Source organism: Saccharomonospora sp. NB11 (genome assembly GCF_015910535.1).
Taxonomy (GTDB): Bacteria; Actinomycetota; Actinomycetes; order Mycobacteriales; family Pseudonocardiaceae; genus Saccharomonospora.
Window position 1 is genome coordinate 57,672 of the sequence record NZ_JACBJG010000009.1, and the last position, 112,216, is coordinate 169,887.

General features: G+C 70.5%; 107 protein-coding genes, 1 other RNA gene and 2 pseudogenes (1 of these 110 running past the window's edge). 68 read left to right on the forward strand and 42 right to left on the reverse strand.

What is annotated here, in order from left to right; genetic code table 11:
* Nucleotides 1–472 carry the end of a glycosyltransferase family 1 protein gene (locus JAV51_RS14955; RefSeq protein WP_197321340.1) on the forward strand. It extends 623 nt beyond the left edge of the window, so the window shows 472 of its 1,095 coding nt (coding positions 624–1,095); its start codon lies beyond the left edge, outside the window; its stop codon occupies nt 470–472.
* 61 nt (nt 473–533) lie between these two features.
* Nucleotides 534–1,682 carry a glycosyltransferase family 1 protein gene (locus tag JAV51_RS14960; RefSeq protein ID WP_197321341.1) on the forward strand — a complete coding sequence of 383 codons (1,149 nt, stop codon included), beginning with the start codon at nt 534–536 and terminating at the stop codon, nt 1,680–1,682.
* Between the two features lie 18 nt (nt 1,683–1,700).
* Here JAV51_RS14960 and JAV51_RS14965 read toward each other — a convergent pair whose 3' ends face one another.
* On the reverse strand, nt 1,701–3,077 hold the full coding sequence (locus JAV51_RS14965; RefSeq protein ID WP_374059051.1) for an MFS transporter: 1,377 nt from the start codon (nt 3,075–3,077) through the stop codon (nt 1,701–1,703).
* A gap of 62 nt (nt 3,078–3,139) precedes the next feature.
* On the opposite strand from JAV51_RS14965, the gene JAV51_RS14970 reads away from it, so the two are divergent.
* Both JAV51_RS14970 and JAV51_RS14975 read left to right on the forward strand, forming a co-directional pair.
* Nucleotides 3,140–3,520 carry a metalloregulator ArsR/SmtB family transcription factor gene (locus tag JAV51_RS14970; RefSeq protein ID WP_197321342.1) on the forward strand — a complete coding sequence of 127 codons (381 nt, stop codon included), beginning with the start codon at nt 3,140–3,142 and terminating at the stop codon, nt 3,518–3,520.
* A 66-nt stretch (nt 3,521–3,586) separates the two neighbouring features.
* On the forward strand, nt 3,587–4,453 hold the full coding sequence (locus tag JAV51_RS14975) for a glycosyltransferase family 2 protein (protein ID WP_197321343.1): 867 nt from the start codon (nt 3,587–3,589) through the stop codon (nt 4,451–4,453).
* A gap of 21 nt (nt 4,454–4,474) precedes the next feature.
* On the opposite strand, the gene JAV51_RS14980 is transcribed toward JAV51_RS14975, so the two are convergent.
* Nucleotides 4,475–4,897 (reverse strand): hypothetical protein, encoded by a 423-nt coding sequence (locus JAV51_RS14980; RefSeq protein ID WP_197321344.1) that lies wholly within the window; start codon nt 4,895–4,897, stop codon nt 4,475–4,477.
* A 155-nt stretch (nt 4,898–5,052) separates the two neighbouring features.
* On the opposite strand from JAV51_RS14980, the gene JAV51_RS14985 reads away from it, so the two are divergent.
* Nucleotides 5,053–6,132 carry a sugar phosphate nucleotidyltransferase gene (locus JAV51_RS14985; RefSeq protein ID WP_197321345.1) on the forward strand — a complete coding sequence of 360 codons (1,080 nt, stop codon included), beginning with the start codon at nt 5,053–5,055 and terminating at the stop codon, nt 6,130–6,132.
* Nucleotides 6,125–7,036, forward strand: coding sequence for a DNA-3-methyladenine glycosylase (locus JAV51_RS14990; RefSeq protein WP_197321346.1), 912 nt, complete (start codon nt 6,125–6,127; stop codon nt 7,034–7,036). The genes JAV51_RS14985 and JAV51_RS14990 overlap by 8 nt, the downstream gene beginning before the upstream one ends.
* On the opposite strand, the gene JAV51_RS14995 is transcribed toward JAV51_RS14990, so the two are convergent.
* The gene (locus JAV51_RS14995; protein ID WP_197321347.1) at nt 7,021–7,719 is read right to left on the reverse strand and encodes a GntR family transcriptional regulator; all 699 of its coding nucleotides are present in this window, start codon (nt 7,717–7,719) and stop codon (nt 7,021–7,023) included. The genes JAV51_RS14990 and JAV51_RS14995 overlap by 16 nt on opposite strands.
* A 110-nt stretch (nt 7,720–7,829) precedes the next feature.
* On the opposite strand from JAV51_RS14995, the gene JAV51_RS15000 reads away from it, so the two are divergent.
* Together JAV51_RS15000 and JAV51_RS15005 are read left to right on the forward strand one after the other, a co-directional pair.
* On the forward strand, nt 7,830–8,441 hold the full coding sequence (locus JAV51_RS15000) for an allophanate hydrolase subunit 1 (protein WP_197321348.1): 612 nt from the start codon (nt 7,830–7,832) through the stop codon (nt 8,439–8,441).
* Nucleotides 8,438–9,310: a biotin-dependent carboxyltransferase family protein gene (locus JAV51_RS15005; RefSeq protein WP_197321349.1), complete on the forward strand. Its 873-nt coding sequence runs from the start codon at nt 8,438–8,440 to the stop codon at nt 9,308–9,310. Before JAV51_RS15000 ends, JAV51_RS15005 begins: the two co-directional genes overlap by 4 nt.
* Before the next feature lie 325 nt (nt 9,311–9,635).
* Here the strand turns inward: JAV51_RS15005 and JAV51_RS15010 are convergent, their stop codons facing one another.
* Genes JAV51_RS15010 through cofD form a run of 4 tightly spaced genes read right to left on the reverse strand, consistent with a single transcriptional unit; the run spans nt 9,636 to nt 12,867 of the window.
* The gene (locus JAV51_RS15010) at nt 9,636–9,992 is read right to left on the reverse strand and encodes a GntR family transcriptional regulator (RefSeq protein ID WP_197321350.1); all 357 of its coding nucleotides are present in this window, start codon (nt 9,990–9,992) and stop codon (nt 9,636–9,638) included.
* 7 nt (nt 9,993–9,999) lie between these two features.
* Nucleotides 10,000–10,539 carry an NUDIX hydrolase gene (locus tag JAV51_RS15015; RefSeq protein WP_197321351.1) on the reverse strand — a complete coding sequence of 180 codons (540 nt, stop codon included), beginning with the start codon at nt 10,537–10,539 and terminating at the stop codon, nt 10,000–10,002.
* Nucleotides 10,533–11,879: a coenzyme F420-0:L-glutamate ligase gene (locus JAV51_RS15020; protein WP_197321352.1), complete on the reverse strand. Its 1,347-nt coding sequence runs from the start codon at nt 11,877–11,879 to the stop codon at nt 10,533–10,535. Before JAV51_RS15020 ends, JAV51_RS15015 begins: the two co-directional genes overlap by 7 nt.
* Nucleotides 11,872–12,867 (reverse strand): 2-phospho-L-lactate transferase, encoded by a 996-nt coding sequence (gene cofD, locus JAV51_RS15025; protein WP_197321353.1) that lies wholly within the window; start codon nt 12,865–12,867, stop codon nt 11,872–11,874. Before cofD ends, JAV51_RS15020 begins: the two co-directional genes overlap by 8 nt.
* 368 nt (nt 12,868–13,235) lie before the next feature.
* On the opposite strand from cofD, the gene fdxA reads away from it, so the two are divergent.
* The 3 genes from fdxA (at nt 13,236) to JAV51_RS15040 (ending at nt 16,898) form a co-directional block, all read left to right on the forward strand.
* The gene (gene fdxA / locus JAV51_RS15030) at nt 13,236–13,556 is read left to right on the forward strand and encodes a ferredoxin (RefSeq protein WP_197321354.1); all 321 of its coding nucleotides are present in this window, start codon (nt 13,236–13,238) and stop codon (nt 13,554–13,556) included.
* Nucleotides 13,553–14,644, forward strand: a complete 1,092-nt coding sequence (gene dapC / locus JAV51_RS15035; RefSeq protein WP_197321355.1) for a succinyldiaminopimelate transaminase — start codon at nt 13,553–13,555, stop codon at nt 14,642–14,644. Before fdxA ends, dapC begins: the two co-directional genes overlap by 4 nt.
* Nucleotides 14,645–15,539: 895 nt before the next feature.
* Entirely contained in the window at nt 15,540–16,898 is a 1,359-nt protein-coding gene (locus JAV51_RS15040; protein WP_255534958.1) for a condensation domain-containing protein, read from the forward strand.
* On the opposite strand, the gene JAV51_RS15045 is transcribed toward JAV51_RS15040, so the two are convergent.
* The 10 genes from JAV51_RS15045 to JAV51_RS15090 all read right to left on the reverse strand — a co-directional run bounded on the left by JAV51_RS15045 (nt 16,871) and on the right by JAV51_RS15090 (nt 36,271).
* Nucleotides 16,871–18,622 carry an ABC transporter ATP-binding protein gene (locus tag JAV51_RS15045; RefSeq protein ID WP_197321357.1) on the reverse strand — a complete coding sequence of 584 codons (1,752 nt, stop codon included), beginning with the start codon at nt 18,620–18,622 and terminating at the stop codon, nt 16,871–16,873. The two genes, JAV51_RS15040 and JAV51_RS15045, sit on opposite strands and share 28 nt — an antisense overlap.
* The gene (locus JAV51_RS15050; protein WP_197321358.1) at nt 18,619–20,385 is read right to left on the reverse strand and encodes an ABC transporter ATP-binding protein; all 1,767 of its coding nucleotides are present in this window, start codon (nt 20,383–20,385) and stop codon (nt 18,619–18,621) included. Before JAV51_RS15050 ends, JAV51_RS15045 begins: the two co-directional genes overlap by 4 nt.
* A gap of 26 nt (nt 20,386–20,411) precedes the next feature.
* Nucleotides 20,412–22,097 (reverse strand): beta-ketoacyl synthase N-terminal-like domain-containing protein, encoded by a 1,686-nt coding sequence (locus tag JAV51_RS15055; RefSeq protein WP_197321359.1) that lies wholly within the window; start codon nt 22,095–22,097, stop codon nt 20,412–20,414.
* Nucleotides 22,094–25,126 (reverse strand): AMP-binding protein, encoded by a 3,033-nt coding sequence (locus JAV51_RS15060; protein WP_197321360.1) that lies wholly within the window; start codon nt 25,124–25,126, stop codon nt 22,094–22,096. Before JAV51_RS15060 ends, JAV51_RS15055 begins: the two co-directional genes overlap by 4 nt.
* 1 nt (nt 25,127) lies before the next feature.
* On the reverse strand, nt 25,128–26,204 hold the full coding sequence (locus tag JAV51_RS15065) for a phytanoyl-CoA dioxygenase family protein (RefSeq protein ID WP_197321361.1): 1,077 nt from the start codon (nt 26,202–26,204) through the stop codon (nt 25,128–25,130).
* Nucleotides 26,205–26,216: 12 nt separating this feature from the next.
* Nucleotides 26,217–31,394, reverse strand: a complete 5,178-nt coding sequence (locus tag JAV51_RS15070; RefSeq protein WP_197321362.1) for a MupA/Atu3671 family FMN-dependent luciferase-like monooxygenase — start codon at nt 31,392–31,394, stop codon at nt 26,217–26,219.
* Nucleotides 31,395–31,794: 400 nt separating this feature from the next.
* Nucleotides 31,795–33,033, reverse strand: a complete 1,239-nt coding sequence (locus JAV51_RS15075) for a polyketide synthase (RefSeq protein WP_197321363.1) — start codon at nt 33,031–33,033, stop codon at nt 31,795–31,797.
* On the reverse strand, nt 33,030–34,595 hold the full coding sequence (locus JAV51_RS15080; protein ID WP_197321364.1) for an amino acid adenylation domain-containing protein: 1,566 nt from the start codon (nt 34,593–34,595) through the stop codon (nt 33,030–33,032). The genes JAV51_RS15075 and JAV51_RS15080 overlap by 4 nt, the downstream gene beginning before the upstream one ends.
* Before the next feature lie 227 nt (nt 34,596–34,822).
* A complete protein-coding gene (dapD, locus tag JAV51_RS15085; protein WP_197321365.1) occupies nt 34,823–35,815 on the reverse strand; it encodes a 2,3,4,5-tetrahydropyridine-2,6-dicarboxylate N-succinyltransferase in 993 nt (330 codons plus the stop codon).
* A 30-nt stretch (nt 35,816–35,845) separates the two neighbouring features.
* Entirely contained in the window at nt 35,846–36,271 is a 426-nt protein-coding gene (locus JAV51_RS15090) for a hypothetical protein (RefSeq protein ID WP_197321366.1), read from the reverse strand.
* A gap of 36 nt (nt 36,272–36,307) precedes the next feature.
* Between JAV51_RS15090 and dapE the strand changes: the two genes are divergently transcribed.
* From dapE to JAV51_RS15105, 3 genes are read left to right on the forward strand one after another with little or no spacing between them, the layout of a single operon-like run.
* Complete coding sequence (dapE, locus tag JAV51_RS15095; RefSeq protein WP_197321367.1) at nt 36,308–37,384, forward strand: succinyl-diaminopimelate desuccinylase; 1,077 nt, start codon at nt 36,308–36,310, stop codon at nt 37,382–37,384.
* A gap of 16 nt (nt 37,385–37,400) precedes the next feature.
* Nucleotides 37,401–38,183, forward strand: coding sequence for a TIGR00730 family Rossman fold protein (locus tag JAV51_RS15100; RefSeq protein WP_197321368.1), 783 nt, complete (start codon nt 37,401–37,403; stop codon nt 38,181–38,183).
* Nucleotides 38,165–38,752: a TIGR00730 family Rossman fold protein gene (locus JAV51_RS15105; RefSeq protein ID WP_197321369.1), complete on the forward strand. Its 588-nt coding sequence runs from the start codon at nt 38,165–38,167 to the stop codon at nt 38,750–38,752. Before JAV51_RS15100 ends, JAV51_RS15105 begins: the two co-directional genes overlap by 19 nt.
* An 11-nt stretch (nt 38,753–38,763) precedes the next feature.
* On the opposite strand, the gene JAV51_RS15110 is transcribed toward JAV51_RS15105, so the two are convergent.
* Nucleotides 38,764–39,447 (reverse strand): 1-acyl-sn-glycerol-3-phosphate acyltransferase, encoded by a 684-nt coding sequence (locus JAV51_RS15110; RefSeq protein ID WP_197321370.1) that lies wholly within the window; start codon nt 39,445–39,447, stop codon nt 38,764–38,766.
* A 108-nt stretch (nt 39,448–39,555) separates the two neighbouring features.
* Here JAV51_RS15110 and JAV51_RS15115 point away from each other — a divergent pair, with 108 nt between their 5' ends.
* From JAV51_RS15115 to JAV51_RS15125, 3 genes are read left to right on the forward strand one after another with little or no spacing between them, the layout of a single operon-like run.
* A complete protein-coding gene (locus JAV51_RS15115; RefSeq protein ID WP_197321371.1) occupies nt 39,556–39,870 on the forward strand; it encodes a DivIVA domain-containing protein in 315 nt (104 codons plus the stop codon).
* Nucleotides 39,863–40,315: an SRPBCC family protein gene (locus tag JAV51_RS15120; RefSeq protein WP_197321372.1), complete on the forward strand. Its 453-nt coding sequence runs from the start codon at nt 39,863–39,865 to the stop codon at nt 40,313–40,315. The genes JAV51_RS15115 and JAV51_RS15120 overlap by 8 nt, the downstream gene beginning before the upstream one ends.
* Nucleotides 40,312–40,881: a DNA-3-methyladenine glycosylase I gene (locus JAV51_RS15125; RefSeq protein WP_197321373.1), complete on the forward strand. Its 570-nt coding sequence runs from the start codon at nt 40,312–40,314 to the stop codon at nt 40,879–40,881. The genes JAV51_RS15120 and JAV51_RS15125 overlap by 4 nt, the downstream gene beginning before the upstream one ends.
* A gap of 32 nt (nt 40,882–40,913) precedes the next feature.
* On the opposite strand, the gene JAV51_RS15130 is transcribed toward JAV51_RS15125, so the two are convergent.
* The gene (locus JAV51_RS15130; RefSeq protein ID WP_307845894.1) at nt 40,914–41,741 is read right to left on the reverse strand and encodes an enoyl-CoA hydratase-related protein; all 828 of its coding nucleotides are present in this window, start codon (nt 41,739–41,741) and stop codon (nt 40,914–40,916) included.
* Nucleotides 41,742–41,928: 187 nt separating this feature from the next.
* Between JAV51_RS15130 and JAV51_RS15135 the strand changes: the two genes are divergently transcribed.
* The gene (locus tag JAV51_RS15135) at nt 41,929–42,096 is read left to right on the forward strand and encodes a DUF3117 domain-containing protein (RefSeq protein WP_197321374.1); all 168 of its coding nucleotides are present in this window, start codon (nt 41,929–41,931) and stop codon (nt 42,094–42,096) included.
* An 84-nt stretch (nt 42,097–42,180) separates the two neighbouring features.
* Nucleotides 42,181–43,650 (forward strand): M17 family metallopeptidase, encoded by a 1,470-nt coding sequence (locus JAV51_RS15140; RefSeq protein WP_197321375.1) that lies wholly within the window; start codon nt 42,181–42,183, stop codon nt 43,648–43,650.
* A 14-nt stretch (nt 43,651–43,664) separates the two neighbouring features.
* On the opposite strand, the gene JAV51_RS15145 is transcribed toward JAV51_RS15140, so the two are convergent.
* Nucleotides 43,665–44,546: a LysR family transcriptional regulator gene (locus JAV51_RS15145; RefSeq protein ID WP_197321456.1), complete on the reverse strand. Its 882-nt coding sequence runs from the start codon at nt 44,544–44,546 to the stop codon at nt 43,665–43,667.
* A 94-nt stretch (nt 44,547–44,640) separates the two neighbouring features.
* Here JAV51_RS15145 and JAV51_RS15150 point away from each other — a divergent pair, with 94 nt between their 5' ends.
* Entirely contained in the window at nt 44,641–45,855 is a 1,215-nt protein-coding gene (locus tag JAV51_RS15150; RefSeq protein WP_307845895.1) for an MFS transporter, read from the forward strand.
* Nucleotides 45,856–45,980: 125 nt separating this feature from the next.
* On the opposite strand, the gene JAV51_RS15155 is transcribed toward JAV51_RS15150, so the two are convergent.
* Nucleotides 45,981–46,637 (reverse strand): O-methyltransferase, encoded by a 657-nt coding sequence (locus tag JAV51_RS15155; RefSeq protein WP_197321376.1) that lies wholly within the window; start codon nt 46,635–46,637, stop codon nt 45,981–45,983.
* A gap of 338 nt (nt 46,638–46,975) precedes the next feature.
* Here JAV51_RS15155 and sigE point away from each other — a divergent pair, with 338 nt between their 5' ends.
* The 4 genes from sigE (at nt 46,976) to tatB (ending at nt 50,432) form a co-directional block, all read left to right on the forward strand.
* Nucleotides 46,976–47,569: an RNA polymerase sigma factor SigE gene (sigE, locus tag JAV51_RS15160; RefSeq protein ID WP_197321377.1), complete on the forward strand. Its 594-nt coding sequence runs from the start codon at nt 46,976–46,978 to the stop codon at nt 47,567–47,569.
* Nucleotides 47,566–48,354 carry an anti-sigma factor gene (locus JAV51_RS15165; protein ID WP_197321378.1) on the forward strand — a complete coding sequence of 263 codons (789 nt, stop codon included), beginning with the start codon at nt 47,566–47,568 and terminating at the stop codon, nt 48,352–48,354. Before sigE ends, JAV51_RS15165 begins: the two co-directional genes overlap by 4 nt.
* A gap of 95 nt (nt 48,355–48,449) precedes the next feature.
* Nucleotides 48,450–49,967, forward strand: coding sequence for a S1C family serine protease (locus JAV51_RS15170; protein ID WP_197321379.1), 1,518 nt, complete (start codon nt 48,450–48,452; stop codon nt 49,965–49,967).
* Nucleotides 49,968–50,015: 48 nt separating this feature from the next.
* The gene (gene tatB / locus JAV51_RS15175) at nt 50,016–50,432 is read left to right on the forward strand and encodes a Sec-independent protein translocase protein TatB (protein ID WP_197321380.1); all 417 of its coding nucleotides are present in this window, start codon (nt 50,016–50,018) and stop codon (nt 50,430–50,432) included.
* Between the two features lie 32 nt (nt 50,433–50,464).
* Here the strand turns inward: tatB and JAV51_RS15180 are convergent, their stop codons facing one another.
* A complete protein-coding gene (locus JAV51_RS15180; protein ID WP_197321458.1) occupies nt 50,465–51,610 on the reverse strand; it encodes an Mrp/NBP35 family ATP-binding protein in 1,146 nt (381 codons plus the stop codon).
* 216 nt (nt 51,611–51,826) lie between these two features.
* Here JAV51_RS15180 and JAV51_RS15185 point away from each other — a divergent pair, with 216 nt between their 5' ends.
* The 6 genes from JAV51_RS15185 (at nt 51,827) to JAV51_RS15210 (ending at nt 57,785) form a co-directional block, all read left to right on the forward strand.
* On the forward strand, nt 51,827–52,654 hold the full coding sequence (locus tag JAV51_RS15185; RefSeq protein ID WP_197321381.1) for a slipin family protein: 828 nt from the start codon (nt 51,827–51,829) through the stop codon (nt 52,652–52,654).
* A gap of 111 nt (nt 52,655–52,765) precedes the next feature.
* Nucleotides 52,766–53,287 carry a general stress protein gene (locus JAV51_RS15190; protein WP_197321459.1) on the forward strand — a complete coding sequence of 174 codons (522 nt, stop codon included), beginning with the start codon at nt 52,766–52,768 and terminating at the stop codon, nt 53,285–53,287.
* A gap of 183 nt (nt 53,288–53,470) precedes the next feature.
* Nucleotides 53,471–54,796 carry an ABC transporter substrate-binding protein gene (locus tag JAV51_RS15195; RefSeq protein WP_197321382.1) on the forward strand — a complete coding sequence of 442 codons (1,326 nt, stop codon included), beginning with the start codon at nt 53,471–53,473 and terminating at the stop codon, nt 54,794–54,796.
* Entirely contained in the window at nt 54,793–55,761 is a 969-nt protein-coding gene (locus JAV51_RS15200; RefSeq protein ID WP_304611090.1) for a carbohydrate ABC transporter permease, read from the forward strand. Before JAV51_RS15195 ends, JAV51_RS15200 begins: the two co-directional genes overlap by 4 nt.
* On the forward strand, nt 55,761–56,600 hold the full coding sequence (locus JAV51_RS15205; RefSeq protein WP_197321384.1) for a carbohydrate ABC transporter permease: 840 nt from the start codon (nt 55,761–55,763) through the stop codon (nt 56,598–56,600). Before JAV51_RS15200 ends, JAV51_RS15205 begins: the two co-directional genes overlap by 1 nt.
* Before the next feature lie 3 nt (nt 56,601–56,603).
* Nucleotides 56,604–57,785 (forward strand): ABC transporter ATP-binding protein, encoded by a 1,182-nt coding sequence (locus JAV51_RS15210; RefSeq protein WP_197321385.1) that lies wholly within the window; start codon nt 56,604–56,606, stop codon nt 57,783–57,785.
* A 79-nt stretch (nt 57,786–57,864) separates the two neighbouring features.
* On the opposite strand, the gene JAV51_RS15215 is transcribed toward JAV51_RS15210, so the two are convergent.
* From JAV51_RS15215 to corA, 3 genes are all read right to left on the reverse strand, one after another.
* Nucleotides 57,865–58,707, reverse strand: a complete 843-nt coding sequence (locus tag JAV51_RS15215; RefSeq protein ID WP_197321386.1) for a ParB N-terminal domain-containing protein — start codon at nt 58,705–58,707, stop codon at nt 57,865–57,867.
* On the reverse strand, nt 58,704–59,408 hold the full coding sequence (locus JAV51_RS15220) for a metallophosphoesterase (RefSeq protein WP_197321387.1): 705 nt from the start codon (nt 59,406–59,408) through the stop codon (nt 58,704–58,706). Before JAV51_RS15220 ends, JAV51_RS15215 begins: the two co-directional genes overlap by 4 nt.
* Nucleotides 59,409–59,595: 187 nt before the next feature.
* A complete protein-coding gene (gene corA, locus JAV51_RS15225) occupies nt 59,596–60,702 on the reverse strand; it encodes a magnesium/cobalt transporter CorA (protein WP_197321388.1) in 1,107 nt (368 codons plus the stop codon).
* A gap of 458 nt (nt 60,703–61,160) precedes the next feature.
* Here corA and JAV51_RS15230 point away from each other — a divergent pair, with 458 nt between their 5' ends.
* On the forward strand, nt 61,161–62,270 hold the full coding sequence (locus JAV51_RS15230) for a DUF2332 domain-containing protein (RefSeq protein WP_197321389.1): 1,110 nt from the start codon (nt 61,161–61,163) through the stop codon (nt 62,268–62,270).
* Between the two features lie 10 nt (nt 62,271–62,280).
* On the opposite strand, the gene JAV51_RS15235 is transcribed toward JAV51_RS15230, so the two are convergent.
* Nucleotides 62,281–62,679 (reverse strand): NUDIX hydrolase, encoded by a 399-nt coding sequence (locus JAV51_RS15235; protein WP_197321390.1) that lies wholly within the window; start codon nt 62,677–62,679, stop codon nt 62,281–62,283.
* A 192-nt stretch (nt 62,680–62,871) separates the two neighbouring features.
* Here JAV51_RS15235 and JAV51_RS15240 point away from each other — a divergent pair, with 192 nt between their 5' ends.
* The 6 genes from JAV51_RS15240 (at nt 62,872) to JAV51_RS15265 (ending at nt 66,384) form a co-directional block, all read left to right on the forward strand.
* On the forward strand, nt 62,872–63,033 hold the full coding sequence (locus tag JAV51_RS15240) for a hypothetical protein (RefSeq protein ID WP_005453762.1): 162 nt from the start codon (nt 62,872–62,874) through the stop codon (nt 63,031–63,033).
* Between the two features lie 19 nt (nt 63,034–63,052).
* On the forward strand, nt 63,053–63,616 hold the full coding sequence (locus JAV51_RS15245) for a PH domain-containing protein (protein WP_197321391.1): 564 nt from the start codon (nt 63,053–63,055) through the stop codon (nt 63,614–63,616).
* 76 nt (nt 63,617–63,692) lie between these two features.
* Nucleotides 63,693–64,562 (forward strand): PHP domain-containing protein, encoded by an 870-nt coding sequence (locus JAV51_RS15250; RefSeq protein ID WP_197321392.1) that lies wholly within the window; start codon nt 63,693–63,695, stop codon nt 64,560–64,562.
* Nucleotides 64,559–65,179 carry a MarC family protein gene (locus JAV51_RS15255; RefSeq protein WP_197321393.1) on the forward strand — a complete coding sequence of 207 codons (621 nt, stop codon included), beginning with the start codon at nt 64,559–64,561 and terminating at the stop codon, nt 65,177–65,179. The genes JAV51_RS15250 and JAV51_RS15255 overlap by 4 nt, the downstream gene beginning before the upstream one ends.
* 1 nt (nt 65,180) lies before the next feature.
* On the forward strand, nt 65,181–66,041 hold the full coding sequence (locus tag JAV51_RS15260; protein ID WP_197321394.1) for a PD-(D/E)XK nuclease family protein: 861 nt from the start codon (nt 65,181–65,183) through the stop codon (nt 66,039–66,041).
* Nucleotides 66,042–66,060: 19 nt separating this feature from the next.
* The gene (locus JAV51_RS15265; protein WP_197321395.1) at nt 66,061–66,384 is read left to right on the forward strand and encodes a hypothetical protein; all 324 of its coding nucleotides are present in this window, start codon (nt 66,061–66,063) and stop codon (nt 66,382–66,384) included.
* 9 nt (nt 66,385–66,393) lie between these two features.
* Here JAV51_RS15265 and JAV51_RS15270 read toward each other — a convergent pair whose 3' ends face one another.
* Genes JAV51_RS15270 through JAV51_RS15280 form a run of 3 tightly spaced genes read right to left on the reverse strand, consistent with a single transcriptional unit; the run spans nt 66,394 to nt 70,224 of the window.
* On the reverse strand, nt 66,394–67,257 hold the full coding sequence (locus JAV51_RS15270; RefSeq protein ID WP_197321396.1) for an alpha/beta fold hydrolase: 864 nt from the start codon (nt 67,255–67,257) through the stop codon (nt 66,394–66,396).
* Nucleotides 67,258–67,261: 4 nt separating this feature from the next.
* A complete protein-coding gene (locus JAV51_RS15275; RefSeq protein WP_197321397.1) occupies nt 67,262–68,668 on the reverse strand; it encodes a hypothetical protein in 1,407 nt (468 codons plus the stop codon).
* A gap of 5 nt (nt 68,669–68,673) precedes the next feature.
* Nucleotides 68,674–70,224, reverse strand: coding sequence for a DEAD/DEAH box helicase (locus JAV51_RS15280; protein WP_197321460.1), 1,551 nt, complete (start codon nt 70,222–70,224; stop codon nt 68,674–68,676).
* Here JAV51_RS15280 and JAV51_RS20485 point away from each other — a divergent pair.
* The 3 genes from JAV51_RS20485 to JAV51_RS15295 all read left to right on the forward strand — a co-directional run bounded on the left by JAV51_RS20485 (nt 70,133) and on the right by JAV51_RS15295 (nt 71,675).
* Nucleotides 70,133–70,387, forward strand: coding sequence for a hypothetical protein (locus JAV51_RS20485; RefSeq protein WP_197321398.1), 255 nt, complete (start codon nt 70,133–70,135; stop codon nt 70,385–70,387). The two genes, JAV51_RS15280 and JAV51_RS20485, sit on opposite strands and share 92 nt — an antisense overlap.
* Nucleotides 70,388–70,726: 339 nt before the next feature.
* Complete coding sequence (locus JAV51_RS15290) at nt 70,727–71,404, forward strand: ferritin-like fold-containing protein (RefSeq protein ID WP_197321399.1); 678 nt, start codon at nt 70,727–70,729, stop codon at nt 71,402–71,404.
* Between the two features lie 40 nt (nt 71,405–71,444).
* On the forward strand, nt 71,445–71,675 hold the full coding sequence (locus JAV51_RS15295; protein ID WP_197321400.1) for a DUF3107 domain-containing protein: 231 nt from the start codon (nt 71,445–71,447) through the stop codon (nt 71,673–71,675).
* Between the two features lie 76 nt (nt 71,676–71,751).
* Here the strand turns inward: JAV51_RS15295 and JAV51_RS15300 are convergent, their stop codons facing one another.
* Together JAV51_RS15300 and JAV51_RS15305 are read right to left on the reverse strand one after the other, a co-directional pair.
* On the reverse strand, nt 71,752–72,084 hold the full coding sequence (locus JAV51_RS15300; protein ID WP_197321401.1) for a DUF4873 domain-containing protein: 333 nt from the start codon (nt 72,082–72,084) through the stop codon (nt 71,752–71,754).
* Nucleotides 72,081–72,857, reverse strand: a complete 777-nt coding sequence (locus JAV51_RS15305) for a TetR/AcrR family transcriptional regulator (protein ID WP_197321402.1) — start codon at nt 72,855–72,857, stop codon at nt 72,081–72,083. Before JAV51_RS15305 ends, JAV51_RS15300 begins: the two co-directional genes overlap by 4 nt.
* A gap of 56 nt (nt 72,858–72,913) precedes the next feature.
* On the opposite strand from JAV51_RS15305, the gene JAV51_RS15310 reads away from it, so the two are divergent.
* Together JAV51_RS15310 and JAV51_RS15315 are read left to right on the forward strand one after the other, a co-directional pair.
* Nucleotides 72,914–73,816 (forward strand): diiron oxygenase, encoded by a 903-nt coding sequence (locus JAV51_RS15310; protein ID WP_197321403.1) that lies wholly within the window; start codon nt 72,914–72,916, stop codon nt 73,814–73,816.
* Between the two features lie 7 nt (nt 73,817–73,823).
* Nucleotides 73,824–74,714, forward strand: coding sequence for an alpha/beta fold hydrolase (locus JAV51_RS15315; RefSeq protein WP_197321404.1), 891 nt, complete (start codon nt 73,824–73,826; stop codon nt 74,712–74,714).
* A gap of 63 nt (nt 74,715–74,777) precedes the next feature.
* Here the strand turns inward: JAV51_RS15315 and JAV51_RS15320 are convergent, their stop codons facing one another.
* Nucleotides 74,778–75,437 (reverse strand): TetR/AcrR family transcriptional regulator, encoded by a 660-nt coding sequence (locus JAV51_RS15320; RefSeq protein ID WP_197321405.1) that lies wholly within the window; start codon nt 75,435–75,437, stop codon nt 74,778–74,780.
* 157 nt (nt 75,438–75,594) lie between these two features.
* Here JAV51_RS15320 and JAV51_RS15325 point away from each other — a divergent pair, with 157 nt between their 5' ends.
* The 4 genes from JAV51_RS15325 to JAV51_RS15340 all read left to right on the forward strand — a co-directional run bounded on the left by JAV51_RS15325 (nt 75,595) and on the right by JAV51_RS15340 (nt 80,013).
* Nucleotides 75,595–76,548, forward strand: a complete 954-nt coding sequence (locus JAV51_RS15325; RefSeq protein ID WP_197321406.1) for an alpha/beta fold hydrolase — start codon at nt 75,595–75,597, stop codon at nt 76,546–76,548.
* 92 nt (nt 76,549–76,640) lie between these two features.
* Nucleotides 76,641–77,753 carry a DUF3152 domain-containing protein gene (locus JAV51_RS20490; RefSeq protein WP_307845896.1) on the forward strand — a complete coding sequence of 371 codons (1,113 nt, stop codon included), beginning with the start codon at nt 76,641–76,643 and terminating at the stop codon, nt 77,751–77,753.
* A 98-nt stretch (nt 77,754–77,851) separates the two neighbouring features.
* Nucleotides 77,852–79,054, forward strand: coding sequence for an adenylyltransferase/sulfurtransferase MoeZ (moeZ, locus tag JAV51_RS15335; RefSeq protein WP_197321408.1), 1,203 nt, complete (start codon nt 77,852–77,854; stop codon nt 79,052–79,054).
* 164 nt (nt 79,055–79,218) lie between these two features.
* The gene (locus JAV51_RS15340) at nt 79,219–80,013 is read left to right on the forward strand and encodes a TIGR02569 family protein (RefSeq protein WP_197321409.1); all 795 of its coding nucleotides are present in this window, start codon (nt 79,219–79,221) and stop codon (nt 80,011–80,013) included.
* A 1-nt stretch (nt 80,014) separates the two neighbouring features.
* Here the strand turns inward: JAV51_RS15340 and JAV51_RS15345 are convergent, their stop codons facing one another.
* Both JAV51_RS15345 and JAV51_RS15350 read right to left on the reverse strand, forming a co-directional pair.
* A complete protein-coding gene (locus tag JAV51_RS15345) occupies nt 80,015–81,136 on the reverse strand; it encodes a winged helix DNA-binding domain-containing protein (RefSeq protein ID WP_197321461.1) in 1,122 nt (373 codons plus the stop codon).
* A 30-nt stretch (nt 81,137–81,166) separates the two neighbouring features.
* Nucleotides 81,167–81,559, reverse strand: a pseudogene (locus JAV51_RS15350) (DUF3224 domain-containing protein); the annotation flags it as partial.
* Nucleotides 81,560–81,622: 63 nt separating this feature from the next.
* On the opposite strand from JAV51_RS15350, the pseudogene JAV51_RS20555 reads away from it, so the two are divergent.
* Both JAV51_RS20555 and JAV51_RS15360 read left to right on the forward strand, forming a co-directional pair.
* Nucleotides 81,623–81,769: pseudogene (locus JAV51_RS20555) on the forward strand (HTH domain-containing protein); the annotation flags it as partial.
* A 102-nt stretch (nt 81,770–81,871) separates the two neighbouring features.
* Nucleotides 81,872–82,684, forward strand: a complete 813-nt coding sequence (locus JAV51_RS15360; protein WP_197321462.1) for a uroporphyrinogen-III synthase — start codon at nt 81,872–81,874, stop codon at nt 82,682–82,684.
* A 3-nt stretch (nt 82,685–82,687) separates the two neighbouring features.
* Here the strand turns inward: JAV51_RS15360 and JAV51_RS15365 are convergent, their stop codons facing one another.
* On the reverse strand, nt 82,688–83,545 hold the full coding sequence (locus JAV51_RS15365) for a siderophore-interacting protein (RefSeq protein ID WP_197321410.1): 858 nt from the start codon (nt 83,543–83,545) through the stop codon (nt 82,688–82,690).
* 14 nt (nt 83,546–83,559) lie between these two features.
* On the reverse strand, nt 83,560–83,850 hold the full coding sequence (locus tag JAV51_RS15370; RefSeq protein ID WP_197321411.1) for an MGMT family protein: 291 nt from the start codon (nt 83,848–83,850) through the stop codon (nt 83,560–83,562).
* A gap of 167 nt (nt 83,851–84,017) precedes the next feature.
* Here JAV51_RS15370 and JAV51_RS15375 point away from each other — a divergent pair, with 167 nt between their 5' ends.
* From JAV51_RS15375 to JAV51_RS15390, 4 genes are all read left to right on the forward strand, one after another.
* Nucleotides 84,018–87,233, forward strand: coding sequence for an ATP-dependent DNA helicase (locus tag JAV51_RS15375; protein ID WP_307845898.1), 3,216 nt, complete (start codon nt 84,018–84,020; stop codon nt 87,231–87,233).
* A gap of 50 nt (nt 87,234–87,283) precedes the next feature.
* The gene (locus JAV51_RS15380; protein ID WP_307845900.1) at nt 87,284–90,553 is read left to right on the forward strand and encodes an ATP-dependent DNA helicase; all 3,270 of its coding nucleotides are present in this window, start codon (nt 87,284–87,286) and stop codon (nt 90,551–90,553) included.
* Between the two features lie 19 nt (nt 90,554–90,572).
* A complete protein-coding gene (locus JAV51_RS15385) occupies nt 90,573–91,658 on the forward strand; it encodes a TrkA family potassium uptake protein (RefSeq protein WP_197321413.1) in 1,086 nt (361 codons plus the stop codon).
* Between the two features lie 156 nt (nt 91,659–91,814).
* On the forward strand, nt 91,815–92,183 hold the full coding sequence (locus tag JAV51_RS15390; protein WP_197321464.1) for a hypothetical protein: 369 nt from the start codon (nt 91,815–91,817) through the stop codon (nt 92,181–92,183).
* A gap of 19 nt (nt 92,184–92,202) precedes the next feature.
* Here JAV51_RS15390 and JAV51_RS15395 read toward each other — a convergent pair whose 3' ends face one another.
* Nucleotides 92,203–93,273, reverse strand: a complete 1,071-nt coding sequence (locus JAV51_RS15395) for a neutral zinc metallopeptidase (RefSeq protein WP_197321414.1) — start codon at nt 93,271–93,273, stop codon at nt 92,203–92,205.
* Between the two features lie 132 nt (nt 93,274–93,405).
* Here JAV51_RS15395 and JAV51_RS15400 point away from each other — a divergent pair, with 132 nt between their 5' ends.
* The 6 genes from JAV51_RS15400 to JAV51_RS15425 all read left to right on the forward strand — a co-directional run bounded on the left by JAV51_RS15400 (nt 93,406) and on the right by JAV51_RS15425 (nt 100,033).
* Nucleotides 93,406–94,290: a hypothetical protein gene (locus tag JAV51_RS15400; protein WP_197321415.1), complete on the forward strand. Its 885-nt coding sequence runs from the start codon at nt 93,406–93,408 to the stop codon at nt 94,288–94,290.
* A gap of 134 nt (nt 94,291–94,424) precedes the next feature.
* Entirely contained in the window at nt 94,425–95,210 is a 786-nt protein-coding gene (locus JAV51_RS15405) for an SGNH/GDSL hydrolase family protein (protein WP_197321416.1), read from the forward strand.
* A 109-nt stretch (nt 95,211–95,319) separates the two neighbouring features.
* Entirely contained in the window at nt 95,320–96,606 is a 1,287-nt protein-coding gene (locus JAV51_RS15410; protein ID WP_197321417.1) for a pitrilysin family protein, read from the forward strand.
* On the forward strand, nt 96,603–98,003 hold the full coding sequence (locus JAV51_RS15415) for a pitrilysin family protein (protein ID WP_197321418.1): 1,401 nt from the start codon (nt 96,603–96,605) through the stop codon (nt 98,001–98,003). The genes JAV51_RS15410 and JAV51_RS15415 overlap by 4 nt, the downstream gene beginning before the upstream one ends.
* Nucleotides 98,000–99,016 (forward strand): NAD(+) diphosphatase, encoded by a 1,017-nt coding sequence (gene nudC, locus JAV51_RS15420; protein WP_197321419.1) that lies wholly within the window; start codon nt 98,000–98,002, stop codon nt 99,014–99,016. The genes JAV51_RS15415 and nudC overlap by 4 nt, the downstream gene beginning before the upstream one ends.
* A gap of 54 nt (nt 99,017–99,070) precedes the next feature.
* Complete coding sequence (locus JAV51_RS15425; protein ID WP_197321420.1) at nt 99,071–100,033, forward strand: cobalamin biosynthesis protein; 963 nt, start codon at nt 99,071–99,073, stop codon at nt 100,031–100,033.
* Here JAV51_RS15425 and JAV51_RS15430 read toward each other — a convergent pair.
* Genes JAV51_RS15430 through JAV51_RS15440 form a run of 3 tightly spaced genes read right to left on the reverse strand, consistent with a single transcriptional unit; the run spans nt 100,030 to nt 102,340 of the window.
* Nucleotides 100,030–100,929 (reverse strand): SURF1 family protein, encoded by a 900-nt coding sequence (locus JAV51_RS15430; RefSeq protein ID WP_197321465.1) that lies wholly within the window; start codon nt 100,927–100,929, stop codon nt 100,030–100,032. The two genes, JAV51_RS15425 and JAV51_RS15430, sit on opposite strands and share 4 nt — an antisense overlap.
* Nucleotides 100,930–100,976: 47 nt before the next feature.
* A complete protein-coding gene (locus tag JAV51_RS15435) occupies nt 100,977–101,852 on the reverse strand; it encodes a fructosamine kinase family protein (protein WP_197321421.1) in 876 nt (291 codons plus the stop codon).
* On the reverse strand, nt 101,849–102,340 hold the full coding sequence (locus JAV51_RS15440; protein WP_197321422.1) for a low molecular weight protein-tyrosine-phosphatase: 492 nt from the start codon (nt 102,338–102,340) through the stop codon (nt 101,849–101,851). Before JAV51_RS15440 ends, JAV51_RS15435 begins: the two co-directional genes overlap by 4 nt.
* Nucleotides 102,341–102,553: 213 nt before the next feature.
* On the opposite strand from JAV51_RS15440, the gene JAV51_RS15445 reads away from it, so the two are divergent.
* From JAV51_RS15445 to JAV51_RS15470, 6 genes are read left to right on the forward strand one after another with little or no spacing between them, the layout of a single operon-like run.
* Nucleotides 102,554–103,900 carry a sensor histidine kinase KdpD gene (locus tag JAV51_RS15445; RefSeq protein ID WP_197321423.1) on the forward strand — a complete coding sequence of 449 codons (1,347 nt, stop codon included), beginning with the start codon at nt 102,554–102,556 and terminating at the stop codon, nt 103,898–103,900.
* Nucleotides 103,901–103,910: 10 nt separating this feature from the next.
* The gene (locus JAV51_RS15450) at nt 103,911–104,330 is read left to right on the forward strand and encodes a roadblock/LC7 domain-containing protein (protein ID WP_197321424.1); all 420 of its coding nucleotides are present in this window, start codon (nt 103,911–103,913) and stop codon (nt 104,328–104,330) included.
* On the forward strand, nt 104,327–104,683 hold the full coding sequence (locus tag JAV51_RS15455) for a DUF742 domain-containing protein (protein ID WP_197321425.1): 357 nt from the start codon (nt 104,327–104,329) through the stop codon (nt 104,681–104,683). Before JAV51_RS15450 ends, JAV51_RS15455 begins: the two co-directional genes overlap by 4 nt.
* A gap of 4 nt (nt 104,684–104,687) precedes the next feature.
* Complete coding sequence (locus JAV51_RS15460; protein ID WP_197321426.1) at nt 104,688–105,290, forward strand: ATP/GTP-binding protein; 603 nt, start codon at nt 104,688–104,690, stop codon at nt 105,288–105,290.
* A gap of 44 nt (nt 105,291–105,334) precedes the next feature.
* On the forward strand, nt 105,335–106,141 hold the full coding sequence (locus JAV51_RS15465; RefSeq protein ID WP_197321427.1) for a Nif3-like dinuclear metal center hexameric protein: 807 nt from the start codon (nt 105,335–105,337) through the stop codon (nt 106,139–106,141).
* Nucleotides 106,142–106,195: 54 nt separating this feature from the next.
* Entirely contained in the window at nt 106,196–106,759 is a 564-nt protein-coding gene (locus tag JAV51_RS15470) for a MarR family winged helix-turn-helix transcriptional regulator (RefSeq protein WP_197321428.1), read from the forward strand.
* A 15-nt stretch (nt 106,760–106,774) separates the two neighbouring features.
* On the opposite strand, the gene JAV51_RS15475 is transcribed toward JAV51_RS15470, so the two are convergent.
* On the reverse strand, nt 106,775–107,443 hold the full coding sequence (locus JAV51_RS15475) for an IclR family transcriptional regulator (protein WP_197321429.1): 669 nt from the start codon (nt 107,441–107,443) through the stop codon (nt 106,775–106,777).
* Nucleotides 107,444–107,699: 256 nt separating this feature from the next.
* Here JAV51_RS15475 and JAV51_RS15480 point away from each other — a divergent pair, with 256 nt between their 5' ends.
* The 3 genes from JAV51_RS15480 to rnpB all read left to right on the forward strand — a co-directional run bounded on the left by JAV51_RS15480 (nt 107,700) and on the right by rnpB (nt 110,049).
* On the forward strand, nt 107,700–108,437 hold the full coding sequence (locus JAV51_RS15480; protein WP_197321430.1) for a zinc ribbon domain-containing protein: 738 nt from the start codon (nt 107,700–107,702) through the stop codon (nt 108,435–108,437).
* Nucleotides 108,434–109,624, forward strand: coding sequence for a bifunctional RNase H/acid phosphatase (locus tag JAV51_RS15485; RefSeq protein WP_197321431.1), 1,191 nt, complete (start codon nt 108,434–108,436; stop codon nt 109,622–109,624). The genes JAV51_RS15480 and JAV51_RS15485 overlap by 4 nt, the downstream gene beginning before the upstream one ends.
* Before the next feature lie 28 nt (nt 109,625–109,652).
* An RNA gene (rnpB, locus tag JAV51_RS15490) (RNase P RNA component class A) lies at nt 109,653–110,049 on the forward strand.
* A gap of 505 nt (nt 110,050–110,554) precedes the next feature.
* On the opposite strand, the gene JAV51_RS15495 is transcribed toward rnpB, so the two are convergent.
* The gene (locus JAV51_RS15495; RefSeq protein ID WP_231642322.1) at nt 110,555–110,752 is read right to left on the reverse strand and encodes a methylase; all 198 of its coding nucleotides are present in this window, start codon (nt 110,750–110,752) and stop codon (nt 110,555–110,557) included.
* A gap of 129 nt (nt 110,753–110,881) precedes the next feature.
* On the opposite strand from JAV51_RS15495, the gene JAV51_RS15500 reads away from it, so the two are divergent.
* Nucleotides 110,882–111,745 (forward strand): hypothetical protein, encoded by an 864-nt coding sequence (locus JAV51_RS15500; protein WP_197321432.1) that lies wholly within the window; start codon nt 110,882–110,884, stop codon nt 111,743–111,745.
* Nucleotides 111,746–112,216 lie beyond the last annotated feature (471 nt).

Genomic DNA, 112,216 nt, shown 5'->3' on the forward strand with positions numbered 1-112,216 from the left:
ACTGCTGGCGCGGAGCGCGCCCGCCGAGGTCGCCGACGTGCCGTTGCTGCTCGTCGGACAGCCGGGTTGGGGCGGGATCGACCCGCTGCGGCTCGCCGCCGATCACGGGCTGCCGGAGGGGCGGGTGCGGGTGCTCGGGCGCCTGAGCGACGCCGAACTGGCGACCGTGCTGGGGCGGGCGAGCGTCGTCGCCGTCCCGAGCCGGGCCGAGGGCTTCGGGTTGCCGGTGCTGGAGGCGATGGCCGCCGGTGCCCCCGTGGTCCACACCGACGACCCCGCGCTCGTGGAGGTCTCGGCGGGGGCCGCCCTCGTCGTGCCCCGGGGCGACGCGCGATCCCTGGCGGGGGAGCTGCGCCGGGTGCTGACCGATGCGGCTCTGGCCGAGCGGTTGGCGTCGGAGGGACACCGTCGAGCCGACGAATTCACCTGGAACGGGGCTGCGCGCGCGGTCTGGACCAGTCACGTCACGTAACGTCCACAACGCTTTGCCGGATCCGGTCCACCGTCACACCGTCGGGTCGTAGGCTGCACGGGTGCCCGAACCGCGTGTGTTGATCGACGCCACGGCCGTGCCGGCCGACCGCGGAGGAGTGGGACGGTACGTCGACTCGCTCGTCGCGGCGCTCGACGACAGCGGCGCCCGCCTCACCGTGGTCTGTCAGGCGCGGGACGCGCAGCTCTATTCCAGTCTCGCGCCGACGGCGCGCATCGTGCACACCGCCCAGTCCGCGGCCACCCGCACCGCGCGCCTCACGTGGGAACAGACCACTCTGCCCGGCCTGGCACGTCGGCTCGCGGTCGACGTCGTCCACTCGCCGCACTACACGATGCCGCTGGCCAGCCGCGCCGCATCGGTGGTGACGCTGCACGACGCCACGTTCTTCACCGACGCCGTCCTGCACTCCTCGGTGAAGGCACGGTTCTTCCGCGCGTGGACGGTGACCGCGTTGCGCCGGGCGTCGTTGTGCGTGGTGCCCAGTGTCGCCACCGCCGACGAGTTGCGGCGCGTGACGCGCGTGCGGGGAACCGAGCTGCACGTGATCCGCCACGGCGTTGACTTCGAGCGGTTCCACCCGCCGACGCCGGAGGAGGTTCGGGCGGCGCGGGACGCGGCGGGGGTCGGCAGCACGCCCTACGTCGCGTTCCTCGGCGCACTCGAACCGCGGAAGAACGTGCCGAACCTGATCCGGGGCTTCGTCAGGGCGGTCGCCGATCGCCCCGATCCACCCGCGCTGGTTCTCGCCGGGCAGCCTGGATGGGACCACCAGGTCGAGGCCGCGTTGGCTGACGCGCCGCTGCGGCTGCGGGTGATCCGTGCGGGTTACCTGCCGTTCGACACGCTCGCGGGCTTCCTCGGCGGGGCGGAACTCGTGGCCTACCCCAGTCTCGGTGAGGGTTTCGGACTGCCGGTGCTGGAGGCCATGGCGTCGGGCGCGTGCGTGCTGACGACCCGACGGCTCGCGTTGCCCGAGGTCGGAGGCGACGCCGTCGCCTATTGCGGGGTGGGCGCGGGGGACGTCGCTGCCGCACTGCGGGAGTTGCTCGACGACCCGACACGGCGGGCCGAACTCGCGCAGGCCGCCTTGCGGCGGGCGAAGGAGTTCTCCTGGTCCGCCAGCGCGGACGGACATCGCGAGGCGTACGCGCTGGCGTGGTACCGCCATCGGCGCAAGCGGGTGTGAGCCGCGCGCCTCGCCGGCTCAGCGCGAGCTGTCCTGCAACCGAGGCCAGCGACGATGCCGCTGGTCGATGGTGAAGGCGTGGGTGTGCCGCCAACCGCCGTCGGCGGTCGGCTCGGCGTCGGCGAGGTGTTCGTGGTCGCTCGGCAGGTCGTGGTGGACGTGCGGGACGAGGTGCGGATCGTGGCGCGGCCACAGGCGTAGCGCGGCCACGGTGCCGAGCACGGTGAGCGCGGTGCAGACCAGCCAGCCCGACGAGAAGCCGTCGGCGGTGACCACCCAGCCCGCCACCGGGTAGCTCACCAGCCAGCAGGCGTGCGACAGCGAGAACTGGGCGGCGAAGACGGCGGGCCGGTCGGCGTCGTGGGCGGAGCGGCGCAGCACCCGGCCGACGGGCGTGAGCACGAGTCCCGAGCCCGCGCCGAGCACGGCCCAGACCGCCAGCGCGATCGGCCAGCTCGCGGCGCCCGCCTCGGCTCGCGCCAGGGCGACGGCGGTGAGTCCTCCCGTGCAGAGCGTTCCGGCGCCGAGCAGCATGACCGGGCGCTCGGTGACGCGTCGCAACACGGACGGCAGCACGAGCGCCACCACGAGCGCGCCCGCGCCGTGCGCGCCCGTGAGGAGTGCGACGTCGGCGTCGCCCCGGCCGAGGACGTCGCGCACGTAGTTCACGGTGGTGACCATGACCAGTGCGCCGACACCGGCCACCGCCAGGTCGAGGGCGAGAACCCCGCGCAGGCGGGGTGTGATGAGGAAGATCCGCGTCCCCGCCGCGACCCGGTCCCACAGCCCGCTCCGCTCACTCGGGCGAGCGCGGGGGACGGTGGCGCGCAGCACGAGCGCCGCCGAGGCGAGGAAACCCACCGTCGTCCCGGTGAACAGCCAGTGGAAGCTGAGCACGCTCAGCAGTGCGGCGGCCAGGGCCGGGCTGAGCAGCGTCTCCAGGCTCGACGCGAGCTGCGACAACGACAGCGCCCGGGTGTAGTCGCGCTCGTCGGGCAGCACGTCCGGCAGCACGGCCTGGAACGTCGGGGTGAAGGCGGCCGACGCCGACTGCAACACGGCGATCAGCACGTACACCTGCCAGACCTCGGTGACGAACGGCAACGCGACCACCACGGTCGCGCGCACCAGGTCCAACGTCACGAGCAGGCGGCGGCGCGGCACCCGGTCGGCGAGTGCTCCCGCGAGCGGCGCGATCGTCACGTACGTGACCATCTTGATCGCCAGTGCGGTGCCGAGGACGGCTCCCGCGCGGGGGCCCGCGAGGTCGTAGGCGAGCAACCCGAGCGCCACGGTGGTCAGTCCCGTGCCGAAGAGGGCCACCACCTGTGCGGCGTAGAGCCGTCGGTAGTCGGCGTTGGTCCACAACGACCGCGGGGACCGGCGGAAGATCACGATCCGTACGGTATCGAACGATTGAAGAACTGTTCAACTGTCGTGGCGGCTACCATCTCGTCATGGGCCACCAGCCACCGGGACACGCCCCTCCTGCGCACCTGAACGCGCAGGACGCTCAGGTGGTGGCCGCCACGTTGCAGGCACTGGCCACACCGAGTCGTCTGCTCATCCTCACCCGGCTGCGTGAAGGCCCCCGCGCGGTGACCGACCTCGCCGACGACATCGGCATGGAGACCTCCGCCGTGTCCCACCAGCTCCGACTTCTGCGCAACCTCGGCCTGGTGACCGGCACGCGGCAGGGCCGCAGGATCGTCTACAGCCTCTACGACAGCCACGTCGCGATGCTGCTCGACGAGGCCGTCTACCACATCGAGCACCTCCGGCTCGGGCTGCGCGAGAACGCGCCCGCTCCCTATCCGGCTCGCGACGAGAGCGCCTGACACACCCGCCCGCGCCCGGGTCGACCGGCGACGTTCGCCCGGCCACGGGCGGTGCACAATGGCGGCGTGACGGAGCCGAAGACGTACGGCGACGCGGTCGCCGTGGTGACAGTGACCTACTCGCCGGGCAAGACCCTCGACCGCTTCCTCGACACGCTGGAGAAGGCCACCGAGCGTGAGGTCACGGTGGTGCTCGCCGACAACGGGTCGGTCGACGGGGCTCCCGAGCGGGCCGCCGCGGAGCGGGACAACGTCCACTTCGTCCCCACCGGCGGCAACCTCGGCTACGGCGGTGGCGCGAACGCCGGTGTCGCCACCCTCGGCAACGAGGTCGGCTGGGTCGTCGTCGCCAACCCGGACCTGGAGTGGGACCCCGGCTCGCTGGACGAGCTGCTGACGGTCGCGACGCGCTGGCCGCGTGGCGGCGCGTTCGGGCCGCTGATCCGCGAGCCCGACGGCTCGGTGTACCCGTCGGCGCGGTTGCTGCCGTCGCTGGGCAGGGGAATCGGGCACGCGGTGTTCGGCAAGGTCTGGCCCGGCAACCCGTGGACCCGCGCGTACCGGCAGGAGAAGGAGGCCCCCACTGAGCGCACCGCCGGGTGGCTGTCGGGGTCGTGTCTGCTGCTGCGCCGGGAGGCGTTCGACTCCGTCGCGGGGTTCGACACGCGCTACTTCATGTACTTCGAGGACGTCGACCTCGGTGATCGACTCGGGCGGGCCGGGTGGCTCAACGTCTACGCGCCGTCGGCGAGCGTCATGCACATCGGGGGCGTCTCCACCGCGAAGGCGTCGGAGCGGATGCTCACGGCGCACCACGAGAGCGCCTACCGCTACCTCGCCGATCGGCACCGCGGACTGCTGTGGAAGCCCGTGCTCGCGGCCGTGAAACTCGGGCTGACGCTCCGGCTCAGGATCGAGACCCGGCGCGGCTGACCGGCCCACCGGGTCGGCGCGTCACAGCCCTTCCAGACGGCGGGAGAGCAACGACGTCTGTTCCTGCGTCGTCGTGGTGGTCGGCACCAGCCCGCTGTCGGAGTCGGCGGGCTGCTCCTCCGCCTCCTTCTCGGCGTTCCCCGACGACGGCAGGGACACGGGCTGGGTGACGTCCGGGTTGGCCGAGCCCGGCTGCGGCATCGGCGTGGTGGGCGACGACTCGGACAGGTGCGAGCGTCGCACGTCGTTGGCCTCGATCATCGAGGACGGCAGCTTCGTCGTGGTGTCCGGGTCGGGCTCCGAGTCGATGCGCCGCACCACGGACCGTGGGATCTTCTGCGTGTTCGCGGAGTCCATCGGTGACGTCATGTTGTCGGGCGTCACCACGCCCTCGCGCTGCTGTGCGCGGGCGAGCACGGCGTCCGCGCGGTCGCGGGGATCCATGTCCTCGCACCCCCATACCTTCACCGATGGCCCTCTCTGCACGGGGCCGCCGCCTTCGGCCTCTAGGGTAGGCCCTCGGATGCCCGGCCGTCGAAGGGTTGGGCGTGCTTCGTCATCCGAGTCGATGATGTAGGTATGGGAGGGGTCTGCTCGTCATGACGTCCGTGTCGGGTGCCGATGCCGTGATCCTCGTCGGGGGAAAGGGAACACGGTTACGGCCACTCACGCTGTCGGCGCCCAAGCCGATGCTGCCCACGGCGGGGGTCCCCTTCCTGTCACACGTGTTGTCGCGGGTGCGCGCGGCGGGGATCACGCACGTGGTGCTCGGCACGTCGTATCGTGCGGAGGTGTTCGAGCGGCACTTCGGTGACGGCTCCGCCTTCGGTCTCGACATCGAGTACGTGGTGGAGACCGAGCCGCTCGACACGGGCGGCGCGATCCGCAACGTCGCCGACCGGCTGCGAGGGGACGACGCGGTGGTGTTCAACGGCGACATCCTCTCCGGTGCCGACCTCGGTGCGCTGGTCGCCACCCACCGGGAGGTGGGCGCCGACGTCACGCTGCACCTGCAGCGGGTCGACGATCCGTCGCGCTTCGGGTCCGTGCCCACCGACGCCGACGGCAGGGTGACCGCGTTCCTGGAGAAGACGCCGAATCCACCCACCGACCAGATCAACGCGGGCTGCTACGTGTTCCGCCGCTCGGTGATCGAGGACATCCCCGCGGGCCGCCCCGTGTCGGTGGAGCGCGAGACGTTCCCCGGCCTGCTCGAACGGGGCAGACACGTCCACGGCTTCGTGGACGACTCGTACTGGCTCGACGTCGGCACGCCGGAGGCGTTCGTGCGCGGGTCGGCCGATCTCGTGACCGGGCGTGCGCCGTCCGAGGCCCTGCCCGGACCGGTGGGGGAGCGGCTCGTGCTCGCGGGCGCGGAGATCGCGGCCGACGCCGAGGTGACGGGCGGCTCCACCGTGGGCAGGGGTGCGACGGTGGCTGCGGGAGCGCGCGTGCACGCATCGGTGCTTTTCGACGGCGCCGAGGTCGCCGAGGGTGCTGTCGTGGAGCGTTCGGTGCTCGGTGTCGGTGCTCGCGTGGGCAAGGGCGCGGTGCTGCGCGGCGTCGTGGTCGGCGACCACGCGTCCGTGGGCGCCGAGTGCGAGCTGGTGGACGGTGCCCGGGTGTGGCCCGAGGCCGAACTCGCCGACTCCGCGATCAGATTCTCGACCGATGCCTGAGCTGTCCCGTCAGTGGCGGCCGTCGTTCCCGCTCGACGTCCGGGGTGTGCTCGCGCCCCTGCGTCGCGGCCGCGGTGATCCGTGTCTGCGTCACGACGACGTCGGGCGCACCTGGCTCACCGCCACCACGCCCGACGGCCCGGCGACGCTCGTCTTCCGCGTGTGCGGCGACGGCACCGTCGAGGCGCGGGCCTGGGGCGACGGCGCGGCCGTGCTGCTGGACGGGCTGCCCGACCTGCTCGGGGCCGCCGACGACGACACCGGGTTCGTCGCCCATCACGACGCTGTCGCGGCGGCCCGCCGCAGGCTGCCGGGGCTGAGACTGACCTCGACGGGGCGGGTGTGGGACGCGTTGGTGCCCGCCGTGCTGGAGCAGAAGGTCACGAGCGTCGAGGCCCGCCGGTCGTGGCGGGAGTTGTGTCGGTGGTTCGGACGGCCTGCACCCGGTCCCGCGCCGGACGGGCTGAGGGTGCCCCCGACCCCGGAGGCGATCCGCTCGATCACCGAGTGGCAGTGGCACCGGGCGGGCGTCGACCTGCGCCGGCGATCCACGCTGGTCGCGGCGGCCCGCGTCGCCTCACGGCTGGAGCAGGCGGCGACACTGCGCGGCGCGCGCGGGCGGGCGTTGCTGCGCACCGTCCCGGGAATCGGGGTGTGGACGGCGGCGGAGATCGCGCAGCGCGCGTGGGGCGACCCCGACGCGGTCAGCTTCGGCGACTTCCACGTGCCCGCCGTCGTCGGATACGCGCTGCTCGGCCGCCCGGTGGACGACGAGGGCATGGCGGAGGTGCTCGCCCCGTACGCGCCGCACCGGCAGCGTGCCGTGCGTTACCTGGAGGCGGCCGGACACACCCGGCCTCGGTTCGGCCCGCGCTACCCGGTGCGCGACTACCGCGCCATCTGAGCGAACGCGTCGGTGAGCTGGGCCTCGGCCTTGTCGAAGTAGTCCTGCAACGCCCGCTCCGCCTCGGCGAGCGCGCCGTCGACCACGAGCGTCGTGATCTGTCGGTTGAACTCCAGGTACGGCTCGTGGAACTCCCGGGGCCGCGCCATCACGTGGAAGGCCAGCCGCAGCTCGGCGAGCAACTGCCGCATCAGCTCGTCCACGCGAGGGCTGTCCGCGAGACCGCCGATCGCCTGGTGGAAGTGGATGTTGGCGGTGCCGACGTCGACCCACCGTTGTTCGGCGTGTGCGCGTTCCCCCGCGGAGACGGCGGCGTCGAGCGCGGCGAGCCGGTCACGAGGTGCGGAGCCCGCGAGCCGGACGGCGCTGGTCTCCAACATCCGTCGCACGCGGTACAGATCGGCGACGTCGTGGGCGTCGAGGACCCGGACGAAGACGCCACGGTGGAACTCGTGCACCAGCAGGCGTTCGTGGACCAGGAGCCGGAAGGCCTCCCGGAGGGTGTTGCGCGACACCGACAGGGCCCGGCCCGCGTTCTCCTCCGACAGGCGCGTCCCGGGCGGCAGTGCGCCCTCGATGATCCGCTGCCGGAGGACGTCGGCGACGCGTTCGGCCGTGCTCGTCCGGTCGAGCAGTGCGCGATCGCCCGCGAGCAGGTCCACCCACGGGTCCGTGGCAGTCATGCGACCTCCGTTCGACGCTTACGGAGCGTACCAGCGGAGAGGGCACAAGCCCCTTGCAGAATTGTTCAACAATTCTGTACGGTCGGCCGAACCGACCGGAAGGTGGTGACATGCGCCTGCTGCCCTGCGGCGACACGGGACTGCTCGTGGAACTCGACGACCTCGACCAGGTCACCGGCCTGCACGCGGCCCTGCGCGCCACCGCGCCCGCCGGGGTGGTGGACCTCGTGCCCGCCGCGCGCACCCTGCTCGTGCGGTTCGACCCGGCCCGTGTCGACCGCGCGACCGTCGAGCACGCCGTGTCCACCGCGCGGCCCGTCGAGTCCACCCGCACGGACAGTGACGTCGTGGAGATCCCGGTGCGGTACGACGGCGACGACCTGGCCGACGTCGCCGCCCTGCTCGGCCTGACCCCGCGCGAGGTGATCGCCGCCCACGTGAACGCGTCGTGGTCGGTGGCGTTCGGCGGGTTCGCGCCCGGCTTCGGATACCTGACCGCCCCGACCTGGCCTCACGACGTCCCGAGGCGCAGTGAGTCCCGCACGGCGGTGCCCGAGGGGTCGGTGGCGCTCGCCGGGGGGTTCAGCGGCGTGTACCCGCGCTCCTCGCCCGGCGGCTGGCAACTCGTCGGCCGCACCGACGTGACGCTCTGGGACACCACCCGGGAGCCGCCCGCGCTCCTGCGCCCGGGCGTGCGCGTGCGATTCGTGGAGGTCTCGTGACCGCGGACGTCGGGCTGGAAGTGGTCGAGACCGGACCGCTCGCCACCGTCCAGGACCTCGGGCGACCCGGCCTCGCGGGCATCGGCGTCGGCACCTCCGGAGCGGCCGACCGTGCCTCGTTCCGGCTGGCCAACCGCCTCGTCGGCAACCCCGAGGGCGCGGCGGGCGTCGAGGTCACCCTCGGTGGGTTCGCCGCCGTCGCCCGACGGGACCTCACCGTCGCCGTGACCGGAGCACCGTGCCCGGTCACCGTCGGACGCCGAGGCGGTGCGGTCAACACGGTGCTGCGGGTACGGGCGGGCGAGCTGCTGCGGCTGGGGCCCGCCGCGCGAGGGCTGCGCAGCTACGTCGCGGTGCGCGGCGGTCTCGCCGTCGATCCCGTGCTCGGCTCCGCCGCCACCGACGTGCTGTCGGGGGTGGGACCGGCGCCGCTGGAACCCGGACGAGTGCTGGCCGTCGGCGTCCCGACGTTGCCGATGCCGGGCGTGGACCTCGCTCCGGTGGCGCCGTTGCCCGCCGACGAGGTGACGCTCCGCGTCGTGCCCGGTCCCCGGGCCGACTGGTTCATCGAGCCGGCGTTGCCGACGCTGTTGGCCGCGCCCTACGAGGTCACCTCGCGCAGCAACCGCATCGGGCTGCGGCTCGACGGGCCGGAACTGCCGCGCGCGCGGGAGTCGGAGCTGCCGAGCGAGGGCGTGGTCCCCGGCGCGCTGCAGGTGCCGCCGACGGGACGGCCGACTCTGTTCCTCGCCGACCACCCCGTGACGGGCGGGTACCCGGTGATCGCGGTGGTGGTCTCGACCGACGTCGACAAGGCCGCCCAAGCCCGCCCAGGCATGCGCCTGCGCTTCGAGACCGCCCGACCCTAAAGGGCCCCGAAGCCCGAAGCCCGGGCGTGTCCGCCGACTGCGCACGCGTGTCCGCAGCTCTCGCACGCGTGTCCGCGCCTGGTGCACGTATGTCCGTCAGCTGCGCACGTGTGTCCCCAGTCGGTGAGCAGGTTCCTGCACTTGCCGTACGGGTCTCCGACTTCTGAGCACGGTTACCGATACGTTCGGCCCGGCTGAGGGACGAGCGCACGCCGATGGCGCACGGTCACCCCATGTGCGTTCAGGGAGTGCGGACACGGGTGCACAGACCGAGGACACGAGTGCACAGCTGGCGGACACGCGTGCACAGACCGAGGACACGGCGTCAGGCTTCCAGTGCGGCTCTCACCACGGCAAGGGCTTCGTCGGGGGTGAGGCCCAGGGCGCGGACGCGCGCGGCGTACTCGGCCGCCGCGTCCCTGGCCTGTCGGAGCGTGTCGTCACCCGACGCGCTGACGAACGTGCCCGCCCGACCGCGCGTCTCCAGCACACCCGCCGCCTCCAGCTCGCGGTACGCGCGCGCGATCGTGTTCGGCGCGATGCCGAGCTCGGCCGCGAGCGCCCGCACGGTGGGCAGCTTCGCGCCCACTGCGAGGTCACCGTCGGAGATCCCGCGCGTGATCTCGCGCTTCACCTGCTCGTACGGCGGAGTCTTCGACGTGGGGTCGACGTGGAAGCGCATACCGGCCTCACCGGTCCAACGCGGCGGCGATCAGCTCGGTGAGGTCCTCCGTGCCCGGCGGGAGCTGATGCACGGGCCACCACCGCAGGTCGTCGGACTCGTCGCTCGCCACCGGTTGCGCCCCCTCGGGGGCCCGCGCCACGAACCGCACGTCGAAGTGCCGGGTGGGCACGCCGAGCGAGCACGTCACGGGGTGCACGTCGAGGTGCACGGGCTCGGGGTCGAGGGCGAGCCCGGTGATGCCGGACTCCTCGGTCGCCTCCCGCAACGCCGCCTCCGCGAGCGAGGTGTCGGCTGGTTCGCAGTGCCCGCCGAGCTGCAACCACCGGCCGACGCGCGGGTGCAGGGTCAGCAGGACGTGCCGGCCGGAGGCGTCGAGCAGCACGGTGGACGCGGTGAGGTGGCCCGCCGCGCACGACCGTTCACACGCGTCCTCTCGTGCGGCGAGGAACCCGAGGTAGCCGTGCCGCAGCGAGTTCTGCGCGGCGTCGGCGGGCTTCCAGGTTTCCAGCGTCGTCGTCGCGTCGGCGTGCAGCGCGCTCACCATTCGATCAGTCCTTCGTCGAGGTCGCGGGGCGGTCGGGGAGCCAGCGGGGTCGCCGGGTGGCCGACGGCCACCGCGCCGAGCGGGTACCAGTTCTCGCCGAGGTCGAGGGTGCGGCGGACGACGTCGGCGGCGAAGATCGTCGAGCCGATCCAGCAGGAGCCGAGCCCTTCGGCGGCGAGCGCCACCAGCAGCGCCTGCACGGCCGCGCCGCCGGCGACGGTGAACATCGTGTGCTCGCACGCGTTGCGGCGGTCGTCGGGGTAGGTGTGCGCGCCGTCGGGCACCAGGAACGGCACCACGACCTCGGGGGCCGTGTAGAGGATGTCGCCGCGGCGCACACGGCGGTCGATCTGTTCCGGGGTGAACCCGTCGCGTTCGAGGTCCGCGCGCCACGCCTCACGCATGGCGTCGAGCAGCGCGTCGCGCCGCGCGCGGGTGCGCAACCAGGTGAACCGCACCGGGCGCGTGTGGTGCGGGGCGGGTGCGGTGAGCGCGGCGCCCACGGCCCGCCGCAGCACCTCGGGGTCGACCGGGTCGGTGGTGAACTCCCGCACCGACCGTCGGGTGAGGACGGCCTCCCGACGTCCCTGGGCGATCGCCTCGCGAGTGCCGAGGCGGAAGAGGTCCTCGTCGGCGGGACGCACGAGGTCGCGTGCGGTGGCCGCGCCCGGTCGGTCGTCGCCGATCGTCAGCCCGCGCACGACGGCCACGGGGACGGCGGTGAGCTTGCCCTTCACCAGGTCGGCCGCGGCGGCCACCTCGTCGGCCACGGCGATCTCGGTGACGGCGAGTTCGTTGCCCTGCCGGTCCTTCTCACCCGCGTACGACCGCAGCACGCGCAGGCCGGACGAGCCGATGGCCGCGTCGGTCTGACCCACCCGCCAGGCCCGGCCCATGGTGTCGGTGACGACGACGGCGACCTCCACGCCCAGCCGTTCCCGCAGCCCGTTGCGCAGGGCGAGGGCGGACGCGTCGGGGTCGTGGGGCAGCAGGGCGACCTCGCCGGAGTCGACATTGGAGGCGTCCACACCGGAGGCCGCCTGCACGATGCCGAGGTGGTTCTCCGTGATGGCGGTGCGACCGATGCGGGCGAGCACGCGCACGGCCTCCTGCTCCACGAGGTCGCGACGCGCGGCGTCCCGCTGCTCCGGATCGTCGGGCACGCGGATCAGCCTGCCCTCGACCTTCGACACCACCTTGCTGGTGACCACCACGACGTCGCCGGAGCGCAGCCACGGCGCCTGGCGGGCGATGGCGCCGGTCAGGTCGTCGCCGGGGCGGAACTCGGGAAGCCCGTCGACCGGCAGGATCTCGATGCGCCGTGCGGCGTGCTCACTCACTGTCCACTCCGGCCAGGTCGAGAGCGGCCCGCACCATGGCGGCCGTCGCGTCCACGTCCGTCATCAACAGTGGCACCGCGCGCACGGCCACGCCCGGGACGTCCGCCGACTCGCCCTGGTGAACGAGCCAGCCGTCGAGCAACCCGTCCTCCGACGTCTGTCGCGACCCGTAGTGGACCCCGACGGCCTCGGCCGACGTCTCGACGCCGATGGCCGACAGGCACGCGTCCGCCATGCCCCGCACCGGCTTGCCACCGATGATGGGGGACACCCCGACGACGCTCGCCTGGGTGCGGCGCAGCGCCTCGCGCACGCCCGGGACCGACAGCACCGTGCCGATCGACACCACCGGGTTCGACGGGGCGAGCAGGACGACGTCCGCCTCCTCGATCGCCTTCACGACACCGGGCGCCGGGGTGGCCTCCTCCGCGCCCACGGGCACGATGGTGTGGGCGGGCAGTTTCGCCCGGTACCGCACCCACCACTCCTGGAAGTGCAGTGCCTTCTGCTGCCCCGCCTCGTCGGGGTCGTCCACCACGACGTGGGTCTCCACCCGGTCGTCCGTCATCGGCAGCAGTTCCACCCCGGGCCGCCAGCGGTCGCACAGCGCCTCGGTCACGGCCGACAGCGGGTATCCCGCGCGCAGCATGCGGGTGCGGATCAGGTGGGTGGCGATGTCCTTGTCGCCCAGCGAGAACCACGTCGGTTCGGCGCCGTAGGCCTCCAGCTCGGACTTCACGGTCCACGTCTCCTCGGCGTGGCCCCAGCCTCGCTTCGGGTCGACGCCACCGCCGAGCGTGTACATGCAGGTGTCGAGGTCGGGGCAGATGCGCAGCCCGTGCATCCACACGTCGTCGCCGGTGTTCACGAGCGCGGTGACGCGGTGGGGCGAATCCCCCTCGCCCACCGGGGGCAGACCGAGAGCGGCCTTGACGCCGAGCAGGAACCGAGCACCGCCCACTCCGCCGACGACGACGACAACCTTCACTGTGCTGGCCTTCTTCCAGGATCGCGACGTTTTCTGTTCCTCGGTGCCCGATCCTCGCACGGCGGGGCACGGCGGCGACGGTGGTGTGCCCCGCGCCCGACTCGCCGGGACCGCGCTCCCACGGGCGTGTCCGGGGGCCGTCCTCCCACGTCGCGCGCCTGCTCACGGGCGGCGATCTCGGTCACAATGGAGTCGGCGGGAGGACGAAGCGGTGTCGGACACGACGATCTCCCGACCGCAGCCGACGGTGTGCGGGTGTTCAGTCCGTAACAGGGCGACGTCGCCACAGCGGTGTCGGCATAGGATGCGCAAGCGGAACAGCGGATGTCCGGCGAGAAGGCCAGACCGAAAACAAGCAGGAGAACGCAGTGACCTACGTGATCGCCGAGCCCTGCGTCGACGTGCTCGACAAGGCATGCATCGACGAGTGCCCCGTCGACTGCATCTACGAAGGCGACCGGATGCTCTACATCCACCCCGACGAGTGCGTCGACTGCGGGGCTTGCGAGCCGGTCTGCCCGGTGGAGGCCATCTACTACGAGGACGACGTCCCGGACGAGTGGGCCGCCTACACCAAGGCGAACGTCGACTTCTTCGACGAGCTCGGCTCCCCGGGTGGTGCGGCGAAGGTCGGCAAGACCTCCCACGACCCGCAGTGGATCAAGGACCTGCCCCCGCAGGGCGAATGAAGTCCCCCGCGCTACCCGACTTCCCCTGGGACTCGCTGACCGAGCAGGCCGCGCTCGCGCGGTCGCACGCCGACGGCATCGTCGACCTGTCGGTGGGCACGCCGGTGGACGCGGTTCCGGAGAGCATCCGGGCCGCGTTGGCGTCCGTCTCCGACGTCCCGGGCTACCCGGCCACCCACGGCACCCCCGCGTTGCGGGAGGCCGCCGTGGCGGCGTTGCGGCGCAGGCACGGCGTGACGGGTGTCGAGCCGGACGCCGTGCTGCCGACGATCGGGTCCAAGGAGCTGGTCGCGTGGCTGCCCACGCTGCTGGGCGTGGGCGCGGGCGACACCGTGGTGATTCCCGAGCTGGCCTACCCGACGTACGAGGTGGGTGCCCTCCTCGCCGGAGCCACGGTGGTGCGTGCCGACGGGTTGACGGCACTCGGCCCCGCGCGGCCGAAGCTGCTGTGGCTGAACTCGCCGTCGAACCCCACGGGCAAGGTCCTCGGCCTGCCTCATCTGCGCAAGGTCGTGGAGTGGGCGCGGGAACGCGGCACCGTGGTGGTCTCCGACGAGTGCTACCTCGCGCTCGGGTGGGACGAGGAACCGGTCTCGATCCTGCACCCCGACGTGCACGGCGGCAGTCTCGACGGTCTGCTGGCGGTGCACTCGCTGTCGAAGTCGGCGAACCTCGCCGGTTATCGCGCCGGGTTCGTCACGGGCGACCCGACGCTGGTGCGGGAGCTGCTGGCCGTGCGCAAGCACGCCGGGATGATCGTGCCCAGGCCCGTGCAGGAGGCCATGACGGCAGCGCTGTCCGACGACGACGCGCTGGCCGAGCAGCGGGCCCGCTACGCCGCGCGCCGTGACGTGCTGCGGCCCGCGTTGGAACGCGCCGGCTTCCGCGTCGACCACTCCGAGGCGGGGCTGTACCTGTGGGCGACCAGGGGTGAGCCGGCTTCGGACACGGTGGCGTGGCTCGCGCAGCGCGGCATCCTCGTCGCACCGGGCACGTTCTACGGGCCGAGGGGCGGCGAGCACGTCCGGGTGGCACTCACGGCGACGGACGAGCGCGTGCGTGCCGCGGCCGAACGGCTGGCGGAGTAGCGAGCCCCGCTGTCGGCGTGTCCGCGGGTCTCGCGCGCGTGTTCGCGCGTCGCGTACGCGTGGGGCTCATCGTCGGGTGAGCTCAGCCGGGCTGGATCGGTGCCCGTGGATCTCTGGACAGGTCCACGGGCACCGGGGCTGCTGCCAGGTACAGCAGGCAAGCACGTGCGGCCGGTGCGGAGTCGGTGTACGACGAAGCGTGTCACCCTGCTTCGAGCGCTATTCTCTGTTTCCAAGCTGGTTCGCGAAAACCCTACGCCGTGATTGAACGCCGTTGATCGATCGATATTCGGGTGATCCCGTCGTCAGTGCCAGGTTTGGTTGCGGCTGCGGACCAGGAATTGTCGGCGGATAGCGACATCCCGGTGAATGTAGGTCGTTGCCTGCTGTCTCGCGTCGGTGCGGATCCGCTCCGCTCGATAGTGAGGGCGATCAAAGAATTGTTTCCATCTGATTCCGAGTGATCGGTCGCTGTCGTGAATGGATGGAGTCGACGTGCTTTCCCGGGGCGCCTCGGCTGTAGGGGCGGGTATCTGCACGTGGAACAAGGAGCTCAGCAGGTGATCGGTGCCAGATCGGTCCTCCGGTGTCGTCACGGCGGCAGGCGGGGGCGCGATCGTCGATTCTGGTTGGTTGTAGATCTTGCTCGAAACGTGCGCCGTCCGATATTTTGGGAGTTCTGGAGGGAAGGAGGCGGTGTGGTGGGCGTCGCCTTTTCGGTCTTCCATTCCGAAGTCGAATTCGGTATTGCGTCGGAGCGCGCGAACGGGTGGCGGGGAACGCGTCGGTCTGTTCGTCCCGTACGAACCGGCACCGAAGTCGGCAAGGTGTCGGCAGGTTCGAGCGTCACATCGGCACGTCGATCACAGATCGCAGAGCGGACCGGGGGTACGGAATGACGGACGATCTCGCTCCACGCGTACCGTCGCGCGCGCATGTGTATCCGGCGTCGGTGACCCAGAGCCGTCTGATCATGATGCGTTACGCGCAAGGCGGGGTGCCCGCGCAGGTCGTCGGCGCGCATCTACTGCTCCGTGGACCCTTGGACGTCCGTCGGCTGCGGAATGCCTTCGTGGAGCTCGTCCGCAGACATACCATTCTGCGCACCAACTACGCGCTCTCAGAGTCCGGCGAGGTACTCGCGATCGTCCACCAGGACGAGGGGCCGAATGTCTTCGAGGTCACGCCCGGGACCGACTTGTCCGACCACGGCGACATCGTCGAGCACGGGAACACTCTGCTCCAGAACATCGTCCACAGGTTCACGTCCCCGGATCGTCACTCGATGCTCCAGGCGGTGCTGGTGCCGCATACATCGGGCCTGCACAGCCTCGTTCTGGCAATCGATCACATCACGGTCGACGAGCGTTCCAAGGCCCTTCTGCAGACCGAGTTGGCCGCACTGTATGCGGGTCGGGGCGACACACTTCCCGAACCGTCTCCCTACGACGCGGCCGGTGTCCGGAACACGTTCCCGGACCTCGACGACGTTCCAGGCCTGCGAGAGCTGCTTACTCCGTTGCCACCGCGTTTCCTCTCCAGCCCGGACCCGTGCAGTGATCCGGAGGCGTTTCGGCCGGTGGTGGCGGCTCGCGCACTCGGCACGGTGATCTGGGAGCAGGTGGGGGCGTCCGCGCGTCGCCATCGCTGCACGCGCTTCATCGTGCACGTCACCGCGGTCATGTGGGCACTCAAACACTTCTCCCGGTCGGACGACATCAGCATCGTCATCCCGATGGACACACGGCGGCGGCCGCAGGACTTCGACACGGTCGGCTTCTTCCAGAATCTCGTCCTCGTGCGCTCCCGTGCACCGCGTGCCGCGGGCATCGGTGCGACCTTGGAGGAGTGCCGATCGATCATCCGTGAGGCTTTCCAGCGGCGTGACTACCCGATCGCGACGCTCGTCTCCGCTGCGAGGTCCGAGCGGTCGGAGCCGTGCCGGAACCCGCTCTACCAGGTCGCATTGGCCTATGCGACGGAGAACGTCGATCTCGGCTGGAGGCTCGACGGTGTCGACGTCACTCCAGTGGAGATTGAGTTCCCCGAGGCGGCAGTGGAGCTATTCGTCTATCTCACCGAGTCCTCGGCTGACACGGAAGCGATGCTGGTCGGAGCGGAGGGGGCGTTGGGTTCGGCCGACCTCGACAGACTGCTCGCCCTGTGGCGGGAGGCGTTGTGCGAGCTCACCGACCAACGGGGCGCCGAAGCCTCGGAGCTCGGCGATCAGTTGTTCGAGCCGTCGGCGAGGTAGCCGGCACGCTGCGCGTTGTACAACTGCGCATACAGCGGCACGTCGAGTAGTTCGTCGTGGTGGCCGACCGCTACGACGCGACCGTCGTGCATGAGGATCACCGCGTCGGCCTCCGGCGTCAATGACATCCGATGGGTCACGATCACTGTGATACCGGTCCCGTTCCGGGTGACCGTGCGCGCTTGGTCCATCAGCCGATCGAGCAGCGTCTCCTCGGCGATCGGATCGATGGCCGAGGTGGGTTCGTCGAAGATCACGACCGAGGTGTCCTCGCGCAGGAAGCCGCGGGCCAGCGCCACGCGCTGCCATTGTCCGTGGGAAGGCCGCAGCCCGTCGGGCATCGTGGCGCCCAGGGGAAGGGCAAGCCCTGCGTCGTCGTTCGCGATCCACTGCCCGAGCCCGGCACTGTCGACTGCGCGTGTGACGTCGGAGTCGGTGAACCGTTCGTCGCCGAGCCGTACCGCGTCGCGCAGTTCGAACTCCAGCTCGGCGAAGTCCTGTGCGAGGTAGGTGATGTCTGGCGGGTGGCCGTTCGCCGTCCGTATCTCGCCGGAGGTGGGCCGAATCAATCCGCTCAGCAGAGTGACCAGGGTGGTTTTCCCGCTCCCGTTCGCGCCAACGAGCGCGTAGATTCGACCCCCGGAAAGCCGCAGGCAGACGTCGCGGACGGCAGGGGTTTGCGCACCGGGATATCGGTAGGACACGTTGCGCAGTTCGAGTCCGGTGGTGTCGGAAACCGTGTGAGACGTCCTCGGTTCGACGCGCAGTCGGGTGAGCACGCGGTCGAGCGCGCGCACGACGCGGAGTGAGTCGGCGCAGGACGTCAAATACCGCGCCAGGGCGCCGACCAGTGACGTCGTCGTCGACAGCAGCAGCAACGAGGCCAAGGTCGTCGCCACGTCGGTGGTGCCCGCTTCGAGCGCGTGGATCAGCCCGGCGATTCCCGCGGTGAGTGCCGCACTCGTCAGGAGCGCGCCGAGTGCTGTCCATCGCGCACCACGCCACAAGCCCGCGCTTCTGGTCGTTTCCGCTACCTCGGCCGAATGACGGTGGCTGTCCAGAAGGAACCGGCTGCCTCGCGACAGGAGCAGCTCACCCGTGTGTTTCTCGTCGGTTCCGATATCAGCGAGTTCGTCACACACCCGGGCATGCTCCGCGGCGGCGCGCTGAGCCTCACCGACCGCCCGGTCGCGTCGCCGGACACACAGGTAGGCACCGGTGGCCGCCACAGGAAGCAGGAGAAGCCAGGGGGTGGCCAGCACCGTGATGAGTACCGTCATGCCCAGGCGGACGCTCGTGCCGAGAATGAGGCCGACCACGTCGGCGCCTTCGGTGAGCCGTGCCTGCTCGGAACGCACGATCTGCAGGTCGTCGAGAAATCGACGTTCGTTGAAGTGCTCGATCGACCGGCCGCTGTACAGGGCGCGCTGCAGGTCTTCGTCGACGAGCCGGTTCGTCGCATCCACCAGCAGTGCCGAGACGGTGAGCGAGTAGCGCCCGAGCAGCACCTGTGCCACCAGCGCCGCACAGGCGATGCCGAGGAACACGACCCCGGACGAGAACTCGTTTGCCGCCCACCTGGCCACCATTACCGCGATCGCCACAGAGGCGGCGACTGTGGCGATGGGGCGCACTGTGAACGCGATGATGGTGATCCACGCGGCCTTCGAGTCCGCCCGGAACGACAAGCGCAGAAGTTCGCGAAGCGCGCTCCGGAACGTCATCCGATCACGACCTCACCGTCTCGCGGTCGGTAGCGATCGGCCTGCGACCGGAACATTCGCGCATAGTTGCCACCCTCGGCCATGAGTGTCGCGTGGGTACCTCGCTCCTTGATGTCGCCCTGGTGGAGCACGAGGATCTCGTCTGCCCGGCGGACACCCGCGAAGCGGTGAGACACCATCACCGTCGTCCGGTCCTGCCCGGCCAGCTCGCCGAGTTCGGCGAAGAAGTGCGCCTCCGCTTGAGCATCGAGGGCGGCTGTCGGCTCGTCCAACACGAGCACGCGCCGGTCGTCGTCCACCATGCCCGCGAGCGCCCGTGCGGTCGCGACACGTTGCCACTGCCCACCGGACAGCCCGCTCCGAGGCACGGTTGGGGAACGCGGAGCGTCGACGACCTCCGGGGAATCCGCGTCGAGCCGACTGAGGAGCGCCAGGACCCGCGGATCGCGTACGCCGACGCTGTGGCCGCGCCCCAGCGCGACGTTGTCGTGCACCGAAGTCGGATAGCGAACGTACTGCTGGCCGAGGAAGGCGAACGAGTCACGCCAGCTGCTCCGCAACCCCTCGGCGGACACGTCGACACCGTCGCACAGGATTCGTCCCGAGTCGGGGGCGAGGAGGCCGACGAGCAACTTCAGCAGGGTGGATTTCCCGGCTCCGTTGACGCCGACGATGGCCAGACTTCTTCCGAGTTCCACTTCGAAGCTCAGGTCGGTGAAGACCGGCGTCGTGGCGTTGGCATAGCGAAACGTCACTCGGTCGAAGCGGATCGTGCTACCCGGACGGGCACGCGGGACTGCGGTGGACGGCACCGACACCGGCGGCTGCGGTGCCGTCGCGGATCGGACGCGGTCGAACACCTCGACGCCTGTCGCCGAATAGACCACATCCATGGTGACGCCGAAGATCAGCATCAGTGCCACGAGCGAGGACACCCCCATCACCAGCTGAGCGGGCCCCGGATCGGCATGGAACAGAACGATCAACCCGAAGGCCATGGCACTCACCGCGAGGACCAGCGCGCCCAACAGCGGCAGGGTGATGCGGGTGGCCGGACGGGCGCCGTGCGCTGCCTCTCGGAACCGACTGATCACCCAGCCGGCCGCACGGAAGACGATCACCTCACGGGCCGTGCGGCGGTCGAAGGCCAGACCGCCGAGGTACGACGCGCGCGCACTCCGGGCGTCGGTCGAATACGCCGCCGACTGTTCGGCGGTGTAGTCCCTCTCCAACAGCACCGAGAGCACGACGAAACTGACGAGCACGGGTAGACCGGCGACCGGCTCGACGAACACGAGCACGAGCCCAGGTATCAGCGCTTGCGCGCGTAACAGCAGGTACCGCACCGTCGACACCGCGAGTCGCCGGATCGGGGGTGAGGCGCTCACCGTGTCGAGCGTGTCCTGCAGGGCCTGCGGTGTCACGCCGGGTGAGCGGAGCCTGGCTCGGATCAGAGCCTGTTCCGATTCCCTCTGCAGCCGCCCCCCGTACCGGTCGGCGACAACGTCGATCACCACGTTGGTGAGTTGGTCGACGAGGAAGAGCGCCACGAACAGCGCGCCCGCCTGGGCGATACCCGACGCTCCACTGGCGGCGCTGCCCAGGACATGTCCGATCACGACGATCGAGGCGGCGGGAATCGAACCCCCCATCAGGATGAGGAGAATGATCCCGAGGGTGAACCCGGGGATCACGCGCCAGCCCAAGCCGAACATGCTCAGCCGCAGTCGCCGACCGAGCCTGGTGCGTACCCGCTGCATCATGCGTGGTTCAAGTGGTCCCTCGCGGGTCACTCCGCCAAATCCTGTTCGATGAGCTCGATGATCTCAGCCACGGTGTCGGCTGTGAACAGATCCAGCACCTCGAGGCGGACACCCCAGCGAGCCTCGAGAACGTTCGTGACGGCCATCATGTCCATGGAGTCGATGCCGAAGTCGAGTACTCCGACCTCCAACAACTGCTGGTCGCTGAGGTGGGCGAAGTCCCCGCGCTCCCGCAGCAACCCGATCAGTACACCGGTGATCTCCTCGCGGGTAGGCCGTCTCTCCGGGCCGTCTCCGTCGTGGGCGGTGCTCTCGTCCTCATACGCGGCGCGGTTGGGACTCGTCGCGGGGGTGACGTCTCCCGCGACGACCGACCCACGCTCCGGGGGCGCCGTCGCCCAGAGCTCGGGATCGCGTTCGCCCGATACCACCAGGTGCACGCTGGTGCCGCTCGCGCCGAAGCCGCTGATGCCGATCATGGAGGTGCCCTGAGGCAGTGGGGTGGGAGTGGCGGAAGGCTGAGCGATCCAGTCGCGTGCATCGGTGCTCAGCTCGGAGAAGTTCGCTGTGGGCGGGAGCCAGCCCCTTTTCAACCCGAGGAGGACGTTGACCAGCGAAGCGACTCCCGCGGCGGTGTCGAGGTGTCCCAACGTGGGTTTCACCGAGCCGACCGGCAGGTGCGTGTCGCGTTCGCCGAACACCTCGTGGAGCGCGGCCAGTTCGACGAGGTCTCCGACCGTCGTGCCGGTGCCGTGTCCTTCGACGTACGCGATGTCCTCCGGTCCGACACCCGCATCCGCCATCGCGCGCCGGATGACCCGGACCTGGCCGTCGAACGCCGGCGCGGCGTAGCTCGCTCGCTGTCCGCCGTCGCTCGCGGAGTGGATTCCCTCGATGACACCGTGGATCACGTTGCCGTCGGCGACCGCGTCGGTGTAGCGGCGGAGCACAAACACCCCACCTCCACTACCACCGACGGTGCCGTCGGCTTGCGCGTCGAACGCCCTGCACACCCCGGTGGGGGAAAGGATTCCTCCGCGCTCCCATTGGTATCCCCGACGGTCGGGGAAGTACAGGGCCGCAGCGCCGGCCAGGACGGTGTCGGCCCGGCCACTGCGCAACAGGAGAACCGCGACGTCCACCGCGGCGAGGGCCGTCGAGCAGGCAGTCTGCACGTTCACGCTCGGCCCCGTCAGTCCCAGCCGGTACGACACCCGCCCGATGCAATGGTCACTGCTGTTGCCGATGAGGGTTTCGGGAAACACGAGTTGCCGCTGCAGCGTGATGTTCCGTTGGATTCGCGTCGTGAAGTGCGAGTCGAGCGAGTGACCGGCGTACAGGCCCATGCCGATGCCGCCGACCACGCCGATTTCCTGGCCGCGAACGCGCTCCGGGCTCATCCCGGCGTCGTGGAGCGCCCCGATACAGCAGTCGAGGAACAGCAAGTGCTGCGGGTCCGTGACGGTCAGCTCGTGCGCGGTGACGCCTTGCAGGTGACGCGCTGTTTGCGGAGTCCACTCCGCACGAGCCGACCGAGCGACGTAGCCATCACGGGTGAAGACCGGTTCGGGCACGCCCGCGGCGAGCATCTCGCTGCGGGACACGTCCACGACAGCACTTTTCTGGGACTCGAGGAACGAGTCGATCTCCGCACGGTCCCGCCCGGCGGGCAGACAGACGTCGTAGCCGACGATCGCGATTCGGTCGCTCACCCGCGGCTCCTGTCCTGGTCGACTTCGAGGTGTTCTGCAAGTTGGGCGAGAGTCGGATACCGCATCAGGTCCACCACGCCGATCTTGCGGCCCGTGTGCTCGGTGCAGACGCGGGCGAGATTCGGCAGGTCCACCGAGCTCAGCCCCATGTCGAACCAGGTCCGGTCCAGCCCCAGGACACCGGGGCTCACCAACGGGCGCACTGCGTGGGCCAGCTCCACGGCGGTGCGTGGCCACTCGGCCTCGTCCGGGGCCACGGTGTCCGCACTCGCTGTGGGGGGCGATGACGTAACCGGTGCACTCTCGTGCCGTGGTACGAACGGCATGTGCTCGCCGACGCCGAGGAGGACGGCGCAGGTGGGCTCGGCCAACAGACACGTCGCGAGGTCCACGACACTGACTTCGTCGAGGCCGAGTGCCTTCGCGACCGCCACGTTGTCTTCCCCGATCTGTCGCGCTTCGCGCACGGAGGTGACTGACACGGTCGTGATCGGCACCGAAGCGACCCGCTCCGCGATCAACTCGGCCGCGGCACAAGCCGCTGCGTAGGTCTCGACACCGGTGCCCCCGACATGGGCGTTGATCGACGAGACGATCGTCAGGTGGGCATCCACGGTGTGAGCCAACTCCACGGCGGTGCGAACCCCCTCGGTCTTCGGGCCGATGAGTCGTTCGACCACGTCCTCGGGCGCGGGCATCGGTTCCCCGGCCAGGTGGACGACCTGCGTCTGTTCCGCGTTGTTCCACTCGACCTGCTCGACCAGGTCGCGCGCTGCCGTCGGCGAGTTGAGGTCGACACCGACTCGGTCGATCCCGTCCGCTGCGCTGTCCGTCGCCCGGGCACCGCGTCCGACAAGCGTGACTCGTGCGCCACGCAGCGACAGTTCGGCGCCGAGCGCTTCACCGAGCCGACCAGTGCCGCCGAGGAGTACGACGTGGGCTGCCGGTGGGGAGGTTCGCTCGATGGAGACGACGGTGCGGACCCGACGCCAGAGGTCACCGCGCGGCCCGATGAAGAGGTCCGCGGTCGTGTCCGGGGCCGAAGCGGAGTCGAGGATGTCCGCAAGCTCCTGTTGGTCCACGAGTGGGTGAACCCAGATCGTGCGGACGGACCGGGCTCCCGCGCTGTGCGCGTGGGCGCGGAGGAAGGCTGCGACGGGGTGTGACCAGGGTAGGCGCGCGGCCTGGCTTTCGAATGTCTCGACGACGACACAGACGTCGTGACCGCGCCACTGCGCGGGATCGATCACCTGGCGCCAATGCTCAAGCAGGTCGTGCAGCTGCTGGGGACGGTAGTCGGAGGCAGCCGAGTGTTTCAGCCCCGGCCCGCGCAGGATGACAGGCCGGGTGTGGTGCTGCCGTTCGCTCGCCGCTGTCGGCGTGGGAGTCCAGGACAACTCCCAGAGCAGCGGCGGGTCGGGGTCGAGGAACCTCTTCACCAGCGTCGCTTTGCGAACCTTGCCGATGCTGGTCCGCTCGATCGCGGTGGCGGGAATGTCGACCACGTGTGCGACCGGCATCCCGAGGATCTTCTCGACACGCCGCCGTACGTCGGCGCACACTTCAGCCGGGTCTTTGTCGACAGTGCAGAACACGGCGATCTCGTCGCGTTCTCCGCCGCGGGGTCGGTAGGACGCGACCACGGCCGTACCCGGTACGACGCCGCCGACCTGATCGACTTCGCTCTCCAGGTCGGCGGAGTTCCAGGTGACGCCGTTGGCGACGATTCTGGTGCCGTCCCGACCGACGATGTGCACGCCGTCGGCATCGATCCGGGCGAGGTCACCGGTTCGGAACCAGCCGTCGGCACTCTTGGTGAGGTCCCCGCCGACCAAGTAGTTCTCCAGGACCATCGGCCCGCGGACCTCCAGGTGGCCCACACCGTCCTCCTCGACGTCACCCGCGGCCACGATCCGGACTTCCGCCCCGGGGAGCGGGAAACCCACGGAGACCGTGGGGGCCGTGTCGGCGGTCGGGTCGTAGTGCGGGGAGTACAGGACCCCGGAGCAGGTCTCCGCCATTCCCCAGGCAGGCGCCAGCGTGCGAGCGGGCATGCCCAGCCTGCCGAGAGACTGTTCGAACCAGGCGCAGTCCTTGGCCGACACGGCCTCGCCCCCGTTCAAGCAGAACCGGATGCTGGTGAGGTCGATCCGACCGTCGAGTGGTATCTCCTCCGCGACGCCCGCCAACAATCGGTACGCGAAGTTGGGCGACCACAACGCACTCACACGATGTCGGGTCACGATCCGGAACCACTCGTGCGGGTCGGTGAGGATGCGTTCCGGCGAGGCCGAGATGTGCTCCGCTGCGATGACGGCGTCGCGCACGTGGGTCATCAGCATGCCACCGACGTGGGAGAGCGGTAGCCAGTTGAAGCCGACCGTAGTGGAGTCGAGTTCGTTCACGGTCACCGCGCCCAGTGCCATGTCGATGATGCCTCGGTGACGCTGGGGCACCACCTTCGGCGTGCCCGTGCTGCCCGAGGTCATGAAGTGGACCCGTGAGTCCGAACTGTCATCGGCTCGGTCAGGTCCGGCCTCGCCCGGGTCCAGAGCGAGCGGGACGCAACGAACCTCCCCCGGTGCTTCGGACATGATCGGGAATCGTGCTTCGTCGGCATGGACGAGCGCGCGAACCGGTGCGTGCCGGACCAGCGTGGCCAGCCATTCGCGGTCGCTCCCGCGGTCGTCGAGAAGTTCAGCCGGAACCAGCAGTGGTTCGATCCCCGCCACGATGCTGCTCCAGAAGAGGGCGAGAATCTGTGACGGCTCTGTCGCGGCAACGATCGCGATGGCGCCGCGGTCGATGCCGCTCTCACGGATGACCTGGGCGATGCGCCGTACGCGGTCGCGGAACGCTTTCCAGGTTTCCCGCCGTTCCGATCCGTCGGAGTCGATGGTGATGACGTCGGCCGTGCCTGCTGCTGCCCGGTCGAGCACACCGGACAGGCTCGTCGGGGTCGTGGGGGTGCGAAGTTCGGAGATCGGCCGGCCCGAGAGACTGGAGAGGACGCGGTCTTCTGCCTGCATGTTATCGGCTCACCACCGGCCGACCGTCACGCAGAATCTCGAACTGTGTGCGCGGGTTGTTCGCAGGGCTGACGACTTGTTCGCCCCAGGGGTCGATCGCGATTCGGTTCATCCCGTCCGGCGCGTACTCGACGACGAGAGCCTTGCGTGTCCAACTCTTGCTGTTGCCGCCGGTCATGTGGGGGAGCAGACCGGCGAACACCACGATGGACCCGGCCTTGACCGGAAGCGGGATCATGCCGCTCGGATCGGACTCGAAGACCCAGTTGCCGGACTCACCCTTCTCGTGCACCAGCGGACCCACCCGGTGCGCGCCGGGCAAAACCCACATGCACCCGGAATCCTCGGCTGCGTCGGTGAGTGCGATCCAGGCGGTCACGATCTGGCCGGGCTGGTCGACGAAGGTGTAACCGGTGTCCTGGTGCCAGGGGAAGACCAGCTCGGAATGGGGGCTCTTGTAGACCGACTGATCCCAGTAGAGGCGCACGTTCGGTCCGATGAGGTCGTACATCATGTGTTGCAGGAGCGGCAACGAGATGAGTTCACGCAGCCGGGCCGAGTGGCGGGCGAGCTGGACGTTGAACGTCACTTTGCCTGCCTGGGTGATGGTGTTCTTGCCGCTCGCGAGCTTCGCGGACTCCACACGCGCCTCTTCGAAGTGATCGAGGTCGGCCACGACCTCTCGGAGAAAGGCTTGGCTGAGCACGTCCTCCACGACCACGTAGCCGTCTCGGTCATAGGCTTCCGCCTCCGCGTCGCTCAGGACGCGCTTGCCCTTGCCGACCGGGCGCCACACGAAGTTCTCGTTGAGCGGGTGCCGGCGAAACGACGGCCAGAGCGCGGACCCGATTCCGAACCGTTCCTGACAGAACAGGGCCCAGTCAGCGCGGGAGTCTTCGACGATCGCACCCCGGCCGGTGGGGGTGAACACAGCGAGGTTCGAATCCACCGTCGCCTGTGCGTTGTCGGGAATGATCCCGTTCTCGAACCCGAATCCGGCCGCTACTCGCGGCTCCGGCTCCACCCACGAGGCGAACTGGCGGAGCTCGCCGAACGTCGTCCTGATTTCCCGAGCCATCTTGTTGCCTCCTCAAATCAGCGAACGCACGGCGTCGCTCAGTTGACTGACCGTCGGGTTGTCGAAAATCAGCGCCACTTCGAGGTCGGTCTGCAGTTCGTGGTTCAAGATCGCGATCATGCGAATCGCGTCGATCGAGTCTCCACCCAGATCGAAGAAGTCGTCCTCGTCCCGATAGTGCGCGGACCCGTCGAGTACCTGCTGCCAGATGCCTCGCACAAGTTCCGGAAGGTGGTCCTTAACGCTCACGGCGGTGGTGCCATCGCCGTCGGGAATCGCATACTCGTCGACCAGCGCGTGGAGCGCGGCGACGATCTCGGCACGTTGCTCGGCTCGCATCGCGCCGAGCACGTGTGTCAGGGCACCCTTGAGTGCCGTGGTCGACGAGGCATCGAGCGCGAGCGTCTCGGTCGGACTGACGACCGCCCAGCGGTTCAAGGCGAAGGCGGTTCCGCCATCAGCGAGTGAGCGACCCGTACGGCTGATGACCAGTCGGTTCGGCCCTCCCGCCTCCCCGACTCGGTCGGCGAGACCGACCATACCGGTCGCCAGCAGCGCGACGGTCGCATCGAATGCGGTATCGACGTCGATCACCACGGCCGAGGAGTCGAGCGTCTTCGGCTCTTCCTCCGCGAGAATCCGTGCCGACGCCCGAGCCTTCGACGCGATCAGGTCGAGCGGGCAGGAACGCCCGTCGAGCGACACCTGTGGGGCGCCGCGGTCGTCGACCGGCAGTGCGAGACCGCGGACGAGCCGAGCGAGCATGTCGGGCGCGACCCGGTTCCTGCTTTCGTCGCCGCCAGGTGCGGTGTCGGCGTCCGACGGTGCGAACCGCCTCGCGAGCTCACCGGTCAGTCGAGCAAAAAGCCGTTCGCCCTCGTCGCGGGCGAGGAATCCGTGTGCGGCGTCGAGGGACAACTCCACGGCACCGCCTGAGCGTTGTGTGAAGGTCACGGTGAGGGGGAAGCGCACCACATCGGTGGGCATGGACACTTCCTCGACCCGATGTCCGCTCAGCTCGAACGATTCGAGGTTGTCCCACGAGACCGTTACCGTCGGGGTCTGCACTCGCCGGGTGACGTTGTTGAACACCTGCCGGAACGTGAGCGAGCTGTGCTCGACTCCCGCCATGATCGAGCCCTTGACCGAGGTGTGGGAGGCACCGTCGGTCGTCGAGCCTCTCCAGAAAGGCACCAGGACGGCGCAGCTGCCGTACTCCGCCAACGAGGGCTGGACGGGGAACGCGTACAGGTGGTGACGTCCGAGCGTGTCGTCGACGATTTCGGCTGTCGCGCGGAGTGCTTCGACGAAGGACGTCGACCGCTCGGCCCGTGCATAGTTGGCGAGGTTCTCCCGCAGACCGGCGGGGAGCGGAGCCGACAGACGGTATCCGCGCCGGTCCAGAGTGCGTACGTCGAACCCGGTGTCGAAGACCTCGTCCGGCAGGGAGGCGACCCAGCTGTCCCAGTACGCGCGGTCCCGGTCCCTGGTTTTCCGGTCCAGCTGGGCCGACGCCGGGATCTGCTGCACGTCGACGGGCTTTCCCTCGTAGCGCCGCGCGACGGACTCCAGCAGCTCGGAGAACCGCATGCCGTCCAGGACGATGTGCGAGGCACGAAGGTTGACGAGAAGTCCGTCGGCGGTGCGCTGGCACGTCATCCGGACGCCGCAGCGGTGCGCGGGGTCGAGTGGGAGATCGAGGGACCCCTTCTTGACCTCGGACTCGAACGCCACCGCCGACTCGGCGATGCCGTCGAGCAGGTGCCAACTGCTTCGGTGTTCCTCTCCGAAGGGTTCCGCCCACCCCTTGGAGCCATCAGGAGTGACGCGGAGGCGATAGGCGGGTTGAGCCTCAAGGGTGTCCAAGTAGGCCTGCCGCAATCGATCGAGATCGACCTCGGGGGACAGGGAGAACGTGCGCGCGATGACGTACGCCTCGCGTGTCTCCGCACTGATCTGGCACGCGGCCCAGATTTCGCGGGCGGCTCGGCTGAGCGTGACAGGCGACGACAGTTCCCGCCTCGCGGACTCATCCGCGCGGACGGGCGCGACGTTGTTGCCGTGTTCGGCACCGGGCTTCGTCGCGGTGGGATCGGTGTCCGGCGCGGTGATCGGTGAAGGGGATGAGATACCGGCCTGCTCCACCGAGGACGGGCTCGGGGAATCGGCCAGCCGGGTGTGGAGCCTCCCGAGTGCCCGGACCGTCTCGCTCCAGGCCTGATCGTGAGGCAGGAAATCGACGAGGCAGGCGATCTCCGTCACGCCGAGCCGGGCGAGTGTGGTTGCCAGGGTCGGCCACTCCGTTTCGGGGCCGACAAGCGAGAGTCCGTTCCGCAGGCGTTCCGCGGCCGCCCTCATCCTCGGCTTCCAAGAGTCCGCGGAGACCGTCTCGGGGTTGTCGTGGGTAGCTCGGAATGTGGCGAACATGTAGCGCTCGAGCGCGTCCATGTTCCGTTCCTCCGAGGCACTGTCGGTGGACACAGCGGCGTGGAGCAGCACCGTGACATCTCCGCCGTCCTGCGGGAACCCGCCGTCGCGGCGCCCCTCCCGGTATCGCTGGAGATTGGCGCTGAGCTGCTCGATGTCCTGCTGGATCAGGTTGGTGAGCACTCCGCGGCCGTCCCGGCCCGCCTCGTAGAACGAGTTCGGCGAACCGACACACGCCTGCCAAAGGCGGAGATCGCTCAGCGGGCGGGGATGCAGTCGTACTTCCGCGCGTTCACCGGAATGCCCCTCGACCTCCAGGGCTTCGCCACGCCAGAGGCGTTCCAACTCCGCCACTCGTTTCCGGAAGAGTGCCCTCCGTTCGGAATGCGGTGCGTCGGAGAGCACGAAGTCACGTCTCATCCAGCCCGACGCCACACCGAGTCCGACTCGGCCGCCGGAGGCGACGTCGACCATGGCCCAGTCCTCCGCCACGGAGATCGCGGAGTGCAACGGCAGCACGCTGCTGCCTGCCCTGATGCCGAGGCGTGAGGTGCGTGCCGCGACCATCGCACCGAGGACGGCCGGGTTCGGCGAGAACCCGGCGAAGTCGTCGAAGTGCCGCTCCGGGAGCCACACGTTCGCCAGCCCCTCGGCCTCGGCGTGTTCAACCAGGTCGAGAAGCCGCGAGTAGATGTCGTTCTCGCCGTTCGCGGCGAAACCGAACAGTGCCAAGCTGACGGTCGGAGATCGGTGGTCGACGGGTTGGTCCGTCGTCTTGTCCTCGTCGGAGAGCCGCTTCGTCGCGTTGGTCACCGCGTCGAGCACGGCACGGCGGACGTCCGGCGTGTGGGCGGGGGAGAGGAAGCAGTTCCCGGTCTCCGGAACGAGCACGCCTTCGGCGATCATCGCGCGGCGGAACTCGTGGAACGCTTTCCCGCCATAGGCGAAACTGGTAGAGCCTGCGGGGACGAACCGGAAGAACGACCCGACCCCGATCACCCGTACGTCGACGCCGGAGTCTGTCAGGATCCGCGCGATCGCGGCACGGAGGTCGTCACCTGTGGTGTTGAGCTCGGTGAGCACGGTGTCTCCGTCCCGGGCCAACCGGCCGAGAACAGCGCGTGCCGCAGCGATCGAGAGCGGATGCTTGGCGTAGGTCCCGCCTGTGAACGAGACGCGGTCGGGGTCCGCACGTAGTTCCTCGGTCCACGGGCCTCCGTCGATCAGGTCCATGATCTCGGCGCGCCCGGCCACTGCGGCGAGAGGCAGGCCGGCTGCGAGTGTCTTGCCGTAGGTGGCGAGGTCTGCACGGACGCCGTAGATCTGCTGGAAACCGCCGGTGTGGAAGCGGAACCCGGTCAGGACCTCGTCGAACACGAGCAGGGCACCCGCCTGCTCGGTCAGGTCACGGGCCAGTCGCACCAGCGAGCCGAGGTCGAGGTCGGGAGACTGGTTCAACCTGGGTTCCATCACCACGGCGGCGACTTCCTCGCCCCGTGCGGCCATGAAGTCGCTGAGGTGCTGTTCGCTGACCGGCAGGATGCGCACGTCGTCCGCCGCGGCTGTGGAGACACCGGGGAAGGAGGGAGCCGCCAGGTGCTCACGTCGTTTGCCCGGCCGCGGGTTGAAGAGCGTGGAGTCAGAGTGGCCGTGGTAGGCGGTCTGTAACAGGACGACGAGTGAACGCCCGGTGTAGGCGCGAGCGAGACGCATGGCGGTGAACACCGCCTCGGTTCCGGTGACGCAGAAGTTCACCCGGTCCATGCCCGTGAGCTCACACAGCAGGCGTGCCACGTCCGCCGTCTGCTCGATCTCCGCGCCGATGTGGAGGCCACGGTCGAGCTGCTCCTGGACGGCCTCGCAGACGAAGTCGGGGTTGTGGCCGAAGAGATGAGCTCCGTAGCCCATCGTGAGGTCGATGAGCTTGCGGTCGTCGACGTCCCAGACATGAGCCCCGCTCGAACGGGTCACCCAGATCGGATAGGACGCCGCTCGTTCGTCGTGCTCGCGTTGCGCGATCTTCCGGTTGTTGCACAGCCTGGCCTGACTCCGTTCGCTGAGGGTTCGGGAGCCGGAGGTGGCGGCGGCATAGGTCGTGGTCCGGGTTCGCCGAGGCGCGGGCCGAGCTGGCGGTGGCGTCGCCGAAGCGGTCGTCTCATCCAGTGCCGGCGCGTGCGCCGTCCGCACCTTCGTGCTCGGCGGTGTGCTGTTCGTTTCGGGTGGGGCTGGTGGGGTGGTGTGGTGTTGTTGGTTTTCGGTGGTCCAGCGTGCGATGGCTCGGACTGTGACGATGTCTTCGAGTAGTTGTTGGACGGAGATGTCGACGTTGAATTGTTGTTGTATTTCTCGTGAGAGTTCGACGAGGACGAGTGAGTCGGCGCCGAGGTCGAGTAGGGGAACTGAGCGGTTTATTGTTCCCGGGTCCAGTTCCAGTAGCTGCTCCGCGATGTCGGCGACGGTGTCCTCGACGGTGGGGTTGTGCGTCGGCGGTGTGCTGTTGGTTTCGGGTGGGGCTGGTGGGGTGGTGTGGTGTTGTTGGTTTTCGGTGGTCCAGCGTGCGATGGCTCGGACTGTGACGATGTCTTCGAGTAGTTGTTGGACGGAGATGTCGACGTTGAATTGTTGTTGTATTTCTCGTGAGAGTTCGACGAGGACGAGTGAGTCGGCGCCGAGGTCGAGTAGGGGAACTGAGCGGTTTATTGTTCCCGGGTCCAGTTCCAGTAGCTGCTCCGCGATGCCAGCCACCACATCCTCGACCTGCAAGACAAACCCCTCCAGTCGCCAACGCTCACTGCGTGCACTGCCGAGGCCGTGGTATACGGCAGGCGACGCTCCGCTGCTTCGATGTGCTCGATTCGTCGATCACGGTGAATCGGATTCATCGTAGCAGTGAGATCGACTTGAGGGAATGGACTGAAGGTGTTGTTCGGAAAGGTTGATAGGTGGTATTCGAGAACCCGCTTGGGGGCCAGGTTGGGTCGATCTATCCGTATATCAAAGATTCTTTCTTCGAGAAGGGTAAGATTAACTCGTTCGGGCCTAGACGACACCTCTGTCGAGGTGGCATACCACCTTTTCTTCGGTGTTGCTCCCGTGTCGGATTGGATGGGTCTCTCGGGTTTTCCGGGGTGTAATCGACATGTTGGCGATGCTGTGCCGTGCATCACGTCGAGGGTTGGGAAACAATGGCGTGGGCGTTGGTCCCCGAGAGTCCGAAGGCACTGACTCCCACTCTGGAGAGCGAGTCGGGAGAGGTGAAGTCCCCGATCGTCGGTCGGATGTTGTGCTCAGACCACGGGATCGTCTCGCTGGGCTGTCCCGATCCTTTGGTGCCAGGAGGCTGTCGGCGTTGTAGAGTCTCGGTGGCGATGACCAGCGAGAGCAGACCGGAGGCTGCCTCGAGGTGGCCGAAACGAGGCTTGTTCGACCCGACGAGGAGAGGGGCTGGGCGCTCGGCCGTCCGGTAGGCCGCCGCCAACGCGGTGATCTCGATGGGGTCTCCGAGTGCCGTGCCCGTTCCGTGCGCTTCGACGTAGTCGATGTCGGCACCGGTCAGTCCGCTCATGCGTAACGCGCGTTCGATGACAGCGCGCTGTGCGTCGACGTTGGGGACGGTCAGCCCGGCAGTGCGGCCGTCGTGGTTGACGGCGCAGTGCACCTGCCCGAGCGAACGTAGTCCGAAACTGTCGGGCGCAAGAACCACAGCCACGATGCCTTCGCCGATGGTGAAGCCGTCGGCCCGTGCGTCGAACGCACGGCAATGACCGGTAGGGGACAGTGCGCCGGTGGCCTTCCGGGCCATCATGCCGTAGTCACTGCGGACGAGGTGGCTCCCGACGACGATCGAGAGATCGGCTTCGCCGGTTCTGAGCGCGGTGATCCCGTGCTGGAGGGCGACCAACCCGGAGGAGCAGGTCGTGTCGACCTGCCAACTGGGGCCACGCAGGTCGAAGGTGTAAGAGACCCGCCCGGCAGCCGCCCCCCGACTGTTGCCGATGCCGAGGTAGGACCGGTTGCTGTCGGCGATCTGATCGGGGTCGATGGTGTGCACGAAGTCGGATTCGCCCATCCCGACGAAAACTCCGGTCGCGCTGCCTGCGAGTCTCTTCGGGTCGATCCCGGCGTCCTGTAGTGCGCGCTCGACGCAGTCGAGGATCAGCAGATGCTGTGGGTCCATGACCCTGGCCTGGCGTGGGGAGACACGGAACCGGATGAAGCCGACCTCGAGCTCGGCGTCATCGAACACCGTGGCTCGCTCGTCGGGGAACGGGGTGTCGAAGTGAACCGCACCGAGGTCCTTGCGGCTTCGCACATTCCCGGGCAGGAACAGCGATGCTCCGACGACGTGCACGTTCATGCTCTCCCTCTCCGGATCGAGTGCTGCCACGTCGGCTGCGCTCACCGTTGCTCGTGGGCCGTGTCCTGTCCGCAATGACGGCCCGTGGATGTCGTCGGGCCCGACCTGTTCGAGTGCGCGAGCTTGTTCCTGTCGAGCTTGCCGCTGATCGTCAGTGGGACGTCGTCGAGCACGGTGAAACCGCGCGGGATCGCGGCGAGTGGCAGCGTCTCCCTGAGGAAGGCACGCAAGGACTTCGCAGTCGGTGGTTCGCCGGCGTCCGCGGGAACGAGGTATGCGCGGAGCCCGGTGTCGGTGTCGAAACTCACGACCGCGTCGCGCACCCCCGGTGATCGCCGCAACGCGGCTTCCACCTCACCGAGTTCGATCCGCTGTCCGTGGATCTTGACCTGGCGGTCGGCGCGTCCGAGAAACTCGATGTCGCCGCTGGGGAGTTTTCTGACCGTGTCACCGGTCCGGAAGGCGAGTGGTGAGGTGCTGCGGTCCGGCGACCGGTGCCAGACGGGTACCGGTACGAATCGCATTCGGGTCGCATCGTGAGCGCCGATGTAGCCGAGCGCCACGCACTCGCCCCACACGAGCAGCTCGCCGGGCTCTCCCGGCGGCACGGAGCGAAGATCCTCGTCGACGACCTCGACCGACACTCCGGCCAGCGGTTGCCCGAGTGGCACGGAGTTCGTCGAGCGGTGTTCCTTTCGACGTGGGTCGACGGAATAGGTCAGGACCCCGATTGTGGTTTCGCTCGGGCCGTAGTGGTTCAAAACCTTGCAGGTGCCTATGGCCGTCACCTGGTCCACGAGCTCCCAGCTCAAGGGTTCGCCACCGAAGATCATGAGCTTGCGGGGAAGGACGTCGCGGGCGCCGAGGCCTAGATGCACCGAGATGTGGGACGGCGTGGACTTGAGCACGTCGATCGAGTGCGTGGCCATGTAGCGCCCGAACGTGACCGGGTCTCTCATGGTGGCCTTGTCCACGAGGTGGACGGTGTCCCCGGACACGAGTGCGGGGAACAGTGCGGTATGCCCGAGATCGGTGGCGAAGCTGGTCACGCTGGCGCATTCCAGCGGAGTGTTCGTGGGCCTGAGCTGCTCCAGCAGCAGTGCGATCTGCTTCGTGTAGTTGTCAAGCGCTCGATGGGGCACCGCCACAGGCTTGGGTGAGCCCGTGGTGCCCGAGGTGAACACGATGTACGCGGCGTCGTTCGGGCCTGGCGTGGCCATCGCAGGCTCAGACCCGTCGACGTCACCAGGCGACATCGTCGGCACGCCCTCGATCTCCTCCGCCTCCGACTCGGTCACGAGCCGGGCGGCGAGGGACGCGCGAATCTGTGCCCGCTGCCGTGCAGGCGGCTCGTCGAGGTCCACGACCGCGAACGGCGAGCCCAACCACAGGGAGGCAAGCGCGGTCACGATCTGGCGGGTCCCCCGAGGGAGTGCGATCGCCGTCACGTCGCCTTCGAGAATTCCGTGGCGCTGCATCTCGCACGCGACAGCCGAGACCTGCCGGATCAGTGCGGCGTAGGTCAGCGTTTCCTCACCGGTGATCAACGCGGGGCGCTCGGGACACCGCCTCGCGTTCTCCACCAGTTTCCGCATGATCCAGGCCATCGCGTCGAACTTACCGTGTGGTAGCACGCCATGAAGGGGGCCAGATTTCCGCTCGTGTACCGGTGAGAAGGCGGGCGGACGACGTCGGAACCGGCGTCGACGGAGTGCATCTTCCGCCCCGAAGCAGCGCGGTCACCCCGGACCGCACCGCGGTCTCCGACACCACGAAACGACGCGAGACCGGACCGAAGTCCCCGGCCCGGTCTCGGTCGTTGCTCGCCTGGCCGTCAGTCGTTGGCGTGCAGGGCGGCGTTGAGTTCCACGCCCGCCCCGGTGCGTTCCACAGCCTCCACCTGACCGGTGGCGGAGTTGCGGCGGAACAGGGCGCCGGAGATGCCCGACAGCTCGCGGGCCTTCACCGTGCGGCCCTGGAACGTCACCTTCGTGCCCGCGGTGACGTAGAGACCGGCCTCGACCACGGAGTCGTCGCCGAGCGAGATGCCCACGCCGCCGTTGGCACCGATGAGGCAGCGCTCACCCAGCGAGATGACCTCCTTGCCGCCGCCCGACAGCGTTCCCATGATGGACGCGCCGCCGCCGACGTCGGTGCCGTCGCCGACCACGACACCGGCCGAGATGCGGCCCTCCACCATGGACGCTCCGAGCGTGCCCGCGTTGAAGTTCACGAAGCCCTCGTGCATCACGGTGGTGCCGCTGGCCAGGTGAGCGCCGAGCCGGACGCGGTCGGCGTCACCGATCCGCACACCGCTGGGGGTCACGTAGTCGACCATGCGGGGGAACTTGTCGATGCTGTACACGGTGACGGGACCGCGGGCGCGCAGGCGCAGGCGCGTGGCCTCGAAGCCTTCCACCGGGCACGGGCCGTGGTTGGTCCACACCACGTTGGCCAGGTGACCGAAGACGCCGTCGAGGTTCTGTCCGTGCGGGCGCACCAGCCGGTGGGACAGCAGGTGCAGGCGCAGGTACACGTCGTGCGCGTCGGCGGGAGCCTCCGCCAGCGAGGCGATGGTGGTTCGCACCGCCACGACCTCCACCCCGCGCGCGTCGTCGGTGCCGAGAAGTTCGGTGGCCTCGGTGCCGAGGAGTTCGGTGGCCTGCTCCGGCGAGAGTCGCTCGGTGCCGCCGGTCGTGGACGCGCTCGCGTCGATGAGCTTCGGCTGCGGGAACCAGGTGTCGAGCACCGTGCCGTCGGTCGTGACGGTCGCCAGGCCGACACCGGTCGCGCCGGTCGTTTCGGGATTCGGGGTAGGTGTGCTCACGCTGGTTACGGTAACCCGCGGCGCCCTCGATCAGCCGGTGACGTCGGGCAGGGTGGAGAGTTCGGTGTGGACGTCCGAGAGCGCCGAGGCCATGTCGGTGAGCGTCGCGGCGCAGACGTCGGCGTCGCCGCCACCAGCGCAGTCGTTGTTGCGGTAGGCGCGCACGGTGGAGTCGAGACGTTCGGCCGCCTCCGCCAGCCTCGGGTGGTCGGCCGCGTACTTGCGGGCGGTGCCCGGCACGTTCGACAACTGGGTGACGAACTTCTCGCACGAGGGCGCGCGCACCTCGGTGGGCGCGCGGTGGCAGTCGTCGGCCTGCAACGCGCGGATCTTCGTCGCGAGTGCGCCGGGACCCGGGTCCGGTGAGCCCTTGGGAGACGGTCCGGCTTCGCGGGAGCAGCCCGTCAGTGCGAGCACTGCGGTGGTGAGGAGAACGACACAGGCACGGGTACGCACGGCCTTACGGTACGCAGGTGGGGTTACGGTGCGGGCATGCCCTCGCTCGATCTGCGTTCCGACCCCGTCGACCTGACCGCCGCTCTCGTCGACATCCCCAGCGTCTCCGGTGACGAGGCGACCATCGCCGACGCGGTGGAGACCGCCCTGCGCGAGCAGGCGCCGCACCTGGAGGTTGCGCGCAACGGCAACACGGTGCTGGCCCGCACGAACCTGGGCCGCTCCGAGCGCATCGTGTTCGCCGGTCACCTCGACACCGTGCCCGTCAACGACAACCTGCCCGGCCGTCGCACCGGATCGGGCGAGGACGAGGTGCTGCACGGGCTCGGCAGCGTCGACATGAAGGGTGGCGACGCGGTGTTCCTGCACCTCGCGGCCACCCTCGCCGAGCCGCGGCACGACGTGACCTACGTGTTCTACGACTGCGAGGAGGTCGAGGCGGGCCGCAACGGTCTCGGCCGCATCGAGCGGGACCAGCCCGAGTGGCTGCGCGGCGACCTCGCCGTGGTGGGTGAACCGTCCAACGCCGTCGTCGAGGCCGGTTGTCAGGGCACGCTGCGGGTGGAGCTGAAGCTCACCGGCGTGCGCGCCCACACGGCGCGGGGCTGGATGGGCGTCAACGCCGTCCACGCCCTGGCCGAGCCGCTGCGGCGACTGGCGGAGTACGAGGCGCGGACCGTGGACATCGACGGCCTCACCTACCGGGAGGGACTGCAGGCGGTGCAGGTCCGCGGCGGTGTGGCGGGCAACGTGGTGCCCGACGAGGCCGTGCTCGCGGTCAACCACCGCTTCGCGCCCGACCGCACGCCCGAACAGGCGGAGCAGCACGTGCGGGAGGTGTTCGACGGCTACGAGCTCACGGTGGTCGACCGCTCGCCCGGTGCGCTGCCCGGACTGTCGACTCCGGCGACCGCCGAGCTGGTGCGGGCCGCCGGAGGCCAGGTCGCGGCCAAGCTCGGGTGGACCGACGTCGCTCGGTTCGCCGCGCTCGGCATGCCCGCCGTCAACTTCGGGCCCGGCGACCCCACTCTCGCCCACACGCAGCAGGAACACGTCCGGACCGCCGACATCCGCAGGGTCACCGAGGTTCTCCGTACGTTGCTGGGCGGATGACTCTACGCTGATCGCTGTGACCGAGGTGACGCGCAACATCACGAACGACGACGACGGCCCGTCCGAGCACCGACGGGGCCCCGTCGTGCTCCGCCGGGGCAGGAAGTCCGACGACTCGACCACCGACCAGCGGCTGCTGGATTCCCGTGGGCCGAGCGACTGGGTGCACACGGACCCGTGGCGGGTGCTGCGGATCCAGGCCGAGTTCGTCGAGGGGTTCGGTGCGCTGGCCGAGGTGCCGCGTGCGGTCACGGTGTTCGGTTCGGCCCGCACGCCCCGCGATCACCCCGAGTACCAGGTCGGCAGGCAGATCGGTGCCGCGCTGGCCAACGCGGGCTTCGCCGCCATCACCGGTGGCGGCCCCGGCGCGATGGAAGCCGTCAACCGTGGGGCCTCCGAGGCGGGTGGCCTGTCGATCGGGCTCGGCATCGAGCTGCCGTTCGAGCAGGGCCTCAACCCGTGGGTCGACCTCGGGGTGAACTTCCGGTACTTCTTCGCGCGCAAGACGATGTTCGTCAAGTACTCGCAGGCGTTCATCTGTCTGCCGGGCGGGTTCGGCACGCTCGACGAGCTGTTCGAGGCGCTCACGCTGGTGCAGACCAAGAAGGTCACCAAGTTCCCCGTGGTGCTGTTCGGCTCGTCGTACTGGGGCGGCCTGTACGACTGGGTGCGCAACACAGTCCTCGCCGAGGGCAAGATCAACGAACGGGACATGGCGTTGCTGCACGTCACCGACGACATCGACGACGCCGTCGGCGTGGTGCAGGAGGCCTACAAGGCATGGGAGGACACGCACTAGTGCAGCGCATCTGCGTCTTCTGCGGCTCGTCGTCGGGGAAGGACCCGCGCTACGCGGCCGCGGCCGCCGAGGTCGGCACGCTGCTCGCCGAGCGAGGCATCGGTGTCGTCTACGGCGGTGGCCAGGTGGGCCTGATGGGTGTCGTCGCCGACGCCGCGTTGCAGGCGGGCGGCGAGGTCGTCGGGGTCATCCCGAAGCACCTCATGCGGGCCGAGATCGCCCACCACGGCCTCACGAAGCTGCACGTCGTGGCCGACATGCACGAGCGCAAAGCCACGATGGCTCGGCTCTCCGACGCCTTCGTGGCCCTGCCCGGCGGCGCGGGCACGATGGAGGAGTTGTTCGAGGTGTGGACGTGGGCGCAGCTCGGTCTGCACGCCAAACCCCTCGGCCTGCTGGACGTCCTCGGCTACTACTCGAAGATGGCGGAGTTCCTCGACCACATGGTGGTCGAAGGCTTCCTGGGGGAGTCGAGCCGGGATCTCATCACGGTCTCCGACGACCCGGAGAAGCTGCTCGACGCGTTCGCCCGCCACACCTACACGCCCGTCGACAAGTGGGCGGGCTGACGGCGACAGCGTCAGGCGGCGTCGGCCTGATTCTCGGAGGGGCGCCGGTGGTAGCGGTCCACGTACTCCAACCCGGACAGCTCCATGATCGAGTACATGATCTCGTCGGTCACCGCGCGTCGGATCGCCGGTGAGGAGCCCAGCCCCTCGTAGCGGGAGAAGTCGAGCGGTTCCCCGAAGCGCACCGTCACCTTGGCGAACCGGGGGACCTTCTTGCCCACCGGCAACAGCCGTTCGGTGCCGCTGAGCGCCACGGGGACCACCGTGGCGCCGGTCTCCAACGCGAGGCTGCCGACCCCGGTGTGACCGCGGTGCAGGCGTCCGTCCAGCGACCGGGTGCCCTCGGGGTAGATCGCGAACGTCTCCCCGGCCTCCAGCACCTCGCGAGCAGCGCCGAGGGCGGCGAGCCCGGCCATCGCGTTGCCGCGCTCCACCGGCACGTACCCGAGCGCGGTGAGGAACGCGGCCAGCGCGCGGCCCTTCAGCCCGCGGCCGGAGAAGTACTCCGCCTTGCCGAGGAAGCGCACCGGGCGGGGGGACACCAGGGCGAGGACCGCCGTGTCGATCGCCGACCTGTGGTTGGGAGCGAACAGCACCGGACCCGACGTCGGAACGTTCTCCACGCCCTCGACCTGCGGGCGGTAGACGAAACGGGTCAACGGTGCGAGAGCACCACGGATCAGCAGTTGCAACACGGTCCCTCCCGATGGTGATCGTCGTCCAGGATGGCACGCCGGTCGGCGTCGCCGGAGGGGTGGCTGCCGAAGCACACGGCTGCCGCGCGCGTGTGTCACGATCGTGGTGTGACCACCGCCCTGATCTACCTCCTCGTGATGCTGCTGGTGGCGGCCGTGGTGTTCCTGCTGGCCTCGCTGGTCTTCGGCAGGGGCGAGGAACTGGCTCCGCTCGAACCCGGGAGCTCACCCACCCGGCTGCCCGCCGACGACCTCACGGGCGCTGACGTCGCCGACGTCAAGTTCCAGGTCGTCGTGCGCGGCTACAAGATGTCGGAGGTCGACTGGGTGATGTCGCGACTCGGCACGGAGATCGACCTGCTGCGTGCCCGCGTCGCCGAGCTGGAGCGTGACCGCGTCGGCGGTGAGGCACGTCGTGAGTGACCTCGCCGTGTCGGTGGAGGTGGCCGCGCCCGCGGGCACGACGTGGCTCGCGCTGACCGACTGGGAACGGCAGCGCGAGTGGATTCCCGGCACCACCGTGCGGGTCGTGTCGGGCAACGGGCGCAGCGTCGGCTCGCGGATCGAGGCGTTCACCGGGGTGGGTGGACTCGGTGTCACGGACACGATGGAGATCACCAACTGGGAACCGCCCGTGCGCTGCACGGTGCGGCACCTCGGCAAGGTGGTGCGCGGCACCGGGACGTTCCACGTGCAGGCCAAGGGGGCGACGCGGTGCGTGTTCGTGTGGGCGGAGGAGTTCACGGCGCCGTTCGGCCCGGTGGGCACGATCGGGTGGGTGCTGGTGAAACCGGCGTTCGCGGCGGCGCTGCGCCGGTCGATGAGAACGTTCGCCGAGTTCGCGGAGAACTACGAGGTGGGGGGATGAGCGTGGACCTCGTCGGGGCCGACGGCGTCGCACGCTGCGCGTGGGGCAACACCGCCGTCGACTACGCGGCGTACCACGACCACGAGTGGGGTGTGCCGCTGCGCGGTGACGTGGAGCTGTTCGAGCGGCTGTCGCTGGAGGCCTTCCAGTCGGGGCTGTCGTGGCTGACGATCCTGCGCAAGCGGGAGGCCTTCCGCGCGGCGTTCGCGGGCTTCGACCCCGATCGCGTCGCCGCGTTCTCCGACGCCGACGTCGCGCGGCTGCTCTCCGACGCGGGTATCGTCCGTAACCGGGCAAAGATCCTCGCGACGATCACCAACGCGCGCGCCGTCACGGCGCTCGACCGCCCGCTCGGCGAGCTGCTGTGGTCGTTCGCCCCGGACGGCGACCGCCCACGCCCGGCCACCATGGCGAACGTGCCCGCCACGACGCGGGAGTCGGTGGCGATGGCCAAAGCGTTGAAGAAGCGCGGCTTCGCCTTCGTCGGACCGACCACCTGCTACGCCCTCATGCAGGCGACCGGCATGGTCGACGACCACGTGGTGGGCTGCTTCCGCGCCGCTTGACCTGCGGAGAACAGCCCACCCGGCCCGGTGACCTACTTCCCCGTGAACGTCGGACGGCGCTTCTCCACGAACGCCTCCACCGCCTCCCGGTGGTCGGCGGTGGCTCCCAGCTCGGTCTGCGCGGCCTCCTCGGCGGCCAGCGCCTCGGCCAGGGAACTCTGCGCGGCGTGGGCGACCGTGCTCTTGATCTTCGCGTACGCGCGGGTCGGTCCGGCGGCGAGCCGCGCGGCGACGGCGTGGGCGCGCGCGGCGAGCTCGTCGTCCGGCACCACCTCGCCGACCAGGCCGATCCGCAGGGCCTCGTCACTGTCGACCTTGCGTCCGAGCAGCATCAGCTCGACGGCCCGGCCCGCGCCCACCAGCCGTTGCAGCGTCCACGACGCCCCCGAGTCCGGGCCGAGTCCCACTCCCGCGAACGCCATCGAGAAGCTCGCGGACGTGCTCGCGATCCGCAGGTCGCAGGCGTAGGCCAGGGCGGCTCCCGCGCCCGCGGCCGAGCCGTTGACCGCCGCGATCACGGGCTTCGGCAGCTCCACGAGGGCGGTCACGATCGGGTTGTAGTGCTCTGCCACGGTCGCCAGCGGGTTGTCGATGTCCGAGCGCAGGGTCGCGACGTGCTCCTTCAGGTCCTGTCCCGCGCAGAAGGCCTTGCCTGCCCCGGTGAGCACGACCGCCCGCACGGTGTCGTCCTCCGCGGCCTCACGCAGGGCCGTGAGCAGGCGTTCCTTCAGTTCGACGGTCAGCGAGTTGTACGCCTTGGGTCGGTTGAACGTCAGCGTGCGCACCCCGTCGGTGTCGGTCGTCAGCAGCACCTCGGACGTCTCGCCCGTGGCGGTCTCCGTGCTCTCGTGTGCGGTCACCGTGTCCTCCGTTGTCGTCCTCGATGGGCGAGTCTGACAGGCCTGCGGCGCGCATACCAGCAACGATCCGACGCCGCTAAGATCGGTCCACGTTCGCGGCCGACTCCTCATGAGGGACAATGGTCACGACCCGGTTGCTTTGACGAGCGCGAACCGGGCGCGCTGGTTCAGACGGAGGGAGCACGCTATGGCGGCCATGAAGCCCCGGACCGGAGATGGTCCCCTCGAAGTGACCAAGGAGGGGCGGGGCCTCGTGATGCGCGTACCGCTGGAGGGCGGTGGGCGTCTCGTCGTCGAACTGACGGCTGAGGAGGCCAAGGACCTTGGTACGGCCCTTCAAGAGGCCACGAGCTGAAAGCCTGGGCCACCAGCCGAAGCCTTCTGTCCAGTTGAGCCGGGCGGTGACGGCTCGGCCTGATTCGTAGTGCCTGGAGATCGTATGGCGCGTTCGCCGCTTCCGTCAGTCCCCTCGCGGTTGATCGACGTGGAGGTGGCCGATCGTGCAAGGCGCAAGGCCCCCGAGGCGCTGGTCGCCACCGAGGGGGCGGTACCTGCCGACGTGCCCGCCGAGACGACCTTCACCGGCAAGGAGGGTGAGGTCCGGCTACTCGGCGAGACCGACGGTCCCCAGTGGGTCGTCGGGGTCGGCGAGGGCGGCGATCCCCGGCACTTCCGTGCGGCGGGCGCGGCGTTCGTGCGCGCCGCGCACTCCTACGCGGACGCGGAAGCCGACTCGGGCGGTCGTCCACCGTTGACCGTGCAGGTCCGGTTGCCCGAGTCGGCCGGCGCTGCGGACTACGCCGCGTTCGCGACCGGCCTTCTCCTCGGCGGCTACCGCTACCGCGTGACCTCGTCGGACGAGCCGACCCGGGTACGGACGGTGCGGTTGCTCGTCTCCGAGGGCGAGGCCGTGGACGAGTACGCGGCCGAGGTGCGGCGGGCCGAGGAACTCGCCAAGGCCACCGCGCTGGCTCGCGACCTGGCCAACACGCCGTCCAACGTCAAGTCGCCGGACTGGCTCGCACGGACCGCCGAGCAGGTCGCCGACGTGCCCAATCTGTCCGTCACGGTGCGCGACGAGGCGTGGCTGGCCGAGCGTCGGTTCGGTGGCATTCTGGCGGTCGGCGGTGGTTCGACCAATCCGCCGAGGCTCGTCGAGCTCGAATACCGCCCGCGGAAAGCCACCGCGCACGTGCTCCTCGTCGGCAAGGGCATCACGTTCGACAGCGGTGGGCTGTCGCTGAAGCCCGCAGCGGGCATGCACCTCATGCGCACCGACATGTCCGGCGGTGGCGCCGTCATCGCCGCGGTTCGTGCGATCGCCGCGTTGAAGCTCGACGTGCGGGTCACCGGACTCGTGTCCGCCGCCGAGAACCACGTGTCGGGGTCGTCGTACCGCCCGGGTGACGTGGTCCGCCACTACGGTGGCCGCACCACGCAGGTGGAGAACACCGACGCCGAGGGACGCATGGTGCTGGCCGACGCGCTGGCGTACGGGATCGAGACCTACCGACCCGACGTGGTGGTCGACGTCGCCACGCTGACGGGGGCCATGAAGGTGGCCCTGGGGCTGCGGACCGGTGGTCTGTTCGCCACCGACGACGCCCTCGCCGACAGCCTCCGCGCGGCGGGTGAGGCGGTCGGTGAGCGCTGGTGGCGCATGCCGCTGTCCGAGGAACACGCCGACGCCGTGCGCGCCGACCTCGCGGACGTCCGCCAGTGCCCGCCGGGGCCGGGCGGGATCACGGCGGCGTTGTTCCTCCGCGAGTTCACCGAGGGCCTGCCGTGGGCGCACCTCGACATCGCGGGCCCGGCCCGCGCCGAGGGCACCTACGACGAGGTCGTGGCCGGAGGAACCGGTTTCGGCGCGCGGACGCTCGTGGAGTTCGTGGCCTCCTACGGTCGCTGAGGCCGGAAGCCGTCTCAGGAGGCGTCGGCCCGTCGGCGGACGAACTCCTGGAACGTCGCCACCGCAGGTGGCAGCGGACGCCCCGACGGCCACGCCAGTCCGATCTCCCGTGTCACCCGTGGTGCGAGCGGGATCTCGACGACTCCCGTCGGGGAGGCGGGTTCGAACGCCGGGAGCAACGCGACCCCGAGCCCTGCGGCGACCAGTCCTCGGACCGTGTCCGACTCCTGTCCCTCGAACGCGACGGTCGGCGTGAACCCCGCCGCGGCGCAGAGGTCGTCGGTGATCTGGCGCAGGCCGTAGCCGTGTTCGAGCATGACGAACACCTCGTCGGCGAGGTCCGTCATCGCCACGTTCGCCCTGGTGGCCAGCCGGTGGTCCTCCGGCACGGCGACGAACAGCTCCTGCTCGGTGAGCACGACCGACTCCAGTACCGGTTCGGTGGGCGGGGGAGCGACCAGGGCCAGGTCGAGGTCGCCGGAGACCAGCCGTTCGACGATGCTCTGCCGAGAACCCTGCACGAGACTGAACCGCGTCCGCGGATGGTCGGCCCGGAAGTCGCGGAGCAGGCCGGGCACGAGCGAGCGGCCGAGCAGGTGCAGGAAGCCCAGCACGACGTGACCGCTCTCCGGGTCGATCTCCTCCCGCACCCGACGGATTCCGCGTTCGAGGACGTCGAGGGCGGAATCCGCCGCGTCGGCCAGGAGTCGTCCGGCTCGCGTCAGTCGGATGCCACGTCCGTCGGGGACGGTCAGCGGAGCGCCCACGGTGGCCCCGAGAGCGGCGAGGCGGCGGCTGGCGGTGGGCTGGGGAACGCCGAGCTCCGTCGAGGCCCGCGTCAGGTTGCCGGTGCGCCGCAGTGCCCGCAGCAGGGTGGCCGCCGGAGCCAGCTCCATGACGAGTCGAGCGTCGTATTCATCCGTCACCGTATGAATGCTGCCTCATTCTGATATTGGACGCATTGGTTAGCGCCGCTTACCGTTGACTCACGTGACCACCAGCGCGAGCGAGTCGGCCGAACGGACCGTGAGTGCCCGGCGGGTCACCATCGCCGTGGCTGCCGCGGGCATCTGTGCGTTCTCCCTGCTCTACGCGCCCCAGCCGCTGTTGCCGCAGCTCGCGGCCGAGTTCGGGCTCGACCCCGGTGCGGCATCGTTGGCGGTGTCGGCGGGCACGGGCGGTCTCGCGGCAGCCGTCGTTCCCCTCGCCGTGCTGTCGGAGATCGTCGGGAAACGGCCGGTCATCGTCGCCTCGGTGCTCGCGTCGGCGGTGCTGGGGCTGTTGCTGCCGTTCGCGCCCTCGTACGAGGTGCTGCTCGTGCTCCGGGTGCTCCAGGGCGTCGCGATCGCCGGGTTCCCCGGCGTTGCCTCCGCGTATCTCGCCGAGGTGCTCGGACCGGCGGGAGTCGCGGGTGCCGTCGGAGCCATGATCGCCGGGAACACGGTGGGAGGCATGCTCGGTCGGCTGGCCTCCGGCGGGGCGACCGAGTGGCTCGGCTGGCACGGCGCTCTCGCCGTCGTGGGCGGCGTCGCGTTGGTGTGTGCGGTGGTCGCGGTGGCCACGCTGCCCGGGGTGCGACAGGCACCGCGGCGCGCGGACCCGGTCGGTGCCCGCCTCCGGACGGTGCTCGGCGGCTTCGGTCAGGGGCTGCGGACGCCGGTCCTGTGGGCCCAGTACGGCGTGGCGTTGTTGGCGATGGGTTCGTTCGTCGCCCTCTACAACGCGGCGGGTTTCCGGCTCACCGGTGAGCCGCTGAACCTGAGTCCGGCGATCGCCTCGCTCGTCTTCCTCTGTTACGCCATGGGCTCGGTGTCCTCGGTGACCGCGGGGAAGTTCGTCGCCCGGTTCGGCAGGCTGCGGTGCGTGCTCGGCGGGCTCGCGCTGACCGCGGTCGGCGCCGCACTCACGACGGCGGACTCGCTCGTCGTGGTCGTCGCCGGGTTCGTGGTCTTCACCGGGGGATTCTTCGCAGCTCACGCCGTCGCCAACGCCTGGGCGGCCGCCGAGGCGCCCGGCCGGGCTCGGGCGTCGGCCTCGGGGCTTTACACGCTGGCGTACTACGTCGGGAGCAGCGTCGGTGGGACCGTCGGCGCCGTCGTCTTCGGGCGCTTCGGCTGGAACTGGCTGGTGATGACGGTTGCGGTGTGGCTGGCGTGCGCGGCGGCGGGTGTGTTGCTGCTCGCGCGGCCCCGGTCGGACGGCTGAGCGTCACCGGATCGGGTGTCGAACAGATGTTCGATGTCGCGCTACGATCGGGTGGTGAGGCCGAGACGAAGTCAGCGCCCGGTCGGGCACAGGTGTCTGAGATGAACGGGGCGACGTGCGGGGGATCAGGTCGTGGTGGTCATGGCGGCGACCAGGAGTCCGTTGCCCATCGGAAGCATGGTGGGGACGAGTCGGGTGTCCTCCCGGATCGCGCGGGCCACGTCGCGCAGCGCCAGCAACTCCGGCTCCCTGCGAGCGGGGTCGGCGATCCGCCCCGCGGCGAGCACGTTGTGGAACGCGATCACGCCTCCCGGACGCAGGAGCTGCACGCCCAGGTCGAAGTATCCCGGGTACTCGACGCGGGCGGCGTCGGCGAAAACGAGGTCGTAGCCGCCGGTGGTCAGTCGCGAGAGCACGTCGAGTGCCCGGCCCATGATGAGGCGGGTCCGGCTGGGCGGGTAGCCCGCCTCCAGGAACGAGCGGCGGGCGCTGCGGTGGAACTCCGGCTCGATGTCGATGGACGTCAGTACGCCGTCGGGGGTCATCCCCCGTAGTAGGTACAGGCCGCTCACTCCGGCTCCGGTGCCGATCTCGACCACGGCCCTGGCCTGAACCGACGCGGCGAGGAAGCTGAGGGTCGCACCCGCGGCGCACGACACCGGTGGGCTGCCGAGCTGTTCCGCTCGGAGGCGTGCCCCCGCGAGCACGTCGTCCTCGGGGAGGTAGGCCTCGATGAATTCACCGAGATCAACCCAACCGGTGATGTGCGTCTCGGAGTTCACGCGCCAGAGGTTAGCGCGCAGCCCTGGGTCGTCACGGCCAGTACAGGCACCTAAGGTGCCGTTCGTCTCCTACCGCATGGTGGCCGACGACGGGTCCTCGGCCGGGTCGATGTGTGGTCGAGGTGAGGTGGATCGACGCTCGATTGCCCGGCGATTTCAACGTTGTCGCTGGTCAGGGCCTTGATGGTGATGGTGTGGAGCAGGGCGGCCGGGTTTCTCAGGATGCTCTCAGACGGACTTCACTACAACCACAGGAAAGCGGGTAACACTGGGGGACCAAAGACGGGAACTCCCGTCGAACCCGCCGCGTTGGGTGGAGTAGTGAAGGGGACGGGCCGATGGAGGTGCCTCAGCTGCCGAAGGACAGCACGCAGACCGCTCCGGTTCTGGTGGACGACGAAGTCACGTGGACGCCGCCGACCTGGGACGAGGTCGTTCGGCAACATGCAGACCGGGTGTACCGGCTCGCGTACCGGCTGACCGGTAACGCGCACGACGCCGAGGACCTCACGCAGGAGACGTTCATCCGAGTCTTCCGGTCGCTCGCGTCGTACAAGCCCGGGACGTTCGAGGGCTGGTTGCACCGCATCACCACCAACTTGTTCCTGGACATGGCCCGCCGTCGGGCCAGGGTGCGCATGGAGAACCTGCCGGAGGACACCGACCGCATCGTCGGTGACGACCCGAGCCCGGAGCAGGTGTACTCCGACACGCACCTCGACCCGGATCTCCAGGCCGCGCTGGACGAGTTGCCGCCGGAGTTCCGGGCCGCCGTGGTGCTCTGTGACGTCGAGGGATTGTCCTACGAGGAGATCGGTGCCACGCTCGGCGTTAAGCTCGGGACGGTCCGCAGCCGGATCCACCGGGGCCGGCAAGCTCTGAAGTCTTCGCTGGAGCGTCGTCGTGCGCTCAAACAGGAGGCAACGGTATGACGGTTGGCAAGGGATGGGGGATGGCCGAGTCCCACCTTCTTCCCGACGCCGTGGTGGCGTTCGTGGATCAGGAGTTGTCACTCGCCGCTCAGGAGCGCGCTGCCGCGCACCTGGCCCACTGTCCCCGGTGCGCCGCCGAGGTGGCGGCACAGCGTTCCGCCAGTGCCGCGGTGCGCCAGGCGCGCACACCCAGCATCTCGGCCGGGTTCCTGGCCAGCCTGCGGGAGATCCCGCAGACCGTCGATCTGCCGAACTCACCCGACCAGCTCGCCGTGGGCTCCGACGGACAGGTCATGGCGGTCCAACGCCCCGATCGCGTGGCGGGTCTGCGAGACGGACTCCCGCCGGGGGCGCTCGGGACCTCGGCGCCGCTCGGGACGTCGCCCACCGTGTTGGGTAGCGGTCCTCGCCTCTTCGGCGGACGCGGTCGGCGTGCCGGACAGGGCGCCGGAGTGGTGGTGTCGGGGCTCGTTCTCGGCGCGCTTGCGCTCGTGGCCACCACCGGTGGCGACGGTGGCTCCGTCGAGGCCGATCCGGAGTCCACCGGCACCCCGCCGACGGGAGTGCTGCCCGCCGCGAAGATGGGCAGTCACCACGACACCCCCGCCACCGCGTACGCCACCACGGCAGCCACCACCACGGTGACGTCGCTGTCCTGGACCGAACCGACCCCTTCCTCCACCACCCCCACCGACGGCAGCATCTCCACGTCCCCGGAGAGCGCCGTTCCGACCACCTCCACGATCTCCGACGTCGTCACCGCGCCGACGGGTGTCCCACGCTGAGTTCACCGGACCGCGGGCACCATCTCTGTGGGAGGCTTGGCGTAGGGTCACACGCCGAGCGATCTCAGTGAGCACCGCAGTCCAACCGGGGAAGAATGAGCGAGCGAGCCACGTCGAAGCAGGAGGAGTCCGGGGAACAACGGCTCCGGCCGCGCCCGATCGCGCGCCCGCCGGTGGACCCGGCGATGGCGGCGACGTTCGGCAGGCCCAGGGGTGTCGACGGCTCGTTCGACCTGCTGCACTCTCCAGACACCGAACCCCGCCCACAGCCGGTGCGCGCGGCGCCACCTCCGCCGTCGCTCGCCGAGGCGTTCGGCCGCCAGCCCGGCGACGAGGGCGTGGTGCTGCAACGCCCCACTGAGGAGTCGACCGAGTCGACGACCGATGTCGAGGACCCGCTCTGGACCGGCGACGACGACCCCTGGCGCGATCCGGGCTCACCCGCCGTGTTGGGCCAGCCCGCGCTTCGGGGCACCGATCAGACCGACACCACCGTCGAACGGCCGACCGGCCCCTTGCTGAGTCTGCCCGAGTTGCTGTTCGGGCGGCGGGTCAAGCCGACGGCGTTGGCGCTGCTGGGGGTCATCGCGTTGCTCGTCGGCGCGGCGGGCGGAGCCGTGGGCTGGGGTATCGCCACGGCCGGGGACACGCTGACCGGCGAGTTGAACATCGCGGAGGCCGAGGCGGCCAAGGAACGGCCGCCGGGTTCGGTCGCCGCGATCGCGCAGAAGGTGTCTCCCGCCGTCGTGTCCATCGAGGTGGAGGCCGGACAGACCGGGGGAGTGGGCTCGGGCGTGGTCATCGACGCCGCGGGCTACATCCTCACCAACCACCACGTGGTGTCGCACGCGGCGCGGTCCGACGAGGCGAAGCTCACGGTCGTGTTCACCGACGGCACCCGGGTCGAGGGCGCGATCGTCGGCTCGGACCCCAAGACCGACCTCGCCGTGGTGAAGGTCAACGTCGAGAACCCGGTCGTGATCGAGATCGGCGACTCCGACGCGCTCGCCCCCGGCGATCGGGTCATGGCCATCGGCTCGCCCTTCGGCCTGGAGAACACCGTCACCGAGGGCATCGTGAGCGCGTTAAACCGCCCCGTCACCGCGCCGGGGGAGAACGGCGACCCGCCGGTGACCTACGACGCCATCCAGACCGACGCCGCGATCAACCCGGGCAACTCGGGTGGTGCGCTGGTCGACTCCACCGGCGCGCTCGTGGGCATCAACTCGATGATCCGCACCGCAGGCAGCGCGGGAGAGGGCGGCAGCATCGGCCTGGGCTTCGCCATCCCCGTCAACCAGGCCATCGAGATCAGCGAGGCGCTGGTGCGCGACGGCAGCGTCAAGCACGCGTCGCTGGGGGTCAACGCGGCGTCGGTGTCGGCGAACACGTCGCAGGGCGCGCAGATCCGTAACGTCGAACCGGGCGGTCCCGCTGCCAAGGCGGGCATCGCCGAGGGCGACGTCGTGGTCAAGCTCGGCGACCGGCGCGTGCGCAATGCGGCGGAGCTGACCGTGGCGGTGCGCCAGCACAAGATCGGCGAATCGGTGCCCGTCCGCGTGGTGCGCGACGGCCGTCAGCTCACCGTCGAGGTCACCTTGGGCTCGGACTGACGGGGTAGGCTTTCACCGCATCGTGCATTCGAGGCGGAGGTTGGTCGCGTGTTCGAGAACATTGGCTGGGGTGAGATCCTGGTACTGATCGTCGCCGGCCTGTTCATCCTCGGGCCGGAGCGGCTGCCGGAAGCCGCGGCGTGGCTCGGCCGGACCGTGCGCAAGATCAGGGACTTCGCCACCGGTGCTCGGCAGCAACTGCGCGACGAGGTCGGCACGGACTTCGAGGAATTCCGCAAGCCCATCGAGGACCTGCGCAACCTCCGCAACCTCGACCCGAAGCACGTCGTGCGCCAGCATCTCTTCGACGGCGACCCTGACCCGCTCGGGCTCAACAACATCAACGGCACCGGCCCGGTGAACGGCAACGGCACGTCGTCGCCCACCGGTCCCGCGACCACGCCGCACCAGGTCGAGCCACTGAAGGCGGGGGAGAAGCCGCCGGTCGACCCCGACGCCACCTGACCTGCGGCGGCGTCGGAGCCGAGCGACGAAAGTCAGCGACCCGCCGGTGTGACGTTCAGCATCATGCCCGCCAGGCCCCGAGCCCGGACGGACAGTTTCTCGGCCGCAGCCGTGAGCACCTGGCTCGCCGCGGCGTCGGGCTCGGCGAGCACGATCGGCGTTCCGGCGTCACCCTGCTCCCGAAGCTTCGGGTCGAGTGGAACCTGACCGAGCAGCGGCACCTCGGCGCCGACGGACTTGGACAGCGACTCCGCGACCGCTTTGCCCCCACCCGAGCCGAAGATCTCCATCCGTGCGCCGTCCGGCGTCTCGAACCAGGACATGTTCTCGATGACCCCGGCGACACGCTGCCGGGTCTGCAACGCGATGGCGCCCGCGCGCTCGGCGACCTCGGCGGCGGCCTGCTGCGGCGTCGTCACGACGAGGATCTCGGCGTTCGGGATGAGCTGCGCGACGGAGATCGCGATGTCGCCCGTGCCGGGCGGCAGGTCGAGCAGCAGGATGTCGAGGTCGCCCCAGAACACGTCGGCGAGGAACTGCTGCAACGCGCGGTGCAGCATCGGGCCGCGCCACACGACCGGGGTGTTGCCGGGGGTGAACATGCCGATGGAGATGACCTTCACGCCGTGCGCCTGCGGCGGCATGATCATCTTCTCGACCTTGGTGGGCTTGTCGCTCGCGCCGAGCATGCGCGGGATCGAGTGGCCGTAGATGTCGGCGTCGACCACGCCCACGGACAGGCCCTTGCGCGCCATGGCGGCGGCGAGGTTCACCGTGACGCTGGACTTGCCGACCCCGCCCTTGCCGGAGGCCACGCAGTACACGCGGGTCAGCGATCCGGGCTGGGCGAAGGGGATCACCGGCTCCTCGACGTCGCCGCGCAGCTTCTTGCGCAGTTCGGTGCGCTGCTCGTCGCTCATCACGTCGAGCTCCACCCGCACGTTCTTCACGCCGGGGAGCTTGGAGACGGCCTCCGTGGTGTCGCGCATGATGGTGTCCTTGAGCGGACAGCCTGCCACCGTGAGGTAGACGGCGACCGTGACGAGTCCGTCGTCGCCGACCGAGATGTCCTTGACCATGCCCAACTCGGTGATCGGCTTGCGGATCTCCGGGTCGTACACGGCGTTCAGTGCCGTGCGCACGTCGTCGACGCTGGGGGTCTCCTGGGTGGTGGTCACTGCTGCGGCACCGACCTTCTCGTCGCTGATGAGTTGCGTTGCTTCCCTCATGCTACGTGTCGGTAGTCAAGCTCCGGTGGCTGTGTCCGCGCTGGTCCCACTCCGAGGACGGCTCGGAGTAACATGGATCACACGTCGACGGTGGTCGAGGCCGCGTCGTCGACTGTGTGCACCTGCGGCCGACGGCGTGACCTCGCGGAAAGCGGGGCGACGGTCATGGCAACGGTGCTTCTCGTCTGCGTCGTCATCGGTCTGGCGCTGCTGGTTCTGGCGGCGTCGTCGGTGCGGGTCGTCAGACAGTACGAGCGCGGTCTCGTGTTCCGGTTCGGGCGCGTGGCCAGACTTCCCCGAGAACCCGGGCTGGCGCTGATCATCCCGGGCGTCGAACGCATGCACAAGGTCAACATGCAGGTCGTGACGCTGCCGGTGCCCGCGCAGGACGGCATCACCCGCGACAACGTCACGGTGCGCGTCGACGCGGTCGTGTACTTCCGGGTCGTCGATCCGGTGCAGGCGATCGTCGGGGTGGAGAACTACCGGTTCGCGATGTTGCAGGTGGCGCAGGCGAGCCTGCGGCGCACCATCGGTGAGAGCAACCTCGACGACCTGCTGTCCCACCGGGAGCGGTTGAACGAGGGGCTCGAACTCATGATCGACAGCCCGGCGGCGAGCTGGGGTATCCACATCGATCGGGTGGAGATCAAGGACGTGGCGTTGCCGGAGTCCATGAAGCGGGCGATGTCGAGGCAGGCGGAGGCCGAGCGGGAGCGCCGAGGTCGGGTGATCTCGGCGGAGGGCGAGTTGCAGGCGTCGGAGAAGCTCGCGCAGGCCGCGGCCACGATGGCCGACACTCCCGCGGCGTTGCAGTTGCGCCTGCTGGAGACGGTGGTGGAGGTGGCGGCCGAGAAGAACTCGACCCTGGTCCTGCCGTTCCCCGTGGAGCTGCTGCGGTTCCTCGACGAGTCGGCCAAGCGTGACGCGACGCGACGCTCGGTGGTCGAGGACGCCGTGCCGCCACGGCCCCGTGACGCCACCCGGTCCTGAACAGCGGCGAGCGGTGTCCAGTTCACCCGGTTTTGCGGGTACACGAAGCGTGAGATCATGGGCACCACCCGCCCGGGTAGACGGCGAGCGCAACAGAGCAGAGCACAGGTGATGATCGTGACCGGTCCCTTCTCGTCGGGTCCACAGGCGCAGAGGGCGCCGCGGCTCCCCACGCCGCCGTCCGGTTGGCCGATCGGCTCGTACTCCACGTACGAGGAGGCGCAGCGGGCGGTGGACTACCTCGCGGACAAGGAGTTCGAGGTCCAGGACGTCACCATCGTCGGTGTGGACCTCATGCTCGTCGAGCGGGTCCTCGGCAAGCTGTCGTGGGCGAAGGTGTTGGGCACCGGCGCGGCGTCGGGTGCCTGGTTCGGTGCGTTCATCGGTGTGCTGCTGAGCCTGTTCGACACCACGACCGGGTTCTCGTTCCTGCCGCTGCTCGTCGGTCTGGTCGCCGGTGTGGTGTTCGGTGCGGCGTCCGCCGCGATGGGGTACGCGTTCACCCGCGGTCGGCGCGACTTCTCGTCGTCGAGCCAGCTCGTCGCCGGTCGTTACGACGTTCTGTGCCAGCCACGAACGGCCGAGAAAGGTCGCGATCTGCTTGCGCGGCAGGCCATGGGTTCACACGGCTGATGGAACAATGTCTTCGATCTAGGTAACAGTCGTTACTGTCTGTACTTGCGCGTCGTCGTGGCCGAGCCTAGATTTATGGCACCGGTCACAGGCCGTTTCTGACCCTGTGACATCGAAGTCCGTGCACGCCGGTGTGGCTGGGAGCTGCTCTCGCCCTCCGTGCGTGCGGTGGGGAGGAGACTCATGGCGAAGGTCGCTGCGCGGCGGCGACTCCGACGCTCACCTGGTCGTGTTACGGCGCTACTCGGTGCCACCGCAGTGACCGGGTCGATGCTCGCCGCGTGCGGGTCGAGCGACGGGATGCAGATCAACGTCTACTACGCGCCGGAGGACAACTTCCAGGCCGTCGTGGACGACTGCAACAAGCAGGCAGGCGGACGCTACGAGATCGTCTACAACAAGCTGCCTCGGGACGCCGACGGTCAACGCGAACAGATGGTGCGAAGGCTCGCGGCCGGGGACACGTCCATGGACGTCCTCGGGCTCGACGTGACCTGGGTGCCGGAGTTCGCCGAGGCCAAGTGGATCGAGGAGTGGACCGGCGAGTACAAGGCCGAGGCCGAGGCCGACGTGCTTCCCGGGCCGCTGGCGACGGCGGAGTGGGACGGCAAGTTGTACGCCGCGCCCAAGAACACCAACGTGCAGTTGCTCTGGTACGACGAGCGCATCACCCCCGAGCCTCCGCGCACGTGGGACGAGATGATCGAGATGTCGCGCTCGCTGCGTGAGCAGGGCAAGCCGCACCAGATTCTGTTCACCGGCGCCCAGTACGAGGGTCTCGTCGTCGTCTACAACTCCATCTCGGAGTCGGCGGGCGGACGCATCGTGTCCGAGGACGGCCAGAGCGTGGTCATCGACGAGGGTGCGATGCGTGGGTTGGAGATCCTCAAGGAGGTCAGCTCCACCGGCCTCACCGACCCGTCGCTGACCAACCAGAAGGAGGACGAGGTCCGGCTGGCGTTCCAGCAGGGGCGCGGCGCCTTCCAGCTCAACTGGCCGTTCGTCTACGCCTCGTACGCGGCGGAGAAGCCCGACGAGTTGCAGCACATCAAGTGGGCGCCGTACCCGGGTGTGGGCGAGCCCGGTACCGGTCGCAGCACGATCGGTGGCTACAACCTGGCGGTCAACTCCTCGTCCGAGCACAAGGACGAGGCGTTCGAGGCTGCGCTGTGCCTGCGCAGTCCCGAGCACCAGAAGTTCTCCGCGCTCATGGACGGTGTCCCGCCGACGGTCGAGTCGGTCTACAACGACCCCGAGCCGCTCGACCCGGGTAAGCCCGCGGACGCGGAGACGAACCCGACCATGGAACAGAAGTACCCGATGAAGGACGCGATTCGGGACCAGCTCAAGAACGCGGCGGTGCGTCCGTTGACGCCGGCGTACCAGAACCTGTCCATCGTGATGGCGAAGCTCTTGTCGCCGCCGTCGGCGATCGACCCGCAGGCCACCGCGCAGCGGTTGCGTGACCAGCTCGACGAGGCGCTCAGCTCGAAGGGCGTGATCCCATGAGTGACACGGCGTCCGTCCCTGCGACCGAGGCCGCGACCGCGGCCGGGGTCGGCACGGGCGGGAAGCGGGGTAAAGCCCCGATGAGTGAGGGCAAGCGGGCCGAGCGCAAGCTCGGACTGCTGCTGGTGGCTCCGGCCGCGATCGTGATGCTGGCCGTGACCGGCTATCCGATCCTCTACTCGGTGTGGTTGTCGTTGCAGCGCTACGACCTGCGGTTCCCGGACGAGCGGGAGTTCGTCTGGTTCGACAACTACGCCGCGGTGCTCACCAACTCGTACTGGTGGACGGCGTTCGGTGTCACGATGTTGATCACCGTCGTGTCGGTGGCGGTCGAGTTCGTGCTCGGCATGGCGCTGGCGCTGGTCATGCACCGGACGTTGGTCGGTCGTGGGCTCGTCCGCACGGTCAGTCTGATCCCGTACGGCATCGTCACCGTGGTCGCCGCGTTCTCGTGGTACTACGCCTGGACGCCCGGTACGGGGTACCTCGCCAACGCGCTCGCACCCGACGGGGCGCCGTTGACCGAGGGGTTGACGTCGCTGGGCATCATCGTCCTCGCCGAGGTGTGGAAGACGACGCCGTTCATGGCGCTGCTGCTCATGGCGGGTCTGGCGCTCGTGCCGGACGACCTGCTGAAGGCCGCCTCGATGGACGGTGCCAACGCGTGGCAGCGGTTCACGAAGGTGATGCTGCCGGTGATGAAGCCGGCGATCCTCGTGGCGTTGCTGTTCCGCACCCTCGACGCCTTCCGCGTGTTCGACAACATCTTCGTGCTGACGGGCGGAGCGAACGACACCTCGTCGGTGTCGATGCAGACCTACAACAACCTGATGAAGGGGCTGAACCTCGGTATCGGCTCCACGATGGCCGTGTTGATCTTCATCGCCGTGGCGATCATCGCGTTCATCTTCGTCAAGGTGTTCGGGACGGCGGCGCCGGGCAGTGACCAGGAGGGGAAGCGCTGATGGTTGCGTCTACGGTCACCACTGCGCGCAAGGCGCGGTGGGCGCTGATCGACATCATCGTCGTGGTGTACGCGCTGGTGCCGGTGCTGTGGATCGTCTCCCTGTCGTTCAAGACGAAGGAGACCCTCGCGGACGGCAACTTCATCCCGCGTGAGTGGACACTCGACAACTACCGCGAGATCTTCGCGACCAACGAGTTCATCCGGCCGTTGATCAACTCGATCGGCATCGCGATCATCGCGACGCTGATCGCGGTGGTGCTCGGCATGATGGCGGCCTACGCGGTGGCGAGGCTGGACTTCCCCGGCAAGAAGCTGTTGATCGGGGTGTCGCTGCTGATCGCGATGTTCCCGCAGATCTCGCTGGTGACGCCGTTGTTCAACATCGAGCGGGAGCTCGGGTTGTTCGACACGTGGCCGGGGCTGATCCTGCCGTACATCACCTTCGCGCTGCCGTTGGCGATCTACACGCTGTCGGCGTTCTTCCGGGAGATCCCCTGGGAGCTGGAGAAGGCGGCGAAGATGGACGGCGCCACGCCGGCACAGGCCTTCCGCAAGGTGATCGCGCCGCTGGCCGCGCCCGGTGTGTTCACCTCGGCGATCCTGGTGTTCATCTTCTGCTGGAACGACTTCCTGTTCGCCATCTCGCTGACGTCCACCGAGGCGTCGCGGACGGTGCCCGCCGCGCTGTCGTTCTTCACGGGTGCCTCGCAGTTCGAGGACCCGACCGGAACGATCTCGGCGGCAGCCGTGGTGATCACCATTCCGATCATTCTGTTCGTGTTGTTCTTCCAGCGGCGTATCGTCGCGGGGCTGACCTCCGGTGCGGTGAAGGGGTAGGCAATGGCTGAGATCGTGCTCGACAAGGTGACCAAGCGGTATCCCGACGGAGCCCTCGCCGTGTCGGAGATGGACATCCACATCAAGGACGGGGAGTTCATCATCCTCGTCGGTCCGTCGGGGTGTGGGAAGTCGACCGCGCTCAACATGATCGCGGGGCTGGAGGACATCTCCTCCGGTGAGCTGCGCATCGACGGGCAGCGCGCCAACGAGAAGTCGCCGAAGGATCGGGACATCGCCATGGTGTTCCAGTCCTACGCGCTGTACCCCCACATGAGCGTGCGGGAGAACATGGCGTTCCCGCTGCGACTGGCCAAGGTGGACGACGCGACGGTGAAGCGGAAGGTGGAGGAGGCCGCGGCGGTCCTGGACCTGACCCAGCACCTCGACCGCAAGCCGTCCAACCTCTCCGGTGGTCAGCGGCAGCGTGTCGCCATGGGCCGGGCGATCGTCCGTAACCCCAAGGCGTTCCTCATGGACGAGCCGCTGTCCAACCTGGACGCCAAGCTGCGTGGCCAGATGCGCACGTCGGTGTCGAAGCTGCAGAAGCAACTGGGCACCACGACCATCTACGTGACCCACGACCAGACCGAGGCCATGACGCTCGGCGACCGGGTCGTGGTGCTGCGCAGCGGCGTCGTCCAGCAGATCGGCGCGCCGCAGTTCCTGTACGACAACCCCGCCAACCTGTTCGTGGCCGGGTTCATCGGCTCGCCGTCGATGAACTTCGTGCCCGCGACGCTGGAGAACGGCGCGTTGAACAGCGCGCTGGGTGCGGTGCAGTTGCCCGACCGGCTGCGTCGGCTGGCGGAGCAGGCCGGTGCGCCCCGTGACGTGATCATGGGTGTGCGTCCGGAGAGCTTCGAGGACGCCGCACTGCTCGACGACGCGCAGCGTCAGGGTGGCGTCACGTTCGACGCGACCGTGGACGTGCTGGAGTCGATGGGCTCCGAGAAGTACGCCTACTTCACGGTGGAGGCGGAGCTGGCGCAGAGCGCCGAACTCGCCGAGATCGCCGCGGACGCCGGTTCTGCGGACGTGCCGGGTGCGGGTTCCTCCATCGTGGCGCGGCTGGCGGCATCGTCGGCGGCGCGTGAGGGCGAGCGGACGCAGTTGTGGTTCGACGTGGAGAAGATCCACCTGTTCGACCCGTCGACGGGCAAGAACCTCACCTACGAGGGCTGAGTGACGCGGCACGGGCCGCGGTCGGGACCAGCGTCGTTCCCGGTCGCGGCCCGTCGTCGTGTTCGCGCCGTTCGGCGTGTCAGAAGTGGCGTTCGCGGACGGCCTGGATGACCTCGTCGTCCCAGCGATGGGTCCGGATGAGCCGGTACCGCTCGCACGCGACCCACAGGTACGCCTCGGCCTCGGTCCGGTCGCCGACCAGGTCGGCTTGGTGCAACATCTGCACCACCGGCCGGTACTCCTCGGTGTACCAGCGCTGCGCCACGGTGGTCCGGTCGAGCAGCGTTCCCTCGTCCTGCATCAGCCGGAAACCCCACGCCTCGACGTGCTCGCCGAGCTGGGCGTAGTTCTCGGGGTCGGTCATCACCACGGCGGCGCGGGCCTCGCCCCGCAGCGGAACCCGTTCCAGGAACAACCGCCGGTAGCCCTTCACGATGAGGTCGCCGCGGTGTCGGATGCCGCTCGGGTCCAGCTTGGTCCGCACGAGGACGACGTTGGCCTCGATCGATGTCAGACCGAGCGCGTAGGCCACCGAGACGCGGTGGTGGCCGTCGATCACGAAGTGCAGGTCGCCGACCCGGTACACGTCGATGGGCGGGATGTGCTCACCCCGACGACTCGCTTGAGCGAGCCGTTCCCAGCGCTGCCGGACCCGCGCGGACGTGGGTCGGAAGCGGCGGTCGAAGTCCCGGCCGCGGTCGACGCTGCCCACGATGGACTCCAGGCTGATCACCTTCAGCCCGATCCGCCGTTCGCCCGCGCGTCCCAGCGCGTCGACGACCTCGTCGAAGGGCAGCGTGATGTTGACGTCGTCGGGTTCGCGGCGCAGCCAGGCGGCGAGCCGCGACAGGACCTGACGACGCCGAGCGCGGAGGAAGTCGTGTTCGGCGTCGACCCGGGGAGAGCCTGAGCTGTGTCTCACGGTGCCTCCGTCGGTGTCGGTCGGCCGAGCCCGAAGACGTGCGCCCCGACGACGTTGCGGACCCGCGTGTCGCCGAGATGCCGGTCGGGAGTCGACTGGCCGTAGGGGTGGACATGGCCGTGCAGCAGCCACCGGGGTCGCAGGCGGTGCACCACCTGGTGCAGACACTCGAACCCGCGGTGGGGAAGGTCGTCGCGGTCGCCGACGCCCCGAGGTGGCGCGTGCGTGAGGAGTACGTCCACGGGTCCGCGCGCCCGCCGTACCAGTCTGCGGGCGCGCCGAGCCTGGGCGCGTTCGCTCCACTGATTGGGGCCGTGGTTGTACCGAGGTGACCCGCCGAGGCCCGCGATGCGCAGCCCCGCCACCTCGACCACCCGGCCGTCGGCGTTGACGCCTCCGGGCGGGCCGGGCCAGCGGGAGGGGAAACCCGCGCGCAGCGACAACCCGTTGCGGACGTCGAACCCGCGCAAGTCGGGGTCGTGGTTGCCGGGAACGAACACCAGCGGCCGGTCGAACGTACTCGCGAGGAAGTCGAGGTAGTCGAACGGAAGGTCACCCGCGGCGAGGATCAAGTCCACGGACACCGGCCTGCCGCAGCCGTTCCACAACGCCTCGTCGACTTCGTCGGACACGGCGAGGACCCGCGGCGGCGCGTCCGTCGTGGGCTCGCCGCCGAGACGTCGGGCGCTCGGCAGGGACATGGCCCCGATTATCCCGCGCCCCTGGCCAGGTCGGGGTTCGTGGCGATGATCGCGGTGACGACGACGACCCAGATCACCGCGACGGTGAAGGCCCAGAACTTGAGGTTGGTGAGCATCCGGGACATGACTCACTCCTTTCGTCGAGCGGGGAGGAAGCAGGAGGAGGCGAGCGGCGGGCGAGGCCGCGTCAGAGCCATTTCTTCTTGCGGAAGATGCGGTAGAGCACGAAGCAGATCACGAGGATCACGACGATGACGGCCGGGTAGCCGTAGCGCAGTTGCACCTCGGGCATGTACTCGAAGTTCATGCCGTAGATGCCGGCGATGGCCGTGGGCACCGCGATGATCGCCGCCCACGAGGTGATCTTGCGCATGTCGGAGTTGAGCTGGAGTGTGATCTTGCCCAGCGTGGCGTCGACCAGGGTCGTCAGCAGTTCGTCGAACGCCGCGACGCGGTCGGACACCGTGATCACGTGGTCGTGCACGTTGCGGAAGTAGGAGCGAACCTCTTCGGGGATCATCCGGGTGTAGCCCTCGGCGAGGCGGCGCAGCGGCGTCGCCAGCGGCAGCACCGCCCTGCGCAGTTCGAGCACCTCGCGCTTGAAGAGGTAGATCTGCTCGGACGTCACCCGGGTGCGCGGCGCGAACACCTCGGTCTCCATCTCGTCGATGTCGTCCTCGATGCGTTCGGTGACGTTGAGGAAGTGGTCGACGACGTGGTCGGCGATCGCGTGCAGCACCGAGGCGGGACCGTACATCAGCCGTTCCGGGTCGGCGTCGAGCTCGCGGCGCAGATGGGTCAGTCCGGCGTGGTTGCCGTGTCGGACGGTGATGATGAAGTCGGACCCGAGGAACGCCATGAGCTCGCCCGACTCGACGATCTCGTTGGCCGTGGTGGGCGAGTCGTGCTCGACATACCGGACGGTGCGGAACACCATGAACAGCGTGTCGTCGTAGCGTTCGAGCTTCGGGCGCTGGTGGGCGTGGACGGCGTCCTCGACGGCGAGTTCGTGCAATCCGAAGGTGTCGGCGATGCCTTGGATCTGCTCCTCAGTGGGCTCGTGCAGACCGATCCACACGAACCCCTCGCCGCGCGCCCGGACCTCGGCGATGGCGTCGGCGTGCGACCACTCGCCGGGCTGTCGGACGCCGGCGATGTAGACACCGCAGTCGACGACGTACTCGGACGGCGTGACGACACCGTTGCTCTGTCGGCGCGCCTCACGGGACACGCGGCCGGAGACCCGGCCACTCGCGCGACCGCGCAGGCTGCCGAGGGAGGGGAGTGCGGGCATGGGAAGCCTCCTGGCTGTGACGTCGTGGATCGATGACGACAGGCACGTGCCAGCGGCCCCGGCTGAGGGCGGGAACGGGCGCGGTGGATCGCGGCGAACGGAAAGGATCGCCTACCGCGGATTCGGTGCTCGAAGCCCGTCAGTGGGGACGCCGGCCGGACTAGGAAGCGGACTATCGCCACTACTCATCTGCGTCCTCACCTCCTCGGACTCGACGTGAACGGCGCGGGTGGCGAGTACGACGTCCTCGCCGGTGCGATCTCGCGCGCCGTTGTCCGAGGGTACTCCTGTCGGGGTGATCACGTCCGCTCAGGTCGATGTGACGTCGGTGAACATCCGGTGACACCGGTCGGTGGTGCCGAGGCGACACGCCGACGTCGGGGCCGCCCACGGGATACGGTGAGGCGGAGCCCCGCCGTCGGTCGGCGGGACGCCTGTCGCTCACCCCGAGGACGAACATGACCACGAGTCTCGACACGGTCCGCGAGCGCCTGCGCCGGTTCGCCGAGTACGAGGCGGCGGAATCGTCGCCGTTGTACTCCCACCTCGCGGAGCAGGCCGCGAACGACGACGACGTCGCACAACTGCTCACGGCGGCGGCCGGCAACGACGCGCATCCCACGTTGCTGCTCGCGGCGGCACACCGGTTGCTCCAGACCGATCCCATCCACCCGTTGACGCGGTACTACCCGTCCCTGGGCGGGCTCGACGGACCGGACGACCGCACGTGGCCGTTGTTCCGGCAGTTCGTCCTCGACCACGCCTCCGAGATGCGGGAGCTGATCGGGACGCGGTTCACCCAGACCAACGAGGTGCGCAGGGCAGCCGTGCTCTATCCCGCCGTCGCCTCGCTGGCGAAGCGACTCCGAGGGCCGATCGGGCTGCTGGAGGTCGGGTGCAGCGCGGGCCTGCTGCTGGGCATGGACACCTTCTCCTACCGCTATCTCCTGGACGGCGGCGAGCAGATCACGGCCGGGCCCGCGCGGGCCGCCGTGGGGCTGCACTGTGCGCTGGCGCTGGGGCCGGAGGCGGTGTTCCCGACCCTGCCGCGCAAGGTGACCGTCTCGGCCCGCGTCGGTCTGGACCGTTCGCCCGTCGACGCCTCCGACGAGGAGGAGCTGGCGTGGCTGGAGGCGTGTGTGTGGGCCGACCAGCCGGACCGCATCCGGCTGCTGCGCACGGCCGCCGCGGCCCAACGCCGGAAGCCGCCGGAGTTGGTGGCGGGCGACGCGGTGGACGACCTCGCCACCGCGGCAGCGCGAGTGCCCGAGGAGCTTCCCCTCGTGGTCTTCACCAGTTGGGCACTGCCGTACCTGCCCGCGGCACGGCGGGACGACTTCGTGGCCGCTCTGGCGGAGCTGGCCTCGCGGCGTCGGCTGTGGTGGGTCGCGATGGAGGACTACGCGGTGGCGCTGCACCACGTGCTGCCCGGCCGGGACGAGCTGTCCTACGCCGCGACGGGCCGGGCCACGCTCGGCGTCGTGTCGTTCGAGGGCGGGGAAGTCAATGCCAGGGTGGAGGCGCAGGCCGTGCCGCACGGCCAGCGCATGACCTGGCTCGCGAACTGACGGACGGAGGTCAGTGTCGAGGCAGCGCGTCCCAGTCGTGGAGCGTCTCGAACAGGCCCTCGCTCAGCAGACCGGCCCGGTGCAGCTCGGCCAGCTCGGCCCGGGTCGCCCAGCGGGCGTCCGCGGCGTCGTCGCCCGGATCGAGGCTGCCGCCGACGACGGTGCACGCGTAGTCGTGGATGTCGTAACGGCCGCGCGTGACATGGCCCACATATCGATCCGGTCGTACGGCGAGTCCGGTCTCCTCCGCCAGCTCCCGGACGACGGCCTCGGCGTCGGTCTCACCGACCTCGACGCGGCCACCGGGCAGTGACCACAGTCCCTGGGAGGGCGCGTGACCTCGGAGGACGAGCAGGAGCCGCCCGTCGGCGTCGAACACGATGCCGCCGACGCAGCGTTGCGTGACCATCTCGCGGACCGCCTCCCGGAGTCTGCCGCCCGCTCCGGCGGGCCCTCACGGAGGGTAGTCGAAGATCGACTTTGTCGTAGCGGACTGACCCAAGTGCAGGACTTTACTGCCGTAACGGAGCGCAGTGCGGTACAAACTTAGTGGCACCAAGCCGCTGACAGGTCTGCACTTCGAGAGACGGGATTGATCGCCGTGAACGCGAAAAAGCTTGCGACGTTCGCTGGTATCGCGTTGGTCCTCTTCTTCGTGATCGCCCGGCCAGGAGAGGCAGCGGGTTTCGTGGACAACATCATCACTGCGCTGCGAGACGCCGCCGAAGCCGTGATCACGTTCGTCAGCAACGTGTTCAGCTGATCGGCGAGAGCCTCCGCTCATGCTCGCGCCACGCGACCCAGACGAGTACCTGCTCGACACCGAGCGTCGGGTGATCAGAGTCCGGCGGCACTGGGCCTGCCTCATCTGGCAGACCTTCGAGGCCGTCGCTCTGATCGCCGTGTGCGTGATGGTCTCGTACATCCTGCCGCCCGCCATGTGGATGTTGCAGAACGTACTGTGGTACGTCGCGCTCTTCCTCGTGCTGCGGTTCGCCTACCAGGTCGTGGAGTGGTGGGTCGAGCGGCTGGTGGTCACCGACAAACGGTTCGTCATGACCACCGGTGTCTGGACGACGCAGGTGCTCATGATGCCGATCACCAAGGTCACCGACCTCACCTACGAGCGGCCGTTCCTCGGCCGCATCCTGGGGTACGGGACGATGGTCGTCGAGTCGGCCGGTCAGATCCAGGCGCTGAACCGCATCGAGTACCTGCCGAAGCCGGAGGAGTTCTACGACACGATCTCCGAGCTCGTGTTCGGCGACAAGCAGAAGCAGGCCGAGCGGTTCTCCATGATCAAGGCGCAGCGCGCGGCGCGGCGCAGCAAGAAAGTGATCGGCTGAGGCCCGACGTCCGCGTCGGGCCCGCCGAGAGGGTGCAGGCCAGGGTGCGGTCCCGCGTGTGGGGCACCGCTGGACAATGGTGCGTGTGCGCATCGACCTGCATACTCACTCGACCGTCTCGGACGGTACCGACAGCCCCGGCGACCTGGTCCGCCTCGCGGCGGACGCCGGGCTCGACGTCGTCGCGTTGACCGATCACGACACCACCGCGGGTTGGGAGGCGGCGGTGTCGGCGTTGCCCGCCGGGTTGAGTCTCGTGCCGGGAGCCGAGCTGTCGTGCGAGGCGCTCGCCACTGACGGGCGCCGGGTGAGTGTGCACGTGCTCGCGTATCTGTTCGACCCCGCCGCGCCCGCGCTCGTCGCGGAGCAGCAGCGGTTGCGTCGGGAACGGCGGCGGAGGTTGCGGGTGATGGCCGAGCGGATGGCCGCCGACGGCCTGCCGGTGGACGCCGACGACATCCTCGGGCGGCTGGACCCGGACGCTCCCGCGGGGAGGCCGCACCTGGCGCGTGCGCTGGTGCGGGCGGGTGTGGTGAGCACCGTCGACGAGGCGTTCACACGGTTCCTCGGCGGTGGCCGCGGCTATTTCGTGCCTCGGGCCGACACCCCGGTGACGACCGCGATCGACATGATCGCTGAGGCAGGTGGGGTGACGGTGTTGGCGCACCCGTTCGCCACGTCGAGGGGCCCCACGGTGTCGGAGGAGACGATCGCCGAGTTGGCCGAGCGGGGGCTGACCGGTGTCGAGGTGGACCATCCCGACCACGACCCGGAGACGCGTCGGCGGCTGCGGGAGCTGGCCGACGAACTCGGTCTCGTGCGGACCGGGTCGAGCGACTACCACGGCACGAACAAGACCATCGTCATCGGCCAGGAGACCACCGACGCCGACCAGTTCGAGGCTCTGCTGGCTCGCGCGTCTCGTACTCCGGTGACGGCGTCGTGAACGAGTACTTCAGCCTGAACCTGTTCCTGGAGGCGTCGATCACCCTGCTGGTGATCATGGACCCGCCGGGCACCGTGCCGGTGTTCCTGAGCCTGGTGGGCCGCAAGACGCCGTCGGCCAGGGCGAGGGCGGCGCGGCAGGCCGTGTTCGTGTCGCTGCTGGTCATCAGCCTGTTCGCGGTGGCGGGGGAGTTCATCCTCGCGTACCTGGGCATCGGCATCCCGGCGTTGCAGGGAGCGGGTGGCCTGCTTCTGCTGCTCGTGGCGCTCGACCTGCTGACCGGCAAGGGCGGTTCGCAGCCGGAGGCGACCGAGGACGTCAACGTGGCACTCGTCCCGCTGGGCACGCCGTTGCTGGCCGGTCCTGGCGCCATCGCGGCGACGATCGTGTTCGTGCGCTCGGCGGACGGACACGTGGGGTCGTACGTGGCACTCGGAGCGGCGATCGTCGCCGTCCACCTGGTGCTGTGGGCGTGCATGAGGTACTCGGGACTGTTCATCCGGGTCGTCCGGGAGAGTGGGATCACCCTGCTGGCGAAGGTCGCCGGCCTGTTGCTGGCCGCCATCGCCGTCGAGCTGGTGGCCGACTCGATCCGTGGCTTCATCGAGGGGGCGTGACGTGGAACAACTCGGCTTCGACTTCGGTGTCGAGCCCCGACCGCTGCTCAAGGTCACGCCCGCGCGGCTGTCGCTGTACGACGACTGCCCGCGCCGCTACCGCATGACCTACCTCGACCGGCCCACACCGGCGAGGACCGGACCGTGGGCACACAACACCGTGGGCGCGGTGGTGCACAACGCGTTGCGCGAGTTGTTCGCCCTGCCTCCGGGCAGGCGGACGCCCGAGCGGGCCGCCGACCTCGTCGGACGCCACTGGCGCAGCGCGGGGTTCGCCGACGCGGTGCAGGTCGCGCGGTACGCCGAGGCCGCGCGGCGTTGGGTTGCCGACTACGTCGAGGCTCACGGCGCGGACGTCGACGTCGTGGCCGTCGAGCGGTGGGTGTCGGCCACGGTCGGCAGCACGCCGAACGCCCCGACGCTGCGGATCGAGGGCCGCGCCGACCGGATCGACCGGCGTGACGACGAACTGGTCGTCGTCGACTACAAGACCGGCCGCAAACCCCTGCGGGATTCGGACGCGCAACGGTCGCAGGCCCTGGCGCTCTATGCGCTCGCGGCCCGGCGCACCCTGCACGCGCCGTGCACTCGGGTCGAACTGCACCACCTCCCCACCGGCACCGTCGCGGTCGCCGAGCACACCGAGGCGACGTTGACCGAGCACGTCCGCAAGGCGGAGGAGACCGCCACGAAGACCCGAACCGTGATCGATAGGCTCACCGACGGGGGCGATCCGGATCACCTCTTTCCCGCACGACCAGCACCTCGGTGTGCCTGGTGCGAACTGCGTCCCAGCTGCCCGGAGGGAAGGCAGGCGGCACCCGCCGCTCAGCCCTGGGACTTGCTGGCGCCCACGACGTGACGACGATTGACGGAGTGACATGGCAGAGCCGGACACGGTGGAGTTGAGCGTGCCCGCCGAGCCGGCCCGGACCCGGGTCCGGGTGTGGCGAGGAGTCACGGGGGCACTCGTGGCGGGGTGGGGCGCGGTCGTCGCCGTGCTGGTCTTCGCTCAGGTCGTGGCGTGGGCCGGTGGCGGGGAAGGCCCTGGCGTGGCCGAGCTCGTCGGCCACGTGGTCGGTCTCGTGCTCGCCGGTGCGGCACAGCTCGTCGCCGACCGCAGCGACGGCAGGCGTGCGGGCCTGGCTGGGGTGGCGGTCGCCCTGCTCACACTCGCGATGCTGTGGCTCTTCTGGTGGTCGTGAGCCGGTGGCTCAGGAAGTGACCCAACTGCGCCAGCGGGGCAGCAGTTCCGCCAACAGGCCGCGAGGGTTCTCGGTGTTCGGCGAGTGGGCGGCCGATTCGACGATGACGAACTCCACGCCGAGCCGCAGAGCCATGTCCCGCTGACTCGGCACGCTCCAGGCGTCGTCGTGTTCACCGGCGACGACGAGCCCCGGGATCGCGTCGGCCCTGAGCCTCGCCGCCAGCTCGTCGACGCGGTCCGGTTCGTGTCTCAGGTTCTCGGCCATACCGAGCAGACACGCCGGTGACGTGGCCAGGAAGCGCTTCCGGAGAAACGCCGTCACCGCGTCGCCGCCCGGATGCGGGCCACCGACCTGCTGCCGCACGGCGTACGCCGCTTCGACACCGCGCTCGCGCAACAACGGCTCCCCGACGTCGAGGGCCTGCCGTCGAGGTCCCGGTGGAAGCGCCGCGGGCCCGCTGCACAGCAGCGTCAGGCCCGCGATCGGCGCACCCGCGAGGACCGCGCCGCGAGCCACGAGCCCACCGTAGGAGTGCCCGAGGACGAGGACGGGACCGGAGGCGGAGGCCACGAGATCGGCGACCACCTTGCCCAACTCCGTGGGACCGTAGGCGGACTCGTCGTCCGGACCGGGGGACTCGAACTGGCCGGGCAGGTCGATCGCCACGGGCAGGAATCCGGCCTCGGCGATGCCGTCCAGCAGGGGCGCGAAATCTTCCTTGGACCCGGTGTAGCCGGGCACGAGCAGCACGGTCGCCACGGGATCGGTCGGGAGCGGGCCGCGCAACGCGGCCACCGGCCCATGTGGACCGGGAAGCTCCACGCGGTCGGCGCCGTGCGGGCTGAGCTGGGACGACGGGGTAGAGGTCATCGCATCACCTCAGGGCGACGAGGGTGCCGCCACGCCGTTCGAGCAGCACCGGACCGGTGGCCGCCAGCTCGACCGGACCCGCATGGTCGGGCCGGTCGACCGCGACGGTGCGGGTCACGGCTCCGGTGCGTTCGTCGAGAGTGGCCAGACCACCGGGGATGGGTACGACGTACTCGGTCGCGAACGTCGTGCCCGCGCCGAGCGTGCCCTCCACCGTCCATCGAGGTCGGAGGTCGGGCAGGGAGAGAGCGACGGTGCTGGAGCCGGTGAACCAGTACAGGTTCTCGTGGCCCACGGCGGTCGAGACGGCGCCGGACTCGGGCACCGCGGCGAGGTCGTCGGACGGGACGGCGAGGCCGTACGTGCCGACCTGCTGCCCCTCGTAGTCCCAGACGTACAGTTGTCGCCGCTCCGGAAGAGCCACCGCCACCCGCTCGTCCGACATGGCCACGACCTGGGCCGTCACCTCCGGAAGCAGCGCGCTGAACACCTGCTCGGGTTCATCGGCCTCGTCGCCCGCGGCGTCCAGCACCGTCAGCCGGGCGTTGGTCTCGTTCGGGCAGTGCTCGATCACGCCCACGCGGTCACCTCCCGCGGCGACCGTCGAGTACGAGCAGCCGGGCCGGGGCTGCCGGTTGGGGTTCACAGGCGCGGGCACCTGGCCGTACTCCAGGGTCTTCACCAGATCGCTGCGCCACGTGTTGAGCAGGTGCGTCCCGGTCGTCGTGACGTGACTGTCGTCGACGACGAGCCGGGTGGGTGCTTCGGCGTCACCGTTGCGTTGAGCCGTGCGGTGTCCGGTCGTCGGGTCGAGCTGGGTGACCTCGCTGCAGCCGGAGCCCTTGCGGTAGACGGCGACGGCCTTCGACCACGCGGCGCCCACGGTGCAGAGGTCGAGGTCGCGGCTGTACTCCCAACGGACCTCGCCGGTGAGGGGGTCACGGCCCGACACGGTGCCGTCCGAGCCCGTGATCACGAAGCCCCCCTGGGCGATCGGCACCGGGGTGGCCGGGCTGTCGGCGCGCCAGCGTTCGGCCAGGCTGCCGGGCACCGAGGTGAGTCCGACGAGCCGAGGCGGGGGTTCCGACGCGGTGCGTTGGGTGGTGGCGCGGCTGTCGCTGAACAACCAGACCACCACGCCCGCGGCGACGCAGACGACGGCCAGCGTGGCTGCCAGCACCCGGTCGCGGCGCCGGTTCCAGGGCGAACGCCGGCTCCTGCGACCGCGGTGTGGTCGCTCACCCCCGCTGACGGTGTGGGCGCCCTTGACCCCGCCACCCGAGTCGCGCGCCGGTTCCGACGTGGGCGTCCCCGCCGGGTCGACCACGTCCTCGTGCTCCGACGTGGTCCCCGGCGGGGGCTCGGTCGTCTCGGGAGGCTGCTCGTCGGGCCGTCCGGGCGGGGTGCTCACGCGCCTTAGTCTGCCTCCGCCACGGCGTCCGTGGTGCTGGTGGGGTTGCCGCTCGCCGCGCCACGGGTCCGGCGGCGACGCCGACGCGTGGGCCGCTCACCGCTGTCGGTGCCCGACTCCTCCTTGTCGGCGGGGGCCACGTGCTCGGCGGTCGGCGTGTGCGACGTGCCGCCGCGCGTCCGGCGCCGACGCGGGCGTGTGGTGTCGGTCGAGGAGTCGTCGCCCCGCTCGGCCGACTCGGCCTGCGTGGCGGGCGTGATCTCCCGGCCGCCCCGGGTGCGCCTGCGCTGGCGCGAGCGCCTGCGCGGTGTCTCGCCGCGGCCGTCGCCACGGCCCCGGGACCGCCGCCGCTTGCCTCCGAAGTCCTCCTCGTCCTCGGCGGCGAGTCCGGCGCGCGTGCGCTTGGACAACGGGAGTCGTCCGGTGGCGGACTCCGGGATGCCGAGGTCGGTGAACAGGTGCGGCGAGGTCGAGTAGGTCTCCACCGGTTCGGGCTTGTCGAGGCCCAACTCGTCGGAGATCAGCTTCCAGCGCGGGATCTCGTCCCAGTCCACCAGCGTGATCGCCACGCCGGTCTTGCCCGCGCGACCGGTGCGCCCGATGCGGTGCACGTAGGTCTTCTCGTCCTCGGGCGTCTGGTAGTTGATCACGTGGGTGACGTCGTCGACGTCGATGCCGCGTGCGGCGACGTCGGTGGCCACCAGCACGTCCACCTTGCCCGAGCGGAACGCCCGCAGCGCCTGTTCCCGGGCGCCCTGCCCGAGGTCGCCGTGGACGGCAGCGGCGGCGAAGCCACGCTCGGTGAGGTCGTCGGCGACCTTCTGCGCCGTCCGCTTCGTGCGGGTGAAGATCATGGTCAGACCGCGGTTCTCCGCCTGGAGCACCTTGGCGACCAGCTCGGGCTTGTCGAGCGAGTGCGAGCGGTAGACGAATTGCGTCGTGCGCTCGTGGACGGCTCCGGCCTCGGTGTCCTCGGCCCTGATGTGGGTCGGCTGGTGCAGGAACGTCCGCGCGAGCGTGAGGATCGGGCCGGGCATCGTGGCCGAGAACAGCATCGTCTGGCGCTCGTCGGGCACCATGCGCAGGATGCGCTCGATGTCGGGGAGGAAGCCGAGGTCGAGCATCTCGTCCGCCTCGTCGAGCACGAGCGTGGCGACCTTGCCGAGCACCAGGTGCTGCTGTTCGGCGAGGTCGAGCAGCCTGCCGGGTGTTCCGATGACGACGTCGACGCCCTGTCGCAGCGCCTTGATCTGCGACTCGTAGGGCCGTCCTCCGTAGATGGACGCGATCCGCACGCCGAGGTGCTTGCCCGCGTTCTCCAGGTCCTGGCTGACCTGCACGCACAGCTCACGGGTGGGAACCACCACGAGCGCCTGCGGGGTGCCGTCGCCCGGCAGCGTGAGCCGCTGGAGCAGTGGCACGCCGAAGCCGAGGGTCTTGCCCGTCCCGGTACGGGCCTGGCCGATGACGTCCTCGCCGGAGAGCGCGAGCGGCAGAGTCAGCGCCTGGATGTCGAAGGTGCGCTCGATGCCGGAGGCCGAGAGCGCCCGGACGATCTCGGGGTGGACGCCGAGTTCGGCGAAGGTCGGGTTGGTGGACGACGCGGCGGCGGTGTCGGGAGCTGTGCCCGTCGCCTGCTCGGTCGTGGTGTCGTCGTTGCGTTCGATGTCGAATCGCCTCTCTCATACCAGCGCGCACAGCCGGGGTACTCGCGGCTGATCGACCACCACGCGAAATGGCGCGTTCGCTTCGCGACGTGTCACACGAAACGGAGTGGGACGCCGCTGGAGGCGTGCACGCACACTGTCAGTACGGAGTGAAGTGGTGCGACGGAAGACGGCGGAGAAGAACCGGCGCCGGGTCGACATCGCTGTCGTCCGAACTCTTCGGACCGCGGTGCCAAGCGCCTCATGCGCGCCGTCTCGACGTCGTTGCACTACACGAGGCCACCTTCACTACCAGCTCTCAGTCTAACCTGTCCAGTGGCTAGCACTAGGGACGTCGGCAGGTGGGACGGCGTGTTGTTGGTCTCGTTGTGGCCTGGACTACGGTTGGAACGTGACTGACGCGAAGGCTGGTGACACCGAAGAGACCCGTTCCCTCGGGGCGGGCGTCGTCGACCTGGTCGGTGTGCTCGCGTACAGCGAGCTGTCGGCGTTCGACCGGCTGGCCGAGGACGCGCGCACCGCGCCGTCGCTGGCCGGACGAGCGGCTCTGGCGTCGATGGCGGCCGCGGAGATGGGCCACTACGGCCTGCTGGAGCGCTACCTCTCCGACCGTGGGGTGCGGGTCGAGGACGCCATGCGCCCGTTCATGCGTCACATCGACGCCTTCCAGGAGTCCACGGCGCCCCGGACGTGGCTGGAGTCGCTCGTCAAGGCCTACGTCGTGGACAACCTCGCCGCCGACCTGTACCGCGAGCTGGCCGGCGTGCTCGACGACGAGACCCGCGAACTCGTGATCACCGTGCTGGCCGACACCGGGCACTCCGCGTTCGCCCAGCGCGAAGTCGCGGCGGCAATCGAGAACGACACTCCGGTGCGCGACCGGCTCGCCCTGTGGAGTCGGCGACTGCTCGGCGAGGCGTTGACGCAGGCCCAGTACGTCGTCGCCGAGAGCGACGGGCTCGCCGAACTGATCGTGGCGGGAACCGGGGATCTCTCGGGCATCGCCGCGCTGTTCCGGAAGCTGCAACAGCAACACACCAAGCGGATGCAGACCCTCGGTCTCGGCTAGCCTTGATCCGAGGAACGAATCCGACGAGGCGGAGGTCGCAGTGGAGGTCAAGATCGGCATCAAGGACGCGCCGCGGGAGCTCGTGGTGGCCAGCAATCTCTCCTCCGACGAGGTGGAGAAGCAGGTCGCCGACGCGCTCGGTGCCGGTGACGGCCTGTTCCGACTCACCGACGACAAGGGCCGCAAGTATCTCGTGCCCGCCGACCGCATCGCCTACGTCGAGATCGCGCCGTCGGACGTCCGCCGGGTCGGTTTCGCCGTCGGCTCCTGAAAGCCCGATCACCTGACGAAGCCACCCCGTGCCCATCGAGCGGCACGGGGTGGTTTTCTCGTCTTCGGCGCCCGGCTCAGTCGTGGGCGGGCGCCAGGTCGTCGAGGGAGGTCGGCACGAAGAACGGCGGCGTGCTCGTCCCGAGGATGCGGTAACGGTCCCACGGGTCGGGGTCGGAGATCTCGCCCTCGGCGCTGCCCTCGGGCGTGCGGATCTCGACCTTCTGCTTCTTGCCGCCCGCGAGTTCGGAGAGCCGCTGGTCGGCCTTGATCCGGCCATACCAGTGGTAGTAGCCGTCGATGGGCTGGAAGTGGCCCCGCAGCTCCACGTCGACGTCCAGTTCGGTGTCGCCGAGGCGCAGCGTCGCGGTACCCGTGTAGCCGTCCTCGTCGTGGTCGTGTCCGCTCACGATGGTTCTCCTGTCGGGTCGAGGGAGCCGCCGGGTGTGGCCGTCAGCCTGACGACCCTGTTGGCGTCCAGCGGCTTGTCGGGGTCCAGCACGATCCCGTGCTGGCGGGTGAGGCCGTCGATGGCGGCCCAGATGATCTGCGTCAGGTACTCCACGACGCTGTCCCGGCTCATGGTCCGCTTGTCCAGCCACCACTCGCCGGTGTTCTGCACCATGCCGACGATGCCGTAGGCCCAGGGCTCGGCCGCGCCGGAGTCCAGGTTGAGCATCCGCATGTAGTCGCCGAGCAGCGAGGTGATCGCGGTGGCGATGAATTCCTTGTCCTCGGCCACCACGTCGGCGTCCACCGGACGATCGGCGCGGGGGGTGTGCGCCAGCAGGCGGTAGAGGTTCGGGTGTTCCTCGATCACCGAGAAGAACGCGTCGAGGGCCATGCGGATACGGGGGACGGGCGCGAGTTCGGCGTTGATCGCCGGGATGAGGCGTTCGAACAGGATCTCCGTGCCTCGGCGACCCAGGGCGAGGTACAGGTCGACCTTGTCCTCGAAATGGCGGTAGAGCACCGGTTTGGTGACTCCCGCGGCGGCGGCCACGTCCTCCATGCCGACGTCCGGACCGTGTTCGGCCAGCGCGCGCAACGCGGCGTCGACGAACTCCGCTCGGCGCGCGATCCGGTGCTTGCGCCAGCGGTCGCGGCGCGCGTCGCCACTCGACTTCGATGTGGATTCGCGCGATCGCTTGGAGCGGTTGACACGGTCGGCCATGTTGGTCATGCTACCAGAAGTAACTGTTACCGGAAGTTACATCAAGGGGAAGGTGGTGGGCCGCGATGACGCGCGCCGCGACGGAGTCGACTCGCGACAGGACCGCAGAGCGGTTGCTGAGGTCGTCGGCCAACAAGTTCTACGACCCCGAGATCGACATCGACTGGGACGCTCCGTTGGTCGAGGGCAAGCACTACCTGCCCGAGGAACGCTCCAGCCTCTACGGCACCCCGCTGTGGGACCGCCTGACCCCTGAACAGCGCATCGAGCTCGGCAAGCACGAGATCGCGAGCATCGCCACCAACGGCATCTGGTTCGAGGTCCTGCTCATGCAGATGCTGCTCAAGGAGGTCTACAACTCCGATCCCACCACCGGATTCGCCCAGTACGCGCTGACCGAGATCGCGGACGAGTGCCGCCACTCGACGATGTTCGCCCGCTTCAGCGAGCGCGTCGGCTGCCCGCACTACGGGCCGGTGGCCTGGCGCAAGCGGCTCGGCAAGCTGCTCAACGTTCTCGCGTACGGGCCCGCCATGTACGGGTCGATCCTCGTGGCCGAGGAGATCCTCGACCGACTCCAGCGGGAGCAGATGAACGATCCCGACATCCAACCGCTCGTGCGCATGGTGAACCGCATCCACGTGCTGGAGGAAGCCCGGCACGTGACGTTCGCGCGCGAGGAGGTCAAGCGCCGGATGAGCACGCTGCGCGGCCCGGAGCGGGCGTACCAGCAGTGGCTCATCGCGGTGGTCTCCAACGAGATCACGCACAGCCTGATCAACCCGGCCGTGTACAAGGCCGTCGGCATCCGGCCGAGGGACGGCCAGCGGGCCGCCGAGGCGAACCCGTACTGGCAGGAGACGATCCGCTACACGGGCGAGCGCATCATGGGCTTCCTCGACGAGGTCGGCCTCGTGGGCAAACCCGGTATGCCGTGGTGGCGGCGTTCGTTCCTCCTGGCGCGGTGAGCGGCCGATGAACACTCGAACTCTCACCACTAGCGACGGGACCGTGCTGGCGTTGGAGGAGGGCGGGCCCCGCGACGCGGACGTCACCATCGTCCTCGTGCACGGGTGGACGCAGGATCGCCGCACGTGGGAGCGCGTCATCCCGCTCCTGCCCTCGGATGTCCGGTACGTGCGTTACGACCTGCGGGGACACGGGAAGTCGGCACCGCCGGCGCCGGGCGGGGCGACGATCGACCGTCTGGCCGACGACCTCGCCGAGGTGATCGCCGACGCGGCACCCACCGGCAAGGTCGTGCTGGCGGGTCACTCGATGGGTGGCATGACGATCATGGCGTTGGCGGACCGGCACCCGGAACTCGTGCGCACCCGCGTCGTCGGAGCGGCCTTCGTGTCCACGGCCGCGTCCCACCTGAGCCGGGTGACGCTCGGGCTGCCCGGGGTGCTGGGCGCGCTCGCGCACCGCGCGGAGCGCGCGCTCGCCGACGCGCTGACCCGGTACCGGCGCGACCGGCTCCCGCTCGGCCGGTCGGCCGCGAGGTGGGGCGTCCGGTGGTTGGTCTTCGGGCGCAGGCCCCGCCGTTCGGACGTCGCGATCGCGGCCGAGCAGTTGCGTTGCGCCCATCCGGCCGCCGTGGGTGCGTTCCGGGGCGAGATCGCCCGGCACGACCGCAGGGCCGCGTTGGCGGTCCTGGCCGACACACCTGCCGTGGTGATGTCGGGGACCGCGGACCGCCTGTGCAGTAGGCGGCACGCGCGGGTCATCGCCGATCACCTGGAGCTGGCCCGACTGGTGCTGTGTCCCGGAGCGGGGCACATGCTGCCGCAGGAGCGGGAACGGGAGGTCGCCGACGAGCTGTCGGCATTGTGCCGGGCCGCGGTGACGTCGCGAGCCGCCTGATTTCCGGCCCGCGACGACAACGGTTCGACGACGGGCGTGGCCGATCGGTTCGGCCGCGCCCGTTCAGTCGCGGCCGGAAAGCGGGAACCCGGCGCCGATCCCGCGCCACGCCAGCGTCGAGATCAACGACACGGCCTCGTCCTGCGACATCCGGCTGTTGGCCAGCCAGAAGCGGGCACCGACCTGGCTCATGCCGACCAGCCCGACCGCGAGCAGTCGGGCCTTCTCCTCGTCGAGGCCCGCGTCGGCGGTGATGGTCTCGGTGATGGCGTCGACGCTGGCGGTCGTCGCCCGGTCGACGGCCTCTTGCACGGCGGGCTCGCCCCGCAGATCCGATTCGAAGACCATGCGGAACGCGCCGGCGTCCCCGTTGACGAACTCGAAGAACGCCCCCACCGCGTTCTTGACGCGCTGCTTGTTGTCGGTGGTCGACGCGAGAGCTTGCTGCACGGCCGTGACGAGGCTGTCGACGTGGCTCTCCAGCAACGCGATGTAGAGGTCGAGCTTGCCGGGGAAGTGCTGGTACAGCACCGGCTTGCTCACACCGGCGCGCTCGGCGATGTCGTCCATGGCCGCCGCGTGGTAACCGTTGGCGGCGAACACCTCCTGCGCGGCCGCCAGCAGTTGCGCGCGGCGCTCCGTCCTCGGGAGCCGCACGCCCCGTCCGAGTGGTGCCGGGTTCGCCCCGTCCGCGACCTGCTGCACCTGCCCCGTTTCCGTCATCCCCGCCTCCAGTCGTACTTCCCACCGAACACTACTCGTGGGTACGTACCGCACGCCAAGCGCCGGGGGCGTCAGGCATGCTGTCAGAGTGCCCGAAACACACCCCGGTTCACCCGGAAGCCTGACGTCAGAGCGTTCCCGCCCGCCGCTGACCCATGTGCCGCTGTCGACCACGCCGCTCGCCGAGGTCGACGTCACCGCCGGTCCCTGGCCGGGCGCGACCCACCGGGTCGGCGACCTCGACCTCCACGTGCGCCGCACCCCGGCCGACGGGCCCGACGCGCCCGCGGCCACCGCGGTCTACGTCCACGGGCTCGGCGGGTCGTCGACCAACTGGACCGACCTCGGCGTCCTCCTCGGTCGCCACGCCGCCGGACACGCCGTCGACCTCCCCGGCTTCGGTTTCTCGGAACCGTTGGACGGTTTCGAGTTCAGTCTCTCCGCGCACGCGGACGTGCTCGCCGACTACCTGGCCGAGCACACCGACGGGCCGGTGCACCTGGTCGGCAACTCGATGGGCGGGGCGATCTCCATGCTCGTCGCCGCGCGCCGTCCCGAACTCGTGCGCACGTTGACCCTCGTCTCGCCCGCCGTTCCCGACCTGCGGCCGGACCCGCGCAGGCTCTCCGATCCCCGCCTGGCGCTGGCCTACCTCCCCGTGCTCGGCAAGCGAGCGCGCCGCGAACTCGCGGCCATGACGTCGAGGCAGCGGGCCGAGCAGGTCATCCGGCTGTGCTTCGCCGATCCGTCGTCGTTCCCCGCACATCGCTTCGACGAGCTGGTGGAGGAGCACGGCGCGCGCCTGGCCTACGACTGGGCGGAGCGGGCGATGTCGCGCAGCACCATGGAGATCTTCCGCGCGTGGTTCACCCTCGGCGCCGGATCGCTGTGGTCGGTGGCACCCCGCATCGTCGCCCCGACCCTCGTGGTCTGGGGCACGCAGGACCGCGTGATCTCCGTGCGCCGCGCTCCCCGCACGGCGCGGCTCATTCCGCGCGCCCGTCTCCTCGTCCTCCCCCGCACAGGGCATGTGGCGCAGATGGAGCGACCCACGACCGTGGCGAAGGCGATGCTGGGCATGTGGGAGAGCGTCGAGGCCGGTCACTGGTGAGGGATCGCTGCGCCGAACGGGCGATGTAGCGTTCCGCCGAACGTGTCGAGCCACGCGCGGACTCGCGCGCGAGAGTGTGGCACTCTGAAGCCGTGGAGCGGGTAACAGAAGGAGCACGGAACAGCGACTGGGACATTGCGTCAGCCGGTCACGGTCCTGCTGATGCCCGTGGCTCGTCCGAACCGCCGGGCTCGGACGAGGACCCGGAGTTCGCCTCGGACGCCGACCGCGAACGACGCGCGGCGGAGCCGCTGCGCGCGACGTGGCGGCCCGCCGGGACGACTCCGCCCGAACGTCCCCGCCGCTCGGGCCTCAAGAAGTTCACCTCCACCTTCGGCTGGCGTGCCTACCTGGTGCCGGTCCTGCTCGTCGTCACCGCGCTCGTCGTGTGGGACACCACGCAGAAGCCCGCACCGGGGGACTCCGCCTCGTCCTCGTCGCCGGCGGGGCCGGGCGGAGGTGACGGCGGGGCGGCCGACTCGACGGCGATCGCCACCGAGATCCCCGCCGAGAAGATCCGGCTCGACATCCCCACCGCGGAGCTGCCCGAGGGCGGCGCCTACAGCAAGACCGGGGAGGGCACCTGGCACACCGTGCCGCTCTCCGAGAACAGCGGTGAACGTGCGGGCGACAGCGGTCAACTGTTCACCTACACCATCGACGTGGAGGATGGTCTCGACCCGGGCAGCTTCGGTGGCGACGACATCTTCGCCGCCACGGTGGAGGCCACGTTGTCCGACGACCGGAAGGGCTGGGCTGGCACCGGCGACGTCTCCCTGCAGCGGGTCGACGACACCCACCCCGAGCCGAACTTCCGGGTCAGCCTCACTTCGCCCGAGACCACGAAGCAGCTCTGCGGCGACGCGATCAAGTACGAGGCTTCGTGCTACACGAGTGCGCACGGTCGCGTCGTCATCAACCTCGCCCGCTGGGTGCGCGGCGCCAAGGCGTTCAGCGGCAACATGATCAGCTACCAGCAGTACGTGATCAACCACGAGGTCGGGCACGCGCTGGGCAACAGCCACGTGGGCTGCGACAAGGACGGCGGCCTGGCGCCGGTGATGATGCAGCAGAGCTTCGGGGTCGCCAACGACTACGTCGCCAAGCTCAACGACCTGCCCGGCGGGGACCGCGACGCCGTGCCCGCCGACGGCAAGGTCTGCCAGCCCAACGCGTGGCCGGTGCCACAGCCGAAGGGTGACTGACCGGACTCACCGTGCCCACGATGTGGACGTGGGAAGACCCAGCCTCCGCGCGTGGTTATAGATGTCGACAGACCGCGAACGCGCGAGATGGAGGACTGATGTCTGGTAATGAGGGCGGAACGCCGCAAGCCACGCTTCCGCCGCTCGTCGAGCCGGCCGCCGAGCTCACCAAGGATGAAGTCGCGCGCTACAGCCGACACCTCATCATTCCCGACGTCGGCGTGGACGGCCAGAAGCGACTGAAGAACGCCAAGGTGCTGGTCATCGGTGCCGGTGGGCTGGGCAGTCCCGCGTTGCTGTACCTCGCCGCGGCGGGAGTCGGCACGCTCGGCGTCATCGACTTCGACGTCGTGGACGAGTCGAACCTCCAGCGTCAGGTCATCCACGGGGTGTCGGACGTCGGCAAGCCGAAGGCCGTCTCGGCGAAGGAGTCCGTCGCCGAGATCAACCCGAACGTCAACTTCGTCGCGCACACCGAGCAGCTCACCACCGAGAACGCGGTGGAGCTGTTCCGCTCGTACGATCTGATCCTCGACGGCACGGACAACTTCGCCACGCGGTACCTCGTCAACGACGCCGCCGTGCTGGCGGGAAAGCCGTACGTGTGGGGCTCGATCTTCCGCTTCGAGGGCCAGGTGAGCGTCTTCTGGGAGGACGCGCCCAACGGCAAGGGCCTCAACTACCGCGACCTCTACCCGGAGCCGCCGCCTCCCGGCATGGTGCCGTCGTGCGCCGAGGGCGGTGTCCTCGGTGTGCTGTGCGCGTCCATCGGGTCGATCATGGTCACCGAGGCGATCAAGCTCATCACCGGCATCGGGGAGCCGCTGCTCGGCAGGCTCGTCACCTACGACGCGCTGGAGATGCGCTATCGCGAGGTGAAGATCCGCAAGGACCCGGACACGCCGAAGATCACCGAGCTGATCGACTACGAGGCGTTCTGCGGCGTGGTGTCCGACGACGCGCAGCAGGCGGCCTCCAACCACACGATCACGCCGCAGGAGCTCAAGGCGAAGTTCGACGCCGGGGAGAACTTCGAGCTGATCGACGTCCGCGAGCCGCACGAGTACGAGATCGTCAACATCAAGGGCGCCAAGCTGATCCCGAAGGACCGCATTCTCTCGGGTGAGGCGCTGGCCGAGCTGCCGCAGGACAAGCCGATCGTGCTGCACTGCAAGTCGGGTGCCCGCTCGGCGGAGGCTCTCGCGGCGCTGCACAAGGCGGGCTTCCGCGACGCCACGCACCTCGGCGGCGGTGTCCTGGCATGGGCGCGGCAGGTGGACACCAGCCTGCCGACGTACTGAGCCCGGACCGACACCGAGCACCGTGTCGCCGTCGCCTTGCAGGGGTGTACGCGACGTGCGGACACGCGTGCGCACAGTGCGGACACGCCGGGGTGGGCGAACTGCCCCGGCGTGTCCGCAGTTCATGAACGGATGTTCGCACTTCGTCGGGGTACCGTCTCGGCGTGATTCAGGGACCGCCGCCACCGGAGCACACGCGCCGGGCCTTCGGGCTGGGCGGCGCCGACGTCGAACCGTTGGTCGGCGGGCAGGGATGGCGCTGCGGTGACGTGGTGCTCGAACCGGTGCACGACCGCGCGCGGGGCGTCTGGCTGTCCCGGGTCCTTGCCACCCTGGACGTGCCCGAACTCCGCATCGCCCGTCCCGTCGGAGCCACCGACGGACGGTGGGTGGTCGGCGGCTGGCGGGCCCGCCGCCTGCTGACAGGCGCGCCCGAACACCGCCCGGACGAGACCGTGCTCGCGGCGGTGCACCTGCACCGCGCGACGGCCACGTTCGAGCGCCCCGCCTTCCTCGACGACCGGCAGGACGTCTTCGCCGTCGCCGAGCGCATGGCGTGGGACGAGGAACGCCGCGAGCTGGACGAGGCCAAGGGCGGGCGCCTGTTCGAGATCCTCGCGCCGTCCCGCCGTCCGGTGCGGGGCACCGACCAACTCGTGCACGCCGAACTGTTCGGCACGCTGCTCTTCGAGGACGGCCAACCCCCGGGCCTGGTGGGTTTCGTCCCGCACTTCCGGCCCGCCGAGTGGGGTGCCGCGGTCGCAGCCGTGGACGCTGTGGCGTGGGGCGGCGCCGACGGCACGTTGCTGCGGCACTGGTCCCACCTTCCCGAGTGGTCGCAACTGCTGTTGCGCGCCGTGCTGTTCCGACTCGCCTGGCACGCCCTGCATCCCCGGTCGAGCGCCGCGACCCTCGACGGCCTGCGCCGCGTCGCCGGCGAGGTCACCGAGCTGCTCTAGGTCACGCCCACCGCAGGCGGAGGGTCGTCGCGCCCCGGACCTCGCGGACGCGGTCGGCCTCGGCCTCCACGGCGGTCCGGGTGCGTCGCGACAACGGCCGCAGGGCGGTCAGCGTCACCTCCAACCGGTCGCCGGAGCGCGTCGCGCGCCAGGTCCCGGCGAGTTCGCCGTCGGCGAGGATCGTGCCCGGGTTGCCGAGCACCTTCCACACCTCCTTGCGGTGCGCGGGGTCCGGCACGAGCAGGGCCCGGTCGCGGCCCTGCACCAGCGGGTCCTTCGGCGGCAGCAGGCGGACCGGGTTCGGCTCCGGCGGGTTCTCCAGCAGCGCCAGGGCGTCGGCGGGGACGAAACCGCGTCGGCCTGCCACGGACACCTCGGCGAGGTCGTCCGGCCACATCGTGCGTGTCACGACGGTCTTCGTGGTGCCCACGAACCCGGCCGCCTCCCCGGCCGTGGCCGGGCCGTGCAGCCGCAGGTACGCGCGCACCACGTCGGTCGCCGCGGCCGGGTCCGGGCGCGTGGCCAGCGGCGGACGGGGACGCAGTGGCACCAGCGTGGCGGGGGAGGTGCCCGGTTGCAGCGCGATCCCGGCCAGCGGGGTGGCCAGGCGCATGAGCTGGTCGTGAATGTGGGTGGCCTGGCAGCGTCGGCACCACAGCGAGAGCCCGTCCGGAATCGCCGCCGTCACGGCCTCGCTCGTCTCTCCCTTCGTCATCGTGCGCCCGACGACGTCGCGCAGCGCCCGCGCGGCGGTGCGGACCGCCTCGTCCGCGGGCATCCCGGCCGCCTCGACGTCCCGTCGCTGCCAGCTCAGCCGGGCCGCGGCGTCGGCGGCGTCCCACGGTGGCAGCGCGCGGAGGAGGGTTCGGATGTCGGCCGTGCGGTGGTAGTGCGGCGCACCCCGGTGCGACCAGGCGAGGGTGAACCGCGGGTCCTCGGCGAGCCCGATCGGTGCAGCCGTGGCGAGCCGGGCCAGCATCGAGACCTCGGCGGTCCCGCGCTGGAAGTCGTCCTGGACGCCCAGGTCGAACACCTGGAGTGTCGTGGCGTCGTCGGTCTCGCGATGCAGCCCGTGCGCGGCGATCCGGTACGCGAGTGCCTGACGTCGGTCGATCGTGAGCATCGTGGCCTCCCGAGTGCGCGACCGCCGTCCGGCGAAGCGGTGGTCGAACGTGTACGGCACCGTCTCCGAGGCCGACGTCGCCGTGCCGGTGCCGGTCAACCCGGCGAGTTCGCCGGTCCCCGAGCCGGGCACCACGCTGAAGTGGTCGGTGATGCCGTGGTCGGAGTAGGTGACGTCGTGTCGGACGACGAACGTCCCCGCACGGCCCGCGACGCTGCCCTCGATGCGGGAGTACCCGGGAGCGCGCTGGCCACCGTTGCCGCTCGCCTCGTCGTAGTACAGCAGGTAGTCGGTGGTCGCCGAGCCGGTGATGACGCCCTCGTGGTCGAACGTCGCGTGGGCGTGGGAGTAACGGGGCTCGGTCTCGCCGCCCGCGACGACATGCTCGGTCCAGCCGGTCATGGTGTCGGTGTTCGTGCTCATGGTTCGCAGCCTGCCGCCGCAACCTGACACCTGTCGTCAGGTCCTTCGAGGAGAATCGACGTCGTGCGGGCGAGCCGGTTGCTGTCGTTGGTACTGCTGCTGCAGAACCGTGGCCGGATGACGGCGCGGGAGCTGGCCGACGAGCTGGAGGTGTCGGTGCGCACGGTGTACCGGGACGTCGAGGCGCTGTCGACGGCGGGAGTGCCCGTGTACGCCGAGCGGTGCGACGGGTCGGTGCGGACCTACCGGGTCTCGCCCCGGCGGAGCTGCGGCGTCGGGTGGCGGAAACGCTGTCCAGGATGGGACGGACGTATGGCTGACGGCGCTCTCACCGGCGTCACGGTGGGGATCACGGCGGAGCGTCGGGCCGATGAGTTCGCTGCCGCACTGCGACGGCACGGCGCGGCGGTGCGGCACGCGCCCACGATCACGATCGTGCCGTTGCCCGACGACGAACGACTGCGCAAGGCGACCGAGGCCGTCACCCGCACTCGGGTCGACGTCGTGGCGGTGACCACGGGAGCCGGGTTCCGGGGCTGGATTGACGCCGCCGAGGGGTGGGGGCTGTCGGACGCGCTGCGGGAGTCGCTGTCGCGGGCGCGCGTGTTCACCCGGGGTCCGAAGGCCACCGGCGCGGTGCGGGGCGCGGGGTTGTCCGAGGTCTTCTCGGCGCCGAGCGAGACGAACCGGGAGCTGTTCGACCGGCTCGGCCCGGACGAGGTGCGAGATCGGCGGGTGGTGGTCCAGTTGCACGGCGCGGAGCTGCCGGACGAGATCGCCGCGCTGCGCGAGCGGGGTGCCGAGGTGCTGGAGGTGCAGCCCTACCGCTGGGAGTGGCCTGCCGATCTCACGCCTGCGCGCGACCTGGTGGCCGCGGTCGCGGACGGCCGGGTGGACGCGCTGGCCTTCACCAGTGCTCCCGCCGCGGCGAACCTGTTGACGTTGGCCGACGAGAGCCCGCGGCGGCGCGCGTTCGTCGAGGCCATCACCGACCGGGTGCTGTGCGCGTGTGTCGGCCCGGTGACCGCCGCGCCCCTCGTCGAGCGCGGCGTCCCGGTGGTGCTGCCCGAGCGGCAACGGCTCGGCGCGCTGGTGAAGCTGCTTGTCGCCCGCCTGGGGCGGTGAGACTCAGCTCGCCGACTCGCTCGCCCGGTCGTGAGCGCGGAGCTGCTCGCGTCCGGCGTCCTCCTCGCTGCGGCCCCGTCGCCAGTAGCCGGTGAACGTGATGTGGCGCTTGTCGACACCGCGTTCGCGGACGAGATGGCGTCGGACGTGCTTGACCAGCCCGGCCTCGCCGGAGATCCAGGCGTACGGGGCGCCCGTGGGCAACGTCGCCTCGCGCACGGCGGACAGGACGGCCTCGCCGACGTCGGCACCCGCGCGATGGACCCACCGCACGTCCACGCGATCGCCGTACCCGGCGAGCGGGATCTCGTCGGCGGCGTCGGCCACCTCCACGAACACGACCGCCCTGGCGTGCTCCGGCAGGCGCTCGCAGATCGCCGCGATGGCGGGCACGGCTGTCTCGTCGCCCACGAGCAGTTGCCAGGACGTGCCGGTCGGGACGTCGTAGAGGCCGTGCGGGCCGAGCAGTGCCACCTCGTCGCCGGGGCGGGCGGTGGCGGCCCAGCGCGACCCGGGGCCCGCGTCGTCGTGCAGGACGAAGTCGATGTCCAGCTCGGCGGCCCAGGGGCGCGCGTGTCGCACGGTGTAGGTGCGCATGGCGGGTCGCACGCCGTCGGGCATCGCGAGGTAGCGCCGGTACCACGACATCGCGTCGTCGGTCAGCGTGGGCGGGAGGTGGGGAGCCTTCGCGCCGGGGCCGGGGAAGAACACCTTGACGTACTGGTCGGGGGCACCGTCCACGACATGCGCGAGGTCGGGGCCGGTGAAGGTGACCCGCACGAGTCGCGGCGTGACGGGGCGGACGCTGCGGACGGACGCGGTCAGGTAGGCCAGACGCGGCCGGGTCGCCTCGGTGCTCATTAGGCAAGGCTAACCTACAGGGGCCGCCAGCGAAACCTCCGCAGGTCGACGCGCTGTCCGTCGGCGAGCACGCCCTCGGCGCGCAGCCGGGCGAGTTGCTCTCGTGCCAGGTGCGGAGCCGGAGTCCCGTTCGCGCGGAGCACCCGGTGCCACGGAAGGTCGTGCCCGTCCTCGGCGAGCACCCGGCCCACCAGCCGCGGGGTCGAGGCTCCCGCCATGGCGGCCACGTCGCCGTAGGTGGTCACGGTGCCCTCCGGAACCGACGCGACGACGTCGCGGATCCGTTCGTGCAGTTCCTCGTTCATGCCGTCCCCCGTACGGACACTGCGGACACGTGTGCGTGGCGCGCGGACACGAGTGCGTGGCGCGCGGACACGAGTGCGCAGGGCGCGGACACCCGGCCGGGCGCCACACGCAACACTCGCCACCAGGCTGCGTCGTCACGTCGGGTCGGCATGATTCCATCAGGCACGTGAACGGACTTCGAGCGCGACTCGTGCGGGCCCCCGCGCGGCCGTTCCCGCGACAGGAGTGGGACGACGGCGCCCGGTGGTTGCAGGAGGCGCCCCGCGGGTTCGTCCGGGTGCTCGGGGGCCCGGGTACGGGCAAGACCACGCTGCTCGCCGCCACGGTGGCCGCGCGCATCGCCGACGGCGCCGACCCGGAGAGCGTCCTGGTGCTCACCGCCTCGCGACGGGCGGCCGACGCCCTGCGCGCCGACATCGCCCGCCGACTGGCCGCCGTCGACTCCGGTGAGCCCGGCGAGCTGCGGACCGTGCGGGAGCCGCTCGTGCGGACCGTGCACTCCTACGCCTTCGCGGTGCTCCGGGCACAGGCGGCACGGGACGGTCTCCCCGCGCCCCGGCTGTTGTCGGGGCCCGAGCAGGACGTCGTGGTGCGGGAACTGCTCGCCGGTGACCTCGCCCGGGGCGCCCCGGACTGGCCCGAGCCGCTGCGACCCGCGCTGGCCGTCCCCGGGTTCGCCGAGGAACTGCGCGACCTGCTCCTGCGTGCCGCCGAACGCGGCCTCGGGCCGGAGGACCTCGTGAAGCTCGGACGCAGGCAGGGTCGCCCCGAGTGGGTGGCGGCCGGTCGGTTCTGGAGCCAGTACGAGCAGGTCACGCTCTTGCAGGGCATCGGAGGCAATGCCGTGGGCGAGCCCGGTGCCCCCGCCCTCGACGCGGCGGAGTTGGTGTCGAGCGCGGTCGTCGAGCTGGAGGGTGACCCCGAGCTGCTCGACCGCGAACGCCGCCGGGTGCGCCACCTCTTCGTGGACGACGCGCAGCATCTGGACCCGTTGCAGTTCCGGCTCGTGCGGCTGCTGGGCGAGACGGCGGCCGAGTCGGTCGTCGCGGGGGACCCCGACCAGGCGGTGTTCTCGTTCCGGGGCGCCGATCCCGCGCTGCTCGCCGACGCCGACCCGGACGGCGACCGCACGGTCCTGTTGCTGCGGTCGCACCGGCTTTCCCCCGTGGTGCACGAGACGGTCGCCCGCATTGCGGGGACGTTGCCGGGGACGGCGGCGCACCGGGCTTTCGGGTCGTTGCCGCCGGGGGAGTTCGACGGTGTGGTGCGCACGCGGCTGTTGCCGACGGAGGCGGCGGAGGCGGCGTGGGTGGCCGACCAGTTGCGCCGCGCCCACCTGCTGGACGGGGTGCCCTGGTCGGAGATGGCGGTGCTCATGCGGTCGGCGTCACAGTCGATGCCGCTGTTGCAACGCGCACTCGCCACGGCCGGGGTGCCGGTGGCCGCCGCGATCGAGGAGTTGCCGTTGGCGCGCCAGCCCGCGGTGCGGCCGTTGCTGACGCTGCTGCGGGTGGCGGCCGACCCCGACGCGCTGGACGTCGAGACGGCGGAGATGCTGCTGTCGTCGCCGTTGGGTGGCGCGGACCCGTTGGCGTTGCGGCGGCTCCGCCGTGGGCTGCGCAGGTTGGAGTTGGTGGCCGGGGGCGAGCGGTCCAGCGACGAGTTGCTCGTGGCGGCCTTGCGCGACGGCGACGTGCTCGCCGGGCTGGCCGACGCGGAGGCGGCGTCGGTGCGGCGGGTCGGCGCGTTGCTCGCCACGGCCACGGAGGCCATCGGCGAGGGCGTCGGTGTCGAGGACGTCCTGTGGCGGGTGTGGGAGCGCAGCGGGTTGCAGGAGCGGCTGCTCGCGCAGGCGAACCGGGGCGGGACGCTGGGAGCGCGGGCGGATCGCGACCTCGACGCCGTCGTGGCCCTGTTCGAGGCGGCGCGACGCTACGTCGAACGGCTCCCGAGGGCGAGCGCGGCCGGGTTCGCGGAGTACCTGTCCTCGCAACACATCGCGGGGGACAGCCTCGCGCCCGTGGCGGTGCGGGGCACGGGGGTCTCGTTGCTCACCGCGCACGCCGCCGTCGGTCGGGAGTGGACGGTCGTGGCCGTGACGGGACTGCAGGAGGGGAGCTGGCCCGACCTGCGGTTGCGGGGTTCGGTGCTCGGCGTGGAGCGGCTGGTCGACCTGCTGTCCGGAGTGGACGGTGACGCGATGTCGGCGGTGTCGGCCACCGCGCCGATCCTGGCGGAGGAACGTCGCCTGTTCTACGTGGCCGCCAGCCGGGCCCGGCGCGTGTTGCTCGCCAGCGCCGTGCAGAACGACGACGAGCAGCCGTCGCGGTTCCTCTCCGAGCTGACCGACGCCGGGGACGACGACCAGCACGCGGCACAGAGCCCGCGCCTCGAACCACGCGAGCGGGGGCTCACGCTCGCCGAGCTCGTCGGGGAGTTGCGGGCCGCCGTCACGGACCCTGACACCGACCCGGCCCGCCGCAGACTCGCCGCCCGTCAGCTCGCGCGGCTGGCGAAGGCCGGAGTGCCCGGGGCTCACCCGTCCCAGTGGTACGGCATGGTGACGCCGTCGAGCGACCGCCCGCTCCGGCCGTCCGGTGAGGCCGTCCGGGTCTCGCCGTCGGTCGTGGAGACCCTCGTGACGTGCCCGCTGCGGTGGCTGCTGGAGCGGCACGGCGGCAGCGACCCGGCGCCGTTGCCCGCGCTCACCGGCACCCTCGTGCACGACCTCGCGCAGAAGGCGGCCGAGGGCACCGAGGAGCGGATGTTGTGGAAGGAACTCGACGCCGCCTGGGCCAAGGTGGACGCCGGAGCGCCGTGGTTCTCCCGCAAGGAACGCGTCCGGGTGGAGGGCATGGTCCGCAACTTCCTCGCGTGGTTGCAAACGAGCCGGGCCGAACTCACCCAGCACGCCGTGGAGCAGGACATGCGGGTGGAGCTGCCCGCCGCGGAGGGAGAGCCGACGGTCGCGTTGACGGGGCGGGTCGACCGGCTCGAACTCGACGCCGAGGGCAATCCCGTGGTCGTCGACCTGAAGACGAGCAAGACCGCGGTCAGCCCCGACGCCGCCGCCGAACACCCGCAGCTCGCGGTCTACCAACTCGCCGCGTTGCTGGGCGCGTTCGGCGAACAGGCGGGGAGCACCGGCGGGGCGAAACTCCTCTACGTCGGCAAGTCGCACACCAAGACGGGGGCCGTCGTGCGGGAACAGCCGCCGTTGGACGAGGAGAAGACGCGCCAGTGGTTGGGCACGGTGCGCAAGGCCGCCGCTGACAGCACCGGCCCCGCCTACGAGGCACGGGAGAACGGCGACTGTTCGCGGTGTCCCGCGCGGTTCTCGTGTCCGTTGCGTCCCGAGGGCAGGCAGGTGACAGGGCCGTGACCAGCGTCAGCGAGGAGGCCGGAGGACACCCGGCGTCCGGACGACCCGCGGTGTCCGGGCGGGTCGTGTCGCCCGCCGACATCGCCGAGGCACTCGGGCTGCCGTCCCCGACACCGGAGCAGGCCGCCGTCATCGCGGCCCCGCCGGAACCTGCGCTCGTGGTCGCGGGCGCGGGTGCGGGCAAGACCGAGACGATGGCGGCGCGAGTGGTGTGGCTGGTGGCCAACGGCCTCGTGACCCCCGACCGCGTGTTGGGCCTGACGTTCACCCGCAAGGCGTCCCGGCAGCTCGCCGAGCGTGTCCGAGCGCGACTGCGGCGGTTGGCGGGGTCGGGCCTGCTCGACGACGTCGACCCGAGCGGGCGTCGCAGGCTCGCGGTGGCGTCGGGCGAGCCGACCGTGCTGACCTACCACGCCTACGCGGGACGGCTGTTGGCCGAGCACGGGCTGCGGCTGCCGGTGCAGCCGGGTGCGCGCATCCTGTCGGAGACGGCGGCGTGGCAGCTCGCGCACCGGGTCGTCTCGTCGTGGGACGACGACCTCGACACCGACAAGGTGCCCACCACCGTCACCGAGCACGTGCTCGCGCTCGCGGGGGAGCTGGGGGAGCACCTGGTCACCGCGAAGCGACTCCGGGAGTACACGGAGTGGTTCTGCGAGCTGGTGGAGACGGCCCCGCGAGCGAAGGGCCAGCGCACCAAGCCGCCGAACGAGCTGCTCGACGTCGTGGCGGCGCAGCGGTTCCGTACGCAACTGCTGCCGCTGGTGGAGGCGTACGAGCACCGCAAGCGGGCCGAGGGCGCGCTCGACTTCGCCGACCAGATGTCGCTCGCGGCGCGGCTGGCGCAGACGCAGCCGGACGTCGTCGCGGCCGAACGCGCCCGGTACGGCGCGGTGTTGCTCGACGAGTACCAGGACACCGGACACGCCCAGCGGGTGCTGTTGCGGGCGCTGTTCGGCGGTGGAGAGCCCATGCCGGTCACCGCGGTGGGCGACCCGGCGCAGGCGATCTACGGCTGGCGCGGCGCGAGCGCGGCGAACCTGCCTCGCTTCACCACCGACTTCCCCCGTCGTGACGGCGGGGTGGAGATGGGTGGGCTCGCTCCCGCGCGGGAGTACGGGATGCTCACGAGCTTCCGCAACCCGCCCGAGGTGCTGACGTTGGCCAACGCGGTGGCCGCACCGCTGCGGGCGAGCGGGCTCGGCGTGCGGGAGCTGCGGGCCAGGCCGGACGCGGGTCCCGCCGACGTGCGGGTGGCGCTGTTGCCCGACGTGGTCGCCGAACGCCGGTGGGTGGCGGAGCAGATCGCCACCCGCTGGTTCGCCGAGCGCGCGGAGACCGGGGTCGCGCCGACGGCGGCGGTGCTGGTGCGCAGGCGGGCCGACATGGCGCCGCTGGCCGCCGCGCTGCGGGAGCAGGGACTGCCGGTGGAGGTCGTCGGGCTCGGCGGGCTGCTGGACGAGCCGGAGGTCGCCGACCTGGTGGCCACGCTGCGGGTGCTGGCCGAGCCGCTGTCCGGGACGGCGGCGGCGCGGCTGTTGACGGGGGCCCGGTGGCGGCTCGGGGCGGCCGACCTCGCCGCGCTGTGGCGTCGGGCGGGTGAGTTGTCCGCCGAGTCCGGGGACGCGACGGCTGTGGCCGAACGCGCCGAGCAGGCCGGACTGGTGGATGCCCTCGACGACCCGGGCGAGCCGTCGCGCTACTCGCCCGAGGGCTACGCCCGCATTCGCAGGCTGAGCCAGGAACTCGGCGCGCTGCGGCGCCGGCTCGACCAGCCGTTGCCCGAGCTCGTGGCCGACGTGGAGCGCACTATGCTGCTGGGTGTGGAGGCGTTGGCGCGACCCGGCGCGGTGGGGCGCGCGCACCTCGACGCGTTCGCCGAGGTCGTGCACGACTATGCCGAGAACTCGCCGACCGCCACGCTGCTGTCGTTCGTCGACTACCTCACCACGGCCGCCCGTGCCGAGGACGGGCTCGAACCCGGGGAGGTGGAGGTCGCTCCGGAGCGCGTGCAGGTGCTCACCGCCCACGCGGCGAAGGGCCTGGAATGGCGGATCGTGGCTGTGCCGCACCTGGTCGCGAAGGTCTTCCCCAACGAGCGCAAGACGTCGTCGTGGCTGAGGACGGTCGCCGAGCTTCCCGCAGCGCTGCGAGGCGACGCCCAGGACCTGCCGACGCTGGACCTCCAGGGCGGTGAGGACCGCAAACAGGTCAAGGAGGCACTGGCCGACCACGATGAGCGGTTCAAGCAGCGGCACGCCGACGAGGAGCGCAGGCTGTGTTACGTGGCGCTGACCCGCTCGGAACACTGTCTGCTCGTCTCCGGACACCGCTGGAGCGACGCCACGGCGACCAAGCCGAAGGCGCCGTCGGAGTTCCTGCTGGAGGTGCGCGAGCAGGTGGAGGCGCACCCCGAGGTGGGTGTGCTGGAGCAGTGGTCGGAGGACGTGGAGGCCAACCCGCTGTCGGATGCGTCGCGGGAGGCGCTGTGGCCGGTCGACCCGCTCGGCGCGCGTCGGACGGCGGTGGAGGACGGGGCCGCGCTCGTGCTCGACGCGCTGGCGGAGCTGGACGACGACTCGGACCTCGACGAGCCCGGCGACGACCCGGACGGCTGGGTGAGCGACACCGACGTGCTCCTGGCCGAGCGGGCACGGGCCCGTGAACCGGAGTCCGAGATCGAACTGCCCGGCGCGTTGTCGGTGAGCCAACTCGTCGACCTGGCGGGCCGCCCCGAGGAGCTGGCGCGCAAGCTGCGCCGACCGCTGCCGTTCCCGCCGAACGCCTACGCCCGTCGGGGCACGGAGTTCCACGGGTGGCTCGAACGCCGGTTCGCGGGCGACAAGCTGTTCGACCTGGACGACTTGCCGGGCGCGGCGGACCTCGACGACGCCGCGGACGCCGACGAGCCCGCCGACCCGATCGGGTTGGAGGCGCTCAAGGAGGCCTTCGAACGCAGCGAGTGGGCCCGTCGCACGCCGCACGACGTGGAGGTGCCGTTCTCCACCGACGTGGACGGCATCACCGTGCGAGGCCGGATGGACGCGGTGTTCGCCGACGAGGACGGCGGGTGGACCGTGGTCGACTGGAAGACCGGCGCGCTGCCGGACGCCGACCGGATGCCCGCGTTGTCGGTGCAGCTCGCCGCGTACCGGCTCGCGTGGGCCGCTCTCAGCGGGACACCGCTGGACCGGGTGAGGGCGGCGTTCCACTACGTCCGTCCCAACCGTACTGTGCGCCCCGTGGACCTGGTGGACGCCGACGGACTGCGGGCGCTGCTGCGGACGGTGCCGATCCGGGAGACGGGTGAGGAGCGATGACCGGGAGCGCTCGACGGCCATGGTGAGACCGTTCAAGTTCACCCTCCGCGAGGAGAAGCTGTCCGACCGCCCGAGCTACGCGCTGGTGGGTGTGGTCAACATGCCCGCCCACGCCATTTCCCCGGCCAGGGCGATCGGCCGCCGCGTGTTGCTCGCCTTGGTGGCCCTGACCGCCGTGGTGTTCGTCGTCTACCTCGAACGCGACGGGTACCGGGACGTCGACGGGGACCCGCTGTCGTTGCTGGACTGCTTCTACTACGCCAGCGTGTCGCTGTCGACGACGGGCTACGGTGACATCACGCCCGTGTCCGAGACGGCTCGGCTCGTGAACGTCGTGGTGATCACACCGCTGCGCGTGTTGTTCCTGATCGTCCTGATCGGAACGACCCTGGAGGTGCTCACCGAGCGGTCGCGGCAGGCATTCCGGATTCAGAAGTGGAGGCGCAGGGTGCGCGACCACGTCGTGGTCATCGGGTTCGGCACGAAGGGCCGGTCGGCGGTCAACGCGCTGCTGGGTGAGGAGGACAGCGATCCCGGTCAGGTCGTCGTGGTGGACAGCGATCGCGCCGCGCTCGACGCCGCGAGCGCGCGGGGCCTGATCACCGTGCACGGGTCGGCCACCCGGTCGGACGTGTTGCGGGTCGCCGGGGTGCAGCGGGCGAGGGCGGTGATCGTCGCGCCGAACCGGGACGACACGGCCGTACTGGTGACGCTGAGCGCGCGGGAGATCAACCCGCAGGCGCGCATCCTGGTGTCGGTGCGGGAGGCACAGAACGTCCACCTGCTCAAGCAGTCGGGGGCCGACCAGGTGGTGGTGTCGAGCGAGACGGCCGGACGGCTGCTCGGCATCGCCACACGCACTCCGCGCGTGGTCGACATGGTCGAGGACCTCCTCACTCCCGAGGCGGGCCTCGCGATCGCCGAGCGGGCCGTGGAACCGTCGGAGGAGGGCGGCTCGCCCCGGCACCTGCCGGACATCGTGCTCGGTCTCGTGCGCGACGGGAAGCTCTACCGGGTGGACGCGCCCGAGGCGGACGCGTTGGAGCCCGGTGACCGGCTGTTGTACGTGCGCAAGGTGTCGGCGGGGGACGAATCGGTCACCTGATCCGACCGCGTGGTGGGCAGGGGAAGTCGGTTCTGGGACCATTGAGCCGTGCCGGAGCCAGCGAATCCAGACAGACGGCGGAGCGCTCAACTGACCCCCCAGGCCCTCGCGGTGGCCGTGGTGACCGGGATCCTGCTACTCCTCGGCGCGTGGTGGATGGGGCCCTCGCTGTTCGGTCCGGCGTCGGCCGCGTCGGAACGGCAGGTCGTCGACGCGACGGTGGTCGAACCCGTGGACTGTACGGCGGCGGACACCGAGGAGACCGTGCGTTTCCGGCTGCAGGGCAAGATCTACAAAGGCCTGCTCAGCGGGTGCGGGCACGACCAGGACGAGAAGCTGAGCATCGCGTTGGCCGAGGACCCCTCGAAGGTGGACGGCCCCGTGGAGGTGGCGTTGGCGGCCACGGAGCCCGGAGTGCGCGACCTGCGCAGGCCCGTCGGTCTCGGGCTGCTGACCCTCGGCTGCGCGGGCGGCGGAACCTATGCGTTCCTCCTGGCACGGGGGCCACGCTCCGGGCTCGCGTGAACCACGTCGCCCGGAGCCGTCAGGCCACGTCCTCGCTCGGGGCGGCGAAGGTGTTGCAGTCGACGATGCGGTTGTCGTAGGCCCCGGCCCGCCACCACTTCGCGTAGTTGGCGTTGCTGCCGTGGTCGCGGGTGCCCGACGTGTCGTCGCCGCGGGTCTCCTGGTCGTACCAGGCCGCGTCGTACATGGCTCGCGTCACCGAGCCACCCCGGTCCACGTGGGCGCCGAGGAACATTCCCGAGAAGCACTGCGCCTGCAGCTCCTTGCGGCGGGACATCTCCTGCCCGGCCGGGCTGTCCTGGCCCTCGGCGTAGATGCGTTCCCACGCCGCGTCCATGATGCCCGCCAGTTCCTGCACGTGATGGCCGTACTCGTGGGCGAAGAGGGCCAGGTAGACGCCGGGGGCGTCGCCGTACTGGTCGGTCTGGAGGCCGTCGAAGGGCAGGTACAAATCGCCCTCGCAGTAGTAGGCCGCCGTGGCGATGCCGACGTTGATCGTGCCGCACTGGGTGTCGAAGCTCGCCGCCTTCGGGAAGTGCAGCCGGGGCGGTGTGAACGGCAGGTTGTACGCCTGGAGGAACGGCCCCCACGCCTCGTCGAGGCACACGCGGGCGGCGGTGAAGAACGCCTCCGCGCCCTCGGGGGTGCTCTGCCACGGCGGCAGCTCGCACGCCCGGTTGGCGAGTCCCGCGTTCGGGTCCTGCAGGATCGGGTGGTCGGCGAGCGCCAGGATCTTCGTCGGCTGGTTCGCCTGTCCCGTCGCCGAGGCGCCACCCGCGGGTGTCGACGTCGGCGAGTCGCTCGTGGTGGTGGTCGTCGGCTGCTCGGTCGTGGAGGCCGCCGGGGGCAGCGCCGGTGCGGACGCGGCCGTGTCGGTGGGCGACACGCGCGACTCGGTGCCGGTCGTGAACACGTACACCAGCACGAGCGCCAACGACAGCAACATCGTCCCGCCGCCGTAGGCCAAGACGTACGGCCACACCGGCTTCCGGGGCGGCCGGGGTGGCCCCGGCGGCGAGGGGAAGTGCTGGCCGTACTGCGGGCCGTAACCGTGGCCCGGGGAACCCGGCCAGGGTGGCGGTTGTGTCATCTGGTCGTCCCCGCGCGCTCGATGAAACTCGATGGCCAGCATAGCGAGAGTGCCACCGACCGGGCTCGTGCGGCGGTGGATCGTCGGGACCCGGCCGGATGCGAGGTCCGGGGCAGGAGTCAGGATGGTGGCATGTCCGACTCGACAGGCTGGTCCACGTCCCGCGAGCGGCGCCCCGGCGTCATCCCCCTGCGGCCGCTCATGCTCGGCGAGATCGTCGAGGGCGCCGTCACCACGATGCGTCGGCACGCGGGTGTGGTGTTCGGGTCCGCCGCCGTGGTGGCCCTGCTGAGCGCCCTCGTCTACTACGCGGCCGACCTGTGGCTGCTCGACGCGACGAGCCCCGCTCCCGTGATCGACGCCGACGCGCCGCCGGAGGTCCAGCTCGACCAGGCGGTGTCGCAGCTTCAGGACGCCCTGCCGCAGTTCGGTGTCCTCGGACTGATCACCCTGGTGACCCAGACGTTCCTGGCCGGTCTGCTCACGGTCGTCGTCGGCAGGGCGGTGCTCGGTCAGTCGATCGGGGTGCGGGCGGCCTGGGAGGAACTGCGGCCGCGGCTGCTGCCGCTGCTCGGGCTGACCGCCGTGGTCACGGCGCTGGTGATGGTGGGCACCGCGTTCTTCATCGTCCCGGGAGTGTGGCTGTACGCGTTGCTGAGCCTGGCCACGCCCGCGCTGATCCTCGAACGGGGTCGGGTGGGTGCCGCGCTGCGGCGGTCGGTGGCTCTCGTGCAGGGGGCTTGGTGGCGCGTGTTCGGTGTGCTGCTCGCCGCGATCCTCGTGACGTGGGTGCTGTCGTACCTCATCCAGTGGCCCTTCAACCTGGCAATCGACCCGCAGGCGTTCGCCCGGGGCTACACGCCCGAGGAGCTGTTGCTGCAGGAGCTCGGGGGCGCCGTGGCGCGCACGGTGACGGTGCCGTTCTCCGCGGCGGTGACGGCGTTGCTGTACATCGATCAGCGGATGCGACGCGAGAATCTGGCCGACGAACTCGCCCGCGCCTCTCGCTCGGAGTGACCTGCGACGCTGTGTCATCACTCACACGTGGTCTTTTCCCGAAGGGGTGAAACGCGGGGGCCGGTGTCGGCGACGAGCACGGTGACGCCGCCGGTGCACCGTGTCCGGCGTGCGCGTCGCGGCGAGGAGACACCGTGGGTCGTGTGGGGGGCCGAGTCCGCGGCGGACGGCGACGTGATCGCCGCCGCGCGGCAGGCATTGGGGTGGTTCTGTTGATGGCGATGGCGATCTCGGGGTGTCTTGCTCCCCGGACGACGGCGGCCGTGACCGCGACGTGGTGCGCCGACCAGTCGGCGATCGTCGTCCTGGGCGACTCCCACAGCACGGGGTACGGGCTTCCCGACTACCCGGGTGGGGGCGGGTTCGAGCCGACTGCCGTGGGGTGGACGTCCACCGTGCTGCGGGCTGCATCCGAGCGGTGGGGCACCGTCACCACCGTGCTCGCGCACAACGGAGCCATGGCGTCCGACTTCCTGCCGGGAGGCCGGTGGCCGGAGACCACGAGCGCGATCGAGTACGTGCACGACGTGCAACCCGCGTTGGTGATCGTGGAGCTGGGGGCCAACGAGTTCGCCGGGGACCTCGCGCCTCACGAGTTCGACGAGCGCTACCGCGGTCTCGTGGCCGAGGTGCAGCACGCCTCACCGCGCAGCGCCGTCCTGTTGCTGGTGCCACCCGAGATGGGCGCGCGGCTCGTGCCGGACCCGATCCACTCCTGGGACGCCTACACCGGGGTGATCGAGACGGTCGCGGCCGAGCGTGGCACCGAACTGCTCGACCTCGGCCAGTACCTGCCACCCGGTGGGACGCCCGAGGCCGACGGCCTCTACCTGAGCGACGCGGCCCACCTCACCGAGGCCGGGCATCGAGTGGTGCACGCGGCCGTGTGGACCTTCCTCGAAGCCTCGTGCGGGCTGTGAATCCGGCGAACGGACACGCTCCTCGGGACGCCGCCCGGGCCTGCGGTGCGTGACGGGGTGTCGGCCCGGTGTGCCGCTGCGGCCCCGGGATTGCCCGTAGGGTGTGGTCATGGCCGTCTCCGAACTCCACAAGTTCACCCTCGACAACGGCCTGCGGGTCGTGCTCGCCCCCGATCCGACGGCACCGGTCGTCGGGGTGAGCGTGCACTACGACGTGGGCTTCCGCTCCGAACCGGAAGGGCGCACCGGGTTCGCCCATCTCTTCGAACACCTGATGTTCCAAGGCAGTGAGAGCCTCGAGAAGCTCGCTCACTTCCGCTGGGTGCAGAGCAGTGGCGGCACCTTCAACGGCTCCACGCACCCCGACTACACCGACTACTTCGAGGTGCTGCCCTCGGCCGCCCTGGAGCGCGCGTTGTTCCTGGAGGCCGACCGGATGCGCGCGCCCAAGCTGACCCAGGAGAACCTCACCAACCAGATCGACGTGGTGAAGGAGGAGATCCGCCTCAACGTGCTGAACCGGCCCTACGGCGGGTTCCCGTGGATCCTCCTGCCGCCGGTGCTGTACTCGACGTTCCCCAACGCGCACAACGGTTACGGCGACTTCACCGACCTCGAACAGGCGACGTTGGACGACTGCGCGGCCTTCTTCGACACCTACTACGCGCCCGCCAACGCGGTCCTCACCGTCGCGGGCGACCTGGACGTGGATCGCACGCGGGAGTTGGTGCACAAGCACTTCGACGACGTGCCCGCGCGGCCGAGGCCGCAGCGGCCGTCGTTCGCCGAACCACGCCCCACCCAGGAGCTGCGGGGCACGCACACCGACCCGCACGCGCCCCTGCCCGCCCTTGCCGTGGGCTACCGCATGCCCGACCCGATCAACGAGCTGGACGCCTACCTCGCGAACCTCGTCCTCGCCGGGGTGCTCGCCGACAGCGACTCGTCGCGGCTGCAGCAACGACTCGTGCACACCGAACCGCTGGTCACCGACGTCGGCGCGGGAGCTGGTCTCTTCGGGCCCTTCGAGGCGCGCGATCCCGACACGTTCTCCGTGACCGCGATCCATCCGCCGGAGACGTCCGCCGAGCAGGTCCTCGACGCGCTCGACGCCGAGCTGGAGGCGCTCGCCACCACGCCACCCGGACCCGAGGAGCTGACCAAGGTGACGGCCCGCTGGAGCGCGGCGTTGCACTCCGAACACGACCGCCTCGTGTCGCGCACGCTCGCGCTCGGCTCGCTGGAGTTGCTCCACGGGGACGCGGGTCTGGTGTACGCGCTCCCCGAGCGCATGGCCGCGGTGACGGCTGAGCAGGTGTCCGAGGCCGCGAAGGCGCTACGCCCCGACTCGCGTGCCGTACTCGTGGTGGAACCGGGACAGGGAGGTGCCCAGTGAGCGTGACCGACCACCGCTCCGCCGAGGAGATCGGCCGCACGGAAGGCGGCCCGCGACCGCTTCCGCCGCTCGGCGAGCAGAAGCCGGCGGCCGAGCTGTCGCATGTGGACACGGTGTTGGGCAACGGCCTGCGGGTGCTGGCCGTGCACAAGCCCACCGTGCCGATGGTCGAGCTTCGGCTGCGCATCCCGTTCGCGGGGGAGGACGCGTTGCACGCGGCCACGGCCGAGGTGCTCGCCGAGACGTTGCTGACCGGAACGCGCCGACGGGACCGCGTGGCCGTCGACACCGACCTCGCGCTCATCGGCGGTGACCTGGGTGCCATGGTCGACCCCGAGTATCTCGGCGTCTCGGGCAGTGCGCTGGCGGAGAAGCTGCCCGACCTGCTCGACGTGCTCGCCGACGCGCTGACCGACGCGGCCTACGCCGAGGGTGAGGTGGCGAGGGAGGCCGACCGGATCTCCGAGCGGCTCGCCGTCGCGCGCACGCAGCCGAGGGTGATCGCGCGCGAGGCGTTGCAGCGCAGGCGGTACGGCGACCACCCGTACACGCGGGAGATGCCGAGGGCCGAGGACGTCGCCGTGGTGACGCCCGAGGCGGTGCGGGCTTTGCATGCCGCCGCCGTGTTGCCCGCCGGTTCGATCCTGGTCCTGGTGGGTGACGTGCCGCCGGAGACGGCGGTCGCCGAGGTCGAGCGTGCTCTCGCGGGCTGGTCGAGCGAGGCACAGGCGCGCAGGCTGCCTCCGCTGCCCGACCTGACGCCGGCTGACCTGCTGCTCGTCGACCGTCCGGGCGCGGTGCAGTCGCAGTTGCGGTTGTCCGCGCAGGCTGTTCCGAGGACCGACCCGCGCTACCCGGCGCTCCAGCTCGCCAACCTCGCCTACGGCGGGTACTTCTCCTCGCGGCTGGTGGAGAACATCCGCGAGGACAAGGGCTACACCTACGGCGCCCACTCTGCATTCGAGTTCTCGGGCGGCAAGGCCACGCTGCAGGTGGAGGCCGACACGGCCAGCGAGGTGACGGCGGCGGCGCTGTTGGAGACCCGGTACGAGCTGGGCAGGCTGGGGCTCGTGCCGCCCACGGACACCGAGGTCGAGTCGGTGCGGCAGTACGCCGTGGGCGCGCTGCTGATCGGTGCCGCGTCCCAGTCCGGGTTGGCGACCCAGCTCGCCTCACTGGCCTCCGCCGGGTTGGGCGTGGACTGGCTCGTGGAGCATCCGAAGCGGCTCGCGGCCGTGACCACCGACGAGGTCGCGGAGGCGGCGTTGGACTTCTTCGCGCCCCACCGTTTCACCGGCGTCGTCGTCGGTGACGCGGCCTCGCTCGCGCCGAAACTGACCGCGCTCGGCGGGGTGGTGTCGGAGTCCGCGGACGAGGGGAGCGGGCAGGCTCGATGACAGCAGCGAGCCGCCCGGAACCCTTCCGGCTGTCCTCGGCGCCGGCGTTGTCGCGGTCGACGGCCGACCGGCAGGAGACGTTGCGCACCGACCCCGAGCGGCTGCGGGCCGCGTGGCCGTCGGCGCGGGTGATCCGCGTGGACGGCCACGGTCGGGCGCCCGTGCCGGAGCACCGGATCGTCGGCGTGGAGCCGAAGGACGTGCCGCTGGTGAGCGTTCCGGCGCTCGACGTCGCCGAGACGGTGCCGGACGAGGCCGTCTTCCTGGGACGTTGGCGTGACGCCGACTACTGGGCGGTGTCGGCGGAGCCCGGCCCGGACGCCCACTCCCTCGCGCTCGACCTCGACGGCTGGGGCGTTCCGGTGGAGGTGCCCGTGGCCGCCGGTGAGGTCTGGGTGGAGCTGCGGGTGCACGGAGCGGTGCTGGACGACACGGCCGCGGGCTTGTTGACCACGGCACTGGCTCTGCGCAACTGGCATCGCCGGGCCCGTCACTGCGCCCGCTGCGGCGGGACGTGCCGACTGCGGCAGTTCGGGTGGGCGAGTCGGTGCGAGCAGTGCGGACGCGAGGAGTACCCGCGCACGGACCCGGCCGTGATCTGCCTCGTGCACGACGACGTCGGGGTGAACGGCGAGCACGTGTTGCTGGCGCGACAACCGGTGTGGCCGCCCACGCGGTACTCGGTGCTCGCCGGGTTCGTCGAGGCCGGCGAGTCGCTGGAGGGCTGCGTGGAGCGTGAGATCCGCGAGGAGGTGGGGGTCGCCGTCCGCGATGTCCGCTACCTCGGCAGCCAGCCGTGGCCCTTCCCGCGCTCGGTCATGGTCGGCTTCGCGGCGAGGGCGGACGCCGGAGCCGCCCTCGCCCCGGCCGAGGGCGAGATCGAGGACGCGCAGTGGGTCTCGCGCGACCGTGTGCGGAAGGCACTCGCCGAGGGTGACCCGGACCTGCGGTTGCCGGGCGGGACGTCCATCGCCAACGTCATGATCCGCGCGTGGGCGGAGGCCGACGAGTGAGCGGTGCCTGAGGCGATAGTCTCGCGGCACTCGGGAGTCACGGGGGTAGGTGTGGTGAGCGCGGCGCGAGCTGTGGGACTGCTGTTGGGTGTGGTGGCCGACGCGATGGTCGGTGAATCGGTGCGTGGCCGTGCGGACGCCACGCTCACTCGGGCAGCCAGGGCGATCCGGCGACGTGTGCCCGCGAACCATCCGGTGGCGGGTGCAGTGCACGTCGGCGCGGTCGCCGGGGCAGCCGTGCTGGCCGGGGCGGCCGTGGAGCGCGTCGGTCGTGGTCGCCCGCTGTTCACCGCCGTCACCACCGCGGCGGGAACGTGGGCGGTGCTCGGTGGGGCGCGGTTGGCCACCGACGGCACGGCCATGGCGCGGCAGTTGGAGACCGGTGACGTCCAGGCCACGCGCGAGACGCTGGCCCAGTGGGACCCGCGCTGCTCGGAGAACCTGGACGCGGTGGCTCTGGCGCGGGCCTCGGTGGAGGCGGTCGCGCACAACACCTCCGACACGGTGGTCGCACCTCTGTGGTGGGGCGCGGTGGCCGGGTTGCCGGGGCTGCTCGGGTCCCGCGCCGTGGGGGTGCTCCGGCGGACGGCGGCGGAGCAGGCCGACCGGTCACGCGCGAGCGTCGTTCCCACCCACCTCGACACGGTGGTCAACCAGGCGCCCACCCGGCTGGCGGCGGCGCTGACCGTCGCGGGCGCGCCCGTGGTCGGCGGCTCGGCCCGTGCGGCGTGGCAGGCGTGGCGGCGCGACACCGTGCTGCACCCGCAGCCGAACTCGGGCCGGGTGACGGCGGCGTACGCGGGTGCGCTGGAGGTCCGTCTCGGCGGCCGCACGGAGTATCCCGACGGTGTCCGGGAGCTGCCGGTGCTCGGGGACGGCCGCATGCCGGACGCCGGGCACGTCACCCGGGCCGTCGAGCTGTCGCGGGTGGTCGGCTGGCTGGCGGGTGTCGGCTCGGCCGTGGTCGCGCTGAGGCCGCGACTGCGTCGTCGCCGCTCCCGGGGAGCGGAGAACTAGGGCCGGGAGTCGTCGGCGGGCGAGCGGCTGCCGACGACCGTCTGCGAGGCGTCGTGCTCGGCGTCCGACGAGGCGCGTTCGGCCTCCTCGTCCTCGGCCAGCAGCTCCGCCACCGACTTGCGACGCGGGCGCTGGCTCTCGGCCGACAGCGCGCCGCCCGGCTTCAACTCCCGCACCGTGAAGTAGCCCCAGGCGAGAACGGCCATCGTGCCGAAGGCCACCCACTGCAGCGCGTACGAGAAGTACGGACCGGCCTCCAGCTTGGGCAGCGGCAGGGCGCCGAGCACTCCCGGCTGCCCCTCGGTGAGCTGCAGGTAGCCGGGGGAGACGTCGAGTCCGCTGGCGCGCGCGACGGTCCGCGAGTCGATCGTGTAGGCGTGCAGCCTGCCCTGGGTTGACTCGTCCGAGAACGCGTCACGGCCCTGCGGGTCGGTCTCGTCGCCCCGCACGCGGGCTTCGACCCGGACGGTGCCGCCCGGCGGAGCAGCGTAGGGCGGGACGTCGCCGTTGTCGGGTCGGAGGTACCCGCGGTCGATCACCACGATCCGGCCGTCGGTGGTCCGGAGCGGGGTGAGCACCTCGAACGCCGGTTGCCCCTGCACCGTGCGCAGGCGTGCGATGATCTCGTGTTCGGGCAGGTAGGTGCCCTCGACCACGACCCTGCGCCATTCTGTGTCCGGTCCCGGCGCGCGTCCTTCCGGCAGGACCTCCTGCAACGGCCGTGGCTGCTCCGAGAACGACGTCGAGACGGCGTCGTTCTGCGCCTTGCGTTCGGCGTGACGGTCGAACTGCCACGGCGCGAGCACCGTGTAACAGGTCACGGCGAACCCGAACACGACGAACGTGAGCGCCAGCCAACCCGGCTGGAGCAGCGATTTCCAGCGCACGACCACCACGGTATGCGGGTCGTCCGCGGCGAGCCCGAGAGGGGTCCGCGCCGGGCTCACGCCGTGCGCAACGCCGTCCTGGCGGCGGCGAGCGCCTGTCGCGCGTAGCCGCCACCGAACAGCACCGTGTGCACCAGCAGGGGGAACAGCTGGTGTAGCGCCACCCGGTCCTCGTGGCCGTCGGCGAGCGGGCGACCCAGGTCGTGCGCGGTCTCGCGGTACGCGCCGAGGACGTGGTCGAGCAGTGGCGTGGAGAACAGTCGCAGCATGGCCAAGTCGGTCTCCCGGTGCCCACCGTGTGCGGCCGGGTCCAACAGCCAGGCCCGCCCGTCCGCGGCCCAGTGGACGTTGCCGCTCCACGCGTCGCCGTGCAGTCGCGCGGGCGGTTCGGGCGGCCCGCCGAGGTCGGCCAGGCGGGCGCACACCGTGTCGAACACGGCGGCCTCGCCGGTGGTGAACAGCCCCTGGTCCACCGCCTCTCGCACGTAGGGCAGGACACGGCACGCGGCGTAGAACGACGGCCAGTCGTCGTGGGGCTCGTTGATCATCCGTGCGAGCCCGATCCAGGCGTGGCGCGCGCCCCCGGGCGGTGGTGCGCCGAACGCGGGCGCGCCCCGCGCGTGGAGGCGGGCGAGTCCCCGCCCGAAGGTCTCCGCGGCCCGACGGTCGGGTGCTCCGGAGGGGACGTACTCCAGCACCAGCCAGTCGTCGTCGACGCCGTGCACCACGGGCACCGGCACGTCCCCGGGCTCGCGCAGCCAACGCAGGCCCGCGGCCTCGGCGGAGGCGGCGCCGGGATCGGAGCCGCGCTTGGCGACCACGGTGCGTCCGTCGTCCAGGTCGACGAGGGTCGCCCCGCTCGCGAGCGGCCGGACGTCCCCGGCCCGCACCCCGGTGTGTCGTTCGGCCGCCTGGCGGGCGGGCTCGTTCACCGGTCGCGCACCCAGGCGACGAGACCGGCCACGGCGCGTTCGATCATGCGCAGCACCTCGACGAAGCCGTCGTCGCCGCCGTAGTACGGGTCGGGGACCTCGGCGTCGGCCGGTGCGGTCGGGTCGAAGCTCCGGAGCAACCTCACCCGGTCGGGGTCCGCCACGAGGTCCCGCAGGTCGCGCAGGTGACTCTTGTCCGCCGCCAGCAGCAGGTCGGCGTCGAGGTGTTCGGAGCCCACCTGGCGGGCCGTGTGCTCGACCGGGTAGCCGTGGGCGGCCAGGGTCGCGCGGGCTCGTGGGTCGGCGGGTTCACCCACGTGCCACCCGCCGGTGCCCGCGCTGCGCACGGTCACCACGTCGTCGAGGCCCTCCTCGGCGAGGCGGTGGCGGAACACGATCTCGGCCATGGGCGAGCGGCAGATGTTGCCGGAACAGACGAAGACGATCTCGATCGGCTCGCGCGGCGCGCGGGTGCTGTCGTCGGCCATGAACCCAGTGTCTCCCCGGCGTCGAGGGCACCGTTCGGTGGGTCGAATGGCGCTGAATGGGACCGCTCGGGGAAATGTCGCGACCGAACGGCGTGCGTCCGGTGGCAGGTGTCAGCAGGCTCGACTAAGCTGCCGGTCTCGTCGGCATTCGGGAATTGCGATCTCCCGTGCGCCGACTTCTCTCGAAGAAACGCCAAGCACACCTAGTAGACCTTGGGGGCTCCCATTTCCCCGTCGCATGCGCTCCGCGCCCTCGCCTCGGACTCGCCGAACGGTCGAGCGCTGTTGGCCCTGGCCTGCTCGGTCGTCGTGACCGGCGCTCTCTGGGTCTGGGCGAGCCTGGAAACCGTTGCGTCACAACGACTTCCACTTCTTCTCGTCGGTGGATTAGCGCTCGCGTTGCTGTGTGCGGCGACGTACCTGGCGACGCTCCACTACACACGACTACAGGAAGTGAACCGCCTTACCGAATCGACGGAAAGCGAACTCACCCGTCTGGTGGAAGACATTTGTCCGACACTGGCCCGTCGATTACGGGAAGGTGCCTCGATCGACACCGTGAAGGATGAGATCCCGGATCTTTCGAATGAATTGTCCGAGCGGGTCGTGCAGTTGTTCCTGAAAGAGCTCGACGCCAGCGAACGGCAGCGCGAGGCTGCCATGGCGGCCTGCGCCAACGCGGCGGGCCGGGTGCAGGCCATGGCGATGGGCATGCTCGCCGACCTGCGCGAGATGGAGTACCGGCACAACGAGGACGTGCTGGGCGACCTGCTCAAGCTCGACCACTGCACCTCGCAGGCGGGGCGACTGGCCGACAGCATCGCCGTGCTGACCGGGGCACGCACCGGCCGACGCTGGACGAAGCCGATCATCATGGAGAGCATCCTGCGCGGGGCGATGGGTCGCATCGGCTCGTACCAGCGGGTCAAGCTGCACTCGACGTGCACCTCCGCCGTCGTCGGCTACGCGGCCGAGGACGTCATGCACACGCTCGCCGAGCTGATGGACAACGCGACCAAGTTCTCGAAGCCCTCCGAGGACGTGCACGTGTACGTCGAGGAATTGGCGTCCGGAGTGGTGGTGATCGTCGAGGACGCCGGCCTCGGCATGAAACCGAGCGCGCTCGAACGTGCCGAGCGTGCCGTGTCGACCACCGAACCCCTCGACCTCGCCGCACTCACCGGCACCCGGCTCGGACTCGCGGTCGTCGGACGCCTCGCCCGCAAGCACCAGCTCCGCGTGCGCTTCCGCCGGTCACCACGGGGCGGTGTCAGCGTCGTCGTGCGTATCCCGGCCACGTTGATCACGAAGCCGTGCCCCGAGGACGAGCCCACCCTGCGCAACCGGCGGCCGGTGGACGAGCGCGCCGTCCAGCAGGGTGCGCCCGCCGGGCGGCTGCCGAAGCGTCGTCGGGGACAGACCCTGACCGGGTCGCCACCGCCCCCCCGCCGGTCGCGGCAACAGCGCGCGGAGAGCAAGCCCCGCGCCGACGCGGGCGCCCGGTTCAGCGCGTTCCGCGCCGCGGTCCGGCCGCACACTCCACCGACCACAGCCGACTGAGGGACTGATCATGAGCGTCACCGACCAGAGTCTCGAATGGTTCTTGCAGAGTCTGCTGGAGCAGACGCCGGGAGCCCGTTACGCCCTGGTGCTCTCCCGCGACGGTCTGAAGTTGTGCCACACCCGCAATCTCGGGGTCGATCAAGCCGACCAACTCGCCGCGATCGCAGCGGGGGTGCAGGCGCTCGCCCAGAGCGCGTCGGCCGAGTTCGGGGACGGTTCGGGAGGAGTGCGTCAGTCCATGACCGAGTTCCACGGCGGGCTGCTGTTCGTGGTGGAGGCGGGCGAGGGAGCCCACCTGGCCATGGTGGCCCGCGAGAACGCCGACGTCGGGCTCGTGGGCCACAAGATGAACGAGATGGTGGAGCAAATCGGGGCGTTCCTCACCGCACCACCTCGGCACCGTCGTCGTACCGGTCAGCCGGCATGATGCCCGACACCGAGGCCGACAGGCCCGACCGGCTGTACACGATCACCAGCGGGCGGAGCAGGGCGGACGACACCGAGCTGGACCTCGTCACACTCATCGTGAGCGAGCGCGAGCCGGAGCCCGGCATGCAGTCCGAGCACGCCCGCATCCTGCTGTTGTGCGTCCACCCGACGGCGGTCGTCGAGATCGCCGCCGAGGTGGGCCTGCCGGTCAGCGTCGCCAAGATTCTGATCACCGACCTGCTGAACGCGGGCGACGTGACGGCGCGGCATCCCAGCGCCCCGCGTGCGTTCGACCAGCTCCCCGACCCTGCTTTCCTGGAGAAGGTCCTTGTTGGACTCCGCAATCTCTGAGCGCGTGGAGACCCCCGCCGAACTCGGGGGCCGCACTCCGCTGCGCAGCACCGCGACGGACGGCGCCAAGATCGTCATCGTCGGCGGGTTCGGCGTCGGCAAGACCACGCTCGTCCGCTCGGTCAGCGAGATCCGACCGCTCTCCACCGAGGAGACGATGACCGAGGCCGGGCGTGGCGTCGACGACACGGCGGCGGTCGCCACAAAGCTCCGCACCACGGTGGCGTTCGACTTCGGGCGGGTGTCGTTGTCCGACGACCTCGTCCTGTACCTGTTCGGCGCTCCCGGGCAGCGGCGGTTCTGGTTCCTGTGGGACCGATTGTTCGCCGGGACACTGGGAGCGGTGGTGCTGGTGGACACCCGCCGTATCGAGGACTCGTGGTACGCCATCGACCGCCTGGAGCACTACGGGATGCCGTTCGTGGTGGCCCGCAACAACTTCCCGGGCAGCGCGCACGGCCTCGACGAGCTGCGGGAGGCGCTGTCGGTCCACGAGACGGTGCCGATCGTGGACTGCGACGCCCGGCGTCGTGACTCGGCCAAGCACGTGCTGATCACGCTGGTCCACCACCTGTACACGATGTCGCGGGCCCGGAGTGCCCGGTAGCCGGTCGGCGGAACCACACCGGGCGCGTTTGGCAGGATCACCGCATGGCTTCGACAGTGTCCGACGTGATCGCCGCCCTCGACGCCGCGTACCCGCGCGCACTCGCGGAGTCGTGGGACGCGGTGGGGCTGGTGTGCGGTGACCCGGCCGAGCCCGTCGAGCGGGTGCTCGTGTGCGTCGACCCGGTGACGGCCACGGTGGACGAGGCGATCGAGTGGGGTGCGCAGGTCCTCGTGGCACACCATCCGCTGTTGCTGCGTGGCGTCCACGGTGTGGGTACCGACACCGCCAAGGGGCGGCTCGTGCACCGCATGGTGCGCTCGCAGGTCGCACTGTTCTGCGCGCACACCAACGCGGACTCCGCGGTACCGGGTGTCTCGGACGCGCTCGCCGAGCGCATCGGGCTTCGGGTGTTGCGCCCGCTCGCACCGCACGCCGAGGGCAGTTCCACGGGTATCGGCCGGATCGGCGAGCTGCCGGAGCCGGTGCCGTTCGTCGAGTTCGTGCGCCAGGTCGGTGCTGCGCTCCCGGCCACCCGGCCCGGCGTGCTGGGAGCCGGGGACCCGGATCGTCCGGTGCGGACCGTCGCCGTCTCCGGCGGCGCGGGCGACTCGTACCTCGCCACGGCGGCAGCGGCGGGCGTCGACGCCTACGTGACGGCGGACCTGCGGCACCACCCGGCGGGGGAGCACCTCGAACAGGACGGTCCGGCGCTCGTCGGACTCACGCACTGGGCCAGTGAGTGGCCGTGGTGCGAGCAGGCTGCCGGGGTGATCCGCGCGGCGTGCGACGTGGAGGTGCGCGTGTCGACGACGTGCACCGACCCGTGGACCGTGCGGGCGGGGGAGTAGCGCGAACAGCGGCGGTCCCCCGTACGCGGTCCGGTGACTCTCTACAGTGAGGACATGACCGACGAGGCGGCCAGGGACGCGAGGCAGGACCGTCCGGACACGGACGACCTCGACTTCTGGTCGTTCGTCGACCTCGCCAACCACCGGCTCGCCACCGAGTACGGCTTCCGCCACCAGTTGGCCACCGAGGTGCTGCTGACCCTCAACCGCGCGTCCAACATCGTCACCTACGACCTGGAGGCGGCGGTCCACCGGCCGCACGGCTTGTCGTGGTCGGCGTTCCGCCTGTTGTTCGTCACCTGGCTCGCCGGTCCGCTGGAGCCGAAGCGTGCCGCCGTGCTGTCCGGGATGAGCAGGGCCGCCGTGTCGAACCTCGTCAAGACGCTGGTGGCGGACGGTCTGCTGGACCGGAGCCCGGACGCGCGGGACGGTCGGTCGGTGCGCCTGTCGCTCACCGACCAGGGGCACGCGCGCATGGTGGAGGTCTTCCGCGTGCACAACGAACGCGAGCACGAGTGGGCCAGCGTGTTGACCGACACCGAGCAGCGCATCCTCGTCATGCTGCTCGACAAGCTCATCACCAATCGCGACCAGTTCGACGTGCGGGGCCGCAACTGAGGTCGGCTCGCGGGCTCAGGTGGTGACGAGCCGGGCCAGCCGTTGCGCCGCGTCGACGACCGCCCCGGAGGCCTTGTCGGTGTCCAGCCCTTCGAGGGCGACGACGCCGACGCTGCGTTCGAGCGACCCACCGTGGGAGGGAATGCCCGCCGACACCCCGACCGCTCCGCGTTCGAGTTCGCCCGTGGTGATGCTGTAGCCGTCGCGTCGGGCCCGACGAACGGGTTCGGGGTCCCGATCGTCCGGCGGTCGCATCGCGAGAATGGCGATGCCCGACGCGCCGCGATGCAACGGATGCCGACTGCCCACCCGGTAGCCGACCCGGAAGACCGCGTCGCTGGGCTCGGCGACCATGAGCACCACGCACTCGGAGCCCTCGGCCGCCGCCACGAACGCCGTGGCGTGGGTCCGGTCGGCCAGTTCGGTGAGTACCGGACGGGCACCGTGGAGGAACTGCGGTTCGAACCGGGACAACAGCACGGCGGCGCCCACCCCGAGCCGCAACCGGCCCGAGTCCGTGCGCGCCACAAGCGAGTGCGCTTCCAGCGTGGCGACGATGCGGTAGCAGATGGCCCGGTGCACGCCCAGCTCGGAGGCCAGCTCGGCCACGGTGATGCCTGTCGGGCTCTGCGAGATGATGTCCAGCGCGCGCAGGCCGCGATCGAGGGTCTGCAGGGTGCTCATCCGGTTCCTCGTCGTGTCGGTGGTCCCGATGATAGAGGTCGACGACGCGTCGCGAGGACACGCGGCGCACGACGGAGCCCGGTGTCGAGCCGGTGTCGAGCCGGCGTGGGAGGCGCCGAACGCGGACCCGTCCGGCGGCTCCCGGCGCGTGCGCTCGGCGGGCCGACGCCCTGTGGGAGGATCGCAGGAGTGGGGCGGGGCGAGTCCCCGACTGAGCGAACGTTGTGCGCACCCGCGATGACGAACGGAGACAGCAGTGAAGGCAGAACCCGCCGTTCAGCGTCAGTTGCTCGACCTGGCGAAGGTCGACGCCGAGCTGACCCGCGTCGCTCATCGCCGCCGAACCCTGCCGGAGCTGGCCGAGATCGAGGACGTGGAGAAGCGGCTGCGGGAACGGCGCGACGCGCTGGTGTCGGTGCAGACGACGGCGTCGGACCTGGAACGCGACGTGGCCAAGCAGGAGCGCGAGATCGAGTCGGTGCGCGCCAGGGCAGAGCGTGACCGCTCGCTGATGGCGTCGGGTTCGGTGTCGGCGAAGCAGTTGGCCGATCTCGAACACGAGTTGGAGACTCTGGCACGACGGCAGTCTGTGTTGGAGGACGACCAGCTCGAACTCATGGAGCGCAAGGAGGCCGTCGACGCCGACGTGCAGCGCACCGCCGCCGAGGTGGACAAGGTGGAGCAGGAACTCGCCGACGCCCGCAAGCGTCGGGACGAGGCGCTGGCCGACCTCGACGCCACGCAGGCTCGCCGGGAGAGCGACCGGGAGCGGTTGCTGCCCCGACTGCCGGAGAACCTGGTTGCCCTCTACGAGCGGGTGCGCGCCCACAAGGGCATCGGTGCGGCTCTGCTGAAGGCCCGCCGTTGTGGCGCCTGCCAGTTGGAGCTCGACCGCAGCGCGATCTCCGAGATCAAGGCCGCGGCGGAGGACGAGGTCGTGCAGTGCGAGAACTGCGACGCGATCCTCGTGCGCACGCTGGAGTCCGGGCTGTGAAGGTCGTCGTCGAGGCAGACGGCGGGTCGCGGGGCAATCCCGGGCCCGCCGGTTACGGCGCGGTGGTGCGCGACCCCGTCAGCGGGGAGGTGTTGGCCGAACGGCAGGACGGCCTCGGCGTCGCCACCAACAACGTGGCCGAGTACACCGGGCTGATCGCCGGCCTCGAAGCGGCGGCGGAACTGGGTGCGTCCACAGTGGAGGCTCGGCTCGACTCGAAGCTCGTCGTGGAGCAGATGAGCGGCCGTTGGAAGATCAAGAACGCGGCGCTGCAACCGCTGGCACTGCGGGCGCGGGAGCTGGCGAGCGGGTTCGACCGCGTGACGTACACGTGGGTGCCTCGGGCGAAGAACGCCCACGCCGACCGGCTCGCCAACGAGGCGATGGACGCCCAGGCCGAGGGTCGCAGCGTCGGTGACGCCTCGTCGGCGGAACCGGAGAAGTCACGGCAGCCACAGCAGCCACAGCAGCCCGCCGCCGAGTCCGCGGAGTCGCCGAGCGCGACGGCCACGGAGGCGCGCAGGCCCGCCGAGTGGTCGCCGACCCACTGGACCGGTGCCCGGGGTGCTCCCACACGGCTGATTCTGCTGCGGCACGGCCAGACCCCGATGTCGATCGACCGCCGGTACTCCGGGGCCGGCGACGTGAGCCTCACGGAGCTGGGGACTCGGCAGGCCGAGGCGGCTGCGAAGCGGATCGCGGCCATGGACGACCTCGGCGAGACCGTGCACGTCGTGTCGTCTCCGCTCACCAGGGCAGCCCAGACGGCGCAGAAGGTGGCCGACGCACTCGGCGTGCGGGTGGAGACCCACCGTGACCTCCGGGAGACCGACTTCGGCGAGTGGGAGGGCCTCACCTTCGACGAGGCCGCTCGACGCGACCCGGACCTGCACCGCCGTTGGCTGCGCAACGCGTCGGTGCGGCCGCCGGGCGGGGAGAGCTTCGACGAGGTCCACCGCCGCGTGCGTCGGGCGTGCAGTGACGTGGTGGCCCGCTACGGCGGCAGCACCGTGGTGGTGGTCAGCCACGTCACGCCGATCAAGTCGTTGCTGCGGGCGGCGCTGGATGTCGGTCCGTCGCTGCTGTTCCGGCTGCACCTCGATCTCGCGTCGGTGTCGCTGGTCGACCTCTACCCCGACGGCAACGCGTCGGTGCGGCTGGTGAACGACACCTGCCACCTCGGTTAGGGGCTGGGGGTACGCTCTGTCGCGTGGACGAGTTGGCAGGGCGGCCGCGGTCGGAGGCGACGCCTCCGGTCGAGGAAAGTCCGGACTCCACAGGGCAGGGTGGTTGCTAACGGCAACCCGGGGTGACCCGCGGGACAGTGCCACAGAAAACAGACCGCCCGGCCGTCACGGCCGGGTAAGGGTGAAACGGTGGTGTAAGAGACCACCAGCGCCTCGGGTGACCGGGGCGGCTCGGTAAACCCCACCCGGAGCAAGGTCAAGAGGGAGCCGTCAGGTTCCTGCGCAGGCGTTCGAGGGCGGCCCGTCCGATGCCTGCGGGTAGACCGCTTGAGCCTGTCGGCGACGGCAGGCCCAGATGGATGGTCGCCCATCGTCCGCCGCGAGGCGGGCGTGGACAGAATCCGGCTTACATGCCAACTCGTCCTCTCTCGTGCGAGAGCGGGTCGTGGCGCGCTTTTTCGTGATCACCGGGCGGGCGGTCGCGTCTCAGGCACGCCAGCACCAGTGGGATCGTCGTGCCCCAGCACAGCAGCACCACTCCCGCGCTCGTCAGCGTTGTCGGGGTCGGTGAGTCGACGTCATGACCACTGTGGTGCAGAAGCCACGTGTACACGGAGAGCGCCCACGCGGCCGACCAGGCCACCGTCCCGAACCAGAGCGCGGCTCGTGTTCCGCGCCGGCGTCGCCCATGCCACACAGCGACGGCGACGCATGCCGCGACCATGGTCGGCAGATGCAGGAACAGCACGAGAGCGCCGATACCGTCGGCTGTGTCGATCTCGTCGAACGACACCGGCTGTCCCGTGAGATAGCGGTGCCAGAGAACGGCGTCGTACCACTCGACAGCGTGCAGAGCCGTTCTCAGCACCGCCTCCGTCACGAGCAGCGCGGCGACGACTCCGGTCGTCCGCGTCTGCGTCACAGCTCGGTTCACTCCGTCGTCCACTCGGGGCGCGGGGTCATCCGGAAGGTCAGGTAGTCGACCGTCCAGCCGTCCTTGGTCTGGCTCCGCTCGACGACGACGGTGCGGTCGAAGCCCGCCTCGTCGCGGTAGGCGCGTTCGTGCCAGCGGCGGATCTGCTCGACCCGCTCGGCCGGCATCCATGGGCGGTGCGGCTGGTCGCTCATGCGGGCAGGGTATGGCCGCCGCTCTCCCTCGAACACCGGATTTCCGTTCCGGCACACGCGCGGAGCCATCGTCGTCGTGCGTGGTCGTGGATCTTCCCGGCGAGGGCGCGCGGCCCTAGGGTGTGCTCCATGGACCGTGCGCTTGCCCGCGAACTCGCCCATCGCTGCCACAACGCGGTGGAGCCGTTGCACGCCTTCGTCTACTTCTCGCCCGAGATGGAACAGACCTTCGCCGGTGCGGGTCTCAAGGCGGGGCGCAGGGCGTACTTCGCCGGCCGCGCCGCGCCGCTGGGTCCGGTGGGCGCGACAGTGGTCACCGCGACGTTCTACAACTTCAGCCCGAGGCTCGTGGAGCGCCACATTCCTGAGGCGTGGCGGGTGGTGGCTCCGGCCGAGGTCGTGAACCTGAGGTTCTCCGCCGCCGAGGCCGGGTTGCGCAGGCTGCTCGGCGAGGCGGCGGACTCGCCCGAGGTCGGGGAGCTCGGGGAGTTGCTGCGGGAGGCCGCCGGGCAGGCTCCGGCGGAGGGGCGGGCGCTGTTCGCCGCGCACGCCGACCTCGACTGGCCGGACGGTGCCGTGGCGAGGCTGTGGCACGCCGCCACCCTCCTGCGTGAGTTCCGTGGGGACGGGCACATCGCCGCGCTCGTCGCCGAGGGGCTGTCCGGGCTCGACGCCCTCGTGACGCACATCGCCACGGGCAAGAGCTTCCGCGCCGACGTCGCCCGCGAGACGCGTGGCTGGACGGAGGCCGAGTGGTCCGCCGCCGAGGACGCGCTGCGCGAGCGCGGCCTGCTCGACGACACCGGCGCGCTCACCGACGCGGGGCACGCGCTGCGGGCGGCGGTCGAGGAGCGCACCGACGCGGCCGCGACGGCCCCCTACCGCAAGCTCGGCGAGGACAAGGCTCGCCGCATCGTCGAGCTGGCCAAGCCGCTGTCGCGGACGCTGCTCAAGGCCGGAGGCATCCCTCGCGAGCTGTTCGCCCGCGGCTAGGTCCGCGTTCGCCCTCGCCGGGCGAGGTGTCACGGCCCGTGACCGGCTGCGCGGGTCGCTCGGTCGGATCGCCGTGGGCGATACGCCCGTTCGGATGAGGTCCGGACCCGCTGCCTGGGCAGGCAGCGCGAGTGTTGTGATCTCCGTGCCGCAACCGGCCCGAGGCATGATTCACTGTCTTAGCGGTCACCGACCGAGGGACTTTCGGCACACACTGTGAAGGGGCGTCGACGAGCATGAGTGAGTTCGGGCACGCCGGGGGACACCCGCGCGGGCACCGTGCGAATCGTCACGGCGGCGTCCTCGAACTGGGGGACGTGCACGTCCCGGTGTGTGGGGTCACGCAGGGAGGTCCGGTGGACGGGGCACGGTGCCGGACCAGACCTTTGACCCCCATCCGTCATCACGCCATGATGTTGGATGAACACGGCACGTGCCGGACGATCAGCGCTGCGCACATCCGTGTACGGC

Excerpts from the sequence above, each read along its gene's own strand:
- JAV51_RS20485 (WP_197321398.1), top strand. The coding sequence starts at position 70,133 with ATGACGTCCTCGCCGGAGAGCGCGAGCGGCAGAGTCAGCGCCTGGATG.
- JAV51_RS15200 (WP_304611090.1), top strand. The coding sequence starts at position 54,793 with ATGAGTGACACGGCGTCCGTCCCTGCGACCGAGGCCGCGACCGCGGCC.
- JAV51_RS15470 (WP_197321428.1), top strand. The coding sequence starts at position 106,196 with ATGACCGACGAGGCGGCCAGGGACGCGAGGCAGGACCGTCCGGACACG.
- JAV51_RS15065 (WP_197321361.1), bottom strand. The coding sequence starts at position 26,204 with ATGGCTCGGGAAATCAGGACGACGTTCGGCGAGCTCCGCCAGTTCGCC.
- JAV51_RS15495 (WP_231642322.1), bottom strand. The coding sequence starts at position 110,752 with ATGAGCGACCAGCCGCACCGCCCATGGATGCCGGCCGAGCGGGTCGAG.
- JAV51_RS15000 (WP_197321348.1), top strand. The coding sequence starts at position 7,830 with ATGCGCCTGCTGCCCTGCGGCGACACGGGACTGCTCGTGGAACTCGAC.
- sigE (WP_197321377.1), top strand. The coding sequence starts at position 46,976 with ATGGAGGTGCCTCAGCTGCCGAAGGACAGCACGCAGACCGCTCCGGTT.
- JAV51_RS15465 (WP_197321427.1), top strand. The coding sequence starts at position 105,335 with ATGGCTTCGACAGTGTCCGACGTGATCGCCGCCCTCGACGCCGCGTAC.
- JAV51_RS15270 (WP_197321396.1), bottom strand. The coding sequence starts at position 67,257 with ATGACCTCTACCCCGTCGTCCCAGCTCAGCCCGCACGGCGCCGACCGC.
- JAV51_RS15080 (WP_197321364.1), bottom strand. The coding sequence starts at position 34,595 with ATGGCCTGGATCATGCGGAAACTGGTGGAGAACGCGAGGCGGTGTCCC.
- JAV51_RS15345 (WP_197321461.1), bottom strand. The coding sequence starts at position 81,136 with ATGCTCACGATCGACCGACGTCAGGCACTCGCGTACCGGATCGCCGCG.
- JAV51_RS15310 (WP_197321403.1), top strand. The coding sequence starts at position 72,914 with ATGACGCGCGCCGCGACGGAGTCGACTCGCGACAGGACCGCAGAGCGG.
- JAV51_RS14990 (WP_197321346.1), top strand. The coding sequence starts at position 6,125 with ATGCCTGAGCTGTCCCGTCAGTGGCGGCCGTCGTTCCCGCTCGACGTC.
- JAV51_RS15455 (WP_197321425.1), top strand. The coding sequence starts at position 104,327 with ATGATGCCCGACACCGAGGCCGACAGGCCCGACCGGCTGTACACGATC.
- JAV51_RS15305 (WP_197321402.1), bottom strand. The coding sequence starts at position 72,857 with ATGACCAACATGGCCGACCGTGTCAACCGCTCCAAGCGATCGCGCGAA.
- JAV51_RS15140 (WP_197321375.1), top strand. The coding sequence starts at position 42,181 with ATGGCGCGTTCGCCGCTTCCGTCAGTCCCCTCGCGGTTGATCGACGTG.
- corA (WP_197321388.1), bottom strand. The coding sequence starts at position 60,702 with ATGCCCGCACTCCCCTCCCTCGGCAGCCTGCGCGGTCGCGCGAGTGGC.
- JAV51_RS15135 (WP_197321374.1), top strand. The coding sequence starts at position 41,929 with ATGGCGGCCATGAAGCCCCGGACCGGAGATGGTCCCCTCGAAGTGACC.
- JAV51_RS15475 (WP_197321429.1), bottom strand. The coding sequence starts at position 107,443 with ATGAGCACCCTGCAGACCCTCGATCGCGGCCTGCGCGCGCTGGACATC.
- JAV51_RS15170 (WP_197321379.1), top strand. The coding sequence starts at position 48,450 with ATGAGCGAGCGAGCCACGTCGAAGCAGGAGGAGTCCGGGGAACAACGG.
- JAV51_RS15125 (WP_197321373.1), top strand. The coding sequence starts at position 40,312 with ATGAGCGTGGACCTCGTCGGGGCCGACGGCGTCGCACGCTGCGCGTGG.
- dapE (WP_197321367.1), top strand. The coding sequence starts at position 36,308 with ATGCCCTCGCTCGATCTGCGTTCCGACCCCGTCGACCTGACCGCCGCT.
- JAV51_RS15190 (WP_197321459.1), top strand. The coding sequence starts at position 52,766 with ATGATCGTGACCGGTCCCTTCTCGTCGGGTCCACAGGCGCAGAGGGCG.
- dapC (WP_197321355.1), top strand. The coding sequence starts at position 13,553 with ATGAAGTCCCCCGCGCTACCCGACTTCCCCTGGGACTCGCTGACCGAG.
- JAV51_RS15410 (WP_197321417.1), top strand. The coding sequence starts at position 95,320 with ATGGCCGTCTCCGAACTCCACAAGTTCACCCTCGACAACGGCCTGCGG.
- JAV51_RS15360 (WP_197321462.1), top strand. The coding sequence starts at position 81,872 with ATGGCTGACGGCGCTCTCACCGGCGTCACGGTGGGGATCACGGCGGAG.
- JAV51_RS15440 (WP_197321422.1), bottom strand. The coding sequence starts at position 102,340 with ATGGCCGACGACAGCACCCGCGCGCCGCGCGAGCCGATCGAGATCGTC.
- JAV51_RS15045 (WP_197321357.1), bottom strand. The coding sequence starts at position 18,622 with ATGACGTTCCGGAGCGCGCTTCGCGAACTTCTGCGCTTGTCGTTCCGG.
- JAV51_RS15230 (WP_197321389.1), top strand. The coding sequence starts at position 61,161 with ATGACCACGAGTCTCGACACGGTCCGCGAGCGCCTGCGCCGGTTCGCC.
- JAV51_RS15390 (WP_197321464.1), top strand. The coding sequence starts at position 91,815 with ATGGGGCCCTCGCTGTTCGGTCCGGCGTCGGCCGCGTCGGAACGGCAG.
- JAV51_RS15265 (WP_197321395.1), top strand. The coding sequence starts at position 66,061 with ATGGCAGAGCCGGACACGGTGGAGTTGAGCGTGCCCGCCGAGCCGGCC.
- nudC (WP_197321419.1), top strand. The coding sequence starts at position 98,000 with ATGACAGCAGCGAGCCGCCCGGAACCCTTCCGGCTGTCCTCGGCGCCG.
- JAV51_RS15050 (WP_197321358.1), bottom strand. The coding sequence starts at position 20,385 with ATGATGCAGCGGGTACGCACCAGGCTCGGTCGGCGACTGCGGCTGAGC.
- JAV51_RS15015 (WP_197321351.1), bottom strand. The coding sequence starts at position 10,539 with ATGGTGAGCGCGCTGCACGCCGACGCGACGACGACGCTGGAAACCTGG.
- JAV51_RS15220 (WP_197321387.1), bottom strand. The coding sequence starts at position 59,408 with ATGTCCCTGCCGAGCGCCCGACGTCTCGGCGGCGAGCCCACGACGGAC.
- JAV51_RS15105 (WP_197321369.1), top strand. The coding sequence starts at position 38,165 with ATGGGAGGACACGCACTAGTGCAGCGCATCTGCGTCTTCTGCGGCTCG.
- JAV51_RS15195 (WP_197321382.1), top strand. The coding sequence starts at position 53,471 with ATGGCGAAGGTCGCTGCGCGGCGGCGACTCCGACGCTCACCTGGTCGT.
- JAV51_RS15395 (WP_197321414.1), bottom strand. The coding sequence starts at position 93,273 with ATGACACAACCGCCACCCTGGCCGGGTTCCCCGGGCCACGGTTACGGC.
- JAV51_RS15320 (WP_197321405.1), bottom strand. The coding sequence starts at position 75,437 with ATGACGGAAACGGGGCAGGTGCAGCAGGTCGCGGACGGGGCGAACCCG.
- JAV51_RS15205 (WP_197321384.1), top strand. The coding sequence starts at position 55,761 with ATGGTTGCGTCTACGGTCACCACTGCGCGCAAGGCGCGGTGGGCGCTG.
- JAV51_RS15235 (WP_197321390.1), bottom strand. The coding sequence starts at position 62,679 with ATGGTCACGCAACGCTGCGTCGGCGGCATCGTGTTCGACGCCGACGGG.
- JAV51_RS14985 (WP_197321345.1), top strand. The coding sequence starts at position 5,053 with ATGACGTCCGTGTCGGGTGCCGATGCCGTGATCCTCGTCGGGGGAAAG.
- JAV51_RS15500 (WP_197321432.1), top strand. The coding sequence starts at position 110,882 with ATGGACCGTGCGCTTGCCCGCGAACTCGCCCATCGCTGCCACAACGCG.
- JAV51_RS15370 (WP_197321411.1), bottom strand. The coding sequence starts at position 83,850 with ATGAACGAGGAACTGCACGAACGGATCCGCGACGTCGTCGCGTCGGTT.
- moeZ (WP_197321408.1), top strand. The coding sequence starts at position 77,852 with ATGTCTGGTAATGAGGGCGGAACGCCGCAAGCCACGCTTCCGCCGCTC.
- JAV51_RS15400 (WP_197321415.1), top strand. The coding sequence starts at position 93,406 with ATGTCCGACTCGACAGGCTGGTCCACGTCCCGCGAGCGGCGCCCCGGC.
- JAV51_RS15040 (WP_255534958.1), top strand. The coding sequence starts at position 15,540 with ATGACGGACGATCTCGCTCCACGCGTACCGTCGCGCGCGCATGTGTAT.
- JAV51_RS15060 (WP_197321360.1), bottom strand. The coding sequence starts at position 25,126 with ATGCAGGCAGAAGACCGCGTCCTCTCCAGTCTCTCGGGCCGGCCGATC.
- JAV51_RS15185 (WP_197321381.1), top strand. The coding sequence starts at position 51,827 with ATGGCAACGGTGCTTCTCGTCTGCGTCGTCATCGGTCTGGCGCTGCTG.
- JAV51_RS15450 (WP_197321424.1), top strand. The coding sequence starts at position 103,911 with ATGAGCGTCACCGACCAGAGTCTCGAATGGTTCTTGCAGAGTCTGCTG.
- JAV51_RS15245 (WP_197321391.1), top strand. The coding sequence starts at position 63,053 with ATGCTCGCGCCACGCGACCCAGACGAGTACCTGCTCGACACCGAGCGT.
- JAV51_RS15010 (WP_197321350.1), bottom strand. The coding sequence starts at position 9,992 with ATGCGCTTCCACGTCGACCCCACGTCGAAGACTCCGCCGTACGAGCAG.
- JAV51_RS14995 (WP_197321347.1), bottom strand. The coding sequence starts at position 7,719 with ATGACTGCCACGGACCCGTGGGTGGACCTGCTCGCGGGCGATCGCGCA.
- JAV51_RS14970 (WP_197321342.1), top strand. The coding sequence starts at position 3,140 with ATGGGCCACCAGCCACCGGGACACGCCCCTCCTGCGCACCTGAACGCG.
- JAV51_RS15210 (WP_197321385.1), top strand. The coding sequence starts at position 56,604 with ATGGCTGAGATCGTGCTCGACAAGGTGACCAAGCGGTATCCCGACGGA.
- JAV51_RS15315 (WP_197321404.1), top strand. The coding sequence starts at position 73,824 with ATGAACACTCGAACTCTCACCACTAGCGACGGGACCGTGCTGGCGTTG.
- JAV51_RS15165 (WP_197321378.1), top strand. The coding sequence starts at position 47,566 with ATGACGGTTGGCAAGGGATGGGGGATGGCCGAGTCCCACCTTCTTCCC.
- JAV51_RS15250 (WP_197321392.1), top strand. The coding sequence starts at position 63,693 with ATGGTGCGTGTGCGCATCGACCTGCATACTCACTCGACCGTCTCGGAC.
- JAV51_RS15385 (WP_197321413.1), top strand. The coding sequence starts at position 90,573 with ATGGTGAGACCGTTCAAGTTCACCCTCCGCGAGGAGAAGCTGTCCGAC.
- JAV51_RS15365 (WP_197321410.1), bottom strand. The coding sequence starts at position 83,545 with ATGAGCACCGAGGCGACCCGGCCGCGTCTGGCCTACCTGACCGCGTCC.
- JAV51_RS14980 (WP_197321344.1), bottom strand. The coding sequence starts at position 4,897 with ATGGATCCCCGCGACCGCGCGGACGCCGTGCTCGCCCGCGCACAGCAG.
- JAV51_RS15145 (WP_197321456.1), bottom strand. The coding sequence starts at position 44,546 with ATGGAGCTGGCTCCGGCGGCCACCCTGCTGCGGGCACTGCGGCGCACC.